The sequence below is a fragment of the Sanguibacter sp. HDW7 genome (assembly GCF_011300875.1).
Lineage (GTDB): Bacteria > Actinomycetota > Actinomycetes > Actinomycetales > Cellulomonadaceae > Flavimobilis.
The window spans coordinates 2,398,204-2,513,546 of record NZ_CP049862.1 but is presented as its reverse complement, the minus strand read 5'-3'; the positions used below and the strand labels follow the sequence as shown (position 1 = coordinate 2,513,546).

Sequence of the window (115,343 nt, the reverse complement as noted above, 5' to 3'; positions counted from 1 at the left end):
CCGATGTGGAAGATCTCGTGGAAGCCGAACCAGCGCGGGCTCGGGTTGGGCCGCTTGAGCGCGTAGATGACCGCTCCGCCCGTGTAGGCGAGGCCGCCCGCGACGACGAGCCACACGATCGCCGGTCCGCCCGCGTCCCAGAACTGCTTCATGAAGCCGACCGCGACCCAGCCGAGCGCGATGTAGACGGGCGTGTAGACCCACCGCGGCGCGCCGAGCCACAGCATTCGGGCGGCGAGCCCGAGCAGGGCGCCGCTCCACACGACGATGAGGAGGATCGTCGCGGTGCGCTTCTCGAGCAGGAGCACCGCCAGCGGCGTGTACGTGCCGGCGATGATGAGGAAGATGTTCGCGTGGTCGGCCCGGCGCAGGGCGGCCTTGGTGCGCTCGCCCCACGTGCCGCGGTGGTAGACGGCGCTCGTGCCGAAGAGCAGCACGGCGGTGATCGCGAAGACGAGGACGGACACGCGCGGGGCGGTCGCGGGCGCGACGGCCGTGAGGATGACGCCGCCGACGAGGGCGAGGGGAGCGTTGGCCGCGTGGATCCAGCCGCGAAGACGGGGCTTCGGCGCCTCGAAGGTCTCCGGAGCCGCGTCGAGGTTCTCGCCCGTGGTGCTGGGCTGCGTGGCTCGCGACATGTGTCGATCCTCAGGGGGTCGTGATCGTGGCGGGCGCGGACGCGTCCGTCGGTGCGCCACCAGCCTAACCTACGCAACCGTAGGTTACGGAACCGTAGGTTGTGGAGATCGGGTGTCGGGGACGACGGATCGCGAGTGGGACCACGGTCCGACCCTCGCAGCCTCCCACGCGTCCGGTAGGTTGGCGACGTCGACGAAGCCCAGGTCACCGAACGAGGTCGCAGTGCGCATCCCCACCCCTTTCTACGGGATCTACGAACGCCAGCTCGCGCGCTCCCTGCCGGCCGACGCCCTGCCCCGACACATCGGCGTCATCCTCGACGGCAACCGCCGCTGGGCCCGGTCCTTCGGCGAGTCGACCGCCGCCGGACACCAGCGCGGGGCCGAGAAGATCCTCGAGTTCCTCGGCTGGACCGAGGACCTCGGCATCGAGGTCGTCACGCTCTGGATGCTCTCGACCGACAACCTCTCCCGTCCCGCCGCGGAGCTCGAGCCGCTCCTCGCGATCATCGTCCGCGCCGTCGAGGACCTCGCCGCCGCGCGCCGCTGGCGCCTGCGCGTCATGGGCCGCCTCGACCTCCTGCCCGAATCCTCGGCCGCAGCGCTCCGCGCCGCCGAGGAGTCCACCGCCGACGTCGAGGGACTCTCGGTCAACGTCGCCGTCGGCTACGGCGGTCGCCACGAGATCGCCGACGCCGTCCGTGCCTACCTCCGCGAGCAGGACGCCCAGGGCCGCACGCTCGCCGAGGTCGCCGAGTGCATCGACGTCGCCGAGATCGGCGAGCACCTCTACACGCGTGGCCAGCCCGACCCCGACCTCGTCATCCGCACGTCGGGCGAGCAGCGGCTCTCCGGCTTCCTCCTGTGGCAGTCCGCGCAGGCCGAGTACTACTTCTGCGAGGCCTACTGGCCGAGCTTCCGCCGGGTCGACTACCTCCGCGCGCTGCGCTCCTTCGCGACCCGCGACCGCCGGCTCGGCAGGTAGCAGGACCGCTCGTAGCAGGACGGGCCTCAGTCCGTCACGTGGATGCGGCCCGTCGCGCCCTTCTCCGCGTCGCTCATGACGTGCGAGACGAACGGGTACGTGCCGGCCTCCGGCATGACGAGCTCGACGAACCCGCCCTGCGCGACCGACAGGTCGAGCGCCTGCGACCCACCGTGCTCGGCGTTGCCCGGCCGCAGCCGGTAGGCGCCCTCGTGGAACATCGTGTCGAACTGCCCGCCGACGACGTGGAACGACGAGCCGACGTTGGGCCCCGCCGCGAGCACCCAGAAGCGCAGACGGTCGCCCGTGCGCGCCTCGATCGGGTCGTACGCGTACTGGTGCGCGTAGCCGTTGAACGTCACGAGGTCGGGCAGCTGCGTCGCGATCTTGTCGACGTCGACCTCCCCGCCCTGCGGGCCGAGGTAGAACTCGCTCTGGACGAGGACGTAGCTCGCATCGACCTCGGGCAGGTCCGGAGGCTCGATGACGACGGCGCCGAACATGCCGTTCGCGATGTGCGCGCTCATGGGCATCGTCGAGCAGTGGTACATCCAGATGCCGCTCATCGTCGCCGTGAACCGGTACGTGAGGCTCTCTCCGGGCGCGATCGTGCGCATCGGCTGGTCGGGGGCGAGCATGCCGGCGTGGAAGTCGATCGAGTGCCCGATGCTCCCGTCGTTGACGAGCGTGACGACGAACGTGTCGCCCACCCGCCCGTGCAGGGTCGGTCCGGGCGCCGAGCCGCCGAAGGTCCAGAGCTTCTGGCTCACGCCCGGCGCGACGTCCGTCGTGAGCTCGGAGACCGTGAGCGTCACCTCCCGCACCGTCGCGTCGTCGAGGGGAGGCAGCGCCGCGTCACGGGCCTCGAAGCCCTCGGCGGGGGAGCGCATGAGGTCGATGTCGTCGGCCGCCGACGGCCCTGACGCTGCGCCGTGGTCCATGCCAGCGTGGTCCGTGCCCCCGGACGGGGAGTCGGAGGGGGCGTCGGTCGCGCCCGACGTGGCGTTGTTCGTCGTGCCCAGGCCCGTCGGCACGATGTCGAGCGTCATGCCCGACTGCCGGTGCCCGACGATCGTGCACCAGCCGTCGATCGCGCGACCGACGACACCGACGTCGAGCGTCGCCGACGCGCCGACCGCGAGCCGGCCCGAGAACGCACCCGTGTCGAGCGCAAGGTCGTGGACCGTCGTCGGGTCCGTGTTCCGCACGACGAGGACGAGCCGGTCGCCCGCAGGCACCTCGATGCGCGAGGGCGTGAACCGCATGTCGCGCGCCTCGACCTCGACCGTCGTCGTGCGGCCCGTCGGCGTGACGGCGACGCCCGAGGCGCCGCCGTCGCTGTCGCCCGGCGTCGCGGAGAGCCGCAGCGCCGACGGGTCGAGGGCCGCAGCCCCCGCGACGACGACGAGCAGCACCGCGACGCCCGCGACGAGCTGCGTGGCCCGGGCCGGACCGCGCACCGCCTCGACCTGCGGGCCCTGCGGCGCGCCGGGCGTCGGCGGCGTGGGCGCCTCGACCGTCGCCATACGTCCGAGCCGCGCCCGACGGTGGTCACGCAGCGCGAGCCCGAGCACGACGAGGAACCACGCGCCCGCGCCGAGCGCCGCGATCGACGACAGCGCGCGCAGCGCGCTCGAGCCCGGCAGGACGAACACCAGCAGGGCGCCGTTCGCAACGACGACGCGGGTGAGCGCGCCGCGCTCGAGGCGTGCCGCCGTCGTCCGCACGACGGCCGGCCCGCCACCGAGCACGACGGGCACGAGGTACGTGAGCGCTCCGAGGAGCACCTGCGCGACGAAGCCCCCGACGAGCGGCACCGTGAGCATCCCGAGGCGCGCCTCGAGCGCCGTCCACGACGGCGTCGCGACGAGCAGCACGACGACAGTGACGAGCGTCCCGAGCCACCAGGCGACAGCTGAGGCCGCCGAGAGCGTCGAGAACGATGCTGGCGGACGGCGCCGGGCCGCCCGCACCATGGGCACGAGCGCCGTGACGACGCCGACGACGTACGCGGCGACGCCCGCCGCCGCGACCGGCCGCACCCCGAGGAGCGCGCCCGCGACACCCGCGAGAAGGCCGCCGAGCGTCCACGCGAGCGTCGGCGTCACCGCGCGCACCGCCCGCGGATCCATCGTCGTGCGCAGCATCGTCGGCCACAGCGTGACGAGGGTGCCGAGCACCGTGAGCCCCACGAACCCCAGCACGTTGAGCCCCGTGTGGGCCAGCACGAGCCGTGCGTGCCAGCCGGGTCCAGCACCGCGTGCGAGCAGCACGCCCGCCGCCGCACCGAGCGGCAGCAGCCACGCGGCCGCGACGTAGAAGCGCACGCACACCGCGAGCGGGCCCGTGAGCGCGCCGCGCGTCGAGCGCGCGAGCGCCGCCCCGTGCCACGCGACCGCGAGCCCCACGACGCTCGCACCCACGAGCGTGACGACCCACTGCGACACGACCATGCCGACGACCGTCGTGAGCACGCCGACGTTGAGGACGACGAGCCGCACGGCCTGCCCGCGCCGCGACCGGTCGTCCACGCGGCGACGCAGCAGGGCGTCCGCGAAGTGCGCCGACCACACGAGGATCGCGTTCGTCGCCGCGCCGAGCAGGGTGAGGTGGACGAGCAGCCACGCCGAGGCTGCGACCTCCCGGTGCACGAGCGAGACCGCGACCGTCGCGAGCAGCCAGACGACGACGGGCGCGTTCGCGGCGAGGTGCCACGACGAGCGGGCGGACAACGGCCGGGGCGCGCCCGAGGGCCGGGTCGGGCGCGGGGCGATCGAGGTCATCGGGCTGAGGCTTCCTGGGCTGGGGGATCGGAGTCTGCAGGGTGGGCGTCGGGTGCTTCCGCCGCTGCCCGCGCGCTCGCGCGCGCACGCGCCGTCTCGGCGCGCGCCTCGCGCCCGCGGCGGGCGCTGCGCGCGGCGAGGACGCCGACGACGACGTTCGTCACGACGAACCCGAGCATCGCGACGACGTTGCCGACCCCGGCGATCGTGACGAGCGCGGGCACGTCGCGAGCGTCGCCCACCGCGACGCGCAGCACGAGCGTCACGTGGAGGACCGCCGCGGGCACGTACATCGCGGGGTGGTAGGGCAGCGGGACGCGGAGCACGGCCGGGAGGATGACCGGGGCGTGCGCCATGATCATCGAGATCGTGAAGCCGAGGAAGACGCTGTGCAGGACGGCGTCGTAGCCGGGGCCCGACGTCTGCGGGCCGCCGAGCAGCCAGATCGCGCCCGCGACCGCGAGCCACGCGTACGCCGCGAGGAGGCACACGGCCGTGAAGCGAGGCAGCCCCGTCGACCGCACCGTGCGTCGGGCGACGTCGTGGCCCGCGAGCCATGCGCACAGCGCGAGGAGGGCCGCGCCGAGCAGCGAGTGCCCGGCCTCGGGCCAGGCCGTCGCGGCCGCAGCGCCGAGCACGGTCGCGACGCACACGGCGAGGATCGCGCGGTCGGCGCGCGTGCGGTCACCCGGGCGCAGGCCCGACATCGCGACGCGCGCAAGCTCGAGCCGCTCGCCCGCGATCGTCGTGACGACGAACGCGGTGAGCCACGGGATCGTCGCGGGCATGGGAGCGCCCGCCCACCACAGGAGCGCGCCGCAGGCCGCCGCGACCGCGCCGAGCTGCTGGCACAGCACCGCGGTGTCGCGCGAGCGCCGGAACAGGGGAACGTAGACGACGACGAGCGCGACCGAGCCCGCGGTGAGCAGCCCGCGCCCGACGGCCAGGGGAAGCGGCGAGAGCAGCGCGAGCGCGCCGAGGCCGAGCAGGAGGGGCGAGCCGAAGCCCCACCAGCGACGCAGCGCGACCGCGCGCTCGAGCGAGACGAGCGTCCCGACGAAGCCGAGGACCATGAGCATGCCGTGGACGTCCGGCAGGCGGTCGGTCGTCACGGGTGCGGGCAGACCGAGCAGCAGCAGCGCGGCGTCGAGCCCCGCGAGCAGGCTGAGGCCTGCGAGCAGGAGGAGGGGGACGCGGCGCAGCGCGCTCGCGGGGGCGGCCATGCTCAGATCTCCGTGGCGTCGAGGTGGAGCAGGCACGAGCCGGGCAGCGCGAAGGGCTCGAGCGTCGTGCGGTCGGTCGGCGCGCCGAGCGCGTCGAGCGCGCCGCGCGCGAGTCCGAGGTGGACGGCGCACACGACCTCGGGGGTGCGCAGCGCGGCGTCGAGCAGGGGGCAGCGGCGCAGCTCGACGGCGTGGTCGGAGCCGTCGGGCACGGGGGCGAACCCGAGCCGGTCGAGGAGCCGGACGACGGAGCGCCGTGCGTGGGTCGCGTCGGAGGCCTGCTCGCGCGCGACGAGCTCGCGACCCCAACGGTCGCCCGCCGCGAGCGCGTCGGCGCGCGGGTCGGGGCTCGTGCGGGCGATCTGGTCGGCGAGGACGGAGGCGAGGCCCGCGTACTCCTGGACGGCCGGGTCGGTCACGCTCGCCGGCGTCGCGGCGTAGAGGGCGCCGGGACGGCCGCGTCCCGAGGGACGAGCGGTCGAGCGCTCGACGAGGCCGAGGTCGGCGAGGCCCTCGAGGTGCTCGCGCACGGTGTTGGTGTGCTGACCGAGCTCGGTGGCGACCGTGGTGACGCTCGTCGGGACGCCCCGCGCGACGAGGAGGTCGAGCACCTGGCGGCGGGCGCGCGAGAGCTCCGCGGCGGGCGAGGGGCGCGGGACGACGGCGGCGGGGCCGTAGCCGGGACGCGGAGTTATTTCCACGGAGCCGATTGTACTATTGTCGGACGCAGGCGGACCGGACCTCGGTCCCGAACACGACCGGAGATCCCCCGATGGACGACCTGCTCCTCGCCTCGAACCTCGACGACGCCCGCGCCGCCGAGGAGCTCGCGGGCGACCACACCGCGATGCGCGGCACGCTCCACGTCCTCGTCGACCAGCTCGCCCGCGCAGTCAGCGGCGCCGACGCCCAGCAGGCCGGTGCCTCACGCGAGCGCCTCTCCCGGTGGACGACCGACCGCCTCGTTCCCCACCTCGAGGCCGAGGAGGCGCACCTCCTCCCCGCCGTCCGCACAGCCACCGACGGCGGCCCCGCCACGAGCACCCTCGTGCGGCTCCACACCGCCGTCCGCGACGCCGCGACCACGCTCGCGACGACGACCCACCCGCTCGAGGCCGTCGGCGCTGGCCACGTCCTCGCCGCTCTGCTCGCCGTCCACTCCGACACGCTCGACCACGACCTCGTGCCGCTCGTCGCGCGCGACGCCCGCGTCCCGCTCACCCGCCCCGCCGAGGAGGTCCGCGAGGTCCTCCGCGCACCCGCCGCCCCCTCCGGGCACGGGTGCGGCTGCGGCGGAGGCGGCTGCGGCGGGGGCGGCGCAGCCCCGGCCGACGCCGCGTCGGACGCGGACGTTGCCGAGCCCGCGGCGACCGAGGGCGCGGGCCCCGACTTGCCCGTCCTTGACGCGACCGTCATCCCGCACGCCGTCCGCCACGCGACGATCTTCGGCGCGCTCGACGCGGTCGAGGAGGGCCGCGGCCTCGTCCTCGTCGCCCCGCACGACCCGCTGCCGCTCCTCGCCCAGATCGAGGCCCGTCACCCCGGCCGCTTCGCGGTCGAGTATCTCCAGCGCGGCCCCGAGACCTGGCACCTCGCCTTCACGCGCTGAGCGGAGCCCCGCGCCCCGCGCCGACGCTCGGCGGCCACCGACGTCCTCCGGTCCCCTCCCGGAAACGTCGGTGGTCGTCGTTAGGCTCGCGGCATGATCCGCACGCTCGCCGTCTCGGGCTACCGCAGCCTCGTCGACCTCACGCTCGAGCTCGGCCGGCTCACGGTCGTGACGGGCCCCAACGGCTCGGGCAAGTCCTCGCTCTACCGCGCGCTGCGGCTGCTCGCGGCCTGCGGCTCGGGGCAGGTCGTCGGGGCCCTCGCACGCGAGGGCGGGCTCGGCTCCGCGCTGTGGGCCGGATCCTCGCGCGCGCCCGGACCGCAGGGCCGCGTCGCGCTGCGCCTCGGCTTCGAGGGCGACGGCCTCGGCTACGCCGTCGACCTCGGCCTGCCACAGCTGCCCGGCAGCTCGCCGTTCGCGCTCGACCCCGAGATCAAGTCGGAGACCGTGTGGAGCGGCGGCCCGCTCCGCGCGGGCTCCGTCCAGGCCCAGCGCAAGGGCCCGCACCTGCGCGTGCGGGACGCCGAGGGCTCGTGGCGCGACGACCCGCGCACGCTCGCGACGTACGAGTCGATCATCGACGAGGTCGCCGACCCCGACGGCGCCCCCGAGGTCGGACTCGTCCGCCGCACCCTGCGCGGCTGGCGCTTCCACGACGACGTCCGCACCGACGCCGCCTCACCCGCGCGCAGGCCCCACGTCGGCACGCGCACGCAGGTCCTCGGCCACGACGGCGCGGACCTCGCGGCCGCGCTCGCGACGATCGTCGACGCGGGCGGCAGCGACCTCCTCGACGCCGCGGTCGACGACGCGTTCCCCGGCTCACGCCTCCGCATCGACACGTCGACAGGACTCTTCGCGCTCACGCTCGTCCAGCCCGGCCTGCGCCGACCCGTCACGGCGGCCGAGCTCTCCGACGGCACCCTGCGCTATCTCGTCCACGTCGCCGCGCTGCTCTCCGTACGGCCCGCCGGGCTCCTCGTCCTCGACGAGCCCGAGACCGGCCTCCACCCCGACCTCGCCGCACCCCTCGGACGCCTCGTCCTGCGCGCCTCCGAGCGCGGCCAGGTGCTCGTCGTCACCCATTCCCGTGCCCTCGCGAGCGCGCTCTCGGACGAAGGCGCGACCCACGTCGGGCTCGTCGGAGGCGGAGGCAGCGCGACGGGAATCGTCGGGCGGGAAGGCCCGCTCGATGCTCCCGCCTGGACGTGGCCGGTGCGCTGACGGACGGCCCGCCGCGGTCCGGACGCGAGCGTCACAGCCGACCCCGTGTCACCGGACGGCAGCACCCCCGGACCGCAGCGCCCCGGACCGCAGCGCCCCTGGGCGGCAGCGCTCCGGACGGCAGCGCTCCGGACGGCGGCGCCCCCGGCAGGCGAGGCCTGCCGGGGGCGCCGGACGTGTGGTGACGATGTCCGTCAGGTCGTGCCGCGGACGACGAGCCGCGGCGGGAAGACGATCGACGTCACGGGGGAGCCTCCCTGCGAGGCCTCGATGAGGCGCATGAGCTGTTCGACCGCGGTCGCGGCGAGCTCGACGACGGGGTTGTGGAGCGTCGTGAGCGGGGGCGTCGAGGCCTGAGCCGCGTCGAGGTCGTCGTAGCCGACCACCGAGACGTCCCCGGGCACCGAGCGGCCCGCGCGCGCGAGCGCCCGCAGCGCGCCGACCGCGATCGTGTCCGAGGCCGCGAAGATCGCGTCGATCTCCGGGTGCGCCTCGAGGAGCTCGGCCGTCGCGGTCTCGCCCGACGCGGTCGTGAACTGCGCGTGCGCGAGCGCGTCCGCGGGCAGGCCGTGGTCGCTCAGTGCGTCGCGCCAGCCCTTGATGCGGTCGACCCCGGCGGTCATGTCCTGCGGGCCAGCGATGTGCGCGATGCGCGTACGGCCGCGCGCGACGAGGTGCTCGACCGCGAGCCGGGCGCCCGCGACGTTGTCGACGTCCGTGTAGATGAGCTCGCGCGGGGCGTCGAAGGGGCGTCCGACGAACACCGCTGGGATCGACGACGCGGCGACGACGCGCTCGAGCTCGTCGCCCTCGTGGTGCGACGTGATGACGGCGCCGTCGACGTGACCGCCACGCAGGTAGCGGGCGATGCGGTCCGCGGTCTCGTTCTTGCGCGAGAGCAGGAGGACGAGCTGGAGGTCCGTGCGTGCGAGCGCGTCACCGACGCCGCGCAGCGTGCCGCCGATGAACGCGTCCGAGAGGAGGCGCTCGTCGGGCTCGGGGATGATGAGCGCGATCGAGTCCGTGCGACGCGTGACGAGCGACCGGGCGGCGCGGTTGGGGACGTAGCCCAGCTGGAGGGCCGCGTCGTCGACCGCGGCCTGCGCGGTGGGGGAGACACGAAGGCCCCCGTTGAGCGCTCGCGAGGCGGTCGACCGGGAGACGCCGGCAGCCGCCGCCACCTCATCGAGCGTCGGGGCCGCAGCGTCGTTGCGCGGGGTGAACTCGGTCATCGTCGATCGTCTTTCGTGAGGGCGGCGGCCGGTGGGGGACCGCTCGTGAGATGAGCCTAGGCGAGTCCGGCGCGGACGGGCATTTCGGCACGCGGTACGGTCCGCAGACGCCGCAGGTCCCGCCCTCGCCGGACGGGACCTGCGGGTGGTCGCACGGGCACAGGGTGCCTTCACGACCGCCACCGACGGACCACGGGCCTCGACCTCCCGGGGTCCGTCGGCCCCCAAGGGGGCCGACGGTGGCAGACAGGGTGCGGGTCAGCCCTTGACTGCGCCCGCCATGATGCCGGCGACGAGCTGCTTGCCGGCGAGGATGAAGATGATGAGCAGCGGGACGGTGGCCAGCAGCGCACCCGTGAGAATGAGCGGGTAGTCCGTGTAGTACTGCGACTGCAGGCCCTGGAGTGCGACCGGCAGGGTGCCGCTGGCGCGGTCGAGGATGATGGACGGCCACATGTAGTTCGTCCACGAGCCGACGAACGTGAAGAGGAAGAGCATCGCGGCGGCCGGTCGTGCGGCCGGCATGGCCACGTGCCAGAAGGTACGGATGAGGTTGCAGCCGTCGACGCGTGCGGCGTCGATGAGCTCGTCCGGCAGGGCGTCCTGGAGGTACTGCGTCATCCAGAACACGCCGAACGCCGTGACGAGGCCCGGCAGGATGATCGCGAGCAGGTTCCCCTGGAGGTCGAGCTTGCTCATGATGAGGTAGAGCGGCACGATGCCGAGCTGCGTCGGGACCGCCATCGTCGCGATGACCGAGACGAGGAGACCGCGGCGACCCTTGAAGCGCAGCTTCGCGAACGAGAAGCCGGCGAGCGTCGAGAGCAGGACGACCGAGACGGACATCGACGTCGCGGCGATGAGCGAGTTGAGCGTCGCACCCCAGAAGTTGATGTCGGACTCGAGGACCCGCTTGACGTTGTCGAGGAAGTTCGGTCCCGGGATCAGGGTGAACTCGCCCGAGTAGACGAAGTCGTTGTCCTTCGACCCGATGAGGAACGACCAGTAGAACGGGAAGGCCGAGAAGAGGACGAACGCCGAGAGGATCGTGTACGTGAGCTTGCCGGGCTTGCGCTCGCCGCTTGCGAAGGGCGAGGACTTCCGCGCGCCGCGGCGCGCTGCCGCGCGAGCTGCGCCGGGTCCGGCGGACTGGGCGATGGCGGGGATCGAGGTCATCGGTCGCCTCCCTGCGAGGAGATGCGGCGGGTGAGGAGGAAGTTCACGACGCCGACGAGGAGGATGAGGAGGAACAGCAGCCATGCGATGGCCGCCGCGCGGCCGAAGTTGGTCGAGTTCCAGCCGACCTCCCAGAGGTACAGGGTGATGGTCTTCCACTCGCCGTCGGGTCCGCCTCGGCCTGAGCCCGAACCGCCGCCGTACATGCGGGCCTCGTCGAAGATCTGCAGGCCGCCGATCGTCGAGGTGATGACGACGAACGTGATGGTCGCCTTGAGCATGGGCACCGTAATCGCGAAGAACTGGCGGACGCGGCCCGCGCCGTCGATCGTCGCAGCCTCGTAGAGGTCGCGGGGGACGGCCTGCATCGCCGCGAGGAGGATGAGGGTGTTGTAGCCCGTCCAGCGGAAGTTCACCATCGTCGCGATCGCGATGTGCGACGGGATGACGTCGGACGACCACGGCACCGGGTCGATCCCGATCATGCCGAGCAGGGAGTTGAAGAGTCCGAACTGCTCGGAGAAGAGGTTCGAGAAGATGAGGGCCACCGCGACGGGGGCCACGACGTAGGGCAGGAGGACGCCCATGCGCCAGAACGTCCCTGCACGCAGGTTGGAGTCGAGCACCGCGGCGATGAACACCGCGACGATGAGCTGCGGCACGGTGGAGATGAGGAAGATCGAGAACGTGTTGCCGACCGCGTTCCAGAACTGGTCCTGCTGGAGGATCGCGGTGAAGTTGTCGAGGCCGACGAACTCGCCCTTGCCACCGATGGGGTGCCACTGGTGGACCGCGACGTACGCGGTGTAGAGAAGCGGCGCGAGGCCGAAGATGCCGAAGAGGATGAAGAACGGCGAGATGTAGAGGTACGGCGAGACCTTGAGGTCGAACCGGCTCATCCGCTGGCCCCAGCCGAGGCGGCGAGCCTGCTGCGGGGCGGGGACCTGAGCCGGGCCGCCCGTGCCCGCGCGACGGGTCGAGGACGTGCTGACGGTCATGGGGGTTCCTTCGTGTGCGCCCGCGGCGGCGGGCTGTGAGGGCTGTGGCGTGCACCGGTGGCGGACGCGCCGCCGACGGCCGGAGGCCGGGGTGCGTCGTGCACCCCGGCCTCCGGTGTGATCAGTTGAGGTTCTTGAGCTCCGAGAGCACCTGAGCCCAGGACTCGTCGATCGACTGCTTCTTGCCGGAGACGCCGAGGTCGACGCGGTCGAGGCCGTTGTTGACGACGTCCGAGACCTTCTTGTAGAGCGGGCCCTTGAAGACCGGCTTGATGCCGACCGCGCGGTTCGAGAGGATCTTGCCGGTGGGGGCGTCGTTGAACCATGCGAAGGTTGCGTTCTGCACGTCGTCGGACTTCAGCGCGTCGACGGTCGACGGGAAGGCGCCCTGGTCGACGAAGAGCTTCGACTGGACCTCGGGCGAGGTGAGGTAGGCCGCGAGCTTCTTGGCCTCCTCAGGGTGCTTCGACTGCGTCGGCACCGCGAGGAACGAGCCGCCCCAGTTGCCGGCGCCGCCGGGGAAGACATCGGCGATGTCCCAGCCCTTGAAGTCGTCACCACCGCGCTCCTTGATGACGTTGAGCATCCAGCCCGGAGCGAGGATCGTCGCGAAGCCGTTGTCACCCTTGAAGACCTTGTCCCAGTCGGGCTTCCACTGCGGCGTGTGCGAGGACTGGTTCTGCTCGGCCGAGGCGGTGAGGACCTGGCGGAAGAGGGTCTCGACGTCGGAGCCGGCCAGGTCGCGGACCGTGCCGTCCGTGTTCTCGTAGGCGCGCTCGACCTGGTTGATCATGCCGAAGAACGTGCCGCGGGCGGTGTCGAACCAGGGCTTGCCGGTCTTCTCGGTGTACTGCTTGCCCACCTCGAAGTAGTTGGCCCAGTCGCCGGTGAGGAGCTTGGCGACGCTCTCGCGGTCGCTCGGGAGACCGGCCTTCTCGAAGAGGTCGGCGCGGTACGCGACCGCGTTGGGGCCCGAGTCGGTGCCGTACATGATGACGCGGCCGTTGGCGTCCGTGCCCCCAGCGATCTTCCAGTCGAGCCAGCGGTTGGCGAGCGCGGGGTCCGTGAGGTCGACGAACTTGTCGGCGTACTGCATGAGCTCGGGGACCCAGTCGCCCTCGATGGCCTCGACGTCGGCGAGGCCCGACTTCTGACCGAGGAAGTTGAACATGTTCTCGCGGGACTCGTCGGAGCCGCCCGTGATCTTCTCCTCGACGATGATGTCGGGGTTGTCCTTCATGAACTGCTCGATGTGCGGCTTGTAGCCGAAGTCGTTGAAGGTGGACACGACGAGCTTGACCTTCTCGCCCGGGGCCTTGCTGCCCGACGTCGCGCCGGTGCCCGGGGTGTCTTCCCCGCCGCACGCGCTCACGACGAGCGCGAGAGACGCGATGCCGGCGACCGCGGCCCACGTCCGAGTGGTGTTCTTACGCACTGTGACTCCTTCGTCCTGGCACGGCGTCGTCGCCGCGGCCATTCCTGCCGCGCACCCGGCGGGTGGGCGTCGTTCTCGGCGTGATCCTGAGGGAAGCGCTCCCACCGTGTTCGTGGGAGCGTTTCCACGCCGCTGAGGAAGATCGTCGCGAAGGTGTGGGAGCGCTGTCAAGCGCTCGCAGGCGAAAAGCCTGTGGAAGCGATCCCATGACTTTAAAAGCGCAGGTCAGAGGCTTAAGGCCCCGGCGGCCGTTGCGGGATTGTTATGCGCGCGCCGAGCGTTCCGACGCGGGGTCGCTCCGTTCAGGCCGGCGTGCCGTGCACGTCGACCCACGCCTGGACGCGCACCTCCTCGGCCGCGAGCGTCGCCCGCACGGCCTCGGCCGCCGACCGCTCGACCGCCGATCCGAACAGCGGGATCGACGCCCGCACCTCGCCGTCGTACGTGAGGAGAGCGCCCTCGCCCGACGGCACGAGCGCCACAGTGCCCGTGAGGCGCACCGGCGTGCCCGTGATCTCGAGCGCGACGGTCCCGTGCCACGACCCGTCGCGCTCGCCGTCCCAGGCCTCGACCTGACGGATCTCGAGCTCCGAGCCCACGAACGAGCGCACCTGCGGAGGGATCTGCTCCGCCGACACCGACCGGCGTACCGTTACCGTGAACGACTCGCCACCCGTCGGCGTCACCACGACGTCGTCCACGCTCGCTCCCGGCACCGACGTGCGGAAGCGCACGAACACCGCGTCGCGCAGGAGCGTCGCGTACGCGGCGGCGGGAAGCGGGACGGGGACGTCGATCGTCACGTGCATGGTCCGAGCCTAGCGGCGCGGACCCGCCCCCGTCCTGGCCTGAGGACCCCGACACGGACCACGCTGTGCGCGCACCGCCGCACCCGCCGCGCCACGTACCCTGGAGGTGTGTCCGTCATGAGCGAGCTCATCTCCCGCCACTCGTCCCTCGACCCCGCCGACGTCGACTGGCTGCACCTCCTCGCGGGGGACTGGCAGGTGATCTCCGACCTCGCCTTCGCCGACCTCGTCCTGTGGCTGCCGACCGACGACGGCGAGCTCGTCGCGATCGCCCACTGCCGCCCGTCGACCGGCGCGACCGTCCACTACGACGACATCGTCGGGACCGTCGCCCCGTCCGGCCGTCGCGCCCAGCTCCTCGAGGCCTTCGACGACCGTCGCGTCCACCGTGAGCGCGAGCCCCGCTGGCTCGGCGCCTACGCCGTGCGCGAGGAGTTCGTGCCCGTCGTCCGCGCCGGCCGCGCGATCGCCGTCCTCGTCCGCCAGACGTACCTCGGCTCCGGGCGCACACCGAGCCGCCTCGAGCTCAACTACGTCGAGGCCGCCGAAGGCCTGCTCGGCATGATCTCCCGCGGAGAGTTCCCGCAGTCCGACTCCGCGACCGGGCCGCGCCGCGGCGCCCCCCGCGTCGGCGACGGCCTCCTGCGTCTCAACGCCGAGGGTGAGGTCCTCTACGCCAGCCCCAACGCCCTCTCGTGCTTCCACCGCCTCGGGGTCTACGGACCGCTCGTCGGTGAGTCGCTCGTCGAGATCACTGCGGACCTCCTCGTCCAGCAGGCGCCCGTCGACGAGTCCCTGCCCGTCGTCATGATGGGCCGCGCCCCGTGGCGCACGGAGCTCGAGTCCGCGCGCGTCTCGCTGTCCGTGCGCTCGCTGCCCATCACCGAGGACGGACGCCGCATGGGCGCCGTGCTCCTGTGCCGCGACGTCACCGAGGTCCGCCGGCGCGAGCGCGAGCTCATCACCAAGGACGCGACGATCCGCGAGATCCACCACCGCGTGAAGAACAACCTCCAGACCGTCGCCGCACTCCTGCGCCTCCAGGCCCGGCGCATGCACGTGCCCGAGGCACGCGCCGCGCTCGAGGAGGCCATGCGTCGTGTCGACACGATCGCGCTCGTCCACCAGGCGCTCTCGCAGACGCTCGAGGAGGAGGTCGAGTTCGACGACATGGTCGGACGAGTCCTGCGGCTCGCGGCCGACATCGCGTCCGCCGACACGAGCGTCCGCACGATCTCCGAGGGGACCTTCGGGCTCGTCCACGCCGAGGACGCGACGCCGCTCGCCCTCGTCCTCACCGAGCTCGTGACGAACGCCGTCGAGCACGGCTTCCCCGACCGCGCGACCGGCAACGTCCGCATCACGACGACACGCGAGGGGCACGACCTCACCGTCCACATCGTCGATGACGGCATCGGCCTGTCGCCCGACCACGGCCCCGGCTCCGGCCTCGGCACGCAGATCGTGCGCACCCTCGTCCAGAACGAGCTCCACGGCTCGATCGAGTGGGACGGCAACCCGACCGGCGGCACCGACGTCACCGTGCGCGTCGTGCTCCGCGACGCTCGCGGGCACCGCGCGACGCGTCCTGCGTGACCGCCGCGGCCCTCGTGTCGCCCCGCGGGTGTCACGAGTGCCCGCGAGTGTCCTGACGCTCCGCGAGCGTCCCTAGGCTCAGTGGGCGTCCCTACGCTCCGCGAACGTCCTGAGGAGCAGGAGCGCCCACGAACACAGCGAGGGCCGGCACCCGTGCGGGTGCCGGCCCTCGGCCGTGCGTGAGGCTTGTGTCAGCCGGCGCGACGCGCGCGGGCCGTACGGCGCTTGAGCGCGCGACGCTCGTCCTCGGACATGCCGCCCCAGACGCCCGCGTCCTGACCGGACTCGAGCGCCCACTTGAGGCACGTGTCGACGACGTCGCAGCGACGGCAGACGGCCTTCGCATCCTCGATCTGCAGGATCGCCGGGCCGGTGTTCCCGATGGGGAAGAACAGCTCAGGGTCCTCGGTGAGGCATGCGGCGCGATGACGCCAGTCCATGGAAATGCTCCTCGGTGGTGGTGCGGAACGGTTCTGCGCGCAGCGCGACGCGACCGTTCGAAGAAGGGGGTGTGTCCGTAGGGACCCCACAAGGTTCACACCTCACGGCCAGTTCCACAAGAGGTCACGAGAAGGTTTCGACGCGGTGACCCTGAGGTGATGGTCACAAGGTCTCATCCTTGACATCGCGCGGCTGCTCGGGCGGTCGCGCCGCAGGTCTCGGGCCTGCCGTACCACCGTGCACGGGGTGTCCGACGGCGCCTCGGCGGCCGGCGCGCACGGCCCTTCACCGTGGCCACCGGCGCCGGTCCCGTAGTCTCGAGGCGTGGCACTCGACCTCCTCCGCCGTCCCGGCGTCGCGGCCCCCGGCCCCGGCCGCACCACTCTCCTCGTCGTCGTGGGCTTCCTCGCGCTCGAGGCGCTCGGGCTCGTCGTCGCCGGCGGGTTCGCGGTCGGCGACCTCCTGCACGGCGGCCGCGCGGGCATGGACCTCTTCCTCGTCGCGTTCGCCTGGGGACTCGCAGCGATCCTGCTCGCCGCCGCGCGCGGCCTGCTCGACGGACGCCGCTGGGGCCGTTCGCCAGCCGTGACCTGGCAGCTCTTCCAGGTCGTCCTCGCCGTGACGTGGCTCCAGGGAGGCGCGCACCCCGTGCCCGTCGTGCTGCTCGTCCTCGCCGTCGTCGTCGTCGGCGGCATCGTCTCACCCGGCGTCACCGCCCGGACGACCGCGGGACGCCCCGCAGGGGAGTGAGCCCAGGCCGCTGCGGACGGGGCCGACCTCGGCGTCCGGCGCAAGGCACTGGACGAGCTCGACGCGACCGTCGGCGACGAGCGCCCCGCGCCCAGGGTGCGACGGCCCCGGCTCGACGACGTCGGCGACCTCCGTTGCGAGCGCGTCCGCCGACCCGGGCCTTCCCGGGTCGAGCACGACGCCGTGGCGCCCCGCGCGCGCCCGGCCCAGAAGCCCCCGGGACGCGAGCGTCGCCGCGGCCGTCGTCGCGGACACGAGGCAGCGCGCGACCCCCGGGATGCTTCCCGCGCGGTCGTGCTCGGCGGGCAGGAGCCGGGCAAGGACGTCGACGTCGTCGACAACGAGCGTCCACGCGCCGCCCGCGACGACGGCGGGCACGCGCGCGAGGCCCTCGGGCGTCACCGGCACGACGACGACGTCGGCGCCGTCGCCCGCGGGTGCGGACGCCGGGATGCCGCCGAGGTCCGACGCGACGATGTCGTCCCCGGACACCGACGCCGGGCGCTGGCCGACGACGGCCCGGGTGTCGTCGTCCGGTGGCACGAGCGCCGGGCACGAGCCGACGACGAGCACCGGCCCGAGCCGCGCCGCGTGAGCCGCGAGCCGCCCGAGGACCGACGTCCGTCCCGAGCCGGGCGGGCCGACGACGAGCACGTCGCGGGTGATGTCGAGCAGTCGCGGACCCGCGTCGTCGCCGCCGTGGCCGAGCGGCGCGAGGCCCGCGTGCGGCGCCGCGCCGACCGCGCCGACCGCGCCGACCGCGCCGACCGCGCCGACCGCGCCGACCGCGCCGACCGCGCCGACCGCGCCGACCGCGCCGACCGCGCCGACCGCGTCGGTCGCGCCGACCGCGTCGGCGAGCTCCGCGAGAGCGACGTCGTCTGCGGACGCGGGGACGGGACGCAGCCTCAGTGCCGGGTGCGGCGCGTCGTGCTCCGCGGGAGGCGTCGCGCCGGGGCAGAACGCCTGCGCGAGCCGCGCCGGCCCGGTCCCCGTCCAGACACCGCGCCCGGGCGGACCTCCGAGACCCGCAAGCTCCGACGGGACCCCGCGCGCGAGGTCGCCCGCGCGCTCGGTCCCGGTGAGGACGAGCCGCGGCCCGAGGGTCGCCGCGAGCTGGCCCGTGAGCGTCCGGGCGCTCGCGAGCGCGAGGCGCACCCCGTGCGCGGCGGGCTGCCGCGCGAGCGCGACGAGCGTCTCGGCGCCCGCGCCACGACCGACCCGCCCGAGCGCCCCGAGCAGCTCCTCGACCCCGTCGACGAGGACGAGCGTGCGGACCTCCGGCGGTGACGCGAGCAGCCGCGCGAGCAGCGCGTGGGCACGCCGCGGGTCCGTCGCGGACGCATGCGTGCCGAACCAGACAGGCAGGCCGGAGGACGCGAGGTCGGCTCGCACTGTGGTGGGTGGCACGGACGGCGGGCCCGACCGGCGCACAGCCGTCGTGGGTGGTCCCGCGGCCGACGGCCCTACGACCGACGGTCTCGCGACCGACGGCACTGTGACCGACAGTCCTGCGGCCGACGGTCCTGCGACTGACTGTCCCGCGGCCGACGGAACCGCGGCCGACGGAACCGCGACGAGCGGGTCCGGGCCGAGCACGTGGACGTGCCAGCCTCGCGCGGCCGCCTCGAGCGCGAGCGCGTGGAGGACCGTCGAGCGGCCCGAACCGGGCGCACCCTCGACGTGGAGGTGCCCCCGCGCGGGCTCCCAGGCCGCGACGCCACGTCGACGCAGGTCGGGCTCGTCGAGAAGCGCGACGGGAAGGGCGTCAGGCCCGGCGGGAAGGGCGTCCGCCGGGGCGGCAGGGGCGTCCGCCGACGTGCAGCGCAGCGGGAGCGGCGGCTCCCACAGCGGCGTCGACCGGCTCGTCCCGGACACGCGGACCGCGGCGTCAGCGGCGGCGACGAGCCGTGCCGCGACGTCGTCGCCCCACGACGGGGCGGCGGATCGCGCGGGCCCGGGGGAGCGCGGCACCCGTCGGACGCGGGCGGAGACCGGGGTCGACGGTGCGGACGCGAGCGCGCACCGCACCGTCCGCTGCGCGGCGCGGCTCGTCACGACGATCGCCAGCCCGGGCGACGACGCCGGCAGCGCGGCCGCGTCCGGGACGTCGACGACGTCGCGGGAGTCGGCGTCGGACGCGACCCGCAGCGCGACGCGCAGCCCGACGTTCGCGCGGACGTCCGCGCTCACCGTGCCCGCCGGGCGCTGCGTAGCGAGCACGAGGTGAAGGCCGAGCGACCGCCCCTGCGCCGCGATCCGCAGGAAGGACGGCACGAGGCCCGGGTCGTCGTCCGCGAGCGCCCGCAGCTCGTCGACGACGACGAGGAGGCGTGGCGGGCAGATGTGCGGCGCACGGGCTGCCAGCCCCTCGACGTCGGCGACGCCGTGGCGGGCGAGCAGCTCCTCGCGCGAGCGCAGCTCGGCTCGCAGCGCCGCGAGCGCGCGGCGCGCCGACCCCGGTTCGAGGTCCGTCGCGACGCCCACGACGTGCGGCAGCGTGAGGCACGGTCCGAAGCCCGCGCCGCCCTTGTGGTCGAGCAGCACGAACGCGAGCCGCGAGGGCGGCAGGGTGAGCGCGAGGGACAGCACCAGAGTCTGGAGGAACTCGGACTTGCCCGCGCCCGTCGTCCCCGCGACGAGCCCGTGCGGCCCGTCGCGTACGAGGTCGACGAGGCACGGCGCCCCGGACCCGTCGGCGAGCCGTCCGACGGGCGCGACGGGACGTGCCGGGGCGCGAGCCCACCGGGCGGCGACGGCACGGGCGAGCTCGTCGGCGGGCGAGGCGGCGTCGAGGCCGACGAGGTCGGCGAGAGGGACGGTCGGCGCGTGCGCGGCCCCCGCTGCGTGCGCGACGTGCGGGGCGAGCGCCCGGGCGAGCGCGTCCGCGAGGTCGGCACCGATGCCCGGTCCGTCGACGTCGCCCTCGCACCACGTCGGCGCCGCCCACGTTGGCGCCGCCCGACGGGGGTTCTTCCGTGACGGAGTGGAGGGCGCCGTATCCGTTCCGGACTGCGACGTGCGTGCCGTCCGCGACCGCACAGAGGTGAGTGAGGCCGGGGCGACGAGGAGGACGTGCGTGCCCGGCCCGGTGCGGGCCCACCACTCGCTCGTGCGGCGCAGGTCGTCGGGAGCGGTATGCGTCACGACGACGAGCCGCGCACCTTCGTCCGCCGAACCGTCGTCCGCCGGGTGGTCGGTGGCGCGGGCGCCGAGCCAGCGCGCCCACTCCCACGCCCGGGCGTCGCCGCCGACGACCGCGACGGGCGCCCCGGGGTGCAGCGCCGCGAACGCGAGAGCCGCGGCGCGGACCCGGGGCTCCAGGTCCTGGCCCGTGACGGCGAGGGCCCGAGGCCCGGGCGTGGCAGGCTGACCGAGGTCGCCCGTGACGATCCTCGTGCTGAGGTCGACGGGCGAGGCGGCGAGCCCCGCCCACGTGGTCGGCGGCTCCGTGACAGGTGGCGGCGTGCGGCGCACGCGCCGGACGAGGGCCGTCGCCCCGAGCACGAGCGGCCCGACGAGCCCGACGAGCGCGAACGCCGGTCGGCCCGTGACGACCGCGAGCATCGCTGCCGAGACGAGCGGGACGACGAGCGTCGTCACCGACAGGCCCGGCCCGAGCCCTCGCGGGCGGCCCGGGCGCCCGCGGGCCTCCTCGGCTGCGACGTCCGCACGAGACGCGGCGACCTCGACGACGACACGTCGCACGACGGTGGCACCCACGCGCACGACGTCGCCGTCACGCACGCGCCGCCGACGCAGGCCGAGGCGTGCGGGCCGCCCGCGGCCGTGGTCGCGCGCGAGGGTGACGCGCGGCGCGCGCCTGCGCGGCGGGGGACAGGCCAGCTCACGAGCGGTCGTCCCCCGAACGTCCGGACCCTGATCCTCCGGGCCGTGCACGTCCAAGTCCGTCGTCAGGCTCCCGCCGGTCAGGCGCACACGTCGCACGCGGACCGCCCGGGCGCCCGGGCCGTCGTCCCGCGTACGGCGCGCGCGCACCTCGGCGACCCGCCCGCCGACCGCCCGCGCGACGTCCACCTCGATGCGCCCCGCCCCGGGCCCCTCGACGACCTCCCAACGTGCCTGCGCCCCGAGCGCGTCGTGCGCGCGAGCGACGAGGTCGTCGGCGCCCGGCACCGCAGGACGACGACGCGGGGCGTGCACGCGCACGTCCGCGCCCGGGACGAGGGGCCCGAAGCCGATGAGCGCGTCGTCGTCGAGCACCCGGGCGCCGACGGCGAGCGACGCTCCGAGCAGCTCTGTGCGACCGAGCACCTCGGCGAGCCTGGGCCGCAGCGCGCCGAGCCGCGCCCCGCGCTCGAGGTCGACGTCCTCGCCCGCGAGCGTGAGGCGCACGTGGCCTCCGGTGGACGGTGGGAGGACCGACTGCACCGGGAGAGGTCTAGGGGCGACGGGCGTGGCTGGGTCGGAGGCGGACGGAGCGGGGCACATGCCCTCGACGATGCCCCGTGCGCTTCTCTGGATGTGCCGGAGGGACCTGCAGCTGGGGAGAGAACTCCCGTCCACAAGGCCCTCCGTCAGGGGTGTCGACGTGGGCCCAGACGCGGTCCAGGACCCGCCCCAGTTCGTCCGAACTTCGTCCCATGGTGAGGCGGTGGTACCTCCTCGCATCTCAGCGTCCGGACCGGGCCTGTCACCAGGTGTGGCGGAAGTGGCCGCCTCGGACGACGGATGCCATGGTTGTCGACAACAGGGCGTGGCACGGTCTCGAGCCGGGGAGCGCGAAGGGGACGGGGATCCGTGACGGACGGTCACCGCGGTGAGGGCAGGCGGGTGAAGGGTGCGGTCTCCGTCGCGCGTGCCGGCGCGACGTGCATTCTCGTGTTCTACGTGATCGTTCTCGTGGGCGACTGGCCCCCGGAACCGTGGCTCGTGACCGTTCCAGCGGCGCTCTCCCTCGTGGCCTTCGCCCGCTCCCTGGTCCTTGAGGTGCGGGTGTCGCCCGACGGGATCTTCGTCCGGAGCTGGTTGCGGACCTATCGGTTTGCCGTGGACGACATCGCCTATGTGGGCGTGGGGAACTATGACGGAACGTGGGTGCGTGGCGGCACAACCTTCGGAGTGTGGTCCGTCTATGTCGAGGTTCGTGGTCCAGGTGGTCGAGAGAGAGTTGGCCTCGATGTGACGATGTCGGGGAGGCGGCGTGCCGTGCGAACGGTGCGCGAGCTCAAGGCGGAGCTCGCGCTCGGCACGCGGTAGGCGATCGACCAGGACCGGGCGCCACGCTGAGCACCAGCCCTGTCGATGTCGGCCATCACCCCGCTGTGACTCGTAGCGGCGCCGCACACTCGGCGGTGTGCAGAACCGCTTCGAGTCACTCTGTCTGTGTGACTGGTAGCGCCGTTGCACACTCGGGCTGAACGCAGGAGCGCCCGGCGCGGACCATGGTCCGCGCCGGGCGCTCCGCACTGCATCCCTGGAGGACGCTGCGCGACGTCAGTCGACCGCGAGGGCCTCGACCGGCGACGTCCGCACCGCGCGCCGTGCGGGGAGCACCGAGGCGAGCAGGCCCGCGACGACCGCGACGAGCAGCACGAGCGCGATGTCCCGCCACGGCACGGTGTAGGCCACCGAGCCGAACGACCCGAGCACGGCGGCCGCTCCCGACCAGCCGTAGACGAGCCCGAGCACGACGCCGAGCGCCGTGCCGACGACCGCGATGAGCAGGCCCTCGATCGCGAGGGTCGTGCGCAGCTGGCGCTTCGAGAGGCCGATCGCGCGCAGCATCGCGTTCTCCCGCTGCCGCTCGATGACCGACAACGAGAGCGTGTTCGTCACGCCGATGAGCGCGATGACGACGGCGACCGCGAGCAGACCCACGACGACCGCGAGCAGCACGTTGATGACCTGGTCGAACATCGCCCGCTCGGCGACGGCGCCCGCGACCCAGACACCGAGCGTGTCGACCGAGTCCTGGATGGCGTTGACCGTCGCGATGGGGTCGGCCGGGTCGATGCGCACGAGGAGGTCCGAGACGTTCGTCGCCCCGGCGATGTCCTCGAGCGTCGGCAGGGTGACGATCGTGTCGCCGAGGTTGCCCTCGCGGACGACGACGTCGAGGTCGGTCGTCGTGCCGTCGGCGAGCGTCACGCGTGCGCCGGTCGCACCGGCGTACACGTCGCGGGAGGACTGGACGACGAGGGTACCGTCGGTGAGCCCGTCGACGAGCCCGGGGTCGTTGAGGACCGACCTGGCGCGCTCCGGGTCGACACCCATGAGCGTCGAGCTGCCGACGACGACCGGTCCCCCCGGGGTGAGCACCTCGATCTGCATGACGGAGGCACGGTGGACCTCGGCGACCTCGGTCACCCCGTCGATCGCCGCGATGTCCGTGACGACCTTCGGCGTGAGGGGCGTCGTAGGAGCGGCCTCGCCGGCCGTGCCGTACGTGCCCGAGTCGACGAGAGCGTCGACGTAGAAGAACTCGTCGAGCTGCTGGTTGAACGTCGCGCGCGCCGTCGCGGCGCCCGTCGACATCATGGCGACGAGGGTGACTCCGATGAGCAGCGCGGTGCTCGTCGCTGCGGTACGCCGCGGGTTGCGCAGGGTGTTCGCGGACGCCAGGCGTGCGCTCGCCCCCGTGCGGGACAGGAGACGTCCGACGCCTGCCGTGACCGCGGGGATCCAGAAGACCGAGCCGACGGCGAGACCCACGAACGACAGGGCACCGCCGGGGATGCCGAGGAGCAGCCCCGCGAGGGGCTCCTCGAGGGTCGTCCCGGCCGCGACGCCGCCGGCGAGGAGGAGCCCGCCGAGCACGGTGAGGATGATCGCGAGCACGAGCCGCACCTTCGAACCCTGGCGCACCGAGGGGGCGTCGGCGGGGCGGAGCGCCGCGAGGGGAGCGACCCGGGTCGCGACGCGGGCCGGGGCGAACGCCGAGATGACGGTGACGAGAAGCCCGGCCACGAGCGGGACGAGAACGACGGCGGGGGTGACGTCGATCGTCGTCGGCAGGGGCACGCCGAGGTCCCTCGTGCGCAGCACGGCGAGCAGACCCTGGACGCCGGCGGCGCCCACGACGATGCCGGTCAGCGAGGCGAGCGTGCCGAGGACGGCCGCCTCGAGGAGGACGGACCCGCGCAGCTGCTTCTTCGTCGCACCGACGCACCGCAGGAGCGCGAGCGTCCGCGTGCGCTGGGCGACGAGCACCTGGAACGTGTTGGCGATGACGAGCCCGGCGACGATGAGCGCTAGCGCGCCGAACGCGAGCACGACGTAGACGACGGTGTTCGTCTGTCCGCTGAGCTCCGCGATGCGCGCCTGGGCGTACTCCTGCTTCGTCTGGATGGTGGCCGTCGATGCCACGTCGTCCGCCATGCCCTCGGCACGCAGCGCATCCGCGACGGCGGCCGCGACCGCCTGGCGCACCTGCGTGACGTCGGCGCCGTCGTCGAGCAGGAGGAGCGCGGTCGAGAAGCCGTCGGCGCCGTGCCAACGGGTGACGTTCTCCGCGGTCGTGAGGAGCGCGCCTCCGTCCGAGAGGTAGGCACCGTCGGGGTCGTCGGTGAGCCCGACGAGGGTGAGGTCGACCGTGACCTCCTTGCCCTCGCCGGTCTTCTCGTCGAACTCGTGGGTGACGATGCCGACGGTGCCGCCGACGGTCACGCCGAGGCGCTCCGCGAGCTTCGCGGGGAGGGCGACCTCGGCGTCGGACGTCGGCAGCGCGCCTGCGGTGAGGGACTGCACCTCGAGCCGTGGGTCGGACGCGACGGGCACCGCGACGGTGCCGATCGTGCGGCCGTCGGCCGAGACGCTGACGTAGACGTCGCGTCGAGGGGTCGCGGCGGCCACACCGTCGACGGAGCTGAGGCTCCGCACCGCGTCGAGCGTGAGGTTCCCGGCAGCCGAGGTGTCGATGACCAGGTCGGCGTCGCCGACGGACGACGCGATCGCGTCCGTCGACGTCGAGGTCATGATGTTGCCCGCGAGGAGCGTCGCCGCGACGAACGCCGTGCCGATCGCGATCGCGACGCCGGCGGCGACGAGCCGCCCGATGGATCTGCGCATCTGCGCGAAGGTGAGCCGGAACATCAGGCCTGACCCCCGACCGTGGCGCCGCCGACCGTGTCGAGGGTGCGCAGCGCGTCGAGGCCTGCGAGGACCGACTCGGGGGTGGGGTCGGAGATGTCGCCCGCGATGCGGCCGTCGGCGATGAGCACGACGCGGTCCGCGTAGGCCGCGGCCGCGGGGTCGTGCGTCACCATGATGACGGTGCGTCCGAGCTCGCGCACCGAGCGGCGCAGGAAGCTCAGCACCTCGGCGCCCGAGCGCGAGTCGAGGTTGCCCGTGGGCTCGTCGGCGAAGACGACGTCGGGCTTCGTGATGAGTGCGCGGGCGATCGCGACGCGCTGCTGCTGCCCGCCCGAGAGCTCCGACGGGCGGTGCGTGAGCCGCTCGCCGAGACCGAGGGTGTCGACGAGCGTCGCGAGCCACTCCGTGTCGACCTTGTTCCCGCCGAGGTCGAGCGGCAGGAGGATGTTCTGCTCCGCCGTGAACATCGGCAGGAGGTTGAACGACTGGAAGACGAAGCCGATGCGTGTGCGACGCAGCTCGGTGAGCGCGTCGTCGCCGAGGGCCGTGATCTCCGTGTCGCCGATGCGCGACGAGCCGGCCGACGCGGAGTCGAGGCCCGCGAGCAGGTGCATGAGCGTCGACTTGCCCGAGCCCGAGGGGCCCATGATCGCGGTGAAGCGACCGGGCGCGAAGTCGACGTCGACGTGGTCGAGCGCGACGACCTGGCCGGCTCCCTTGCCGTAGACCTTCGTGAGGCCGCGGGCGCTGACCGCGCCCGTCGTGCCGGGGGCGACGGTGGTGTTCATGGAGATGCTCCTCGTGCGATGCGGGGGAGAGGCGGGCGGGGGCCCGCCGGCTCCTCCGACGCTATCGAGGCGACCTCGTGGTGGTCGTCGTGCCGGGGTCGGGTCCCTCCGACGCGCGGGGTCATCCCACGGTCGTACGGGGCTCAGGTTCCGGGAGTGACGAGCCCGGTCTCGTAGGACGTGACGACGGCCTGGACACGGTCGCGCGCGCCGAGCTTGGCGAGGATCCGGCCGACGTGCGTCTTGACGGTGGCCTCGGCGACGAAGAGGTCTGCGCCGATCTCCGTGTTGGACCGGCCGCGCGCCATGAGGACGAGGACCTCGCGCTCGCGCTCCGTGAGGGACGCGATGCGGGGGTCGTCGCCGGGCTCGGCGACGGCGGGCGCGGGCAGCGCCCCCGCCATGTGCTCGATGAGGCGGCGCGTGCTCGACGGCGCGATGACGGCGTCGCCACGGTGGACCGTGCGGATGGCCGCGAGCATCTCCTCAGGAGGGGCGTCCTTGAGGAGGAAGCCGCTCGCACCCGCGCGGATGGCCTCCATGACGTACTCGTCGAGGTCGAACGTCGTGAGCACGATGATGCGCGGCTGCCGGTCCGCGGGCAGGCGGGCGTGCCACGCCTCGGTGAGGCGGGCGGTCGCGGAGAGCCCGTCGAGCTCGGGCATGCGGACGTCCATGAGGACGACGTCGACAGGGTGGTCGACGAGGAGGCGGACGGCCTGGGCGCCGTCGCCGGCCTCGAGCGTCACCGTGAGGTCCGGCTGGGAGTCGATGACCATGCGGAAGCCCGCGCGGACGAGCTGCTGGTCGTCGACGAGGGCGACGCGGATCGCGTCGGGCGCGGGGTCGAGGGTCACGCGGGCTCCTGGGTCGGGTCAGGGTGGTGGGGTGGTCGGGGTGGTGCGGGCGGGGCCGGGACGGGTCGTGCCGGCGGGGCCAGGACGTGTGGCGCCGGGGCGGTCGGTGCAGGCGGTGCCGGGACGGCAGACGGCCCGCCCGGCAGGGGAAGCTCGAGGTGGACGCGGAACCCGCCGCCGGGGCGAGGGCCCGCCGTGAGCGTCCCTCCGAACATCGTGGCACGTTCGCGCATGCCGAGGAGGCCCTGGCCCGCACCGTCGCTGCCGGCGGACGCGCCGCGGCCGTCGTCGGAGACGTCGAGCGTGAACGTCGTCGTGCCCCAGCTCGCGAGGACCGTGACGCTCGGGCCGGGCCCCGCGTGCTTGAGGACGTTCGTGAGCGACTCCTGGCACACGCGGTAGACCGCGAGGCCGACGCCCGGAGGCAGCGCGCGCGGCGTGCCCATGCGCACGAACGAGACGTCGAGGCCCGTCGCACGCACCTGCGCGACGAGCTGTTCGAGGTCGCCGGTCGCGGGCTGCGGGTTGCGCTCGCCGGGGGGCGAGCCCGCGGCGCTGCCGGCTGCGGGCGTGCCGGCTGCGGGCGTGCCGACCCCGCCGCCCGGGAGCGGCGCAGTGGGACGTGCGACGTCCGGCTCGCGCAGCACGCCGAGGAGCCGGCGCATGTCCGCGAGGGCGTCGCGGCCCGTGTTCGCGATCGTCCCGAGGACGCGCTCGCCTGCGGCCGGGTCCTGTCGGACGACGTACCTGCCGCCGTCCGCCTGCGCGATGATGACAGATAGAGAATGGGCGACGATGTCGTGCATCTCGCGGGCGATGCGCGTGCGCTCCGCGGCGGTCGCGATGCGGGCCTGCTGGTCGCGCTCGACCTCGAGCCGCTCGGCGCGGTCGATGAGCGCCGCGAGGGTGTCCTTGCGCGCGCGGCGCGTGAGAGCGAAGCCCCACACGGCGAGCTCGGCGAGCAGCATGAGCATGAACGTGAAGAAGGCGCCGACGAGGTCGCCGGCGCCGTACCAGCCGGAGCTCACCCACGTGACGACCGCCCACAGCGCGGCGCCGACAGCGGCCGAGAACATCGCGGTGCGGTACGCCCAGCGCGGCCCGTGGACCGTCACCGAGTACAGGGCGGCGAGGACCGCGAGCATCCCAGGGTTGCCGGAGCTCGCCCTGTCGCTCAGCGTGAAGAGGAGCCCCACCGAGAAGACCGTGACGACGGACGTCACGGGGAAGCGGCGACGCACCGCGAGCGGCGCGATGAAGAGGAACGCCCAGAGGCCGTACTCCGTGCCCGCGCCGCCGACGACCCAGATGAAGAGGAGCACGAGCATCGTCCAGGCGATATCGATCTTCAGCGCGTTGCGCTCCCACGACTGCTGGAGGCGCTGCCACCAGGAGACGGGGCGATCAAGGTCGGGCACCTGCCCAGCGTAGGTCGTGGGACACGCGGGCTGCGTCATCCTGCGGGACGAGCGTCGTCCGCGAGGGTCCTCCGGACGGCTGACGTCGTGACGCCGCGACGTGATGCTCACGACATCCAGGTCGACGAACCTGCGTCACGGCACGAACTTGGCAAGTCCATGACCTAGCATGGGGGAATGACGAACGTGCTTCTTGCCGAGGACGACCCGGCGATCAGCGAGCCGCTCGCGCGCGCGCTCACCCGTGAGGGCTATCACGTCATCGTCCAGGGGACTGGGCAGGGGGCTCTGCAGAGCGCGACGGACGTCGACCTCGTCGTCCTCGACCTCGGTCTCCCGGACATGGACGGCCTCGACGTCGCCCGCGCCATCCGCGCCCAGGGTCTGACGACCCCGGTCCTCGTGCTCACGGCCCGCGCCGACGAGGTTGACCTCGTCGTGGGCCTCGACGCAGGGGCCGACGACTACGTCACGAAGCCCTTCCGTCTCGCCGAGCTCCTCGCCCGCGTCCGTGCGCTCCTGCGCCGCACGCACGGCGAGGTCGAGGCCGAGGACGAGATCCGCGGCCAGGACGTCCGCGTCGACGTCGCGGCCCACCGAGCCTTCCAGGGCGACCGCGAGCTGCACCTCACGACGAAGGAGTTCGACCTCCTGCGCGTGCTCGTCGCGAACGTCGGCACCGTCGTCGTGCGTGACACGCTCATGCGCGAGGTCTGGGGCTCGGAGCTCGTCGGCTCGACGAAGACCCTCGACATGCACGTGTCGTGGCTGCGCCGCAAGCTCGGTGACGACGCCAACTCGCCGCGCTACATCTCGACCGTGCGCGGCATGGGATTCCGGTTCGAGACCGGGACCCGCTGAGCCCCGCCCGCTGACCGAGCCTCCGGATGCGCCGCCGTCTCATCCTCGCGACCCTCTCTGCGGTCGCGGTCGCGGTGCTGCTCCTGGGCTTTCCTCTCGCGTTCCTCGGCGCCCAGCTCGTCAAGGACAACGAGGTGCGCGAGCTGCAGATCCGCGCGCAGAACATCGCGCGCGTGGTCGACGGTCGCGTCGCCCGTGACGCCGAGCTCACGCCCGACATGCTCGACGGCTACGTCGGGGGCAACGGGCGGCTCTCGGCGTACATCCACGTCATCGGCCCGGCGGGCGAGGTCATCGAGGCAGGCGAGCCGGTCTCGGGTCGCGTGACGAAGACGCTTGCGCTCTCGGACTCCAAGGCGATCGTCGAGGTCCGCGTCTCGTCGTGGGACCTCTACGTGCGCTCTGCCCAGATCATCGTGCTCGTCGGTGTCGCTGCCGTCGTCGCGGTCGGCGCGGGGATCGTCGTCGCGATCTGGCAGGCCAACCGTCTCGCGGCGCCGCTCCTCTACCTCTCGGCGTCCGCCGAGCAGATCGGCTCGGGCCAGACGCGCCCGCGCCTCGAGCCGTCGGGCATCGAGGAGATCGACCTCGTCGCGGCCGAGCTCGCGCGCTCGTCGGACCGCCTCGCCAAGCGGCTCGCGGTCGAGCGGCAGTTCGCCTCGGACGCCTCCCACCAGCTCCGCACACCCCTCACCGCGCTGACGATGCGCATCGAGGAGATGTCGCTGGCCGCGCCGGACAACGAGGTCGTCCAGGAGGAGGCGCGGATCTCCCTCGAGCAGATCGAACGCCTCGTCACCGTCGTCGACGACCTCCTCTCGCGCACGCGCCGCTCGCTCGGCGGCAACAACGAGGCCGTCGTCCTCGCGGACGTCGTCGCGCAGCAGGTCGAGGAGTGGGGGCCCACCTACAGCGCGCTCGGCCGCCGCCTCGTCGTCGACGTCGACCCCGCGACGACCGTCCTCGCGACCCCGGGCAGCCTCGCGCAGATCATCGCGACGCTCGTCGAGAACTCCATCAAGCACGGCGGTGGCACGTCGACCGTCCGCTCGCGGCTCGGCACGAGCGGCGCCGTCGTCGTCGAGGTGAGCGACGAGGGTCCGGGCGTGCCCGACGACCTCGCGCCCCACATCTTCGAGCGCGAGGTGACCTCGGGTGCCGGCACGGGCCTCGGCCTCGCGCTCGCCCGCGACCTCGCCGCGGCCGACGGCGCGCGGCTCGAGCTCTCGCAGCGCCGCCCGCCCGTCTTCTCGCTCTTCCTCGTCGGCGTGCCCAAGTCGCTCGACCCCGAGGTCGTCCTGCCCGTCGGGTCGGTCGTCTCCTCGGGCTGGAGCCGGCGCCGCCGACCGCCCACATGACCGTTCACCGGCCACGTACGGGACTTCCCGCACAACGCGCACCGGGCGCCCGGGGCTAGGCTCGTCCCATGCTTTCGACCGTCACGTCCGTCTACCGGGTCCTGCGCGACTTCGTCGTCACCAGGTTCTGGGAGCTCCTGCGCTTCGGTTCGGTCGGGGGCGTCGCCTTCCTCGTCGACATGGGCGTGTTCAACCTGCTCGTCCACGGGCCCGGCGAGATCCTCGGGCACAAGCCGCTCGTCTCCCGTGGCATCGCCGTCGGCGTCGCGACGATCGTCGCGTGGATCGGTAACCGGTACTGGACGTTCACGGCGCGCAAGACGTCCAACCGTGTGCGGGAGTTCGCAGGCTTCGCCGTCGTCAACGTCGGCGGCCTCCTCATCTCGGTCGGCTGCCTCGCGTTCTCGCGGTACGTCCTCGGGCTCTCGAGCGTCGTCGCTGACAACGCGGCCAACATGGTCGGCCTCGTCCTCGGCATGATCTTCCGGTACTTCGCGTACCGCGCGTTCGTCTTCACGGAGCCCCACGACGGCGAGGGCGGCGGCGCAGGCGCCGCGGGCAGTGCGACGGCGTCCGACGCCGTTCACGGCAGTGACGGCCCCGCATCGCACGCCGCGGAGCGCGGCTCCGACCACGCCGACGCCGCGCCGTCCCGTGGGGCGGTCACCCCGCAGGCCTCCCTCTAGCCTCGCGTACCCTTGGGGACCGTGAGAGCACCGGTCGTGGCAGTCGTGGGTGGGGGCCAGCTGGCCCGGATGATGGCTCCGGCCGCGGGCGAGCTGGGGGTGCATCTCCGCGTCCTCGTCGAGGCCACTGACTCCTCGGCCGCTCAGGTCGTCGCGGACGCCCCCGTGGGTGCCGCGTCCGACGCTGACGCCGTGCGCGCGCTCGTCGCCGGCACGTCGGGCGCCCTCGCGACCGACGCGGGCCGTGCCCGCGCCGACGTCCTCACCTTCGAGCACGAGCACGTGCCCTTCGGCCTGCTCGACGAGATCGCCGCGGGCGGCGTCCCCGTCCACCCGGGCCCCGCCGCGCTCGTCCACGCGCAGGACAAGATCGTCATGCGCGAGCGTCTCACCGCGCTCGGTGTGCCCTGCCCCCGCTGGGCGCCCCTGCCGACCGACCCGGACGCCGGCAGGGCCGCGCTCGCCGCGTTCCTCGCCGACGGCGACGGTACGGCCGTCGTCAAGACGAGCCGCGGTGGCTACGACGGTAAGGGAGTGCGCGTCGTGCGCTCCGCGGACGAGGTCGACGACTGGTTCGCCGCCGTCGCCGCGGGCGGCCCCGCGCTGCTCGTCGAGGAGCGCGTGCCGTTCGTCCGCGAGCTCGCCGCGCTCGTCGCCCGACGCCCCTCGGGCGAGGTCGCGACGTACCCCGTCGTCGAGTCGGTCCAGCGCGACGGCGTGTGCTCCGAGGTCGTCGCCCCCGCCCCGGACCTCTCGGCCGAGCTCGAGGCCGAGGCCCGCAGCATCGCCGAGACCGTCGTCTCGGGGCTCGGCGTCACGGGCGTCCTCGCCGTCGAGATGTTCGAGGTCGACGGCCGCGTGCTCGTCAACGAGCTCGCGATGCGCCCCCACAACTCCGGTCACTGGACGATCGACGGCGCCGTGACGAGCCAGTTCGAGCAGCACCTGCGGGCCGTCCTCGACCTGCCGCTCGGCGACACCTCGCCGCGCGCCCCGTGGACCGTCATGGCGAACGTCCTCGGCTCGAGCCTCGACGAGCTCACCGACGCCCTGCCCGCGATCCTCGCCGCCGACCCCGGCGCGCGCGTCAACCTCTACGGCAAGTCCGTGCGCCCCGGCCGCAAGCTGGGCCACGTCAACGTCACGGGCGACGACCTCGACGACGTGCGTCGTCGCGCTGTCGCCGCTGCTGCGCTGCTGCGCGGCGAATGACCACCCGCCCAGTCCCGACCGCCCTGGAGAACCCCATGAGCAATGCAACCGCCCCCGTCGTCGGCATCGTCATGGGGTCCGACTCCGACTGGCCCGTCATGCGTGCCGCCGCTGAGGCCCTCGCCGAGTTCGACGTGCCCGTCGAGGTCGACGTCGTCTCCGCGCACCGCATGCCCACCGAGATGATCGACTACGGTCGCGACGCCTCCGCCCGCGGCCTGCGCGTCATCATCGCGGGTGCCGGGGGAGCGGCCCACCTGCCGGGCATGCTCGCGGCCGTCACCGAGCTGCCCGTCATCGGCGTGCCCGTGCCCCTGAAGTACCTCGACGGTATGGACTCGCTCCTCTCGATCGTCCAGATGCCCGCGGGCGTGCCCGTCGCGACCGTCTCGGTCGGCGGAGCCCGCAACGCGGGCCTGCTCGCCGCGCGCATCCTCGCCTCGGGCACCGACGAGGCGGCCGAGGTCCTGCGCGCGCGCATGCGCGGGTTCCAGGAGGAGCTGCGCGACCAGGCACAGGCCAAGGGCGCAGCCCTCCGTGAGGCGTTCGCGCGCGGAGAGTGAGCGGGTCCGCTACTCCGCAGACTTCTCGGTGACGAGGCCGTCCCCGTCGTAGCGGCCCGGCGCGAGCGTGCCGTCACGCACGGCGTCCCAGAATTCCGTGGCGCCCTTCGGGTCGAGCAGCACGGTCGAGCCCGCGCCGCCGCCCGGGCGGTAGTCGACGTTCGCGACGGGCGGCGTGCCCGTGATCCCGCCCTCGCCCGTCGCCGAGCGGAAGGCGAGCGCGAGCCGGCCGAGGTCGGTGATGCTCGTGCCGTCGTCGGCCGCGATCGCGCCGAGGCCCGCGTCGATGAGGTCGACCTGCTTGCCGGGGTTGACGACCGTGCCGAAGTTCGCGGCCTTCTTCGTCACCGCGCCGATGAGCTGGCGCTGGCGCTCGGCCCGCCCGAGGTCGCCCTTCGGGTCCGCGTAGCGCATGCGGACGAAAGCGAGAGCCTTCTTGCCGTCGACGTCGTGGCAGCCCGGGTTCCAGTTGAGGCCCGAGCGCTTGTCCCGCACCTTGTAGTCGAGGCAGAGGTTGACGCCGCCGACCGCGTCGACGAGCTCCTTGACCCCGCCGAGGCCGATCTCGACGTAGTGGTCGACGGTGAGACCCGTGAGGCCTTCGACCGTCGAGACGAGCAGCTCGGGGCCGCCGTACGCGTAGGAAGCGTTGAGCTTGCGGCCGCCGTGGCCCGGGATCTCGACGAACGTGTCGCGCGGCAGGCTCACGAGAGCGTTCGGGCCCTTGTCGGGCACGTGGAGCAGCATGATCGTGTCGGTGCGAGCGCCCGCCGTGCCGTCGGCCGCGATCGCGCCGTCCTCACGGGAGTCCGAGCCCGCGAGCAGGTACGTCGTGCCGTCGGTCGCGGCCGCGCCGGAGAGCGCGGCGACGTGCGTGATCTTGCCGTTCGCCCAGAGGCCCAGCCCGACGGGCCACGCGACGAGGCCGACGAGCGCGAGGACCGCGACGACCGCCGCGATGCGTCCCGGACGCAGCCGGAGCCGGCCCCCTGAGGGAGGCCCGCCAGCGACGATGTCGTCGTCGCCGGCGGTCGATGCGTCGACGGGCAGGGCGACCGGACGCACCGAGGTCGGGCGTGCGGACCCCGGCCCCGAGGACCCGGGACGCCCTGACGGGGCGGGCGTGCCGGGACGGACGCCCGGCCGGGGGCCGCTCGCGGTGCTCGACGAGACCGTGCGGCGGGGCGCCGCGGCGGCGGCGCCCGTCGGACGTGCGCCGTCGGAAGAAGGGCGGGACGAGGCGGTCGAGCGCGGCTGGACCGATGCCGGCCGGGACTCGCCCTCGCCGGTGCGGGCCACGCGCGGCGTCCCACCCGACGTCGGGCGTCGCGTCGGACGCGCCGGGACGTGGGCGACGGGACCGTTGGCACCGCCGACGGGGACCGCGCCGTCGTCCGAGGCCGGACGTGACGCGCCGGCGCCCTGCGGGGAGAAGCTGGGAGGGGGCGAACCCTGCGGGCGCCCGGTCCTGTCCGTCATACGGGCACCGTCGACGAACCGGTCACGTCGCGCGTGGCAGGGCTGAGGGAGCGGAACGGGCAGGTCACCCGTCGATCCTAGGACGGACGTCGGCGACGGGCCGGGTGGGTCCGGGGCCGCCGGGTGAGAGAACTGTGGAGATGGTCGCTCAGGCGTCGGCGCGGCCCGGAGCCTCGGGCGCGGGGCCGTCGGAGGGCTCGGGCAGGGCGCCGTCGGACTCCGCAGCGTCGGGCGCGTGGGCCACGTCCGCGACGTCGGTCGCGACCGAGGCGGCGTCGGGGACGAGACCCGCGTCGACGAGACCCGCACGGGCGAGCGTGAGCTCGCGCGCGAGCGCCGTGAGCTGCGACTGCATGCGGTTCATGCGCCGGAACGACGTCGCGATGAAGCTGAGGAACGCGATGACGAGCCCGTAGAGGAGCAGGTCCGCGCCACGGCCGACACCGATGAGGTTCGCGAGCCGCGAGAGGATCGACGGGAAGAGGACCGACGCTGCCGCCGCAAGGATGAACGCGACGAGCAGCAGCCGGCGGATCGCCTGGTGGCGCGCGTCCCCCGTCGACCGGTTGAGGACGACCGCGACCCAGCCGATCGCGGCGAGGAGGATGATCTGGATGAGCACGACGCCGCCTTACCGGAACACGAGGTCGACGAGGATGTTCACCGAGTTCCACAGCGACTGGCCCTTGCCGCGCGAGTAGTCGGTGTAGAGGACGTGCACCGGGTGCTCACGCCACGGCAGGCGTGTGCGGCCCAGCTGGAGGACGATCTCGCTCGCGTGCGCCATGCGGTCCTGCCGCAGCCGCACGCCCCGCGCCGCGTCCGCACGCATGACGCGCAGCCCGTTGTGCGCGTCCGTGAGACGCAGACCCGTCGACTGGTTGGTGAACCAGACCGCGACCTTGAGGACGAGCCGCTTGAGCAGGCCCGCGTCCGTGCGGTCGTCGAGGAAGCGCGAGCCGAAGACGATCGCGACGTCCTCGCGGCGCGCGAGGTCGACCATGTCCGCCGCGTCCTCGACCCGGTGCTGGCCGTCCGCGTCGAACGTCACGACGTAGCGCGCACCGCGCGAGAGCGCGTACGTGATGCCCGTCTGCAGCGCCGCGCCCTGACCGAGGTTGACGGGGTGCTCGAGCACCCGCGCGCCTGCCGCGCGGGCGACCGCCGCCGAGGCGTCGCGCGAGCCGTCGTCGACGCAGACGACGTGCGGGAACGTCGGCAGGACGCCGCGTACGACGTCGCCCACGACGGCTGCCTCGTTGTAGAGGGGGACGACGAGCCACGCATCGTCGACGGGAGGGCGGCTCATGCCTGCCATTGTGTCATCCGGGCCTGGTCGTGTGGACGATCGTCCTCCGGACGGAGCCTTCGCGGCGGTAGTCTGGCCGAGGTCGGCTCTCCGACCGGCGCGCGAGCGCGCCCCCGCGACACCCCCTGGACGGAGCTGGAATGGCAGTGCGCATCGCGCCGAGCGCCGACGTGTCGGACGAGGCCACGATCGGTGAGGGCAGCTCGGTCTGGCACCTCGCCCAGGTCCGCGAGCAGGCCGTGCTCGGCGAGGGCTGCATCGTCGGACGCGGCGCCTACATCGGCACGGGTGTCCGACTCGGCGACAACTGCAAGGTGCAGAACTACGCGCTCGTCTACGAGCCCGCCGAGCTCGGCGACGGCGTCTTCGTCGGCCCCGCGGCCGTCCTCACCAACGACCAGTACCCGCGCGCCATCAACCCTGACGGCTCGCTCAAGGACGCGTCCGACTGGCACGCCGTCGGCGTCACCATCGGCACCGGCGCCTCGATCGGCGCACGCGCCGTGTGCATCGCCCCCGTGACGATCGGCGCCTGGGCGACCGTCGCCGCGGGAGCCGTCGTCTCCCGCGACGTGCCTGCCCACGCGATCGTCCGCGGCGTGCCGGCCCGTCAGGTCGGCTGGGTCGGACACGCCGGTCACCCCCTGGTCGCCGAGGGCGACCGTTTCCGCTGCCCCGCGACCGGCCGGCTGTACGAGCCCGCCGGCGACACCATCAGAGAGGTCGAGAACGCATGAGCGAGCTGGAGTTCATCCCCCCGGCGAAGCCGATCATCGGCGACGACGAGCGGGCCGCGGTCGATCGCGTCATGCGATCGGGCATGGTCGCGCAGGGCCCCGAGGTCGTCGCGTTCGAGAAGGAGTTCGGCGCGCACATGGTCGCGGGGCGCGAGTGCGTCGCCGTGTCCTCGGGCACCGCGGGCCTCCACCTCGGCCTGCTCGCCGCAGGCATCGGCCCGGGCGACGAGGTCCTCGTGCCGTCGTTCACGTTCGCCGCGACCGGCAACTCCGTCGCGCTCACGGGCGCGACGCCCGTGTTCGTCGACATCGAGCCCGAGACCTTCGCGATGGACCCGGCCGCCGCCGCGGCCGCGATGACCGAGCGCACCGCGGGCATCATGCCCGTCCACCTCTACGGCCACCCCTTCGACGCACCCGCCTTCCAGGCGCTCGCCGCCGAGCGCGGCGTCCAGCTGTTCGAGGACGCCGCGCAGGCCCACGGCGCGAGCCTCGGCGGCGCGAAGGTCGGCACGTTCGGCTCGTTCGCGATGTTCAGCCTCTACCCGACGAAGAACATGACCTCGGGCGAGGGTGGCATGGTCTCGTGCGCCGACCCGACGGTCGCGCGCAACGTCCGCCTGCTGCGCAACCAGGGCATGGAGACGCAGTACGCCAACGAGGTCATCGGCTTCAACAACCGCATGACCGACATCCACGCCGCGATCGGCCGCGTCCAGCTCGGCAAGGTCGACGCGTGGACCGCCCAGCGCCAGGCGAACGCCGCGTTCCTCGACGCCGGTCTCGCCAGTGTCGCGGGCGTCGTCGTGCCGCCCGTCCGCGAGGGCGCCGTGCACGTCTACCACCAGTACACGATCCGCATCGACGGGTCGACGGGCGCCGAGCGCGACGCCGTCGTCGCCGCGCTGCGCGCCGAGCACCAGGTCGGCTCGGGCGTCTACTACCCGATCCCCAACCACCGCCTGCCCTCGCTCGCGCACTTCGCGCCCGGCCTCGAGCTGCCCGAGACCGAGCGGGCCGCGCGCGAGGTCATCTCGCTGCCGGTGCACCCCTCGCTCACGGCCGAGCACCTCGAGCGGATCGTCGCGGGCGTCGCGGCCGTCATGACGGCGGGTGCGTGATGGCGAACCTCCGTGCCGGCGTCATCGGCATCGGCGCCATGGGGCGCCACCACGTCCGGGTCTTCCGTGAGATGGACGGCGTCGACCTCGTCGCCGTCGCCGACCCGGGCGGCGACCCGTTCCGCGTCGCGGGCGACCTCGAGGTGCTGCCCGACGCGGCCGCGCTCGCGGCCGCCGGCATCGACCTCGCTGTCGTCGCCGTGCCCACACGCTTCCACGAGGAGACCGCGCTGACGCTCGCCGCCGCGGGCGTCCACACGCTCGTCGAGAAGCCCGTCGCGGCCGACGTCACCGCGGGTGAGCGCATGGCGCGTGCGTTCGAGGACGCGGGGCTCGTCGGCGCCGTCGGGCACATCGAGCGGTACAACCCCGCGATCCAGGAGGTGCGCCGCCGCATCGCCGAGGGCCAGCTCGGCGAGGTCTACCAGATCTCGACGCGCCGCCAGGGTCCGTTCCCGGCGCGCATCGCGGACGTCGGCGTCATCCTCGACCTCGCCTCCCACGACATCGACCTCACGGCGTGGGCCGCGCAGTCGACGTACACGACGGTCTCGGCGCAGACCTCGTTCCGCTCGGGGCGTGAGCACGAGGACATGGTGCTCATCACCGGGCGCCTCGCCAACGGCGTCAACGTCAATCACACGATCAACTGGCTCTCGCCCATGAAGGAGCGCCTGACGATCGTCGCCGGCGAGCGCGGCACGCTCATCGCCGACACCGCGACGGCCGACGTCACGTTCTACGAGAACGGTCGCGTGCAGACCGAGTGGGACGCCGTCGCGGCGTTCCGCGGCGTCGCCGAGGGCGATGTCACGCGCTACGCGATCGCCAAGCGCGAGCCGCTGCGCACCGAGCTCGAGGCGTTCCGCGACGCCGTGCTCGGTGGCGAGAACCGCACCGTGACGATGGCCGAGGGCCTCGCGACGCTGCGGGTCGCCGAGGCCGCGAAGCGCTCGGCGCAGACGCAGGAGACCGTCCGCCTGTGACGACCCCCGCGCACGACGACGCCGCGCACGACGACGGCACGCACGACGACGGCACGGGCGCCGCACCCTCGGGTGCGGCGCCCGTCGCCGCCCCCGGCCGCGAGGTCCGACGGCACGTCGTCCTCGCGACGCGCATCTTCGCGCCCGAGCCCGCGGCCGCGTCCTTCCGGCTCGAGGCGCTCGCGCGGGCGCTCGGCGCGGCGGACCCTGCGGCCCCCGGCGAGCTGCACGCCGTCACGGTGCTGACGACGTGGGCGCGGCGCGCCCAGCGTCTCCTCACGCGTGACGCCGACGAGGACCTGCGCGGCGCGCACGTGCGCGTCGAGCGCACCCCCGTCCTGCGCGACCGCACCGGCTACGTGCGCGGCTACCTCCCGTACCTGTCGTTCGACGTCCCGCTGCTCGTGCGGCTGCTCGCCGTGCCGCGGCCCGACGTCGTCGTCGCCGAACCACCGCCCACGACGGGCGCCGTCGTCCGCCTCGCCTGCGCCGTGCGGCGCGTGCCCTACGTCTACTACGCGGCCGACGTGTGGTCCGACGCGACGGCGGGCGACGGGTCCGTGCCCGGGCTCGTCACGCGCGTGCTCGCGGCCGTCGAGGGCTGGGCCATGCGCGGTGCGCGCGGCGTCGTCGCGGTGTCGCCCGACGTCGCCGAGCGCGTCGAGGCCCTCGTCGGCACCTCGTCCGGGGGCCGTGCGCGGCGCCGGCCCGAGGTCGTCGTCGTGCGCAACGGCGTCGACACGGACATCTTCCGGCCCGGGCTGCCGCGCCCGCAGGGCGCCCCCGGCCGCTACCTCGTCTACGCGGGCACGACGTCCGCTTGGCAGGGTGCCGACATCTTCGTGCGCGCCCTCGCGCGCGTCCGCGAGACCGTGCCGGGCGTCGAGCTCGTCGTCCTCGGCCAGGGCTCCGACTTCGAGACGCTGCGGGCGCTCGCCGCCGAGGTCGCCCCCGGTGCCGTCCACCTGCACCCCGTCGTCCCCGCGCCCGAGGCCGCCGCCTGGATCGGGAACGCCGCGGCGGCGCTCGTCTCCGTGCGCCCCGGCGTCGGCTACGACCTCGCGCTGCCGACGAAGACCTTCGCGGCCGCCGCGTGCGGCACGCCCGTCGTCTTCGCCGGGCCCGGCCCCGCCGTGCCGATCGTGCGCGAGCACGGCCTCGGCGAGGCCGTCGCGTACGACGTCGAGGAGGTCGCGGCCGCGATGGTCCGCGTCCTCGAGACCGGGGCCGACGCCGGACGCGCCGAGCGCCTCGCCGCCTGGGCGCGCGAGCATGCGAGCGTCGCGCACGTCGGTGCGAGCGTCGCCGCCCACGTGCGACGATGGCGCGACCGACGCGCAGCCGGCGCGACCACCGAGGACGGACGTTCGTGAAGCTCATCTGGCGCACCTGGCAGCGGCTCCTGCCGCTCCTGCCCGGCAGCGCGCAGCGGTTCCTGCGCCTCTACATGGTCGCCAACGCGTGCCTCTCGCTGCTCGACGTCGCCGCGCTCGCGCTCCTCGCCGTCACGCTCGCGCCCATGCTCTCGGGCGGCGACGCGTCCCTGCCGCTGCTCGGCGAGCTCGGGAACATCGCTGTCATCGGGATCGTCTCCGGGCTCATCCTCCTCAAGGGAGTGCTGTCCGTGACCCTCCAGTGGGTAGTCACACGACGCTTCGCGGCCTACGAGCTCGAGATCGGCGACCGCCTCTTCGACGCGTACATCCGCGCCCCCTGGACCGACCGGCTCTCACGCTCGACGTCGCAGCTCGTGCGGCTCGCCGACGTCGGCATCGCCAACGCGACCGCAGGCTTCCTCCTGCCCGTCGCCGGCCTGCCCGCGCTCGCCGCGACCTTCACGGCCGTGCTGCTCGTCCTCGTCGTCACCGAGCCGGTGACGGCCGCGATCACGCTCGTCTACCTCGGGCTCGTCGGGCTCCTGCTCTACCGGGTCGTCTCGCGCCGCTCCGTGCAGGCCGGGCGCGTCAACCGCGACTACTCCTTCCGCGTCGCGCGGCTCATGACGGAGATGGTCGGGGCGCTCAAGGAGATCACGCTGCGCGACAAGGCCGGCGAGGTCGCCGACGTCGTCCGCGCCAACCGCGGCCACACCGTGCGTGCGCGCGCCAACCTCTCGTTCCTCGCGGCCGTGCCGCGCTACGTCGTCGAGACCGCGATCGTCGGCGGGTTCCTGCTCGTCGGCGGCGCCTCCTACGTCATGGACGGGCCCGGTGCCGCGTTCGGGGCGCTCGCGATGTTCGGCGTCGCCGGCTTCCGCATGGTGCCCGCGATCACGGGCTTCCAGGCCGTCGTCGCGACGACCGCCGCGAACATCCCCAACGTCACCGCCGTCATCGGCGACATCGAGGCCGCCGAGGGCTATCTCCGCGCCGCCGAGACGGGCGGGCGCGAGCCGCTCGCGGGCGAGCCCACGCGCCTCACGCTCCGGGGCGTGGGCTTCACGTACCCCGGCTCGCACACCGAGGCGATCCACGACGTCGACCTCGACCTGCCGCTCGGCTCCTCGCTCGCGCTCGTCGGGTCCTCGGGCGCCGGCAAGTCGACCCTCGTCGACGTCCTCCTCGGCCTGCTCGTGCCGCAGAGCGGCACGATGCGCGTCGACGACCAGGACCTCGCCGACGTCCTCGCCGCATGGCGCGCGCGCGTCGGCTACGTGCCCCAGGACGTCGCGCTGTTCGACGGCAGCGTCGCGCAGAACGTCGCGCTCACGTGGACCGACGACATCGATCGCGACAAGGTCCGCGAGTGCCTCGCGAGCGCGCAGATGCTCGACGTCGTCGAGGCGCGCGAGGGCGGGCTCGACGCCCGCATCGGTGACCGCGGCATGGCCCTCTCGGGCGGGCAGCGGCAGCGCCTCGGCATCGCGCGAGCCCTGTACTCCGACCCGCTCGTGCTCGTGCTCGACGAGGCGACGAGCGCGCTCGACACGCAGACCGAGGCGTCCGTCGCGGCCGCGATCGCGGGCCTGCGGGGGCGCGTCACGCTCATCTCCGTCGCGCACCGGCTCTCGACGATCCGGCACTCCGACCAGGTGTGCTTCATGGCGGGCGGCACGATCGCGGCGCGCGGGACCTTCGAGGAGCTCGTCGCGGCCGTCCCCGACTTCCAGGAGCAGGCGGCGCTCGCGGGCCTCGCACCCCTCCCCGATGCGACGCCCTCTTCCGACGCACTCCTCCCCGACGGATTGACGGCTTCCGACCGTTCGACGGGTGGAACGCGTCAATCCGTCGCAGACGGCGACGACGGTGGGGGCGTCCGGCAGGATGGGTGACGTGCACGCGTCCGCCCCGAACACCGCCTCGGCCCCCGCGGTCGACCTCGTCATCGCCGTCCACGACGCCCGACGACCCGTCGCGCGTGCCGTGCGCAGCGTGCTCGACGGCTCCGAAGGCCTCGTCCGGGTCACCGTCGTCGCGCACGACCTCGGCGTCGCGACGGTCACCGACGCGCTCGCGCTCACGCCCGACGAGCGCGCCCACGTGCGCGTCCTCGGCTACAACGACCACGTGCGCAGCCCCGCGGGCCCCTTCAACCACGGCCTCGCGCACGCGCGCGCCGAGCTCGTCGCCGTCATGGGCTCGGACGACACGCTCGAGCCCGGCGCGGTGCGCGCGTGGCTCGACGTCGCGCGCGAGCGCGGCTCCGACGTCGTCCTCGCCCCCCTGCGCCAGGGGGGCACAGTCCTGCGCAACCCGCTCGTGCGGAGGGGGACGGGCCGCCCCGGCCCGCGCGCGACGACGCCGCTCGACGCGGTTGCGGACCGCCTCCTGTACCGCTCGGCGCCGCTCGGGCTGCTGCGGCGCTCGACGCTGCGACGGCTCGGCCTGACGTTCACCGAGGGCCTCGCGACGGGGGAGGACCTCGAGCTCTCAGTGCGCCTGTGGTGCTCCGACGCGCGCATCGACATGCTGCCGTCGGCCCCCGCCTACGTCGTCGGCGCGGACGCCGCCGACCGCGTGACGGGCGTCGTCCGCCCCGTCGCCGACGAGCTCCGGGCCGTCACGCGCCTGCGCGGCACGGGCCTCCTCGACGAGCTTGCGCCGTCGCAGCGCCGCGCCCTTGCGATCAAGGTGCTGCGCGTCCACGTGCTCGGTGCGCTCGGCCGCCGGCCGTCGGCGGGCGACTGGGACGACGACGGGCCCGCAGTCCTGCGCGCCGAGGCCCGTGCGTGGCTCGAGGCCGCTCCGACAGCCCTCCACGCGCTCGCCCGCGCCGACCTCGCCGCGCTGCGCGTCGTCGCCGGCCCCGCGTGGGTCGCAAGGCCCGCTGACGACGGTCGCCTGCCTCTCGGTGTCGACGACGGGGAACCCGTGACGGCCGGCCGGCTCGCCGCCGCATCGGTCGCCCGCGCCCGCGCGGGCCGCCTCGCGACGCTCGTGCCCCGCGACCTGCCCGACGTGCTCGACCCCGAGTCGACCGTGACCCGCTACGTGAGGTACCGCCTGCCGTGGTGAGCCTTCCTCCCGCGCTCTCGCGCGCCGCGGGCGCCGTCGTGCGCCGCGCCCCCGACGTCATCGTCCGCGCCGTCGCGCCCTCGATGCGCCCGTGGGCGCCCGGCGACGTCCCCGTGAACCCGCCCGTGCCGGGCGCCCCCGTGCGTCTCTACGTCGGCCCCGCGAACTACGCGGGGCAGGGCACGGCCTGGGCGCGTGCCGCCGAGCTCCTGCCGGGCGTCGGCGCCGTCGCCATGACCGCCGAGGCCCCCGGGGGCTTCGGCTTCCCGACCGACGTCCGCGTGCCCCAGGCCGTCTACACGGGCTCGCACCGCTGGCAGACGTCCCAGCGGCGCTACGTCGGCCGCTTCAGCCACGTCCTCGTCGAGGCCTGCCGGCCCCTGTTCGGGACGCTGCGCGGGAGCGTCCGCGAGCCCAACGGCGTGTGGCGCGAGATCGCGGACCTGCGCGCATCGGGCCTCGTCGTCGGGAGCGTCGCCCACGGCAGCGACGTGCGCGACCCCGCCCGCCACCTCGAGGCCACACCGTGGTCGCCGTTCCGCGACACGGAGTGGGAGACGGGGCGGCTCCTCGCGATCTCTGCGCCCGAGCACAACCGCCACCTCGACGCGCTCGAGGCGGACGGCGTCCCGACGTTCGTCTCGACCCCCGACCTCCTGCGCGACCGCCCCGCCGCGACATGGCTGCCGCTCGTCGTCGACCCGGACCGCTGGGCGACCGACGTCCCGCCGCTCGCCCGCCGCGTGCCCGTCGTCGTCCACGCCCCGACGAACGGGCCCGTCAAGGGAACCGCCGCGATCGAGCCCGTGCTCGAACGGCTCGCAGCGCGCGGCCTCGTCGAGTACCGGCGCGTCACGGGAGTGCCCGCCGCGCGCATGCGCGACGTCTACCGGGACGCGGACATCGTGCTCGACCAGTTCGCGCTCGGTTCCTACGGCGTCGCGACGTGCGAGGCGCTGGCCGCCGGACGCGTCGTCGTCGCGCACGTGACCGACCAGGTCCGCACGGCGGTCGCCGATCGCGCCGGCCGCGATCTGCCCGTCCTCGAGGCGACCCCCGACACGCTCGAGGACGTGCTCATGCGCGTGCTCGACGAGCGCGCGGCCGTCGCCGAGCGCGCGTGGGCCGACGGTCCCGCGTTCGTGCGCTCGCTCCACGACGGGCGGGCGAGCGCCGAGGCGCTCGCGGGGTTCTGCGGCGTCACGGCCGTCCCGGGAACGTCCTCGTGAACACTGCCGCCCCGGCCCGGCTGGAAGACTAGGTCCGTGCCCCGCCCCTCGCTCCTCATCCTCTCGTTCTCGCCGATCGCCGCCGACGCCCGCGTCCTCAAGCAGGTGCGGCTCTTCGCCGGCCGCTACGACGTGACGACGTGCGGCTTCGGGCCCGCGCCCACGGGCGACGGGCTCGACGGCGTCCGGCACGTCGAGATCCCCGCCGAGCACGCGAGCCTCGCGCTGAACGGCCGCCTCATCACGCTTCGCGCCTACCCGCTCGTCGAGCGGCGCACGCCCGCCGTCGTCGGCGCGACCCGCGCGCTCGCGGACGCAGGGCTCGGGCGCGGCACGTTCGACGTGATCCTCGCGAACGACGTCGAGTCCGTGCCGCTCGCGCTGCGGCTGCGGCCACGCCTCGGGGTGCACGCGGACCTCCACGAGTTCTCGCCGTGGCTCCACGAGGAGAACCCCGCGTGGAAGCGGCGCATCGCGCCCTACCTCACGTGGCTCGTCCGCCGTCACGTCCGCCGTGCCGCGTCGGCGACGACCGTGAGCGCGGGCCTCGCGCGTGCGTACGCGGAGCTCGGCGTCGATGCAGTCGTCGTCGCGAACGCCGCCCCGTATGCGCTGCTCGAGCCTGGTCCGGTGCCCGACGACGGCCCGCTGCGGCTCGTCCACTCGGGCGCAGGGCTCGCCAACCGCTTCCTCGAGACGCTGCTCGAGGCCGCGACGCTCACGACGACACCCGTGACGCTCGACCTCTTCCTCACGCGCAACGACCCCGGCTACGTCGACGCGCTGCGCGAGCGCGCGGCCGCGACCGGCAACGTCACCGTCCACGAGCCGGTGGCGCACGCCGAGCTGCTCACGACGCTCAACGCGTACGACGTCGGCGTCTACCTGCTGCCGCCCGTCAACCGCAACAACGCCAACGCGCTGCCGAACAAGCTCTTCGACTTCGTCCAGGCGCGCCTCGGCCTCGTGCTCTCGCCCAACCCGGAGATGGCGGCGGTCGTGCGCGAGCACGGCCTCGGCGAGGTCACCGCGGGCTACGAGTCGCGCGACCTCGCAGACGTCCTCGACCGGCTCACGCGCGACGACGTCCGCGCGTGGAAGACCGCGTCGCACGCAGCCGCCCACGCCCTGTCCGCCGAGGAACAGGTCGGCGGCTGGGCGCGCGCCGTCGACGCGATCGCCCTCGGCCCGACCACTCCCGGAGACGCCCGATGACTCGCCCGTCGCTGCTCGTCCTGTCGTTCTCGCCCATCGCGTCCGACGCGCGCGTCCTCAAGCAGGTGCGCCTCTTCGCCGAGCGCTACGACGTGACGACGTGCGGCTACGGGCCAGCGCCCGAGGGCGTCGTCCGCCACCTCCAGGTGCCCGACGACGCGGTGTACTGGCGCAAGGACACGCTCGCGCTCCTCACGTTCCGGCACCGGGCCGTGCTCGCGCGCAACGCGGCCGTCGCGGCCGCGCGCCCGCTGCTCGCAGGCCTGACGTTCGACGTCGTCCTCGCCGACGACGTCGACGCCGTGCCGCTCGCGCTCGACGTCGCGCCGCGCCTCGCGTCCGGGCGCGCCGCTGTGCACGCAGACCTCCACGAGTACGCGCCCGCGCAGAACGAGGAGCTGCTGCGCTGGCGCCTCTTCGTCGCGCCCTACGTGCGCTGGCTGCTGCGCCGCTACGTCACGCAGGCCGCGTCCGTGACAACCGTCGCCCCCGGCATCGCCGAGGCCTACCGCCGCGAGTACGGGCTCGACGCGGGCGTCGTCGTCAACGCCGCCCCGTACGCCGAGCGCGAGCCCGGGCCCGTGCACAGCCCCGTGCGGCTCGTCCACTCCGGTGCAGGCCTCGCCAACAGGTTTCTCGACCACCTCGTCGACGCGGCCGAGCGCACCAGCCTCGACTGCACGCTCGACCTCTTCCTCGTGCGCAACGACCCCGCGTATGTCGACGACCTGCGCGCCCGCACCGCCGGCTCCGCGCGCGTCACGGTGCACGACCCCGTGCCGTACGCCGAGCTCGGCGACACGCTCGCCGCGTACGACCTCGGCATCTATGTGCTGCCCGAGGTCAACCGCAACAACGCGATGGCGCTGCCCAACAAGATCTTCGACTTCGTCCAGGCGCGGCTCGGGCTCGTCCTGGGCCCCAACGCGGAGATGGCGCGGCTCGTGCGTGAGCACGGCCTCGGCGCGGTCGCGTCGGCCAACACCGCCGAGGCGCTCGCCGCCGCGCTCGACGCCGTGACGTCCGACGACGTCGCCCGCTGGAAGGCCGCCTCGCACGCTGCCGCTCGCGCGCTGTCCGCCGAGGAGCAGTCGGGCGCGTGGGCGCGGGCCGTCGACGCGATCGCTGCGGCGCCGCGCTGACCCCGCCGACACCCCGCCCCGCACGGGGCTCACAGACCCGGGCCGGCCGTCCACGCCGGTCCTCGATCGCGGCAGAGTCGCCGCACCGGAGGTTCGCATGACCAGCTCCACCCACCCCCCCCGCGTCACCGTGACGGGCGACGCGCCCGCTTGGTGCGACGCCGTCGTCCGCGGCGGGGGAGAGCTCACCGAGCTCGGCCCCGACACCGAGGTCCTCGTCTGGCACGGGGGCCCCGCGACCGAGCTCGTGCCCGTGCTCGCGGCCGCGCCCAACCTGAGGTGGGTGCAGCTGCCGTCTGCGGGCGTCGAGGCGTACGTCGCCGCGGGCGTCTTCGAGCGCGAGGTCGAGTTCACGTCGGCCAAGGGCGCGTTCGCGGAGCCCGTCGCGGAGCATGCGCTGCTGCTCACGCTCGCCGCCCTGCGGCAGGTCACGCGCCGTGCGCGCGCGACGTCGTGGGGCACGCCCGCAGGCATCAGCCTCTACGGCCTCACGGTCGGCATCCTCGGTGGCGGCGGCATCACGACCGAGCTGCTGCGCCTGCTCGCGCCGTTCGGCGTCCGCACGATCGTCGCGCGCCGCTCGACGTCGCCCCTCGAGGGCGCGGACGTCACGACGGACCTCGACGGGTTCCGCGCGCACCTCGGCGAGATCGACGTGCTCGTCGGCGCGATCGCCCTCACGGACGAGACGCGCGGCTGGGTGTCGGCCGAGGTCCTCGCGGCGCTGCCGTCGACGGCCGTCGTCGCGAACGTTGCGCGGGGCGGGCTCATCGACACGGACGCGCTCGTCGCGGCGCTCGATGCGGGCGAGATCGCGGGCGCGGGCCTCGACGTCACCGACCCGGAGCCGCTGCCCGACGGTCACCCGCTGTGGGGCCGGGACGACGTGCTCGTCACGCCGCACACGGCGGACACCCCGGAGATGGTCGAGGCGATGATGGCCCGACGGATCGAGCACAACGTCCGCGCGTGGGCCGCGGGCGAGCCCCTCACGGGCGGCGTGGACCGCCAGGCCGGCTACTGAGCCCCACCCTGCTCTGCTGGCTCCGTCCGCCACGCCATGCCGCGGCGGACGGAGCGGCAGTCCCCGCTCCGAACGCGAGACAGTCCCGCCCGCGCGACCTAGTGCGTGATGGCGCCTAGGTCACGCCGACGGGACTGTCTCGTGGCGCGGGGTGGAGCAGGTCAGCTCACCGTGAGGGGAAGCTTCTTGCCCGCGAGGCCTCGGCCTCGCGTCGCGAGCGTGCGGGCGACAGCGCGCAGCGCCTGGGCCGCGGGTGAGTCCGGGGACGTGAGGACGACGGGCGTGCCGCCGTCGCCAGCCTCGCGCAGCGCGACGTCGATCGGCACCTGGCCGAGCAGCGGCACCGGCACCCCGAGAGCCTCCGTGAGCGACGCCGAGACCCGCTCGCCGCCGCCCGACCCGAAGATCTCCAGGCGCGAGCCGTCGGGCTGCTCGAGCCACGACATGTTCTCGACGACGCCGACGACGCCCTGGTTCGTCTGCCGCGCGATCGAGCCCGCACGCTCCGCAACCTCCGCAGCCGCCGACTGCGGCGTCGTCACGACGACGATCTCCGAGCCCGGCAGGAGCTGCGCGACCGAGATCGCGATGTCGCCCGTCCCCGGCGGCAGGTCGAGCAGCAGCACGTCGAGATCGCCCCAGAAGACGTCCCCGAGGAACTGCTGCAGCGCCCGGTGAAGCATCGGGCCACGCCACACGACCGGCTGGCCCGGCGGGACGAACATGCCGATCGAGACGACCTTGACGTCGTGCGCGATCGGCGGGAGGAGCATGTCGTCGACCTTCGTCGGCATCTCGTGCGTGCCGAGCATGCCCGGGATCGAGAAGCCGTAGATGTCGGCGTCGACGACGCCCACGCGCAGGCCGTCGGCCGCCATCGCGACCGCGAGGTTCGCCGTGAGCGACGACTTGCCGACGCCGCCCTTGCCCGACGCGATCGCGTAGACCCTCGTGAGCGAGCCCGGCTGCGAGAACGGGATGACGGGCTCGCCGTCGCCGCCGCGCAGCTGCTTCTTGAGATGCACGCGCTGCTCGGGGCTCATGACGCCCATCTGCACCGACACCGACGCGACGCCCTCGACGGCCGACGCTGCCGCCGTGACGTCCTCGACGATCTTCGCCTTGAGCGGGCAGCCCGCCGTCGTGAGGTCGATCGCGACCGTCACCTCGCCGCCGTCCGCGACCTCGACCTCGCGCACCATGCCGAGCTCGGTGATGGGACGCCGGATCTCCGGGTCGATGACGGTGGCGAGCGCGGCGCGCACGGCCTCGAGGAGGGTCGGCTGAGTCATGGGACCATCCTAGGTCGGGCCCGACGACGGCGGGCCAGGCCCGTGGTCCTTGTCACGAGGCGGACAGCGGGTGTCTCAGCCCTCGGAGTCGCCCGTGAGGTCGCGGAGCGCAGCCTCGCGCGCGGCGCGGTCGACGGCCGCACCGTCAGCGCCACGCTCGGCCGCCTCACGCCCCGCTGCGTCCCGCTCCGCAGCCTCGCGCCCCGCCTCGATCTCCTCGAGCAGGTTGCGCAGCTCCGAGCGCACGAAGTCACGCGTCGCGACCTCGCCGAGCGCGATGCGCAGCGCCGCCATCTCCCGCGCGAGGAACTCCGTGTCCGCGAGGTTCCGCTCCGCACGCTGCCGGTCCTGCTCCGCCGAGACGCGGTCCCGGTCGTCCTGCCGGTTCTGCGCGAGGAGGATGAGCGGCGCCGAGTACGACGCCTGCAGGGACAGCATGAGCGTGAGCAGCGTGAAGCCGATCGCGACCGAGTCGAACCGCAGGCTCTCGGGTCCCCACGTGTTCCAGACGAGCCACACGACGCAGAAGATCGTCATGTAGACGAGGAACCGCGGCGTCCCCATGAACCGCGCGATGCCCTCCGACGCCCGCCCGAACGAGTCGTCGTTGCGGCGCCGCGGCAGGATCCGCTCCCGCAGCGACGTCCGCTTGCCCTTGGGCTGGTCGAGACGCTCAGCCACGGCCACCACCGCCCACCTGCGCGTCGGGCACGTGATCGTCCTCGCGCCAGTCCTCGGGAAGCATGTGGTCGAGCACGTCGTCGACCGACACGGCGCCGAGCAGGCGACGGTCCGGGTCGAGGACGGGCAGCGCGAGCAGGTTGTACGTCGCGAGCAGGCGCGTCACCTGGCCGAGCGGAGCGTCCGGTGCGACGTGGTCGACCGCGTCGAGCACGTCGCCGAGCGACTGGTGCGGGGGCTCGCGCAGCATCCGCTGGAAGTGCACGACGCCGAGGAAGCGCCCCGTCGGCGTCTCGAGCGGGGGCCGCACGACGAACACCATCGACGCGAGCGCGGGCGGCAGGTCCGCCCGCCGGATGTGCGCCATCGCCGCGGCGATCGACGTCTCGGGGCTGAGGACCACCGGCTCGGTCGTCATGAGACCGCCGGCCGTGTAGTCGTCGTACGCGAGCAGACGCTGGACGTCCCTCGCGTCCTCGGGCTCCATGAGCTCGAGGAGCTCCGACGCCCGCGCGTCCGGCATCTCGTGGAGGAGGTCGGCCGCGTCGTCGGGCTGCATCGCCTCGAGGACGTCGGCCGCGCGCCCCGGCTCGAGCGCCGTCATGATCTCGACCTGCGTGTCCTCGGGGAGCTCCTCGATGACGTCGGCCAGACGCTCGTCGTCGAGAGCGCGCGCGACCTCGATGCGCCGCTCCTGCGAGAGGTCGTGCAGCGCCTCGGCGAGGTCGGCGGGCTTGAGGTCCTCGTACGCCGCGAGCAGCAGGGCAGCGCCCTGGTTCTGCTCGGTCGACGCGAGCGACAGCAGCTCGGTGATGTCGACGACCTCGCTCTGCCCGCGACGGCGCAGGCCCAGCGTGCCCTTCGACGCCTGCGTGCGCCGCACGAAGAGACGGTCGACCATCCAGTCGCCGTTGCGCTGCTTCTCGATCGACACATCCTCGATCTGCGCCGTGCCCGAGCCGTCCGCGAACGCGACGACACGGTCGAAGAGCTCGCCGACAATGAGCGACTCCATGCGCCGCTGCTCGAAGCGCCGCATGTTGACGAGCCCCGTCGAGATGACCTGACCGGCGTCGATGCTCGTGATGCGCGTCATCGGCAGAAAGACGCGTCGACGCCCAGGTACCTCGACGACGAGGCCGACCGCGCGCGGCGCCCCCTTGGGTCGCATGAGCACGACGACGTCCCGCACCCGCCCGACGCGGTCCCCGAGCGGGTCGAAGACAGCGGTCTCGGCGAGCCGGGCGACGAAGACTCGGGTTCCGGCAGCGCTCACGGGCACAGCCTATGCGCGCCGGTCGCTGCGGGGGACCGTCCGCGCGCAAGGTGCGGCATGATCGTCGTATGAGCAACCCGATGCTTCCTGCCGGCGGGCGCGGCGCCGTCCCCGCGGTGCCCACGCTGCCCGAGGGGACGGCCGTCGCGTCGTTCCGCACCTACCTCGAGGCGCAGAAGGCGGTCGACCATCTCTCGGACGAGGCGTTCCCCGTCCAGTCGCTGACGATCGTCGGTGACGACCTGCGCATGGTCGAGCGCGTCACCGGCCGCCTCACCTACGGGCGGGTAGCCGCGGGCGGACTCATGTCGGGCGCGTGGTTCGGCCTCTTCATCGGGCTGCTCATCTCGATGTTCTCGAGCGACGGCTCGGGCTTCCCCATCATCGCGGCGGTGCTCATGGGCGCCGCGTTCACGACGATGTTCTCGCTCATCTCCTACGCGCTCTCGCGCGGGAAGCGTGACTTCACGTCGCAGAGCCAGATCGTCGCGACGCGCTACACGGTGCTGTGCCGCGTCGAGCACGCGTCGCGTGCGCGGGAGATGCTCGCGGCGGCCGGCATCCGCTCGACCGCCGGTGGCCCGACGGTCCCGGCAGGGCCGGACGTCGTCCACGGCTTCCCGCCGCCCGCCGTGCCGCCGCGCGGCGCGGACCTGCCCGCGGCGCCCGACGGTTCCGCGGCGCCTGCGGCGCCTGCCGCGCCGACGGGCCAGCCGCGTCCGTCGTCGATCTCGTCGCAGTACGTGACGTCCGACGGCCGCCCGCGCTACGGCGTGCGCCACGAGGACCTGCTGCCCGACGGCACCCCGAAGCCCGAGGCCGTCGCCCCGGAGCCGGAGGCCCTGTCGTCAGCGTCGTCGGCTGCCCCGTCGTCGGCGCCTGCGTCGCCAGGCCCTGAGTCGTCGTCGGGCACCCCGTCCGACCCGACCGAGCCTGCACCGGACCCGTACCGCACCCCGACACCCCCGAGCGAGTAGCGCTACGAGTCGTCATGTAGCGACTCGTAGGTCTGGAGCACCATCGAACGGTGCTGGGGACCTACGAGTCGCGTCGGTCGACGAGCGAGGGCCCCTGCACCGGTGCGGTGCAGGGGCCCTCGGCCGTGCGGCGGGTGGGTCAGGCGAGCTTCGCCATCCACGCCTCGACCTCGTCGGCCGTGCGCGGGAGCGCCGCAGTGAGGTTCTCGTTGCCGTCGACGGTCACGAGGACGTCGTCCTCGATGCGCACGCCGATGCCCCGGTACTCGGCGGGCACGAGCATGTCGTCCGACTTGAAGTAGAGGCCCGGCTCGATCGTGAAGATCATGCCCGGCTCGATCTTCCCGCCGACGTACATGTCGCGACGCGCCTGCGCGCAGTCGTGGACGTCGAGGCCCAGGTGGTGGCTCGTGCCGTGGACCATCCACCGACGGTGGTGCTGGCCCTCGGGCGACAGCGCGACCTCGGCGGTGACGCCCTCGGGCAGGAGGCCCCACTCGGCGACCTTGCGCGCGATGACCTTCATCGCGGCGGCGTGCACGTCGGAGAAGACGTTGCCCGGCACCGCCACCTGGAACGCGGCGTCGGCGGCCTCGCGCACGGCCTCGTGGACCTTGCGCTGCACGTCGGTGAACGTCCCCGAGACGGGCAGCGTGCGCGTGACGTCGGCCGTGTAGAGGGAGTCGACCTCGACGCCCGCGTCGACGAGGATGAGCTCGCCCTCGCGGACCTTGCCGTCGTTGCGGATCCAGTGGAGCGTCGTCGCGTGGTCGCCCGCGGCCGCGATCGTGTCGTAGCCGACCGCGTTGCCCTCGATGCGGGCGTTGCCGTCGAACACGGCCTCGACGACGCGCTCGCCGCGCTCGTGCGCGACGGCGCGCGGCAGGGCGCGTACGACCTCCTCGAAGCCCGCGACGGACGCGGCGACGGCCGCGCGCATCTGCTCGACCTCCCACGCGTCCTTGACGAGGCGCAGCTCCGAGGCGGCCTCGGCGAGGCACGCGTCGTCGGCCTCCTCGACACCCGCGGCGGCACGCACGGCCTCGACGAGCGCCGTGACGTGCTCGTCGGCCTCTGCGACGACGAGCAGCTCCGTGCCCGCGCCGACGTCCTTGGAGATCGCGTCCTCGAGGGCGTCGAGGTGCTGCGTCTCGATGCCGAGAATGACGGCGAGGTCCTCGAGCGTCGGGCGCGGCCCGACCCAGAACTCGCCGTAGCGCGAGCTCGAGAAGAACTCGTCCGTGTCGCGGCCCGAGGCCGGACGGAAGTAGAGGACGGCGTCGTGGCCGCCGTCGGCGCTCGGGTGCAGGACGAGGACCGCGTCGGGCTCCTGGTCCGTGCCGAGACCCGTGAGGTGCGCGAACGCGCTGTGCGGGCGGAAGCGGTAGTCAGTGTCGTTCGAGCGGACCTTGAGCGGGCCCGCCGGGACGACGAGGCGCGCGCCCGGGAACGACGCCGAGAGGGCGTCGCGGCGTGCCTGCGCGTGGTCGGCGACCTCGGCCCGCTCGGGTGCGGGGCCCGTGCGGGGGCCCCAGCCGGACATGACGAAGTCGCGGAACGCCGAGGAGTCGGGGCGCTGCGCTCGCTGCTCGCCGCGCGCGGCGAGCGACTGGTCGGAGATCTCTGCGGCGTCCGTCGGGTTCGTCTCGGTGCCGGGGGTGGTGGCGTCGGTGCTCATGCCTCTATGGTCCCACCTTCCGCGCCGGAGCGGGGGTGACCGTCGTCTCCCGAGGTCCGCGGGCGCTGCGCCTAGAGTGGGGTGTGCTCATCGACCTTCACACCCACTCGCACGTCTCGGACGGGACGGACGCGCCGGCGGCGCTCGTCGCTGCGGCCGCCGGGCGCGGCCCTGCGGGCGCGCTCGCGGACGGGGTGCAGCGGCTCGACGTCGTCGCGATCACGGACCACGACACGGTGGGCGGCTGGGACGAGGCCGCGACCGCCGCGCGCGAGCTCGGCGTCGACCTCGTGCTCGGCACCGAGGTCTCCGCACGGGCCGAGGGCATCTCCGTGCACCTCCTCAGCTACCTCCACGACCCGCAGGACGCGGGGCTTCTCGCGCTGTTCGACGCGGTGCGGACGTCGCGCGACGGGCGGGCGCGGGCCATGGTCGAGCGGCTCGGCGTCGACCATCCCGTGACGTGGGACGACGTCGTCGCGCAGACGCAGCCCGGCACGACGATCGGTCGCCCGCACATCGCCGACGCCCTCGTCGCCGCAGGCGTGTGCCCGTCGCGGGACGTCGCGTTCGCGGACCTGCTCCACACCGACTCGCCCTACTACGTGCGGCACGCAGTGCCCGACGCTCCCGACGCCGTGCGCGCGATCGTCGCCGCGGGCGGAGTGCCCGTCATGGCCCACCCGGGCGCCCACATGCGGGGACGGATCGTCTCGGATGGTGTCGTCGAGGAGCTCGCTGCCGCGGGGCTGGCAGGCTTGGAGGTCGCCCACCGGGACAACGACGACGCGCAGCGCGTCCGTCTCGACCGGCTCGCGCAGCGCCTCGGGCTGCTGACGACGGGCTCGAGCGACTTCCACGGCACAGGCAAGCCGAACCGCCTGGGGGAGAACCTCACCTCCAGCGAGGCGCTCGCCGAGATCGAGCGCCGTGGCACGACAAGAATGGTCCGCGCGTGAGCGACATCATCAACCTGCGCCTCCTCACCGAGGTCTTCATCACGCTCTTCGTCATCATGGACCCGCCCGGGATCGTCCCGATCTTCCTCGGGCTCACGGGCACCATGACCGCCAAGGAGCGGCACCGCGCTGCGCGCCAGGCCGTGCTCGTCGCGGCGGGCGTCATCATCGCGTTCGCGCTGTTCGGCAAGAGCCTGCTCTCGTACATGCACATCTCGCTGCCGGCGCTGCAGGCGTCGGGCGGTCTGCTGCTCCTCCTCATCGCTCTCGACCTCCTTACGGGCAAGATGGAGGACCCCGAGGCTCCCAAGGGCAATGCGAACATCGCGATGGTGCCGCTCGGCACGCCGCTGCTCGCGGGGCCGGGGGCGATCGTCGCCGCGATGCTCTTCGTCGAGCGGGTCGACGGGTCGGCCGCAGACTGGCTCGGGGTCGGGCTCGGGTTCGCGGGCGTCGTGCTCTCGATGTGGGTCGCGATGCGCTTTGCCGGTGTCATCCTGCGGATCCTCGGTGAGTCCGGGACGCTCCTGGTGACGCGGATCGCTGGTCTGCTGCTTGCGGCGATCGCGGTGCAGCTCGTCGCCGACGCGGTGACGGCGTTCGTCCAGGCCGCCTAGTCGCGGCGCTGCAGCTCCCGCCCCCCGCCCGCCGCTTGAGCGTGCCGCCCGCCTCCGCGGCGTTGGTGTCTCGATAGCCGATCCGTGCGCGTCCCGCGCGCGGATCGGCTATCGATGTATGAGGGCCGACGCTCGATAGCGGATCCGTACGTCTGTGGTGTCCGGATCCGCTATCGAGCGTGCGTCGGCACTCGCGTGGGGGGTCGTCCCACCCTCCTGGCGGGTTGACGGGTTGCGACCAATCGATGGTCGGAACCCGTCATTCCGTCGGTGGTTGAGTGGGTCGATAGCCGATCCGTGCGGCTGTGGCGCACGGATCGGCTATCGACAGGGGGAGCGGAGGTTCGATAGCGGATCTGTACGTGTGTGGTGCATGGATCGGCTATCGAGACACTGGGCGCGCTGGGGACGACGGAGGCCCCGTCACGCTCGACGACGCGAGCGTGACGGGGCCTCCGTCATCGATGTAGCTGAGGCTCAGGCCTCGGCCGCAGGCGCCTGGCCCTCGACGGGCGAGCCGCCGCGCGTGCGACGACGCCCGCCGCGCGACCGGCGACGCTGACCACCCTCGGACTTCTCGCCGCCCTCGCGCGGGGCACGGTTCTCGTCGGACGCACGGTTCGCACCAGCATCCGCACCGTCAGCCGCAGAACGCTCCGGACGGCCCTCTCCGCGACCGCGACCGCCATCACGACGCTCGCCACCACGGCCCTCAGCGCGACCGCGACCGCCGTCACGACGCTCGCCACGGCCACCGTCGCGACGCTCGTCACGGCCCGAGCCCGCAGGCTTCCCGCCGCGCTTGCCGGTCTCGCCGAGGTCCTCGAGCACCTCGCCCGAAAGACCCTCGAGCACCTGCTTCGACTTCGGCAGGCGGCCCTTCGTGCCCTCGGGGATGTTGAGGTCCGCGTAGAGGTGCGGGCTCGACGAGTAGGTCTCGACGGGCTCGGGCACGCCGAGGCCGAGGGCCTTGTCGATGAGCGACCAGCGGGGCACGTCGTCCCAGTCGACGAACGTCACCGCGGTGCCCTTGTTGCCCGCGCGGCCCGTGCGGCCGGTGCGGTGGAGGTACGTCTTCTCGTCCTCGGGGCACTGGTAGTTGACGACGTGCGTGACGTCGTCGACGTCGATGCCGCGCGCGGCGACGTCGGTCGCGACGAGCACGTCGACCTTGTTGTTGCGGAAGGCCCGCAGGGCCTGCTCGCGCGCTCCCTGACCAAGGTCGCCGTGGAGCGAGCCGGCCGCGAAGCCGCGCTCGACGAGCTCGTCGGCAACCTTGGCGGCGGTGCGCTTGGTGCGCGCGAAGACGATCGTGCGGCCGCGGCCCTCGGACTGGAGGATGCGCGCGAGGACCTCGACCTTGTCGAGCGCGTGCGCCCGGTAGACGACCTGCTTGATGTCCTTCTTCGTGAGGCCCTCGTCGTCCGGGTCGGCCGCGCGGATGTGCGTCGGCTGCGACATGTAGCGGCGGGCCATCGCGACGACGGCGCCCGGCATGGTCGCCGAGAAGAGCATCGTGTGGCGGGTGGCGGGGGTGCGCGAGAGGAGCGTCTCGACGTCGGGCAGGAAGCCGAGGTCGAGCATCTCGTCGGCCTCGTCGAGCACGACGCACTTGACGTGCGAGAGCACGAGGTGACCCTGCTTGAGGAGGTCGATCATGCGGCCCGGCGTGCCGACGACGACGTCGACGCCGCTGTTGAGCGCCTCGATCTGCGGCTCGTACGCGCGACCGCCGTAGACCTGCACGATGCGGACGTCACGCTTGCGCGACGCGGTCGCGAGGTCGTTGGCGACCTGGACGGCGAGCTCGCGCGTCGGCAGGACGACGAGCGCCTGCGGCTTGCCCGCGAACGGGAGGGTGTCGTAGCCCTCCTCGCCCGGGGCGACGACGCGGTGGAGCAGCGGGACGCCGAAGCCGAGGGTCTTGCCCGTGCCGGTCTTGGCCTGGCCGATGATGTCGTGGCCCTGCATGGCCACGGGCAGCGTCATCGCCTGGATGGGGAAGGGGTGGGTGATGCCCGCGTCGGCGAGCGCCGCGACGATCTCGGGGCGGACGCCGAAGTCGCCGAAGGTGACCTCGGCGGCGGACTGGACGCTCGCGGCTACGGCCGCGGGCTCGGTGGTGGACTCGGTGGTCACGGTGCCTCGTTCTATGTGCGAGGTGCGGACGGCGCTCACCGGCGGGGGTCCACGCGGCACGGTGGCGGGCTGGGCCCGCGTCCGCGGCGAGACGCTCTCGGCGGCCGGCGCGTCCGCGCCGGATGTGGCCGGAAGCCGATCGCGCAGTTCTGCCGGCTGCACGCCTCCGCCGGAGCGGGCGGTGCGGCCGGGAGTCGTCATGGTTCACAAGGTGTCGAGACGACCGGGCATCCGATGTACGGAGCAAGGATATCCGACGCGGTCAAGGAGCGGCGGGACGTGGCGGCCCGCGCGGGGCGCGAGTCCTACGATGGGGGGATGCCGACCTCGTCCGAGACCCCTGACCTCACGCCCGCGACCTCATCCGACACCGCGTCCGACGCGGGCGACGTGCTCGCCCTCGTCGCGCAGATGGAGATGGTCGCGTTCCTGCGCTTTGCGGGTGCGGCGGCGGACGCGACGGACCCGGAGCGTCGGCTGCAGATCGCGGGCCTCGCGGGCGCCTCGCTCGCGCGCCAGGAGCGGCTGCTCGCACGGGCGGGGGAGGTCCTCGGGTCGCCCGAGGCGGTGCTCGGGCGTTATGTCGCGTTCGACGGTGCGTTCGACGAGTTCAACTCGCGGACACATGCGCGCGGCTGGTGGGAGGAGCTCGTCAAGGGATACGTCGGCCACGGCGTCGCGTACGACTTCTGCCGCATCGTCGCGGAGGCGCTCGACCCGGCCTCGCGCGAGGTCGTCGTCGACGCGATCGACGGCGAGCTGACGTCGGAGTCGACGATCGTGCTCGTCGACGAGGCGACGAACGAGGACGAGCAGCTCGCGTCGCGGCTCGCGCTGTGGGGCCGACGGATCGTCGGCGAGGCGCTGAGCGTCGTGCAGGTGCTGCTCACGGACAACGCGTCGCTGCAGCGGCTGCTCGCGCAGGCGGTGGCCGCGCGGTTCGCGGAGACGGGCGACGACGTGCCCGCGGCGCCGTCGGCGTGGCTCTTCGGCCAGCTCACGGCCGAGCACGCGCGACGCATGTCCCGCGTCGGGCTCGCGGCCTGACGACGCCTTCCCGGAGACGACGACGCCCTCCTCGCCGTGGCGGGGAGGGCGTCGTGCTGCCGTGGGTGCGTCAGACGGTGCCGAAGCCGACGCGACGCTGCTCCTCGGCGCCGATCTCGACGTAGCCGATCGTCGCGGTCGGCACGATGACGCGACGGCCGCGGTGGTCGGTGAGGTCGAGGACGGTGCCGCCGTCGAGGGCCTTGGCGACGGCCGCGGCGACCTCCTCGGCGCTCGCGTCGGTCTCGACGACGATCTCGCGGTTGAGGTTCTGCACGCCGATCGTGATCTCCACGTCGACCTCCTTGGAATCGGACGGACCTGTCTTCCGTGCCAGCATCCCACCTCGGGCGGGGCCTCGTGAGCGTGTTCGCCCAGCGCGCACAGGCTCTCAGGGGTGCGTGCCCGCGGCACGCGCCGCGGTCGCGCGGGGATTGTCGGTGGCCCGTGATGGGATGCGAGGCATGACCTTCCGACCGGCAGCCCGTCGCGTGCGGGGCGGTCGCGCGTGAAGGCGCGGCTCGCCCCGGCGGACGCTCCGCTCGTCCTCGCGCCCGACGCCGCGCAGGATGCGGCGGTCGCGCTCGCGCGCACGGCGCGCGCCCTGCTCGTCACGGGTGCGCCGGGCACCGGCAGGACGACGACGACTCTGCGGATCGCGGCCGACCACCTCGTGCCGGACGACGGCCGCACGCCGCTCGACCCCTCCCGCGTGCTCGTCGTCGCGGCGTCACGGCGCGGTGCCGGGCAGATCCGCGACCGGCTCGCGGCGCTCACGGGCCGGACGGTCGGAGCGCCCCTCGTGCGGACGGCGCCGTCGGTCGCGCACGCGATCCTGCGGCGGCGCGCCGCCGCGCTCGAGCAGCCGGCGCCCACGCTCATCTCGGGGCCCGAGCAGGACCTCGTGCTCGCGGAGCTCCTCGAGGGGCACCTCGAGGGCGAGGGCACCGACCTCACGCTGCCGCCGGGCGTTCCGCCCGAGGCGCTGCGGACGCGCGGCTTCCGTGACGAGCTGCGCGACGTCCTCATGCGCGCGGCGGAGCGCGGGCTCGACCCGGTCGCTCTCGACGAGCTCGGGGTGGCGCGGGAGCGGCCCGCGTGGCGTCTGGCCGCGCGGCTCATGGAGGAGTACCAGGACGTCATGGCGCTGCGGACGCTCACGCCGGACCTCGGCGAGCGCGTCGATCCCGCGTCCGTCGTCCACGAGGCCGTCGAGGCCCTGCTCGCGTGGGACGACGAGGTGCCGCAGGCGGAGCGGCCGCGGTGGGACCTCGTCGTCGTCGACGACTACCAGGAGGCGACGCAGGCGCTCGCGCGGCTGTGCGATCTGCTGCTCGCCGACGGGGCGCGGCTCGTGCTGCTCGGCGACCCGGACCTCGCCGTCCAGGGGTTCCGCGGGGCCGTCCCTGGGCTCGTCGCGCAGGCTGCGGCCCCACGTGCCGCGGGCAGCGCGGCGTTCGGCGCGGAGCACGTCGTCCTCGGCACGGTCCACCGCCACGGCTCGGCGCTGCGGGAGGTGACGGCGCGCGTCGCGTCGCTCGTCGGCGCCGTGGGCACGGTCGCGCACCGCAGGGCGGAGTCGGCGGCCGACGCTCCCGAGGCACGCGGCTCCGTGCGGACCGCGATCCTCGACGGGCCCGCGCAGGAGCACGCGTACGTCGCGCACGCGCTGCGCTCGTGGCACCTGCGCGACGGCCTGCCGTGGTCGCAGATGGTCGTCCTCGCCCGCTCCGGCGGACAGGTCGCAGCGCTGCGGCGCGCGCTCACGGCGGCGTCGGTGCCGGTGACGGTGCTCGGCTCCGAGGGACCGCTGCGCGACGAGCCCGCGGTGCGGCCGCTGCTCGACGCTGTCGAGGTCGCGTCGGGCGCCGAGCTCGACGCGGACCGCGCGGTCGCTCTCCTGCTCTCCCCGATCGGCGGGCTCGACGTCGTCGGGCTGCGCCGCCTGCGCCGCGCGCTGCGGGCGGAGGAGCTCTCGGGCGGCGGCACGCGCGCGTCGGACGCGCTGCTGTGCGAGGTGCTCGCGGACCCCGTGCGCACCGAGGTGCTGCCGTCGGCCGTCCGGCGGGCCCCCGCCCGCGTCGCGCGCGTGCTCGCCCGGGGCCGCGAGGCTGCGGCGCTCGCGGGTGCCGACGCGCAGACCGTCCTGTGGGCCGTGTGGGACGCGACAGGCCTGGCGCCGCTGTGGCGTGACGCCGCGCTCGGCGGGGGTGCCGCAGGTGCGCGCGCGGACCGCGACCTCGACGCCGTGCTCGCGCTCTTCAAGGCCGCCGAGTGGTTCGTCGAGCGCAACGCGCGCCGCACGCCCGGCATGTTCGTCGACCACGTGCGCTCGCAGGAGCTGCCCGCAGACTCGCTCGCGCAGCGCGGCGGCGTGACGGACGCCGTGAGCGTCCTCACGCCCGCAGGTGCGGCAGGCCGCGAGTGGCGCGCAGTCGTCGTCGCGGGGGTCCAGGAGGGGGTGTGGCCCGACCTCCGGCTGCGGGACACGCTGCTGGGCGCGCAGGCGCTCGTCGACGCCGTCGCCGGTCAGGACGTCGCCGACGGCGACCCGGAACGCCTTGCCCGCGCGCGCCGGGCGGTGCTGTCCGACGAGGTGCGGGCACTCCTCGTCGCGGTCTCGCGCACCCGGGAGCACCTGCTCGTCACCGCCGTGAGCGACACCGAGCAGCTGCCGTCGGTGCTGCTCGACCTCGTCGAGCCGCCGGACCCGGACCTCGCCGACGACGCGCCCGACCCGCGCCGGCGCGAGGCCCCGGTCGCGCTCGACCTGCGCGGGCTCGTGCTGCGCGCACGCCGCCTGCTCCAGACGGACAACGCCGCTGCGGACGTGGACGATGCGACCGCGGAGGCCGCGCGCACCGAGGCCGCCGACGTGCTCGCCCTCCTCGCCGACATGGGCGTCGGCGTCGCCGACCCCGCGGGCTGGTACGGCACGCACGACGTCTCGAGCATCGCCCCCGCGTGGGGTCCCGACGACCGCGTGCGCGTCTCGCCGTCGAAGGTCGAGCAGGTGCACCGCTGCGCGCTGCGCTGGGCGCTCGAGGCGTCGGGCGGGCGCCCGGCGGACGCCGTCCAGCAGAGCCTCGGCACGCTCGTCCACGCAGTCGCCGAGGCATACCCGTCCGGCACCTTCTCCGAGCTCGTCGGCGAGCTCGAGCGGCGCTGGCCCGAGCTCGGGCTGCGGCCCGGCTGGCCCGAGACCACGGCGCACGCCCGCGCCCGCACGATGGTCGACAGGCTCGCGCAGCACGTCGCGAGCAGCGGCGAGGTGCTCGCGACCGAGGCCCGCTTCGCCACGGAGGTCGGGCGCGCCGACCTCGTCGGCAGCGTCGACAGGCTCGTGCGCCAGGCCGACGGCTCCCTGGCCGTCGAGGACCTCAAGACGGGTGCGGCCGGCACGGCGAAGGACGCCGAGGTCAACCCGCAGCTCGGCGCGTACCAGGTGGCGCTCGAGGCGGGGGCTTTCGGCGACGTGCCGGGTGTCGGCGACGAGCCTGTCGGCGGCGGGGCGCGGCTCGTCCACGTCGGCGGGACTGCCAAGGGCCCCTCGCTGCGGGAGCAGCCGCCGCTCGCCCAGGCCGAGGACCCGGGCTGGGCCCGCGCGCTCGTCGAGGGCGCGGCGACGACGATGGCGGCCGCGACCTTCACCGCGACGCGCAACTCGATGTGCGACTTCTGCCCTGTGCGGCGCTCGTGCCCGCTCCAGGAGGAGGGCCGCACGATGGGAGGGACCACAGCATGAGCCCCGACGCCCCGACCCCGAGGTTCTCGGCCGCGGACATCGCCGACCGCCTCGGCCAGTTCCGCCCGACGGACGAGCAGACGGCCGTCATCGAGGCGCCGCTCGAGCCCGTGCTCGTCGTCGCGGGCGCCGGCTCGGGCAAGACCGAGACGATGTCCGCACGCGTCGTCTACCTCGTCGCCAACGGGCTCGTCGCGCCCGACGAGGTCCTCGGCCTGACCTTCACACGCAAGGCTGCCGGTGAGCTCGCCGAGCGCATCCGGCGCCGCCTGCGCACGCTCGCGGCGGCCTCGCGCGCCGACGGCGAGGCCGTGCCCTGGGCCGCTGCGGCCGACGACGATGCGGGTGCCGCGCTGCTCGGGGCGCTCGCCCGGCCCGTCGTCGCGACGTACAACTCCTACGCGTCGGGGCTCGTGCGTGAGCACGGCCTGCGCCTCGGCATCGAGCCGGGCGCCCGGCTGCTGGGGGAGGCAAGCCAGTGGCAGCTCGCCCACGACATCGTCGAGAGGTGGACGGGCGAGCTGACGATCACGTCGGCGACGAGCACCGTGGTCGACGCGGTCCGCAGCATGTCGCAGTCCCTCGGCGAGCACCTCCTGCCGACCGACGAGGCCCGCCGCCGCATGCAGGCGATCATCGACGCGATGCTCGCGACACCCGAGGTCACCAAGGGACGCAAGGGCGTCCGCGCACCCGTCCGGGATCTCGCGGCGCTGCTCGGGCACCGCATCGAGCTGCTCGACCTCGTCGACGAGTACCGCCGCCGCAAGGCCGCGACGGACTCGCTCGACTTCTCCGACCAGGTCGCGCTCGGCGCGCGCCTCGCGGAGGACTTCGGCGAGGTGGGGGCGGGGGAGCGCGCCCGCTACCGGGTCGTGCTGCTCGACGAGTACCAGGACACGTCGTTCGCGCAGGCGCGCATGCTCGGCGCGCTCTTCGGCGACGGGCACGCCGTCACAGCGGTCGGCGACCCGCACCAGTCGATCTACGGCTGGCGCGGTGCGAGCGCGTCCGGCCTCGCACGCTTCGGCGAGATCTTCCGCGCCGGCGCGGGGCTCCACCACCTGTCGCTGTCGACGTCGTGGCGCAACGACCGGACCGTGCTCGACGCCGCGAACGCCGTCGCCGCGCCGCTGCGTCGCGCGCAGGAGGGCGCGGGCCTCGAGGTCCGCACCCTCGGCACACGTCCGGGCGCGGGCTCCGGGACCGTCGCGAGCATCTTCACGACGACGGAGGACGAGGAAGCTGCCGCTGTCGCCGAGGAGATCGCCGCACGCTGGCGTCCCCGCTCGCACCCCGACGGCGCCCGGAGCGCGGCCGTGCTGTGCCGCGCGCGCATGCAGTTCGGTCCGCTCGAGGCCGCGCTGCGGGCGCTCGGCCTGCCCGTCGAGGTCGTCGGTCTCGGCGGGCTGCTCGAGGCGCCCGAGGTCGTCGACCTTCGCGCGCTCCTCGAGGTCGTTCACGACCCCTCGCGCGGTGACTCGCTCATGCGCCTGCTCACAGGCCCGTGGGTCGACCTCGGCGTCGCTGACCTCCTCGCGCTCGCTGACCGGGCGCGCGACCTCGCGCACCGGCAGCGGCTCGCGCGCAGACCGTCCGTGGCGGGCGACGACGACCGCGAGGGCGCGGGCACGGACGCCGGGACCACGCCCGGCGAGGTCGTGCCGGAGTCCGACGCAAGCGACGAGACGACGATCGTCGACGTCCTCGACGAGCTGCCCCCTCCCGGGTGGACGAGCCACGACGGCCGGGCGCTCACGCCCGAGGGCCACGAGCGGCTCGTCCGGCTCGCAGGCGTCGTCGAACGGCTCCGCGCCCGGACGTACCTCTCGGTGCCCGAGCTCGTCGTCGAGTGCGAGCGCACCATGGGGCTCGACATCGAGGCGGGGCTGCTCGGCCCGGGTCACGCGGGGCGCGCCCGCGCCAACCTCGACGCGTTCCGGGATCTCGCGCTCACCTTCGTCGACGGCTCCGACCTGCCGACGCTCGGCGCGTTCCTCACCTGGCTCGACGCGACGGCGAGCGTGAACGAGCGGCTCGACGGAGCGCTCACCGAGCCCGACCCGGACGCCGTGCAGATCGTCACGGTCCACGCCGCCAAGGGCCTCGAGTGGGACGTCGTCGCCGTCACAGGTCTCACCGACGGCAAGTTCCCCTCGACGGCCACGCAGGCGACCGACAAGGACGGCGAGGCCAAGGCCCCGACCCACACCGCGTGGCTCACGGGCCTCGGCACGCTGCCCTTCCCGCTGCGCGGCGACGCCCCGGACCTGCCGCGGCTCGCGTACGACTCGGCCGAGGACCACGCGGACATGGCTGCGAACCTCACGCTCTTCACGGAGGACGCGGGCGAGCACCAGGTCGCCGAGGAGCGCCGGCTCGCGTACGTCGCGTACACGCGGGCTCGCGAGCACCTGCTGCTCACGGGCTCGTGGTTCCGAGGCGAGGCCGCGCGGCCCAACCCGCCGAGCACGTTTCTCGTCGAGCTCGTCGACGCCGGGCTCCTCGCCGCGACCGGATGGGCCGAGCCGCCCGAGGGCGAGAACCCGACGCTCGCCGCCGAGCACACCGCCGTGTGGCCCCGTGGTGTCGCCGTGCCCGAGGCGCTCGCACGGGCGGCCCGTCGCGTGGAGGAGGCTCGCGTCGTGCGCCGTGCGCGCGAGGCTGCGCGGTCCAGCACGGACGACTGGACGGTCCCGCACGACGGGACCGGGAAGAAGGCGGCCGCCCGGCCGATGACCGAGGCGACCTCGTCGACCGATGCCACCCCGGTGACCGACCTCGCCGCGACCGCTGCGATGCTCCTCGCGGAGCGCGAGCTCCGCAGCCGGTCCGTCACCGAGGTCGACGTGCCGTCGCACGTCTCGGCGTCCGCGATGGTGCGCATGGCGACGGACCGTGCCGAGTACGCGCTCGCGCTGCGCCGCCCGGTGCCGTCGGCGCCGTCGGTGCACGCGCGACGGGGCACGACGTTCCACGCGTGGGTCGAGCAGCATTTCGCGGCGCCCGCGCTCATCGACGTCCTCGACCTCGACGACGCGGACGACGAGGCGCCCGACGCGGAGCTCGACGCGCTCAAGGAGACGTTCCTCGCGACGCCGTGGGCCGATCTCGTGCCAGTCGCGATCGAGGTCGACATCGAGAGTCCGCTCGCCGGCGTCATGACGCGCTCGCGCATCGATGCGGTCTTCCCCGATCCCGAGCATCCAGGCACGGACCGAGTGGTCGTCGTCGACTGGAAGACCGGACGTGAGCCCCGCGACGCGGACGCAGCGGCGGCGCGCGAGGTCCAGCTCGCGGTCTACCGGCTCGCGTGGGCGCGGTGGACAGGGCTGCCTCTCGACAAGGTCGACGCGGCGTTCTGCTACGTCGGCTCGGGCACGACGGTCCGCCCGCAGAAGCTGCGCGACGAGTCGCAGCTCGAGGCGCTGCTCCGCGGTGAGGCGTAGCTCCGGGCGCGGGTCAGTCGCGCTGCGCGTCGTCGTCCGACGACGGGGTGCCTGAGGTGTCCTCGGCAGGTGCCTCGTCGTCCTGGTCGTCCTGCGCGGACGTCTCCACGGGCGACACGACCCAGTCCGAGCCCTCGGCAGACGATGCCGGCGCGTCGTCGTACGCGGCCCAGGCCGCACGGGCGTCGGCGACGTCGATCGCCTCGGTCGCGGCCGTGGGGACGTGCGCGGCGGGGGTGGGGGCCTCGTCCACGGCTTCGAACGCTCCCGTCGCGGCGCTCGCGGCGCTCACTCCAGAAGCGGCGCTCAGCCCGGACGCAGCGCTCACGCCGGAGGCGGCGCTCCTGCTGCTGACGATGGCCGTGCCGTCGGCGACCTCGGTCGCCTCGACCGGCACCGCCTCAGCGAGCGTGACGCCTGCGGCGACGCCCGCGCTCACGCGGACGCTGCCGGTCGCAGGCGACTCTCCGGCGGGGTGGAGCGTGTCGTCGAGGTCGAGCATCATCTCGACGGCGTCAGCCTGGATCTGCTCGTCGCCCTGGTGGACGCCGTGGAGGAGCCAGCGGACGAGCGCCAGCTCGCTCACGAGGTGCGCGCGGTCGACGAGATGGGTGTCGGAGAGCTCGGTGCGGGCCTGCCGATAGGCCTCGAGGACGGACTCGACGGCGTCGGCCGGGGCGACGACGACGAGCCATGCGAGGTCGTCGGCGGGGTCGGCGACCTGGCAGGACGACCAGTCGAGGATGCCGTTGACGGTCTGCTGGGCGACGAGCACGTGGTCGGCGCCGAGGTCGCCGTGCGTGACGACGGGCCGGTAGCGCCACACGGCGACGTCCTCGAGCGAGGCCTCCCAGCGGCGCAGGAGCCGCACGGGGACGCGGCCGGTCGCGGCGGCCTCGTCGAGCTCGGCGAGGCGTCGGCGCCGGTAGTCGTCGGCGGAGTAGGCGGGCAGCCCGGCGTCCTCGACGAGCGAGGCGGGCAGCTCGTGGAGCGCGGCGATCGCCTGCCCGACGGCGCGCGCGAGGCCGGGGCCGGGGCGCAGCGACTCGACGGGCAGCGCCGTGCCGGGGATCTCGGGGTAGACGACGGCGCGCCCGCCCTCGTCGAGCTGTGCGAAGCCGGCAGGCGCGGGGACGGCGAACGGCAGCCGGCCGGAGTCGACGTAGGCGCCGAAGGAGCGCAGGAGCGCCATCTCGGCCTCGAGGCTCGCGCCGGCGACGGTGTCGCGGGGCGAGCGGACCATCCAGCGGCGGCGCTCGTCGTCGATGACGAGCGCGATGTCGTCGTCGCCGTCGGACGCGACCTTGCTCACCTCGACGGCGCGCATGCCGGGGACGGCGGCGGTCGCGAGGGCGGCGAGGGCGAGGTCGGAGCGGTGCATCGCTCCACGGTACGGCGCGTGGGGCCGTGGTGCGGTGAGGGCACGCCCTGCGGCCTGCGTCGCGCGTACCGTGAACGTCGTGACGATGCCGACCGACTGGTCCTCCCTGCCGCTGTCCCGCACGGGCACCGACCGCGCCGCGGCGCGGCGGACCGAGCCCAGGAACCTCGCGCGGCTCCTGGCCGCGCCGTCGACGCGCGTGCTGCTCGTCCGCGGCGGGGAGCTCGCGCTCGAGCCGGGTGCGGGGCACCGCCTCGCGCTCGTGCCCGCGGCCGAGGCCGCGCCGGCGGCCGGGCAGGCGCTCGTGTGCGACCTCGGCAGGTCGCCGCGCGACGGCGGCACGGACGTGCTCGCGCTCGTCGTGCCCGCGTCGCGTCCGGGCGTCGGCATCGAGGGTGTCGAGGCGCCGACACCCGCGGAGGGACTCGCGGCGGGGCGTCGTTGGGGTGCGCTGCGGGACGTGGGGCACCTGCTCGACGGGCACGACGCGGGCCTCGCGACGGCCGCGGTCGCGCTCGCGGCGTGGCACGCGCGGGCTCCTCGCTGCCCGTCGTGCGGCGAACCGACGGTTCCGGTGGCGTCGGGCTGGGCACGTCGCTGCGAGGACGAGGGCGTCGAGCACTACCCGCGGACGGATCCCGCGGTCATCATGGCGGTCGTCGACGCGGACGACCGCCTGCTGCTCGGGCACGCCGCGCACTGGCCGGAGCGGCGCTTCTCGACGCTCGCGGGCTTCGTCGAGGCGGGCGAGGCGGCGGAGGCTGCGGTGCGCCGCGAGGTGCTCGAGGAGACGGCCGTCGTCGTCGGCCGCGTCGAGTTCCGGGCGTCGCAGCCGTGGCCGTTCCCGGCCTCGCTCATGCTCGGGTTCGTCGCGCGCGCGGAGACGACGACGGTGACGACGGACGACGTCGAGGTGACGGATGCCCGCTGGTTCACACGCGCCGGGCTCGCGGCGGACGTCGCGGCGGGGCGGGTGCTGCTGCCCATGAGGTCGTCGATCGCGCGGGCGCTCATCGAGGAGTGGTTCGGCGGGGAGCTCGACGAGCCGGTCTGACGTCGGGCGTCGGCCACGGCCGGGCGTAGGTGTCGGGAGAGGGCCTGCGGGCGTAGTATCTGTTCGTCCGCGGGCGCTGCGGACGACGACGCCGCAGCCTGCGGACGGAGCGGGGCGTGACCTCCGGGTACGCGGGAGCTCCTGGCAGGAGCCATCTCGCGGCGTACGGACGGACGAGCACCTGCGCATGCCTGGGTGCTCGCCCTTCGCCGATCTGCGGCGTGCTGCCGGACACGGCGGCGGCCCCTGAGCCCCCTCGGTGCCGTGCGTCGGGCAGGAGCACGTCGATCCCGTATCTCTGGTGACGAACGAAGGAAGTGCTGTGGCACGAGCAGGCGGCAGCCGGTCCGGGAACGCCCGTGGCGGCTCGGGCGGTTCTGGCGGCCAGCGTCGGCGGGACGGCGACGACGGTCTGGCCGGGGTGCTCGCGGGCGTCGCCCGTGAGATCGACGCTGCGGTGCGCAAGCCTCCGACGCGCCCTGCGGTGCGGACGAAGTTCCAGGTCGTCGCGCTCCTCGTGCGCGAGGAGCGTGCGCGCGTCCAGGGCGACGGGACGCTCTCGGCCGCGAAGCGCACGCACGAGCTCAAGCGCCTCGACGGCGTCGCGACGTCGCTCGCGAGGATCGCGGTGCGCGACACCTCGCTCCTCTCGCTGCTCGCGGAGGACGCGAAGGTCTCGGCCGCTGCGCACACCTACCGGACGACGATCCTGCGCGCCGCGGGCGTCGAGATGCCCGAGCCGGTCGTCGAGGAGCCCGAGCCCGAGCCGGTCGTCGAGCGAACCGCCTCGCGCCGCGTCGAGCCTCGGTCCGCCGTGTCCCGCCGCCTCGCCAACCCGTTCCTCGCACCGAACTTCGAGGCGGTCGCCGAGCGTCAGGCGGCCCGGCCGCGCCGGCTGGCCGGCTGGGAGCTGCTCGAGCCGTTGTTCCGGTCGTTCGAGGTCGCCGGGACGGGCGAGGCTGCGTGCATGCCTCTCCCGGACGGGACGCTCGCGGCCGCTCCGCCCGGGCGCCAGCTCATGCACCACCAGGCGCAGGTCGTGCATGCCGCGGCCGGCGGTCACCGCACGTTCCTCCTCGCCGACGAGCCGGGGCTCGGCAAGACGGCGCAGGCGCTCCTCGCCGCGCAGGCGGCCGGGGCCTTCCCGCTGCTCGTCGTGGCGCCGAACGTCGTCAAGACGAACTGGGCGCACGAGGCGCGGCTGTGGGTCCCGCAGCGGCGCGTGACGGTCATCCACGGTGACGGTGACGGCAGCGGCGACGGGGCTCAGGTCGACGCGTTCGCGGACGTCATCATCATCAACTACGAGATCCTCGACCGGCACGTCGGCTGGCTCGGCGAGCTCGGCTTCCGCGGCATGGTCGTCGACGAGGCGCACTTCATCAAGAACCGGTCGTCGCAGCGTTCGCGCAACGTCCTCACGCTCTCCGAGCGCATCCGGGAGCGCACGGCGAAGCCGCTGCTCGTCGCGCTCACCGGGACGCCTCTCATCAACTCGGTCGAGGACTTCCGGGCGATCTGGCAGTTCCTCGGGTGGATCGACGAGAAGCTGCCCGTCGGCGGCCTCATGACCGCGCTCGAGGACACGGGGCTCAGCCCGGGCGAGCCCGGGTTCTACTCGGCGGCGCGACGGGCAGTCGTCGACATGGGCATCGTGAGGCGTCGCAAGGTCGACGTCATCGCCGACATCCCCGAGCGGCGGGTCGCGGACCTCCCGGTCGAGATCGACGGTGCGCTGGGTCGGTCGATCCGTGCGTCGGAGGAGGCTCTCACGCGGCGCATGGTCGAGCACTACACGACGGCGCTCGCCCACAGGTCGGGGGAGGCCGTCGACGGGGTGGACCTCGTGCTCGCGCGTCGTGTTGCGGCGTCCGAGCTCAAGGACTCCACGTCGAAGGCGAAGGGCGAGAACATCTTCACGATGGTGCGCCGCCTCGGACAGGCCAAGGCGGGTCTCGCGGCCGACTACACGGCGCAGCTCGCACGCAACGTCGGCAAGGTCGTGTTCTTCGCCAAGCACGTCGACGTCATGGACGAGGCGGAGCGGATCTTCACGGAGCGGGGCATCTCGTTCGTCGCGATCCGTGGCGACCAGAGCGCCCGCGCCCGGGCGCACGCCGTCAAGGCCTTCACGGAGGACGACGACGTGAAGGTGGTGGTGTGCTCGCTCATGGCGGCGGGCGTCGGCCTCAATCTCCAGGTGGCGTCGAACCTTGTGCTTGCCGAGCTGCCGTGGACGGACGCCGAGCAGACCCAGGCGATCGACCGCGTCCACCGCATCGGTCAGGACGAGCCTGTCACGGCGTGGCGGATCGTCGCTGCGCAGACGATCGACGCGAAGATCGCCGAGCTCATCGACGCGAAGTCGGGGCTCGCCGCGCGGGCTCTCGACGGCGCCGACATCGACGACGACGCCTCGTCGACCGACGTGCAGCTCGAGGCGCTCGTCGCGCTGCTCGTCGGGGCGCTCGAGGGCGCCGCGTCCTGACACTGCGTCGCGGCCTCGCGCCGGTGCCCGGCGGGAATGCCGGCCCGCGCGGGATCGTTATGCTGCCGAGGGCCGTCAGGCCCGCTGACCGTTCCGGACGCCCGTGCGTCCGACACCCCGGAGGTATCTCGTGACCATCGCCGCCCCGCACGTCCCCGAGGCCGGTTCCGTCGTCATGTACTCGACGACGTGGTGCGGCTACTGCACGCGCCTGAAGTCGCAGCTCGACTCCGCGGGCATCGGGTACACCGAGGTGAACATCGAGGAGGTCCCCGGCACGACGGACTACGTCGCGTCGGTCAACGGCGGCGACTGGGTCGTCCCGACGGTCGTGTTCCCCGACGGCACCGCGGCGACGAACCCGTCGCTCGCGCAGGTCAAGGCCCGCCTGGCCTGAGATCTCTCGACGAGGGCCCGCGGGCGTCCCCGGGGACGTTGCGGGCCTTTGTCGTCCCCAGGGACGGGAGCCGGTTCCGTGGATGTCGGTGGCGCCTGGGATGATCGACGACGATGACTCCCGACGAGATCCTTGACGCCCTCGACCCCGACCAGCGCGCTGTCGCTGAGGTGGTGCACGGGCCCGTGGTCGTGCTCGCGGGCGCGGGCACGGGCAAGACGCGGGCGATCACGCACCGCATCGCGTACGGCGTGCGCGCGGGCTACTACCCGGCGGCGTCGGTGCTCGCGGTGACGTTCACGGCGCGTGCGGCGGGGGAGATGCGTGCGCGGCTTCGGGCGCTCGGCGTGGGTGGCGTGCAGGCGCGCACGTTCCACGCGGCGGCGCTGCGGCAGGTCGGGTACTTCTGGCCGAAGATCGTCGGCGGTGCACCGCCGCGCATCGTCGAGCAGAAGGCGCAGATCGTCGCGCACGCCGCGACGGCGCTCGGCATCTCGGTGGACCGGCTCGCGGTGCGCGACATCTCCTCGGAGATCGAGTGGGCGAAGGTCTCGCTCGTCCCGGCCGACGGCTACGCGGAGGCCGTCGCGGCGCTGCGGCGCGAGCCCCCGGCGGGGCTCGAGGCGCAGACGGTCGCGCGCCTGCTGCGCGCGTACGAGGACACGAAGAACAACCGCGCGCTCATGGACTTCGAGGACGTGCTGCTCTACCTCGCGGACATGATCGGCTCGCACACGTCGGTCGCGAACGAGATCCGGCAGCAGTACCGGCGCTTCGTCGTCGACGAGTACCAGGACGTCTCGCCCCTGCAGCAGCTCGTCCTCGACCAGTGGATGGGGCCGCGCCGCGACCTGTGCGTCGTCGGCGACCCGTCGCAGACCATCTACTCGTTCACGGGTGCGACCCCGCGTCACCTGCTCGAGTTCCGCAAGCGCTTCCCGGATGCGACCGAGGTCCGCCTCGTGCGGGACTACCGCTCGACGCCGCAGGTCGTGGGCGCGGCGAACGCGCTGCTCGCGGACCCGCGCGCGCGGACGTACGCGGGCCTCGAGCTCAGGGCGCAGCGGCCGGCGGGTCCGCCCGTGGGCCGGTCCGTGCACGACGACGACGAGGCGGAGGCAGCGTTCGTCGCCTCGCGTGCCGCGCGGCTCGTCGCCTCGGGCGTGCGCGCGAGCGAGATCGCGGTGCTCTTCCGGACGAACGCCCAGTCGGCGGTTCTCGAGAACGCGTTCGTCGACGCGGGCGTGCCCTACCTCGTGCGCGGCGGCGAGCGGTTCTTCCAGCGCAAGGAGGTGCGCGACGCGCTCGTCCTGCTGCGCGGAGCGGCCCGTGCGGTCGATCCCGACGTGCCGCTCGGCGAGGCCGTGCGCGACGTCCTGCTCAACGCCGGCTGGTCGCCCGAGCCGCCCGCGACGCGTGGCGCCGTGCGGGAGCGCTGGGAGGCCATGCAGGCGCTCGTCGCGCTCGCGGACGATCTCGCCCAGCGTGAGGGCGCGGACGTCCGGATGCTCGTCGCAGAGCTGGACGAGCGTGCCGCGGCGCAGCATGCGCCGACGGTCGAGGGTGTGACGCTCGCGTCGCTCCACGCCGCGAAGGGCCTCGAGTGGGACGCCGTGTTCCTCGTGGGGCTGAGCGAGGGCCTCATGCCGATCTCGCTCGCGACGGACCCGGCGTCGGTCGCTGAGGAGAAGCGCCTGCTCTACGTCGGTATCACGCGTGCCCGCGAGCACCTGCACCTCTCGTGGGCACGTTCGCGCGGCGGCTCGGGACGCGCCTCACGGAAGCGTTCGCGCTTCCTCGAGCACCTCGGCGCCGACGCCACCGGGGCGCGGCGGGGCACCGTCGTCCACGACCGCAGCGAGGGTCCTGACCCGGTGCTGCTCGACGCGCTGCGCCGCTGGCGCGACCTGCGCGCGGAGGACATCGGGCGGCCCGTGCACGTCGTCGTCACGGACGTCACGCTCGAGGAGGTCGCGACCCTGCGGCCGACGACGCTCGCCGAGCTCGCCGACGTGCGAGGGCTCGGCGCGGACCGTCTCGACCGGTACGCGGACGACCTCCTGCGCATCCTCGAGCAGCACCGGTCCTGACGCCAAAGATCACGAACAGGTCACGATCGCAGAAGGTCCCCGATAAAGAGTTGGCCCTGCCGTGCTGGGCCGGTCTACGGTAGTCAAGTTCCTGACGGAGAGCCCACGACGCCGAGCGTCGCAGGCCTAGAAGAGAGAGGGGTGAGCACGCATGAAGAACTTCGAGACCACGACGATCCAGATCGTCGATACCGGGATGTCCGGTGGTCGTCGTGCGCGTGCCCTCCTCGCCGGAGCACACCGTCTGCTCCCGAGCGCCGCACATGCAGCGCCCCTGACGTTCCCGTACGGCATCTGACGCCTCGCGCGTCCACCGACGAACGTCACACCCGCCCGCCCGGCGGAACCCCTCGCAGAACGCGTCCCTGAGGCGCACCCGGCATCGCTGCCGTGACGTGAGGCGTTTCCCGGCGTGGCGCACCTTCTCTCTTTTCGCAGCACTCGGAACACCCGGAGGCCACCGTGCGGCCCAGCATGCTTCTCGCCCCGTCCATCCAGCGTGACGACCTCGTCGTCGCCCCGATCTCCCGACCGACGACAGTCACCCCGACGCCGTCGACCATGACCACGACGATCTCGACGCGCGAGGAGCGCGCCGAGTTCGACGCCCTCCTCGCCGCGGTCGTCCCGTGCCGTACCGAGGACCCCGAGCTCTGGTTCGCCGAGCGCACCGCGGACGTCGAGCGCGCCAAGGCCCTGTGCCGGGACTGCCCGCTCGCCGTCGGATGCCTCGCGGGCGCCGTCGAGCGCAACGAGCCGTGGGGCGTCTGGGGCGGCGAGGTCTTCGTCGACGGCCAGGTCGTCGCCATGAAGCGCGGCCGAGGCCGGCCGCGCAAGGTGCGTCCCGAGGACGCGCAGGTCGCATGATGCGCAGCGACCGTCCCCGGGACGCGCAGGTCACGCCGTGACCGCCGTCCGCCCGGCATCAGCCCGGGCCGCAGCACCGCAGGCCGGTGCACCCGCCGCGCGGGTGCGCCGGCCTTCGGCGTTCTCGGGGGACGTCGCGCGCCGGGGCACGACGCAGGCCGGGGCACGGCCGAGGGCGAGGACGCGGACCGCACGGGGTTCGCGTCGCCCGGGGGCAGGTGCCAGTGGCAGGGGCGGGACGACGTGCGGTCACGCGCAGCCGCACACCGGGTGCACGGGCCAGTGCTCGGTCCTCTGCGCGAGGTCGGGCAGGGAGAGCGTCGTCGTGCGGGTGAGTCCGCGCGGAGCCGAGCCGTGCGCCAGGAGCCCGAACGTCCGCGCGACGGCGAGCCCAGCGCCCGCGAGGGCGAGCACGGGGTCCTCGACACCGCTGCCGGCGTGACGTCCGCGTGCGGGCGGGACGCCCTCGTCGGCGCGGTGCAGGTCGACGCAGCGCAGGCAGGCTGTCAGCCCGGGGATGACGCCCGGGCCGACCTCGAGCCTTCCGCGCGACCACGTGACGAGCAGGTGCGGCACGCCCTGCGCGACGAGGCGCCACGTGCAGGCAGGGTCGATCTGCTCGTGCGTGACGACGACGGCGGCCGTGAGCGTGCCAGGGTCGTGGCCGTCGAGGACCCCGGGGGAGACGGCCGTCGTCGTGGCGGAGTCGGCGAGCACGCCCGCAGCCGCGGCCGGACGTGACCGCCCGAGGTCCGCGAGACGGTAGCCGCCCGCGCCGAGGTCGTCGTGCCGGACCGTGCCCGCGTCGTCGAGGACGAGCCTGCGTGCACCGAGCGACGCGAGCGTCCGCGCGATCTGCAGCCCGAGTCGTCCGAGCCCGAGGACGCCGACGTTCGCGCCATGGAGCACGGCGACGGCCTCGTGCGGGAGGCGTTCGACGAGGTCGGGCGCGACGGGGCCCGGCAGGACAGCGCCCGGCAGGACGGGGCCGGACGCGGCGGGCCCGGGGTGGTGGCGGCGGGGAGGGCTCTGGAGGGTCACGCCCCGAGGATCGCAGCGGGGGACCTCCCGTGGGAGTTGTCCACAGCCACGGCGCGTACGGTCACGTCCTGCAGCGGGTCACGGTACGGTCAAGCCATGAGCGAGGGGGCTGGCGTGACCGGAGGTGCCGTCGAGGTACGCCGAAGCCGTCGCCGCACCCGCACGGTGAGCGCCTACCGCGAGGGCGGCCGGACCATCGTCGCGATCCCCGCGCGCTTCACGAAGGCCCAGGAACGCGAGTGGGTCGAGCGCATGCTCGAGCGCCTCGCCGCCAAGGAGGCCCGTCGTCGCCCGTCGGACGAGCAGCTCCTCGCGCGGGCGACGGACCTCTCGGCGCGCTACCTCGACGGCCGCGCAGTCCCGGCGAGCGTCACGTGGTCCGCGCACCAGGAGCGACGCTGGGGCTCGTGCTCCGTCGACGACCGCACCATCCGCATCTCGACGCGCGTGCGCGGCCTGCCGTCGTGGGTGCTCGACTACGTGCTCGTCCACGAGCTCGCGCACCTGCTGCAGGCGGGCCACGGCCCGGGCTTCTGGGAGCTCGTCGAACGCTACCCGCGCACCGAGCGTGCCCGCGGGTTCCTCGAGGGCGTCGCGTTCACGCACGACCACGGTGACACGCACGACCACGGTGACACGGGCGACCACGGTGACACGGGCGACCACGTCGACTGACGCGATCCCACGACACGACCGTGGCGCAGGCCCGCACATCGGGCCCACGCCACGTCGTTCGCACCACGTCGTTCACGCCGTGCCGTTCACACCTCGGGACTCATCCCTGCGGCGTGGCCCCGTCGTCCCCCTCGGCCTCCGCGAGGAAGGCCTCGATCGCGCGGTCGACGTCCGCAAGCTCCGCGTCCGTGCTCGCCCGCCGACCTGCGAAACCCGCGGGGTCGTCGAGGTCCTCGGCCGTGGGCAGGAGGTCCGGGTGGTCCCACACCGCGTCACGGCCCTCGAGCCCCGACTGCTCCGCGATGAGCCGCCACAGCGCCGCGGCCTCCCGCGAGCGGCGCGGACGCAGCTCGAGCCCGACGAGCGTCGCGAACGTCTGTTCCGCAGGGCCGCCCGCGGCGCGGCGCCGGCGCATCATCTCGCGCAGCGGCATCGCGTGCGGCAGGTGGGGGAGCGCGGCGTTCGTCGCGACCTCGTCGACCCAGCCCTCGACGAGCGCGAGCGTCGTCTCGAGACGCTCGAGCGTCGTCCGCTGCTCGGCGGTCTGCCCGATGCCGAAGAACCCGCCGCCCGAGAGCGCGGCCTGCAGCTGACCGGGGTCGGAGGGGTCGACGTCGCGGACGGCCTCGTCGAGCGCGTCGACGTCGATCGTGATGCCGCGCGCGTACGCGTCGAGCAGCCCGAGGAGGTGCCCGCGCAGCCACGGGACGTGCGTGAAGAGGCGCGCGTGCGCGGTCTCGCGCAGCGCGAGGTAGAGCCGGACCTCGTCGAGCGGGGCGTCGAGGCCCTCGGCGAACGCCTCGACGTTCGCGGGCAGCATCGCGCTCATGGGCTCGCTGACGAGCGGTACGCCGATGTCGGTGAGGCCGAAGACCTCGCGCGAGAGGGTGCCGGCGGCCTGGCCGATCTGCATGCCGAACATCGCCGAGCCGAGCCGCTCGAGCAGCGACGTCGGGTCCGCGAGCGCGCCGGGGGGAAGGACGGCGGCCATGCCGGCCGGGAGCATGCCCTCCATGTCCTCGGGGAGGCGCTCGCCGAGGATGCGGGTGAGCGCGGCGACGAGGTTGGTCGCGACGGGCGCGGCGAGCTGGGACCACGCGGGCAGCGTGCGCTCGACCCACTCCGAGCGGCTCCACACGACACGCGTCCCGCCCGTCGGCGCGAGCTCGGTCGCGATGTCGAGCCAGAGGTCCGCGACGCCGAACGCGTCGAGGGCCGCGCGACGCTGTGCGTCGCCGACGCTCGGGTCTCCGCCCGTGACGGCGACCTGACGTGCGACGTCGTGCGCGACGTCGCGGTTGACGGGACCAGAGCCGGTCGACAGCAGCGACCTCACCTGGGCGAGCACCTGGTCCATGAGGCGCGGGTCGTCCGAGATCCCGGCCGCCGCGTTGAGGGCGTCGACGTCCATGCCTCGCGCCTTGAGCTGGGCGATCGCCTCGTCCGCGTCCGCACCGAAGACCGAGCGCAGCAGCCGCTCCCAGGGCTCCTCCTGGGGGGTGCCACCCTCGAAGTGGTCCGTCATGTGTGTCTCCTGGTGCCGAACGGCGTGCGACCGGACGGCCGGACGTGGGAACATCCACGGTAGCCGTCACGACGTCCGGGGGAAGGGGCTGCAGCCATGTCGGAGGGGCAGGTTCGCTCACGGCGCACCGTGCTGCGCGGGCGGGGGCCCGTCGTGGACACGTTGTCGAGGATCCTCGACGCGGAGCCAGACGCGCCCGTCGAGGGTGCGGTCGATGTCGTGGTCGTCGTCGACGGCGGCTCGTTCGACCCCATGCCGCCGTCGCGCGTCGCGGCGTGGCTCGCGGAGCACGATGCGCAGATCGCGCGCGAGGTCGCCGAGTTCCAGCCCGGGTCGGTGCACCGGCTCGTCGTCGTCTCGTCGGCCGCGGTCCTCGGCGCGCTCCCGCAGGGCGGTGTCCATGACGACACCTCGGTGCCGCCCGACGAGCTCGAGGGAACCTCTGCGATGACGGCTGCGCTCGAGCAGCACGTCGTCGCGGCCGCGACCGAGCTCGGTATCCCCGTGACGGTCGTGCGCGCGGCGCCCGTCGTGGGTCCGGGCGTCGACACGATGATCACGCGGCACTTCGAGATGCCGTGGCTGCTCACGCTGCGTGGCGTCGAGCGGGAGTGGCAGCTCCTCCACGTCGAGGACCTCGCGACGGCGGTGCGCGCCGTCCTCGACCACGACGTCGACGGGACGATCGTCGTCGGCACCCCGGAACCTCTGTCGACCCGTGAGGTCGTCGCGGCATCGGGCATGCGTCGCGTCGACCTGCCCGCGCAGACGGCGTTCGGCATCGCGGAGCGCCTCCACCGGGCGGGGCTGCTGCCCGCGTCGGCCGCCGACCTTGCGCTCGTCGTGCACCCGTGGACCGTCGTGCCCGAACGGCTGCTCGCGCTCGGCTGGGAGCCGCGCCGGTCGAACTCCGAGTGCCTGCGCGAGCTGCTCGCCGGCGTCGAGGGGCGCACGGCGCTCGTGGGGCGGCGGGTCCAGGGCCGTGACGCGGCCGCGTTCGGCGCCGTCGGGGCGGCCGTCGCGTTCCTCGGGACCGCTGCCGTCATGCGGCAGGTCCGACGCCGCTGACCTGCCCGGGACGAAACCTGTACGCGGCTCTCAGCGACCTCGTGGATGATGGACGACGTGTCCGACGCCCCGCAGCAGCCCACGCTCCCCGGTGACCTCGCGCCCGTCGACGAGCGGCCCCAGCTGCCGCTCCTCACGCGCCGTGTCCTCACGCAGTCGATCGCGCTCGTCACGACCGCGCTCGCGGTCGCGGCGGCGATCGCGCTGCCGACCGGGTACGTCGTGCGGATGCCCGGCCCGACGTTCGACACGCTCGGCACCGGGGGGACCCCCGTCATCGAGGTCACGGGTGCCGAGACGTTCCCGTCGACGGGACAGCTGCGCTTCACGACGGTGTCCGCGCTCGGCAACCGCGACCGGACGGTTCCCGTGGCGCGGCTCGTGCGCGCCTGGCTCGACCCGGACGAGGGTGTCTACCCGGTCGAGGCGATCTTCCCCGAGGGCACGACGTCGGAGCAGACCGCGCAGCAGGGGCAGGCCGAGATGGTGACGAGCCAGGAGTCTGCGACGGTCGCGGCGTTGCGGGCGCTCGGGCGGACCGTCGTCGAGACCCTCACGGCGGTCTCGACGGACCCTGAGATGAAGGCGTACGGCGTCGTCCTGCCCGGTGACGTGCTGCTCGCGCTCGACGGCACCCCGATCGTCTCGTTCGAGCACCTCGGCACGATGCTCGACAAGATCGAGCCAGGGACGACGGTGACGCTGCGAGTCGAGCGTGCAGGCACGCCCCAGGACCTCGAGGTCGTCACGTCCGCCGGGCCCCCGGCCCAGGCGGGCGGCGTCGACAGGTCCTTCCTCGGCGTTTCCGTCGACCGGTCCTTCGAGACCGACCCGGTCGTGACGATGCACATCGACGACGTCGGCGGGCCGAGCGCGGGCACGATGTTCGCGCTCGGGATCATGGACCTGCTCACGCCCGAGGACGAGACGGGCGGCCAGATCATCGCCGGCACGGGCACGATGGCCATCGACGGCACCGTCGGCCCGATCGGTGGCATCACGTACAAGATGCGTGGCGCGCGGGACGACGGTGCGCGCTGGTTCCTCGCGCCCGCCGAGAACTGCGCCGAGGCCGTGGGGCACGTGCCGGACGGCATGCGTGCAGTCAAGGTCGCGACGCTCGACGAGGCCTACGACGCCGTCGTCGCGATCGGTGCGGGGCGGGGCGACACGCTGCCGACCTGCTCCTGACGGTTCTCGCGGGCACGGGCGAGGGCGGTCCTCACGGAGCCCGCCCGCGACCGGCTCAGTCCTCGAACGTCGCCGTGAGCGCCGCGACGAGCCCCGGAACGAGGTCGGGGCCGAGCGCGACCTGCGTCGGGTCGTCGTTGCGGCGCGTGCGGATCGCGCACCACGACGGGCCGTCGCGCAGGACGGCGACCGCGAGCCGCACGTCCTCGCGGTCGGGGTGCCCCGCGAGGTAGTCGAGGGCCTCGTCGGGGTCGGACGGCATCGCGACCTCGGCCTCGGGCGGGACGATGACGCGCTCGACGACGAGCGCCGCGCCGTGGACCGTCGGCGGCCACGCGAGCGACCCCAGCAGCTCCTCGAGCGTGTCCGCGGGCGGCAGATCCTCCTGCTCGATCGACAGCATCGCGAACTCGTTCGCCTCGACCTGGCCGGGGAGCTCGGGCATCTGCTCCGCGAGCTCGGGGGAGGAGGCGAGGGCCTCCTTGGTCCGGATGATCGCGAAGACGCGCGGCGGGCCGTCCCAGCCGCCACGTGCGACGTGCTGCTCGATCTCGCGGATGGTCTCGGACAGCGTCAGCTCCTCGAGCGTGTGCTCGCGTGCTCCCTCGGTGGTCATCGCACCAGTCTGCCGGACGCGCGCGCGGGCCGCCGAACCGGCGCGGGAACCTCTGCGCGTCCCGGGGCGTTGGGCCAGCGAGAACGTCTCTCGTCAAGAAGGTAGAAACCGTGGCATTCACACGTCCACCTGCTGATCGTCCTGACCCTCGGCGCGCGCCGTCGGGCGAGCGTCGCAAGGTCAGCCCGCTCGGAGTCACTGTCGGCGTCGTCGCCGCGATCGTCGCGGTCGTCGTCCTTGCGGCCCGCTTCTGGACCGAGGTCCTCTGGTTCGACCAGCTCGGCTTCGAACGCGTCCTGCTCACCGAGTGGGGCGTGCGCATCGGGCTCTTCGTCGTCGGATTCCTCGTCATGTCCGTGACTGTCGGCGTCAACCTGCACGTCGCATGGCGCAACCGCCCCGTGTACGCACCCTCGACGCCCGAGCAGGCGACCCTCGACCAGTACCGCGAGGCCGTCGAGCCGCTGCGGCGCCTCGTGACGTTCGGCGGTCCCGCGCTCCTCGGTCTCTTCGCGGGCGGCGCGCTGTCATCGCGCTGGGAGACTGTCCTGCTGTGGATCAACGGCCAGAGCTTCGGCGTCAAGGACCCCGAGTTCGGGCTTGACGTCTCGTTCTACACGTTCACCCTGCCGGGCCTGCGCATGGTCGTCTCGACGCTCCTCGCGATCGTCGTCGTGAGCCTCATCGGCGCAGCCGCGTTGCACTACCTCTACGGCGGCATCCGCCTGGGCACGGTCGCCGCGGGGGAGTCGCGCACTACCCGTGCGGCGCGCGTGCACCTCTCCGTCCTCGCGGCGGTCGGCATGCTCCTGCTCGCGGCGAACTACTGGCTCGACCGCTACACGATCCTCCTCAGCTCGAGCAAGAACATCACGGGCGCGACGTACGCGGACGTCAACGCGGTCATCCCGGCGCGCGCGATCCTCGCGGGCGTCGCCATCCTCGTCGCGATCCTCTTCGTCGTCACCGCGGTGCGCGGCAACTGGCGGATCCCCGCGATCGGCGTGGGCCTCATGATCGTCTCCGCCGTCGCGATCGGCGGGATCTACCCCGCGATCGTCGAGCGGTTCCAGGTGCGGCCCAACGCGCAGGAGCTCGAGTCCGAGTACATCCAACGCAACATCGACGCGACCCGCACGTCGTTCGGCATCGACGCCGTCAAGGAGACGGACTACGACGCGAAGACGACGGCGACCGCCGGCGCGCTGCGCGAGGACTCCGAGACCGCGGCGTCGATCCGGCTCCTCGACCCCGCGATCGTCTCGCCGACGTTCACCCAGCTCCAGCAGAACCGTCAGTACTACTCCTTCTCCAGGTCCCTCCAGGTCGACCGCTACGAGATCGACGGCGAGAAGCGCGACACCGTCATCGCGGTGCGCGAGCTCAACCAGGCCGGCCTCGGCGAGGCCCAGCGCAACTGGGTCAACGACCACACCGTGTACACACACGGCTTCGGCGTCGTCGCCGCGTACGGCAACGCCGTCAACAAGGACGGCCAGCCCTCGTTCTTCGAGGGCGGCATCCCGTCGGTCGGCGAGCTCGGCGAGTACGAGCCGCGCATCTACTTCGGCCAGAACTCGCCCGAGTACTCGATCGTCGGCGCGCCGTCGGGCTCCGGGAACTGGGAGCTCGACTACCCGGACAACAAGGAGGGTCAGGTGATGACGACCTTCCCGACCGGGACCGTCGCCGCCGGCCCGTCGATCGGCAACCCGATCAACAAGCTCCTCTACGCCGTCCGCTTCGGCGACGAGCAGCTGCTCTTCTCCGACCGCGTGACGTCCGACTCGCAGATCCTCTACGACCGCGACCCGCGCGAGCGTGTCCAGAAGGTCGCGCCGTACCTCACGCTCGACTCGCGCGTGTACCCGGCGGTCGTCGACGGCCGCGTCAAGTGGATCGTCGACGGGTACACGACGAGCTCGCAGTACCCGTACGCGACCCAGCAGTCGCTCGAGGACGCGACCGATGACACGGCTGCGCGCAACAACCTTGTCGCCGAGATCGTCCCCCAGACGGTCAACTACATCCGCAACTCCGTCAAGGCGACGGTCGACGCGTACGACGGTTCCGTGACGCTGTACGCGTGGGACACCACGGACCCGGTCCTCAAGACGTGGCAGAAGATCTTCCCCGCGTCGTACACGCCGGTGAGCGAGATCTCGGGCGACCTCATGAGCCACATCCGATACCCGGAGGACCTCTTCAAGGTCCAGCGTGCGCTTCTCGCGAAGTACCACGTGACGGACGCGTCGGCGTTCTTCTCGAGCGCCGACTTCTGGCAGACGCCCAACGAGCCGACGTCGAAGTCCGAGACCAACGCGCCCCTGCAGCCGCCGTACTACCTGACGATGCAGATGCCGGGTCAGGACGCTCCCGGGTTCTCGCTCATGTCGACGTTCATCCCGGGCGGGACGACGACCGGCCAGCGGCAGGTGCTCACGGGCTACCTGTCGGCGGACGCGGAGGCCGGTGACCAGGCCGGCGTCATCGGCGAGGGCTACGGCACGCTGAGGCTCCTCAACCTGCCGAAGGACAACGCCGTGCCCGCGCCGGGCAACGTGCAGAACAACTTCGACACGAACGCGCGGATCGCCGACGCCATCACGGGTCTGCGGGTCGGCAACGCGACTGTCGTCTCGGGCAACCTGCTCACACTGCCCGTCGGCGGGGGCCTGCTCTACGTGCAGCCCGTGTACGTGCAGTCCTCGTCGGGCACGAAGATCCCGCTCATGCGCAAGGTCCTCGTGTCGTTCGGTGACCAGGTCGGTCTGGGCGACTCGCTCGGCGAGGCGCTCGACGACGTGTTCGGCGGCAACTCCGGTGCCGTCACGGAGGAGGACAGCCCCGGTCCGACGGCTCCGCCGACGGACGAGCCCACCGACACCCCGACGGACGAGCCGACGGACACGCCCACCGACACGCCGACGGACGAGCCGACGACCCCGCCCGCGTCGGGCACGCCCGCCGAGCAGCTCGCGACGGCGCTCTCGGACGCGGAGAAGGCGATCAACGACGCCGACACCGCGCTCAAGGCAGGCGACTTCGCGGCCTACGGCGAGGCGCAGAAGCGCCTCGAGGACGCGATCTCCCGTGCGATCGCGGCGCAGGGCAAGGGCGCCTGACGAGGGCACCCGTCACGACGGTCGGAGCCGGTCGTCCCGCGAAGGGCGGCCGGCTCCTGCCGTCTGCGGGACGGTGCTCCGGCCGCCCCTGCGACACGGGACCCCGGCTCCATGCGGCCCGGTCGCCGGGCGGCAGGTCGAGGTGCACGGCGTGGGTGCGGGGGCGTAGGTGCGCGGCGTCACAGCCGCTCGATTTGGCCCTGCGGACACCGTGACGTAGAGTTAAGGCATCGACGCGGGGTGGAGCAGCTCGGTAGCTCGCTGGGCTCATAACCCAGAGGTCGCAGGTTCAAATCCTGTCCCCGCTACGAAAGAAAGGCCCTCGGCCTGCGGAAACGCAGCCGGGGGCCTTTCCCTTTGCCCTCAGGTGGCGGCCCCGCCCCTGGGGAGGTGCTCTCCGGTGCCCGGCGCGACGGACGTCACACGACCTCTCCACAGGTCGGAGGGGTAAAGGGCTAGACGCACGGGGGTGGGTCGGGCTTAGGATCGAAACGTTACGACCCGCAGTGCCGACAGCTCTCGACCAGCCCGGCGCCACGTCGACGAGGCCACCGGCCGACCGGCGGACGCGGGCCGCACCTCGCCCCCCGCACGAACCTTTGCCACCGGAGCTCTGCCATGTCCAAGGCGCTCACCGCAGGAACCCCCTGGCGCGTCATCCTGCTCTTCGCCCTCCCGCTGCTCGTCGGCAACGTCGTCCAGCAGCTCTACCAGGTCGCCGACGCCTGGGTCGTCGGCCGCGAGCTCGGCGTCGACGCGCTCGCCGCCGTCGGCTCGACCGGCGCCATGATGTTCCTGCTCCTCGGCTTCGCCTGGGGCATGACCTCGGGATTCGCGATCCCCACAGCGCAGGCCTTCGGTGCCGGCGACGCCGCCGGCGTGCGCCGCTCGGTCGGCGCGGGCGTCGTCCTCACGGGCGCCGCGACCGTCGTCGTCATGGTCGCCGGAGCGGTCTTCGCGCGCCCCCTGCTCACGCTCATGCAGACCCCGGCCGAGATCCTCGACGACGCGACGACGTTCGCCGTCATCAGCTTCCTCGGCGGCTTCGCGACGATGTACTTCAACTACCTCGCCGCGATCATCCGCGCGCTCGGTGACTCCCGCACGCCGCTCGTCTTCCTCTCGATCTCGTGCGTGCTCAACATCGGGCTCGTCTACGTCTTCGTCGCGCTCCTCAACGGTGGCGTCGCGGGCGCGGCGTTCGCGACCATCACCGCGCAGACGTTCTCCGTCGCGCTGTGCCTCAACCACGTGCGCCGCCGCATCCCGGCGCTCCACATCTCGCGCGCCGACCTGCGTGCGAGCCGGGCCGAGCTCGTCGAGCACCTGCGTATCGGCCTGCCCATGGGCTTCAACGCATCGATCATCGCGATCGGCGCGCTCGCCGTGCAGGTGCGGCTCAACACGATGGGCGCCGACGCCGTCGCAGCCTGGACGACCGCGGGCCGCGTCGACGGCCTCGCCGTCGCGTTCCTCGCGTCGATCGGCCTCGCCGTCTCGACGTTCGCCGCGCAGAACTACGGCGCCGGCCTCACCGACCGCATCCGTCGCGGCGTCCGCGAGGGCACGCTCATGTCGATCGGCGTCTCGATCGTGCTCGCCCTCATCCTCATCACCGCCGGCGCCCCGATCATCCGCTCGTTCGTCGGGCAGGGCGAGGAGGAGGTCGTCGCGCTCGCGCACCAGTTCCTCGTCATCAACGGAGCGTTCTACTGGGCGCTCGGCGTGCTCTTCACGCTCCGCGGCGCGCTGCAGGGCATGGGGCGCACGCTCGTGCCGACCGCGACGGGCGTCATCGAGCTCGTCATGCGCGTCGTCGCCGCGATCATCCTCGGCGGCATGATCGGCTTCGCCGGCGTCGCGTGGGGCAACCCGCTCGCCTGGTTCGGCTCCGTCCTGCTGCTCGTTCCCGCGTGGTACGCGGCGCTGCGGGCACTGCGATCGGACGAGCGACCGCCGTCGCGCCCCGTGCACGCGCCCGAGGCCCCCGCGAAGGAGCACGTCTCCGCCTGACCCGGCCAGCACGACGCCCCGCGCCACACCTGTGGCGCGGGGCGTCGTGCGTACGGCAGTGTGGTGGTGAGGGTCGCGCCGCGGCCGGAGGAGGCGTCATGCGGGTCCTTGTCGCCGGTGCGTCCGGCATGATCGGCACGCGCCTCGTCGCGCGGCTGCGCGCGGACGGCCACGACGTCCGCGCCCTCGTGCGGCGCGAGCCGCGCACCGCGGACGAGCGCCGCTGGGACCCTGAGGCGGGCAAGGTGCCCGACGACGAGGTCGCGACGTGCGACGCGCTCGTCAACCTCGCAGGAGCGCCCCTCGCGCGACTGCCGTGGACGAACGCCCGGCGCGCCGGGATCCTCGAGTCGCGCGTCCTCACGACGACGCTCCTCGCCGACGCGGTCGCCGAGAGCCCGAGCCCGCCGTCAGTGTGGCTCAACGCGTCCGCGGTCGGCATCTACGGCGACCGCCCGGGGGAGCGGCTCACGGAGGCGTCCGCGCGCGGGACGGGCTTCCTCGCCGACGTCGTCGACGCGTGGGAGGGTGCGACCGCGGGGGCCACCGAGGCGACGCGCGTCGTCCTCGCTCGCACGGGCCTCGTCCTCGGGCCGGGCGGCGCGCTCGCACCGCTCCGTCTCGCGACGCGTCTCGGCGTGGGTGCGCGCGTCGGCCCCGGGCGGCAGGGCTGGCCGTGGATCTCGCTCGCCGACGAGATCGGAGCGATGGTCCACCTCCTCACGTCCTCGCAGCTCGCCGGGCCAGTCAACCTCGTCGGTCTCGCGACCGCGACGAGCGAGGACGTCACGCGCTCGCTCGCCCGCGCCCTGCACCGTCCTCACCTGCTCGTCCTGCCGCGGCCCGTGCTGCGGCTCGCGCTGCAGGACGCAGCCGACGACCTCCTGCTCGCCGACCAGGCCGTCGTCCCCGAGCGGCTGCTCGCCGACGGCTTCGTCCATGCGCACCGTGACGTCCGCTCGGCCGTCGAGGCGGCCCTCACGGGGCACTGACACGTCGTGGGCTTGCATCGTGAACGTGCGCCGCGCGTCGCGCGGTGCGCGCGCGTAGCATCGGAAGGGGCACGGGAGCAGGCGCTCCCGCAGGGGGCGTGGAAGGTGACAGGACATGGCAGTCGTGCAGCGGCGGACGGGGATGCGCGCCGAGACGCTCGAGAAGCGCGAGCGCATCCTTGACGCAGCCCTCAACACCTTCGGCTCCAAGGGCTACACCAAGGGCTCCCTCGCCGAGATCGCCGAGCAGGTCGACATGACCCACGCGGGCGTCCTCCACCACTTCGGCACCAAGGACGCCCTCCTCCTCGAGGTGCTCCGGCACCGTGACGAGAGCGACGTCGCCGGGCTCGAGGAGAAGCACATCCCTGACGGCGTCGAGCTCTTCCGCCACCTCGTGAGGACCGCGTTCGCCAACGCCAGGCGCGCCGGCATCGTCCAGGCCTACGCCGTGCTCTCCGCCGAGTCCGTCACCGACGACAACCCCGGCCGCACCTACTTCGTCGGCCGCTACCGCACGCTGCGTGCCGAGGTCGCCCAGGCGTTCCGCGTCATGTGCACCGAGAACGACGTCGCGGTCCCCGACGACGTCGACGCTGCCGCAGCCTCGATCCTCGCGGTCATGGACGGCCTCCAGGTCCAGTGGCTCCTCGACCCCGAGCGCCTCGAGCTCGCCGAGTCCACGGCCCGCGCGATCGACGCGATCGTCACCTCGGTCCTCGATCCCCGCCCCTCGCAGCTCGGCGACCGCGAGGGTTGGCTGCACGTCGAGACGCGCGCCACGCCCGCGCCGTGACGGACACGGCCGCCGGACCCCTCGGCGGCTGACGCCGCCGCGGCGTAGGCTCGCCGCATGGCACGCTACGTCGAGGTCCACCCGCACGATCCCCAGCCGCGCGCGATCGCGCAGGTCGTCGCGCTGCTCCGCGACGGCGGCGTCGTCGCCTACCCCACGGACTCGGGCTACGCGCTCGGCGCCGCGATCGGCAACCACGACGGCGCCGACCGCATCCGCCGCATCCGCCACCTCGGCGAGGGGCACCACTTCACGCTGGTGTGCTCCGACTTCGCGCAGCTCGGCCAGCTCGTCCACCTCGACAACGCGGCCTTCCGCGCCGTCAAGCACGCGACGCCCGGCCCCTACACGTTCATCCTCCCCGCGACGAAGGAGGTCCCGCGGCGCCTCGCGCACCCGCGCAAGAAGACCGTCGGCGTGCGCATCCCCGAGCACCCCGTCGTCCGCGCGCTCCTGCGCGAGCTCGGCGAGCCGCTGCTCTCCTCGACGCTCCTGCTCCCGGACCATGACGAGCCGCTCACGCAGGGCTGGGTCATCAACGACGAGCTCGGGCACGAGCTCGACGCCGTCATCGACGACGGCGAGGAGACCGACGCCCGCCCGACGACCGTCGTCGACCTCTCCGACGGCGGCGCGGTCGTCGTCCGCGTCGGCTCGGGCGACCCGGCGCCCTTCGAGTAGATCCGCTCCCACGCACGACGACGGCGCCGCCCCCGGCCGGGGACGGCGCCGTCGTCGTACCTGCTCAGACCGTCTGGAGCGCGATGATCGTGCGGATCGTCGAGACGATCTCGGCGCGGACGTCCTCGTGGACGATGCCGAGCGGGCCCTGCGTCACCGCGGGGTCCGTCACTGCCGCGCGGTCCTGGAACACCGCCGAGTCGGCGAGGTGGATGCCGTGCTCCTTGCCCGCCGCAGCCGTCGCCGCGTCGTACTGAGCCATCGCCGGCAGGACCGCCTCGAGCGGCACGGTGACGACGTCGGACACGTCGCGGCCGAGCTCGGCGCAGATGATCTCGTTGAGCTCGCGGTAGGTGAGGTCGTAGTCGTTGATCGCGTAGCGACCGCCGTGCTCGCCCTGCTCCATCGCGCCGACCGCGGCCTGCGCGACCTGGCGCACCGTCACCGCGGACGTCGAGCCCTGCTGCACGTGGACGGCGCCCTCGGTCGCGGCGACCCGGTTGACGAACATCTCCCACAGCGGCATGCGGCCGGGCATCTGCCCGAAGATGTACGGCAGGCGCAGCGTCATGACGGCCATCGCGCCGTCGCCCTCGAGGTACGCGGCCTCCTCCTGAGCGAGGCGCGTGCGCGGGTAGCCGTTGCGCGTGCGGTAGCCGAGCTCGGGCCACAGCTCGCCGAACTCCGCGGTGTAGGAGCCGTAGAGCACGAACCGCTCGACGCCGACCCGACGAGCCGCACGGGCCACGCGCTGCGTCGGGCGGACGTTCGCGTTGTAGAAGAAGTGGGCCGACGGCGCGTCGGGCACGACGCGCTCGTCCGCGCCGGCCGCGTAGAAGACCGCGTGCTTGCCCGCGAGGAGGTTCGCGAGCTCGCCGTCCGACATCTCGGTGACGTCACCGAGCAGCTCGACGACGGGCTCGCCGACCAGGTCGCCGAAGAGGTCGTCGGCGGGGACGGGCGGGAGCGACAGCGACGTCACGCGGTAGCCACGGCTCACCAGCTCCCGGGTCGTGTGGTAGCCGAGGAGACCAGTGCCTCCGATGACGAGGACGTCCTGCATCGTCGTGCCCTTCTCTGTGTCCTGAAGTTCTCTCACCTCCAGTTATTCCACCGTCCGAGCGGTGGAACCGGGCCGATGGTCCCCGCCATGTCGGGCCGTTGGTCCCCTCCAGCGAGCGTGCGCGCGTGTCCCCGCCGGTCCGGCGGCGCGTGCGCACCTCTTGGCGTCGAGAAGGTTGACGTCGAGCGGTTCCTGGGCGGCGCGCTCAGCCCGTGATCGTCATGACCATGCCGGCCTCGCGGTGCCCGGTGACGGCGCACCACGCGTCGAGCGTGCCGTCGACGACGCCGACGTCGAGCGTCGCGGTCTCGCCGCGCGGCAGCAGCGGCGTCTGCAGCCCGGTCGCCGTCGCAAGGTCGTGCGGCATGCCGTCGACGTTCTTCAGCTCGATGACGAGGCGCCGGCCGTCGGGCACCGTGATCTCCTGCGGGTCGAACCGCATGTCGCGCGCGAGGACGGGCACGTGGTAGCTGCCGTCGTCGGCGACGAAGGCCTCCGCGGGCTCCTCGGGCGGCTGCGGCCCGCATGCCGCGAGGACGAGGACGAGGGCGGCGACCGCCGCGGCAGGGCGCAGGACGCGGCGAGGAGCACGGTTCACCTCACGACCCTAGCCCCGCCACGGCGGGAGCGGCGGGCGACGTCCTCGGCAGGGGACCTCAGATGGGAGGATGGACCCGCACTGCCGCGACGACGAGGGAGTCAGCGATGACGGACGTGAAGGTCGGGATCCTCGGCTACGGGCTCGGAGGCGCCGCGTTCCACGCCCCGTTCGTGGCCTCGACCCCCGGGCTCGAGCTCGCGGCGGTCGTCACGGGCCGTGCCGCGGCCGCCGAGGAGATCGGGCGGCGCTACCCGGGCACGCACGTCCTGCCCGACGCCGACGCGCTGTGGGCCGCCGGCGTCGACCTCGTCGTCGTGACGACGCCCAACCGCACGCACGTCCCGCTCGCGCGCGCCGCGCTCGAACGCGGCCTCGGCGTCGTCGTCGACAAGCCCGCAGCGCCCGACGGCGCGACCCTGCGCGGCCTCGGTGAGCTCGCCGACGCGCGCGGCGCCCTCCTCACCGTCTTCCACAACCGGCGTTGGGACGACGACCACCTCACGGTGCGCCGCCTGCTCGGGGAGGGGACGCTCGGCGAGGTCCGCCGCTACGAGGCGCGCTGGGAGTACTGGCGTCCTGCGGCGCGCGGCGGCTGGCGCGAGTCCGCGGACCCCGCCGACCTGCCCGGCCTGCTCCACGACCTCGGCACGCACGTCGTCGACCAGGCGGTCGACCTCCTCGGGCCCGTCGCGACCGTGTACGCGGAGACCGACGTACGCCGCAGCGGCGTCGGCGCGGACGACGACGCGTTCGTCGCGCTCACGCACGTCGGCGGCGCGCGCTCGCACCTCTCCATGAACGCGCTCGTGCCGTCGCCGGGACCGCGGCTGCGTGTCGTCGGTGAGCGTGCGCAGGTCGAGTCGTGGGGCCTCGACCCCCAGGAGGACGCGCTGCGCGCGGGGCGTCACCCCGTGGGCGACGGTCTCGCGGACGACGGCACGCTGTGGGGCGCCCGGCCCTCCGCGGCGACGATGACGCTCACGACCGGGACCCCGGACGGTACGACGACGAGCGACGTGCCGTACGTCCCCGGGGACCACGGCGCGTTCTACGAGATGCTCGCGGCGGCCGCCGACGGGCGGGGGCCCGTGCCCGTGAGCGTCGAGAGCGCCGCCGTGACCCTCGACGTCGTCGCCGCCGCGCACCGCGCGGCCGCGACGGGGCAGGTCCAGACCGTCGGGCTCGGCTGACGGCTGACGGCTTCCGGCTGACGCCTCCCGGCGGTCAGGCGGCGGGCAACGTCGCGAGGTGGCGGCGCAGGCGTCGGTCCTCGAAGGCCGCCATGACGACGCCGACGACGAGGACCGGTACGAGAGAGACCCACGCGATCGTGAACCCGCGGTCGGAGAACAGCGTGGGGCTCGTCTCGCCCATGAGGTCGAGCACGACGCCGATGACGCCCATCGCGACGAGGTTCGCGACGAACGCGCCCGCGTTGACCATGCCGGTCGCGACGCCCTGCGAGCGCAGCGGCACGGTCGTGCGCGCCTGGTCGAGGCCGAGCAGCGACGCGGGGCCAGAGACCCCCATGACGATGACGAGCATGAGCAGCAGCGGCAGGCTTGCCTGGCCCGGCCACGCGAGGACGACGGCCCACGCGGCGACTTGCAGGCCGACCGCCCCGAGCACGATCGCGAGGCGCCGAGCGGGAAGGCGTGCCGAGAGGATGCCGATGATCGGGCTCACGACGACGAACGACGCCACGTACGCGCTCATCACCTGGAGCGCGGAGGCGTCCGAGAGCCCCTCGGCCTTCGTCATGTAGGGGAATCCCCACAGGAGGATGAACGTGTACGCGGGCATCGCCGCGACGAAGTGCAGCCAGAAGCCCGCGCGCGTGCCGGGGTCGAGGAGGGTGCGGCGCAGCGAGGGGGCGTCGGGCGTCGGGACGACGACGGCGTCGCGGGCGAGCGGTGGCGCGTCGGGGGCGTCAGGGTCGAGGGGCGTCGTGAGGTCGACGTCGACCGAGATCCGACGCGCGTCGCGCACGACGAGGAGGACGAGGACAGCGGCGAGGATCGTCACGGTGCCGGCGGTCGCGAACGCCCCTGTCCAGCCGCGCAGGACGACGAGCGCGACGAACGGACCGAGCGAGAGCAGCTGGCCGAGCTGTCCGACGAGCCCCGTCACCTGGGTCGCGATGGGCACCGTCCGTGCGGGGAACCATGCGGGCAGCAGGCGGACGGCGGGGATGAAGACGAACGCGTCGCCCGAGCCGACGAGGATGCGGGCGGCGACCGCGCCGGGCACGGAGTCGGAGAGGCCGAGGAGGATCTGCCCGACCCCGAGGAGCGCACAGCCCACGGTGAGGGAGACGCGGGGGCCGAAGCGGTCGAGGAACGACCCGACGGGCACCTGGAGGCCCGCGTAGACGACGAGCTGGAGCACCGCGAACGACGACAGCGCGGCCGACGTCGTGCCGAAGCGCTCGGCGGCCTCGACGCCCGTCGCGGAGAGCGACGAGCGTGCGGCGACCGCGAGGACGTATGCGAGCAGCGCGACGCCCCAGACGACGAGGGCGCGCGCCGTGATCCGCTCGATCGGCTGGGGGACGTGATGCTGGTGGCCTGCAGGGCCGGGCTGCGGCACTGGGGTTCCTTCCGCGGGTGGCAGGCCCGGTCGGGTGGGCCGGGACGGGGCTGCCTAAAACATCCTACCTATTGTCGTGCCGGGTGCGTCGAGCATCTCACCCACCGGCCCGACGAACCACCACCCGCGGCACCCCGTTCACGACGGTTCCGGGGACGCCGACGCCGGGCCGCGCATGCGCGCGACCCGGCGTCGGGGTGTCGGTCCGGGTCTCAGCCCGTGTTCTGGAGGCCGGCGGCCACGCCGTTGAGCGTGATGAGCAGGAGCCGCTTGATCCGGGCGATCTCCTCCTCCGTCCGCGTGTCGTCGAGGCGGAGGGACCGCAGGGCCCGCACCTGGATGAGCGAGAGTGCGTCGACGTACGGGCTGCGCATCTGCACCGCCCGGCCGAGCACCCGCATGTTCGCGAGCATCCGGTCCTTGCCCGTCGTGCGCAGCACCCACTCCTTGGTGAGCGCCATCTCCTCGAGCACGAGCGCCGCGAGGTCGTCGCGGTCGCCGAGCGCGAGGTAGCGGGCCGCGATGCGCTCGTCAGTCTTGGCGAGCGACATCTCGACGTTGTCGATCATCGTCGAGAACAGCGGCCAGCTCTCGTACGCGCGGCGCAGCTCGTCGACGTCGCCCACAGCGGCGAGCGCCGTGCCGAGGCCGAACCAGCCCGTGAGGTTGATGCGGGCCTGCGACCACGCGAAGACCCACGGGATCGCGCGCAGGTCGTCGAGCGAGTTGATCGACAGGCCACGCTTGGCCGGGCGCGAGCCGAGCGGCAGCAGCCCGACCTCCTCCTGGGGCGTCACCTGCGCGAACCACGCCGGGAAGCCGGGGGAGTGGACGAGCTCGAAGAAGCGCTCGCGCGACGCGGCGTCCATGACCGACGCGGTGCCGGCGAAGGCCTCGGCCGCCTCCGAGTTGCGTCGCTCGTTGCTCGGGGCGGACGCGAGCAGCGTCGCGGCCGCGACCTGGTCGATGTGCCGGGCCGCGATCGCCGGGTCGCCGTAGCGCGCCGCGATGACCTCGCCCTGCTCCGTGAGCTTGAAGCGGCCGTCGACCGAGTGCGGCGGCTGCGCGAGGATCGCGCGGTTCGCCGGGCCGCCGCCGCGACCGAGAGCGCCGCCGCGGCCGTGGAACAGCGTGAGCGTGATGTTGTTGCGCTGAGCCCAGTCCGCGATGCGCTGCTGCGCGTCGTAGAGCGCGAGCGTCGCCGAGACTGGGCCGACGTCCTTCGAGGAGTCCGAGTAGCCGAGCATGACCTCGAGGCGACGCCCGGTCGCCTCGAGCCGCTCGACGACCTCGGCCTGCGTGACGTACTCCTCGAGCACGTCGACCGACGCCTCGAGGTCCGCGAAGGTCTCGAACAGCGGGATGACGTCGAGCACGGGGAGCTCCGCGCCCTCGCCGAGCGCGTGGCGCGCGAGCGTGTAGACGTTGCCGAGGTCCTCGGCCGACGTCGTGAAGGAGACGATGTAGCGGCGCGCGGCCGGGACGCCGTAGCGGTCCTGGACGAAGGCGACAGCACGGAACGTGTCGAGGACCTCGACCGCGCGCTCCGAGAGCGGGCCGTCGACGCCGTGCTCCGCGATCTCCGCGAGCGTCTCGCGGTGCACCTGCGAGTGCTGGCGCACCTCGTGCTCCGCGAGGTGGAAGCCGAACGTCTGGACCTGCCAGATGACCTGCTGCAGGTCGCCGTACGCGACGCGCGTCGCGCGTGCCTCGACGAGCGAGCGCTGCACGACGAGGAGGTCCGAGAGGAGCTCGTCGGCGGTGCGGTAGGCGAGGTCCGCGTCGCGACGACGCGTGGCGCGCACACGAGCCGCGACCACGAGCAGCACGCGACGGTGCGGCTCGTTGGGCGAGCGCACCGCGATCTCCCGCGTGAGCTCCTCCGCCATGCGCGTCTGCGTGCGCCACAGGGCCGAGAGCTCCGCAGAGCCGGGCGTCGAGTCGCCGTCGTGCGTGAGGCTGCGACCGAGCTCCGCGACGACGCCCTCGAGCGCGACGAGCACGTGCTCGTTCGCGATCGCGGCCGCCTGCTTGGTGATGGCCGCCGTGACGTTGGGGTTGCCATCGCGGTCGGCGCCGATCCACGTGCCGAGGCGCACGAACGGCGCGACGAGCGGCTCGACGAGACCCGCGTCCTCGCCGTTGAGCAGGTCGTCGAAGCGACGGTAGACGACGGGGAACGTCTCGAAGAGCGTCTGGTCGAAGACGTTCATCGCGGTGCGGACCTCGTCGAGCGGCGACGGCTTCGAGGAACGCAGCGGGGCCGTGCGCCACAGCGTGTCGATCTGGCCGAGCAGACGACGGTGGTTGTCCGCGAGCGTGATGCCGCCGATCGACTGTGCGTCGCGCTCGCCGAGCAGCTCGGTGATGCGACGGATCGCGGCGGCCACCGCGCGACGACGGGCCTCCGTCGGGTGAGCCGTGAGGACCGGGCGGAACTCGAGCTCGCGGATGCGCCGCGCCGTCTCCTCCGCGCCGACCTCTTCGCGCAGCTGCGTGACGGCCGCCTGGACGTCGTCGCCGACGGCCGTGGCAGCGGTCGTGTCCGCCTCGCGGCGCCGCAGGATGCGCACGCGGTGGTGCTCCTCGGCGAGGTTGACGAGGTGGAAGTAGCACGTGAACGCACGCGCGACCTGCTCTGCGCGCTCGAGCGAGAACGTCTCGATGAGGGCCTCGGCCGCCTCGATCGACGCCGAGCCGTCCTCGTCGTACGCCGCGATCGTCAGCGAACGCAGACGCTCGACGTCCTCGAGAAGGTCCGCGCCGACCGACTCCGTGAGGATCTGGCCGAGCAGACCGCCGAGCAGGCGGACGTCAGCACGGAGCTCGTCCGGCATCTCGTGCCGCGCGGTGCCGCGCTCGTCCGGCTGTGTGGGGGTGGATTCCTGGTGGGTCACGTCCTTGACCATAGGACCTTTGTCGCGCCGGGCGCGCGTCTGTTCGTCATACGGTCCCGCGCGCGGACGGCGACGGGCGTCTCAGGACGGCGCCCCGAGCGTCGGCGGGACGTGCGCGCCCTCCCCGCCCGCACGCAGCGCGGCGCGCACCCGCTCCATGGCCTCGTCGAGCTCAGCACCCGGGGTCCCGGGGCGTGCCGCCGCGAACGTCAGCTCCGCCTCGCCCCACGCGGGCAGGACGTGGAAGTGCAGGTGAGGGACCTCGAAGCCCGCGACGAGGAGCGCTGCACGCGGCGCCTCGAAGGCGACCTCCTGCGCACGCCCGATCGCCGCCGCGACGCGCGAGAGATGGGCGAGCAGCCCGTCGTCGGCCTGCGTGAAGGATGCGACCTCCGTACGGGGCACGACGAGGACGTGGCCGGGAGTGATGGGCGCGATCGTGGCGAACGCCACCACGACCGGGTCCGACCACACGAACCGCCCGGGGATCTCGCCGTCGATGATGCGCGTGAAGAGGGTCGCCATGTCTGCAATCTACTGCGCTATCTTGGCCGGGCAGGCACGCGGGCAGGGCCCCGCCCACGACCGAGGGGGTCCGCATGGAGCAGCAGGGGGCACGCAGCACGTCGGAGGCGTTCCGGGAGTCGCTGCTCGACCTCCTGCGCGCACGCCACCCCGTCGTGCTCGTCGAGACCCACGAGACCGAGCGCGTCATGGCCGCCGTCGTCTCGATCGCGCAGGACCCCACCGCGCTGCGCACGCAGCGCCAGGTGCTCGCATACTCCATCTCGCGCGGGCTCCACCACCCCGGTGACCCCGGCCGTGCCCAGGTTGCCGAGGACGCGCTCACGGCCGCGATGTCGACGCCCGTGCCGACGATCTTCGTCTTCAACGACCTTCACCACTTCCTCGGTGCGAACGGCCGCGACGTCGACCCGATCCTCGTGCGCGCGCTGCTCGACACCGCGGCGGCCTTCAAGGCAGGCGACGTCGCGCACACGCTCGTCATCGTCTCGCCCGCTCTCCAGCTGCCCGTCGACCTCGAGAAGGTCGTCTCCGTCGTCGACCTGCCGCTGCCCGACACGGCCGAGCTCGGCGAGGTGCTCGAGGCGATCTGCGAGGCCAACGCGGGCGGCATCCGCGTCGAGCTCACCCCGACCGACCGCGAGAACCTCCTCCAGGCGGCGCGCGGCCTCACCCGCTGGGAGGCCGAGAACGCGTTCGCACGCGCGATCGCGGGCGACCGGGTCCTGTCGCGCGACGACATCGCGCGCGTCGTCGAGGAGAAGCGCCAGACGATCCGCAAGTCCGCGCTCCTCGAGTTCGTGCCCGCGGCCGGCTCGATCGAGGACGTCGGAGGGCTCGACAACCTCAAGCGCTGGCTCGTCACCCGGCAGGGCTCGTGGCTCCCGCAGGCGGCCGGCTGGGGCGTGCCCGCTCCCAAGGGGATCCTCATCACGGGCGTGCCGGGCTGCGGCAAGTCGCTCACCGCCAAGTGCTCCTCGACGCTCTGGGGGCTGCCCCTGCTCCGGCTCGACGTCGGCAAGGTCTTCGCGGGCTTCGTCGGATCCTCCGAGCAGAACATGCGTGAGGCACTGCGCCTCGCCGAGGCCGTCGCCCCGTCGATCCTGTGGATCGACGAGATCGAGAAGGGCTTCGGCTCCGCGGGTCAGTCGCAGTCGGGCGACTCCGGCACGAGCCAGCGCGTCTTCGGCACGTTCCTCACGTGGCTCCAGGAGAAGACTGCGCCCGTCTTCGTCATCGCGACCGCCAACAAGATCGACGCGCTGCCGCCCGAGTTCCTCCGCAAGGGACGCTTCGACGAGATCTTCTTCGTCGACCTGCCCACCCCGACCGAGCGCGAGGAGATCTGGCGCCTCCACCTCGAGCGCCGGCTCGCCGCCGGGCACGAGCTGGGCTCGGCCGTCGAGCCGACGCCTGCGCTGCTGCGCGACCTCGTCGCCGGCTCCGAGGGCTTCTCCGGCGCCGAGATCGAGCAGGCCGTCATCACCGCGTGCTTCGACGCCTACGCCGGACGGCGCGCGCTCGCGGTCGACGACGTGCGCCGCGCCGTCGTCAACACGGTCCCGCTGTCCGTGACGCAGGCCGAGCAGATCGCGCGGACCCGTGAGTGGGCCGCGTCGCGCGCGGTCGCCGCGAGCCTCGTCGACGAGCCCGGCGTCCCGCTGCACCCCGAGCTGGCACCCGACGACGTCCGGGGACGTCGGGTGGCCTACTGATGTCGCTCGGACGCGTCCGCAGCGTCGAGGATCGCCTCGAGGACCGGAGCTGGCACAGGGGCGAGCGCGTCGGCTTCTGGCTGACCGTGCTCACCGCCGGCTGCTTCACGTTCGCCTGGTTCGGTGTCCACGCGCTGCGGCAGTTCCACACCGATCGTCGTGAGCGGGACGAGTCGTGGGCCGCGCTCTGGGGCGGCGTCGCCCTCGTGTCGTGGTGGTTCGGTGCCGGCCTGATGTTCGAGACGACGCAGCAGGCAGGCATCTCGGTGCTCGTCTGGGCGCTGCGGCTCGGCTCGCTCTTCCACGTCTACCTCGACCACGGGGCCCGCATGACGAGGCTCGCGGAGCAGGAGGTCGCGCGCGAGCGCGAGATGATCTCGAGCGTTCTCGAGGGGCAGGCCGCGTTCGGCGGGCTGCCGGCGTCCGGCGGGCGCAGCGCCGCCGGGGGTGGGCGTGTCGCGCCCCGTGGCGGTCGGTTCGAGGTTCCCGCTCAGGACCCGTTCGTCCTCGGACGCGTCGAGCCTCCGCCCCCACCGCCCGTGCGCGGCCGCTCGTGGGGACGGCTCGGCGCGGGAGCTCCCGCAGCCGACCTGGGACGACGCCTCGAGTCGCCCGCACCTCCCGCGCAGCCCGAGGTGCTCCCGGCCGACGGACTGCCCGACGCTCCCCTGTGGGTCCCCGGCCTCGAGCCCCTCGAACCCGGCCAGGCCCCACGTCCCGGGCGCGACGGCCGCGGCGACCCCGCAGCGCCTCCGAGCGGACGGGTCCTCGATCTCTGACCTTGTGTGACGTGCAGCCACGGGTAAGGGGGACCTCAGGCCCAGCCTCAGGAGGACGACGTGGGAAACACTGGACGGACGGAATGCGAGGGGTCGTATCCATCCGGCAGTCTGCAAGGAGACACACATGTTGGTTCTGGTCGCGGTGGCGTCACGCCACGGCAGCACGCTCGAGATCGGTGAGCAGATCGGCGGCGTCCTGCGCGACGCAGGGCTCGGCTGCGACGTCCGTCCTGCGGACGAGGTCACGTCGCTCGACGGGTACGACGCGGTCGTCGTCGGCTCGGCCGTCTACACGGGCCGCTGGCTCGCTGACGCCCGCGACCTCGTCGACGCGCACGTCGCGGAGCTCGTCGAGCGTCCCGTCTGGCTCTTCTCGTCCGGTCTCGCGGACTCGCCCGCGAAGGCGTCGAACCGCCCGGCGGAGACCGTCGACCGCATGAACGTCACGGGCGCGGTCGCCCACCGTCACTTCCCGGGCAAGCTCGACCTCAACGTCCTCAACTTCTCCGAGCGCGCGATCATCGCCGCTGCGCGCGGCAAGCAGGGCGACCGCCGCGACATGGCCGCGGTGCGTGAGTGGGCCGGCACGATCGCGGGTCACCTCGTCGGGACCCCGGAGCACGCCGACGCCTGAGCGCAGCACGTACGGCCGCGGCCCCGTCGTCATCGTGGACGACGGGGCCGCGGTCGGTCACGAGAGGGGCGGGCGGCGGTCCTGCCAGCGGTGGATGTCCTCGAGCCGCGCGGCGAGGGCGAGCAGCTCCGCGTCGTGACCCAGGCGGCCGCCGAGCTGCACGCCGACCGGCAGCGTCGCCCCGTCGACCACCACCTCCGCGACCGGCAGCGACACCGCCGGACGGCCCGTGAGGTTCCAGACGCTCGTCCACGGCGTGAACCTTGTCTGCGCGGCGAAGTCCGCCGCCGGGTCGGCGTCGTCCCGCAGCTGGTCCGGGCGGACCGGCGGCTGCGCGAGCGTCGGCGTGACGACGACGTCGAGGTGGTCCCACGCCTGCCCGACCGCACGCACGAGCCGCTGGTGGGCGACGACCGCGTCCGCGTGCTCGACGCCAGAGACGCGCCGCCCGTTCTCGCGCAGCCAGCGCGTGAGTGGCCGCAGCAGGCCCTCGGCCTCCGGCGGCACCGGAACCTGCAGCGCCATGACGGACCACAGCGCGGCGAACGCGTCCCACGCCTCGGCGGCGAAGGGGACGGGTGCTTCGACGACGTCGTGCCCGAGCGCCGCGAGGTCGTCGGCCGTCCGCACCGCCGCCGCGACGCACGCGGGGTCGACGACGGCGTCGTCCGCGATGAGCGGCGTCGTGAGCAGGCCGACGCGCAGGCGGCGCGGGCGCGCGTCGAGCGCCGCGAGGAAGCCGCCCGCGGGGCGCCGCGCCTCGACCAGGTCTCCCGGCCACGGGCGCGCAAGGACGCCGAGCAGCGCCGCCGTGTCCCGCACGTCACGCGTGAGGACGCCGTTGCTCGCGAGCCCCGCACCGTCCGTGCCCCACGGTCCCGGGCTCACGAGCCCGCGGCTCGGCTTGAGACCGACGAGACCGCACGCGCTCGCGGGGATGCGGATCGAGCCGCCGCCGTCGTTGCCCTGCGCGACCGGCACGATGCGCGCGGCGACCGCCGCAGCCGCGCCGCCGCTCGAGCCGCCCGCCGTGCGCGAGGAGTCCCACGGCGTGCGTGCCGGGGGAGTGCCCTCGGGCTCGGTGTAGCAGGGAAGACCGAGCTCGGGCGTCGTCGTCTTGCCGAGCATGACCGTGCCCGCGCGGGCGAGGAGCGTGACGACGCCGTCGTCGACCTCCGCGACGTTGTCCGCGAGGAGCGCGGCACCCGCGGTGAAGCGCACGCCGGCGACCATCGTGAGGTCCTTGACGGGGCAGGGGACACCGAGCAGCGGCGGCAGGTCCGCGGGGTCGTCGGCCGCGGCGAGGACCTTCTCGGCCTCGGCGGCCTCGGCGAGCGCACGCTCGGGCGTGAGGGTGACGAACGCGCCGACCTGCGGGCCGAGGCGCTCGGCGCGCTCGAGGGCGTGGCGCACGACCTCGGTCGGGGAGGTCTCGCGGCGTCGGATCGCGGCTGCTGTCTCGAGGGCGGTGAGGTCGTGGAGCTCGCTCATGACCCGAGCCTAGGCCCGGTGTGCGCCGGGAGTTCGGCGCGTGTTCGCCCGTTTCACCCTTCACGGTCGAACGACACCGCTGTAGTTTGGTTGTGACGGACGACACACCCGTCGTCCGGCGCCCCCGGGCCTGCCACCCAGGCCGGCCCCCAGCGCAGGGAGCCCGCATGAACCCCACGAGCACGACGGTCACCCCGACCACGCGGCCCGACGGAGGTGAGGGCCCCGTGCGGACGTTCGTCGTCGACACCTCCGTCCTCCTCTCCGACCCCGCCGCGCTGCGCAGGTTCGCCGAGCACGACGTCGTCCTGCCGCTCACCGTCGTCACCGAGCTCGAGGCCAAGCGCCACCACGCAGAGCTCGGCCACTTCGCCCGCGCCGCCCTGCGCGCGCTCGACGACCTGCGCGTCCGCCACGGCGGCCTCGACCGGCCCCTGCCCCTCGGCGCCGGGCTCGGCACGCTGCGCGTCGAGCTCAACCACATCGACCCCTCTGTCCTGCCCGCCGGCTTCCGCCTCGGCGACAACGACTCCCGCATCCTCGCCGTCGCCGCCAACCTCGCGGCCGAGGGCGCCGACGTCACCGTCGTCTCCAAGGACCTGCCCATGCGCATCAAGGCCTCCGCGTGCGGCCTGACCGCCGAGGAGTACCGCGCCGAGCAGGCCACCGAGCCCGGCCACACCGGCATCGCCGAGCTCGACGTCCCCGAGCAGACGATGGCCGCCCTCTGGGAGCACGAGTCATTCGCGCTGAGCGACCTGCCCGCCGAGACGCTCACCGCGTTCCAGGAGACGACGACGCCCCACGTCCACACCGGCCTCGTCCTGCACTCCCCGCGCGGCTCCGCGCTCGGGCGGATCACCGCCGACAAGCACGTCCAGCTCGTGCGCGGCGACGGCGAGGTCTTCGGCCTGCGCGGACGCAGCGCCGAGCAGCGCATCGCGATCGACCTCCTCACCGACCCGTCGATCGGCATCGTCTCCCTCGGTGGGCGCGCCGGCACCGGCAAGTCTGCGCTCGCCCTGTGCGCCGGCCTCGAGGCCGTCCTCGAGAAGCGCCAGCACCGCCGCATCATGGTCTTCCGGCCGCTGTACGCCGTCGGCGGCCAGGAGCTCGGCTACCTGCCCGGCACCGAGGCCGAGAAGATGAACCCCTGGGCGGACGCCGTCTACGACACGCTCGGCTCGGTCGTCGCCAAGGAGGTCGTCGAGGAGATCGTCGCGCGCGACCTGCTCGAGGTCCTGCCGCTCACGCACATCCGCGGCCGCTCGCTCCACGACGCGTTCGTCATCGTCGACGAGGCCCAGTCGCTCGAGCGCGGCGTCCTGCTCACCGTGCTCTCGCGGATCGGGCTGAACTCCCGCGTGGTCCTCACGCACGACGTCGCTCAGCGAGACAACCTCCGGGTCGGACGCCACGACGGGGTCGCGGCCGTCGTCGAGCAGCTCGCGGGCCACCCGCTCTTCGCCCACGTCACCCTCACCCGCTCCGAGCGTTCCCCGGTCGCCGCACTCGTCACGCAGCTGCTCGAGGACGTCACGGCGTAGGGCTCCGCACTCCGAGAGGCATCGCGCGGCCGCCGATTGTGGGCATCGGGGCAGGTCGCACGACGCGGAGCGCCCGGTGCCGCTACGCTGTGCGCGTGACCCAGGGGGCACGAACATCGACGAGAGGGACATCGTGACCGAACCGAACCAGCCCAACCCGTACGGCCAGCAGCCCTACCCGCAGGAGGGTGCGCCGCAGCAGGCCTACGGACAGCCGTACGCGCAGCAGCCCGCGCAGGCCTACGGACAGCCGACCGGCCCGGGTCGGCAGGCTTTCGCGCCCGACGGCACGCCCGCGAGCGACAAGACGATCCTCATCGCGTTCCTCCTCGCGTTCTTCCTCGGCTACCTCGGGATCCACCGCTTCTACGTCGGGAAGATCGGCACGGGAATCCTCATGATCCTCACCGTCGGTGGCTTCGGTATCTGGCAGCTCATCGACGTCATCATGCTTGCCGTCGGCGCCTTCAAGGACAAGGACGGCCGCAAGCTCGTCAACTGGACCTGACCCGTCCCGCACGACGCACGGCGCCGTCCCGCACACGCGGGGCGGCGCCGTGCGTCGTCCGCGGACGCCGTTGTCCGCCGGGACCGACCGTGGTTAACCTGCACCGTGACCCGCACTCCCGCACCGCCCCGCACCACCCCCCTCGTCGACCTCGGCGGGCGCAGCCCGTGGAGCATCCTGCCGCCGCTGTGCCTCGGGTTCTTCGTCATCATGGTCGACACGACGATCGTCAACATCGCGGTCCCGACGTTGCAGGCCGCGTTCGACGCGACGCTCACGACAGTCGGCTGGGTCAACAGCGCCTACCTCCTGTCGTTCGCGGTGCTGCTGCTCGTCACGGGCAGGCTCGGCGACCGCTTCGGGCCGCGGCCGGTCTTCGTCTGGGGGCTCGTCGTCTTCACGCTCTCGTCCCTCGCGTGCGGCCTCTCGGGGCTCACGGGGTCGATCGAGCTGCTCGTCGCGGCCCGCGCCGTCCAGGGCGTCGGGTCCGCACTCATGACACCCCAGACGATGGCGATGATCACGCGCGTCTTCCCCGCCGCGAAGCGCGGCGCGGCGATGGGCATCTGGGGGTCGGTCGCCGGCGTCGCGACGATCACGGGACCGCTCCTTGGCGGGCTCTTCGTCGAGACCCTCGGCTGGGAGTGGATCTTCTACGTCAACATCCCCGTCGGCATCGTCGCGCTCGTCCTCGCGCTGCGCACCCTGCCGAACCTTCCCACGCACACGCGCTCGTTCGACTCCGTGGGTGTCGTCCTGTCGGTCGTGGGACTCTTCCTCCTCGTCTTCGGCATCCAGGAGGGTGCGTCCTTCGACTGGGGCACCGTCGTCGGGCCCGTCACCGTGTGGTGGATCATCGGGGCGGGCGTGCTCGTCACGGCCGCATTCATCCTGTGGCAGCAGCGACGCGGGGCCGACGCCCTCCTGCCGCTGTCGCTCTTCACCCACCGGACCTTCGCGCTGTCCAACGTCGCGGGCGCGGTGTCGTCCTTCGCGATGATCGGCATCTTCTTCCCCCTGACGCTGTTCCTCCAGCAGGTGCTCGGACTGAGCCCGCTGCACGCCGCGCTCGTCAACCTGCCGGGCTCGCTGCTCTCGGGCGTCGTCGCCCCCTTCGCGGGACGCCTGTCCGACCGCGTCCCCGGCAAGTGGGTCGTCGCCGCGGGCTTCGCCTTCCTCGCGACCTCGGTCGCGTGGGTCGCGCTCGTCGTCGAGCCCGGGGTCGCGGTGTGGCACATCTACCTGCCGATGGTGCTCTTCGGGATCGGGACCGGACTGGTCTTCTCGCCGCTCGCCGCGCTCGCGACGTCGGGCCTCGCTCCCGAGACCGCCGGAGCCGGCGCGGGTGCCTTCAACATGAACCGGCAGGTCGGAGGCGTCATCGGCTCCGCGGTCATCGTCGCGACGCTCACCTCGCGTCTCGCGGTCGAGATCCCTGCGGCCGTCGCGGCCTCGGCCGCGCGCCTGCCCGAGGCCGCACGCGGCGTGCTCGCGCGGGTCGCGGGCGACGGTGCCGGCGGGCTGGGTGCGGCAGGGTCGCTCGACATTCCCGCGGACGTCCCGGCCGACGTCGCGGCCCAGGTGCGCGAGGCGTTCACGGGCGCGGTCCACGCGGGCTTCGCGACGGCCGTCGGGCAGACGATGATGCTCGCCGCAGGCGTGCTCGTCATCGGCCTGCTCGCTGCGCTCGCGATGGAGAAGCGGCAGCACTGAGCCGGGCCCTGTCAGGCTGGGCCGCGCCCCGTCAGGGGTGGTGCTGCGCGCGCTGGGCGCGGGTGCTGAGGATCACCGTCGCGAGGATCCCGAGCACGACGCCCAGCAGGGTGTCGGCGACCCGCTCGAGGGGGAGGCCCGCGCCGCCCGACGGCGCCGCGAGCTCGCTGACGAGCAGCGCCATCGGGGTGACGGTGAGCTGGCCGAGCGCGTAGCTGCGTCCGATCGTCACCTCTGTGACGACCTGGAGGACCGCGACGACGACGACCGTGGGCCAGAAGTCGAGGCCGAGCGACAGGAGCCCCGCCGCGACGAGCGCGCCGCCCGCCGTGCCGAGCGCGCGCTGCAGGGCGCGGTCGACGTGGAGCTGCAGGTGCGTGCCCTGGAGGACGGCGGCGGCGCCGATCGCGGCCCAGGCCGCGTGCTGGGCGCCGGCCGCGAACGCGACGAGTCCCGCCGCGGTCGCGCCGACGAGGACGCGCACGCCCGTCGCCACGATCGCGCGGCCGTCGGGGACGTCCGGGAGCGGCGCTCCCGGGGGCGCCGGGGGGACCAGGACGCGAGGCCGCAGCCGATCGGTCACGACGACGAGGACGACCGCGAGCAGCGCCCCCGAGATCCCGGCGAGGGTGCGCTGGCCGACGTCGGCGAGGCTCCCGACGGGGCCGAGGCTCGCACCGGCGCCGAACACGACGATCGTCGCGCCGGGCGCGCCGATGCCGAGGTACACCATGACGGCGGTCGACGCTCCGGCGACGATCCCGACGACGACGAGCGGGACGACGAGCGGGACCGCGAGCCCGGACGAGCAGAGCACCGCGACGCTCGTCACGGCGATCGCCCCGACCATGAGCAGACCGACGACCCCGAGTACGCGAAGACGCGCCCGCAGCGGGTCGAAACGTCCGTAGAGGGTCGTCATCGCGCCGAGCGCCGCGAACCCGGCGAGCGTCGGCCACGGCGAGAGGTGCGTGAGGCCGAGTGCGAGGAGCGCCCCGAGGCCTGCCTGGAGCCCGGCGGCGAGGTGGACCCGGCGTGCGCGCGCCGGCTGGAGCCGCAGCGCCCCACGCAGCTGTCGGTGGTCGAGCGCGGCCCGTGCGTGCGCGATCCGGCCGGGGACCGGCGGCACGTCAGGGGCGTCGGCGCCCTCGGCGGGCGTGAGGTGAGGCTGCTCGTCGTCGTCGTGCGTGGGCGTGGTTCCGTCCAGGAGGGTCGCGCGGGGGACATCCGATCTTACGTCCGCCTCGTTGAGGCCCCGCTGGGGCCGTCCCCGACGACGCCGGCCCCGGACGCCGTGGGGCGTCCGGGGCCGGGTGCGGTGCCGCGTGGCTCAGGCCTGCGGCGGACGGGTCATGCTCATGACGTCGAGCGCCTCGTCGAGCTGCGCCTCGGTGACCTCGCCACGCTCGACGAAGCCGAGGTCGACGACGGCCTGACGGACCGTGACGCCCGCCTTGACGGCGTGCTTGGCGACCTTTGCCGCGGCCTCGTAGCCGATGACGCGGTTGAGCGGCGTGACGATCGACGGCGACGACTCGGCGAGCGCGCGCGCCCGCTCGACGTTCGCCGTGATGCCCGCGACAGTGCGGTCCGCGAGGACGCGCGACGAGCTCGCGAGCAGGCGGATCGACTCGAGGATCGCCGACGCGATGACGGGGATCTGCACGTTGAGCTCGAACGAGCCCGACGCACCGGCCCAGGCGACCGTCGCGTCGTTGCCGATGACGCGCGCGGCCACCATGAGCACGGCCTCCGGCACGACGGGGTTGACCTTGCCCGGCATGATCGACGAGCCGGGCTGCAGGTCGGGGATGAAGATCTCGCCGAGGCCCGTGTTGGGGCCCGAGCCCATCCAGCGGATGTCGTTGCAGATCTTCGTGAGGGAGACCGCGATCGTGCGCAGCGCGCCCGAGAGCTCGACGAGGCCGTCGCGGGCAGACTGCGCCTCGAAGTGGTCGCGCGCCTCGGTGAGCGGCAGGCCCGTGTCCTCGACGAGGAGCGCGATGACGCGCTGCGGGAAGCCCGCGGGCGTGTTGATGCCCGTGCCGACGGCCGTGCCGCCGAGGGGGACCTCCGCTGCGCGGGGGAGGGCCGCCTCAAGGCGCTCGACGCCGTAGCGGATCGCGGCCGCGTAGCCGCCGAACTCCTGGCCGAGCGTCACGGGCGTCGCGTCCATGAGGTGCGTGCGGCCGGACTTCACGACGTCCGCGAACTCGGCAGCCTTCGCGCCGAGGACGTCCGCAAGGTGCGTGAGCGCGGGGACGAGGTCGAGGACGACGCCCGCGGTCGCGGCGACGTGCGCCGACGTCGGGAAGACGTCGTTCGACGACTGCGACGCGTTGACGTGGTCGTTCGGGTGCACCTCGCGGCCGAGGTGGCGGGTCGCGAGCGTCGCGAGGACCTCGTTCGTGTTCATGTTCGACGACGTGCCCGAGCCGGTCTGGTAGACGTCGACCGGGAAGTGGGCGTCGTGCGCACCCGTCGCGACCTCGTCGGCCGCTGCGACGATCGCGTCCGCGACGTCCTGGGGAAGCACGCCGAGCTCGGCGTTCGCGCGGGCCGCGGCCTTCTTGATGCGCGCGAGGGCCTCGATGTGGCCGCGCTCGAGCGCGGAGCCGGAGATCGGGAAGTTCTCGACGGCGCGCTGCGTCTGCGCCCGGTAGAGGGCGGCGGCGGGGACCCGGACCTCGCCCATCGTGTCGTGCTCGATGCGGAAGTCGGCGTCCTGGGCAGAGTTCGGCGCGGCGCCGACGGCGTTGTCAGTCATGGGTCCATCGTGCCGCACGGTGGCGGTCGGTATCGACCCGGCCGGTGCGGAGTGGGACCCAGGTCACACCTGCCGACGGGGCGCTCGCCCTGCGGCGTGCGCCCCGTCGGTGGGTCAGTGCGCGACCGGCTCCTCGCCGACGTCGCCCTTGACCGAGAGGAGCGTCGCCCGGCCGTCGGCAAGCGTGTACTCGACGCCGACGATCGCGACGGTGCCCGCGTCGACCTCGGCCTTGATGGCGGCCGAGTAGCCGTAGAGCTGGTCGACCGTGTGACGGACGTGCTGGCGGCGCAGCGTGTCGGGGTCGAGGATGTCGACGCCCTCGCCGGTCGCGCCGACGATCGAGGGGATGACCCGGTCGACGACCGCGCGGACGAAGCCGTCGGTCTGCTCGCCCGTCGCGAGGGTGTGCGCGGCGGCGGCGATCGCGCCGCACGAGTCGTGCGCGAGCACGACGATGAGCTGGGCGTCGAGGATGCCGATGCCGTACTCGATCGAGCCGATGACGGTCGTGTCGAGCACGTGGCCCGCGGTGCGGACGACGAACGCGTCGCCCAGGCCCTGGTCGAAGATGATCTCGGCAGCGACACGGGAGTCGGAGCAGCCGAAGATCACCGTGAACGGGTTCTGCGCGACGGCGAGCTCCGCGCGTCGGGCGGCGCCCTGGGACGGATGGAGCATCGCGTCCGACACGAAGCGGGCGTTGCCCGCCTTGAGGGCGGCCCACGCGGCGGCGGGCGAGTCGACGGGCTGGGGCACAGGGTTCGTCGTCATGACCGCATTGTGCTCCCGGGTGGCGTCGGGCGCAGGTGCGTCCACGAGATGACCGCACGTCAGGATGCCCGGGCACGTCCGGGCGTCGGTGCGTTCAGACCTCGCCGTCGAGCTCCGTGAGTCGTGGCGGGTTCGCACCTGTGCGGGACGCCGTGATGGCGGCCGCGCGCACGGCGCGCGTGAGGACCTCCGTGAGCACGTCCGTGGGGATCGCGCGCAGCTCCGCACGCCGCGCCGCACCGAGCAGGTCGTGCGCCCACAGGCCGTCGAGCAGCGTTCCCATGAACGCGTCGCCCGCGCCGACCGTGTCAGCGACCTCGACGGGGGTCGCGGGGACGTCGACGCGGCCCGTCGACGCCCACGCGCTCGCGCCCTCCGCGCCCTGCGAGAGGACGACGACGGCACCCGACCGCTTGTGCCACAGCGCGGCCGAGACCTCCGGGGCGCGATGCGGGTAGAGCCACGCGAGACCCGTGCGGGAGACCTTGACGACGTCCGCGAGCATGAGGAACCGCTCGACGGCGGGCGCGGCGGTGAGCGGATGGCCGAGGACGGCCGGCCGCACGTTGGGGTCGTACGTGATCGTCGACGACCGCCGCTGCACCGCGAGAAGGTCCGCGACCATGTCCGCGCCGGGAGCGAGCGCGGTCGCGAGCGAGCCGGTGTGGACGACGAGCGTGGACGGGTCGACGTCGACCGACGACGGCAGCCGCCACTCGAGCTCGAAGTCGTAGCTCGCGATGCCTCGATGGTCGAGGGTCGCGATCGCGAGCGAGGTCTCGGGCGCACCCGTCGACCCCGGGTGGAGGTCGACGCGCGACCCCTCGAGCCAGCGGCGGACCATCGCGCCGTACGCGTCCTCGCCGATCCACGTGAGCAGGTCGACCTGGCGCGCGAGCCGACCGAGCGTCAGCGCGACGTTCGCAGGGCTGCCACCCGGGCGCTCGTCGACGGTGCCGTCACGGCGACGGACGACGTCGATGAGCGCCTCGCCGACGACGAGCGCACGTCCGGTCGTCGACGACCGCGCAGGACCGTGGGGGCTCACGCCTCGTCACCGGCGTTCTCGCGGCCCGCACGGGTCGCGGCGTCGAGACGCTCGCGGGCGCCGTCGAGCCACTCCTGGCAACGCGCGGCGAGGGCCTCGCCACGCTCCCAGAGCGCGAGGCTCCCCTCGAGGGTCTCGCCGCCGGCCTCGAGGCGGGCGACGACCTGGACGAGCTCGTCGCGGGCCTGCTCGTAGGAGAGGTCGGCGACGTCGGGAAGCGGGGTCTCGGGCACGGGTCTACGGTAGCGGCAGCCGCCGACATCCGCGGAAAGCGTGTGCCCCGCGGGCCGTGCGCGTGCCACGCTTGAACCATGAGCGAGCACGAGCACGTGGCAACCGGGTGGGACGAGGTGGCGCAGGCGCTGCGCGAGATGGCTGCCCGCGACAGGTTCTCCGGGGTCGTCGTCGTCGAGGGACCCGACGGACCCTGGCTGCGCCTCGCCCTCGGAACCGCCGACCATGCCGCGGGGCGGCCCGTGACGTTCGCCGACCGATTCGGCACCGCGAGCGTCTCGAAGATGCTCACGGCCGCCGCCGTGCTCGACGCGTCCGTCGCCGGCCTGCTCGACCTCGACGACCTCGTCACGGACCTCCTGCCCGCCGCGCGTCGTCCCCGCACGCTCGACCCGCGCGTCACCGTCCGTCACCTGCTCACGCACACCTCGGGCATCGGCGACTACGCCGAGGAGGACGACACGCTGGACGGCTACGTCCCCGACTACGCGGCGCTGTGGCGCACGACCCCGTCCGTGACGATGGAACGGCCCGACGACTTCCTGCCGCTCTACGCCGACCTGCCGGCCGTCGCCGAGCCCGGCGAGGGGTTCCACTACTGCAACAGCGGCTACGTGCTGCTCGCCGCACTGCTCGAGGAGGTCACCGGTGACAGGTTCACCGACCGCGTGACCGAGCGCGTCCTGCGGCCCACGGGCATGACGTCGAGCGGCTACCTGCGGCTCGACGAGGCGCACCCCGACGTCGCGACCGGCTACCTGCCCCGCCGCCGCGACGCGTCGTGGCGCTCGAACGTCCTGTCCGTGCCTGTCGTCGGCGGGGGTGACGGCGGCTGCTTGCTCACTGCCGACGACGCGACACGATTCGCCCGCGCCCTCGGCGACGGCACGCTCCTCGGCGGTGAGGTCGCACGGCTCATGCGTACGGTGGGCCCGCGCATCGACGTCGACGCCTCGATGGGCCACGGCGTCTACGTCCTCGAGGACGGCGCGCTCGGGCACGACGGCGGCGACCCGGGTGTCGAGGCGTACGTGCGCTACGACGTGCCGACGGACGCGACCGTCGTCATCCTCTGCAACGGCGAGGGCATGCTCGACGGCGCGTGGCGGGCGGTGCGGGCGGCGCTGCGCGGATAGGACCCCGGGCGGGCTCGGATCTCCGTCCGACGGCGCTCCGCCACGTGTGCTGCGTGCGTGGCTCAGCGAGCCTCGGCCGCGACCTCGCCGTCCGCGAGGCGCACGCGCAGCGCGTCGCCCGCCGTCACCTGGCCGGGCTCGCGCAGCACGGAGCCGTCGGCGAGCTGGACGACCGCGTACCCGCGCTCGAGCACGGCGGCGGGGGAGAGCGCCCGCACCTGCGCGCGCAGGGTCGCTACCTCCGCGCCGCCGCGCAGCAGCGCCGTGCCGAACGCGGTGCGGCCGCGCTCGCGGGCCCGGGCGACATCGGCCTCGCGTGCGTCGACCATCGACGTCGGCCGGGCCAGCGCGGGGCGTGAGCGCACCTGCTCGAGCCCGCGCTCCTCGCGGTCGAGCAGCGCGCGTACCGCGAGCGTCGCGCGCTGACGCGACTGTCGGAGCCGCAGCCGTTCCTCGGCGACGTCGGGCACGATGCGCTTGGCCGCGTCCGTCGGCGTCGACGCGCGGTAGTCGGCGACGAGGTCGAGCAGCGGCGCGTCGGTCTCGTGGCCGATCGCGGAGACGAGCGGCGTGCGGCACGCGGCCGCGGCCCGCACGAGCGCCTCGTTGGAGAACGGCAGGAGGTCCTCGACCGCGCCGCCACCGCGCGCGACGACGACGACCTCGACGTCGTCCATCGCGTCAAGCTCGGCGATCGCGGCGCTCACCTGGTGCACCGCGTCCTTGCCCTGCACCGCGACCTCGCGGATCTCGAAGCGCACCTGAGGCCAGCGGGCGCGCGCGTTGACGACGACGTCGTGCTCGGCCTTCGACTCCCGCCCGCACACGAGCCCGACGACCCGCGGCAGGAACGGCAGCGGACGCTTGCGGCTCTCGTCGAAGAGGCCCTCGGCCGCGAGGACCTTCTTGAGGTGCTCGATGCGGGCGAGCAGCTCGCCCGTGCCGACGGGGCGGATCTCGTCGGCCTGCATCTGGAACGAGCCGCGGCCCTTCCAGAACGTCGGGGTCGCGTGGACGACGACGTGCGCGCCCTCGGTGAGCGGCACCTGCTGCTTGGCGAGGACGTTCGCGTACATCGCGACGGGCAGCGAGACGTCGGCGTCGGTGTCACGCAGCGTGAGGAAGGCCATCGATGCGCCGGGCCGGCGGTTGAGCTGGACGACCTGCCCCTCGACCCAGGTGGGGCTCATCCTGGCCATGTAGTCGGCGATCTTCTGCGAGAGCAGGCGGACGGGCCAGGGGTTCTCGGCGGTCGTGTCGAGGGCTCGCGCGGGAAGCGGGGCGCGCCCGGCCGGGCTCTGCTCGTCGGAGGTCACGCGCCCATCATGCCCGCCCCCACCGACATCCGACCCTTCTCTCTTGCACCCTTCAGCGACTCGTAGGTATGGAGCACAGTTCGATGGTGCTCCGGACCTACGAGTCGGGGTATCGGGGAGAGGGTGGGGAGGGTGGGGTGCGTCACGGCTCCGGGCTGGGGCCCTCACCTAGACTGGCCGGGTGACCACCTCCACTGCCTCGCCGGCCCCCGCGACCGACGCCCCGACGACCGGACGGGTCCTTCTCGCAGCGCCCCGCGGCTACTGCGCGGGCGTCGACCGCGCGGTCGTCGCCGTCGAGAAGGCCCTCGAGCACTACGGTGCTCCGATCTACGTGCGCAAGGAGATCGTGCACAACAAGTACGTCGTCGAGACCCTTGCCGACCGTGGCGCGATCTTCGTCGACGACACCGACGAGGTGCCCGAGGGCGCGCGCGTCGTGTTCTCGGCGCACGGCGTGTCCCCGGCGGTCCACGAGGCTGCTGCGGCGCGCTCGCTCGAGACGATCGACGCGACGTGCCCGCTCGTCACGAAGGTCCACAAGGAGGCTGTGAAGTTCGCGTCCGAGGACTACGACATCCTCCTCATCGGGCACGACGGCCACGAGGAGGTCGAGGGCACGGCGGGCGAGGCCCCCGAGCACATCCAGATCGTCAACTCGCCCGACGAGGTCGACAAGGTCGTCGTGCGCGACCCGAGCAAGGTCGTGTGGATCTCGCAGACGACGCTCTCGGTCGACGAGACGATGGAGACCGTGACGCGCCTGCGCGAGCGGTTCCCGACGCTCCAGGACCCGCCGAGCGACGACATCTGCTACGCGACGCAGAACCGTCAGGTGGCCGTGAAGAAGCTCGCGCCGCGCTGCGAGCTCGTCATCGTCGTGGGCTCGCGCAACTCGTCGAACTCGGTGCGCCTCATGGAGGTCGCCAAGGACGCGGGCGCGAACGACGCGCACCTCATCGACTACGCCAAGGAGATCGACCCGGCGTGGCTCGAGGGCGTGACGACGGTCGGCGTGACCTCGGGCGCGTCGGTGCCCGAGATCCTCGTCGAGGACGTCCTGCGCTTCCTCGCGGAGCGTGGCTACGGCGAGGTCGAGGAGGTCCGCACGGCGACGGAGGACCTCATGTTCTCGCTGCCGCGCGAGCTGCGTGGTGCGCTCAAGGCTGCAGGCCAGGGATCGGGTCGCCCGGAGCGTGAGGGGCGTCGCGCGCTCAAGGTCGACGCCGTCTGACAGGTACGTGCGCCGACGGCCGGTCACCCCCGCGGGGTGACCGGCCGTCGGCGTTGACGGGCAGCGCGTCAGTCGGGGAACACCCCGGTCGAGAGGTAGCGGTCGCCGCGGTCGGGCAGGACGACGACGATCGTGCCGTCCTCGACCTCGCGCGCGAGCCGCAGCGCGACGGCGGTCGCACCACCAGCGGAGACCCCCGCGAAGATGCCCTCGCGGGCGGCGAGCGCACGCGTCGTGTCCTCGGCGTCGCCCTGCGTGACCGTGCGGACCTCGTCGATGACGGAGGGGTCGTGGATCGCGGGCAGGTACTCGGCTGGCCAGGCGCGGATACCGGCGATGCGCGCACCCTCGGCGGGCTGGACGCCGATGACCTGCACGTCCGGGCTGCGCTCCTTGAGGTAGCGGCCCGCGCCGACGATCGTGCCGGTGGTTCCCATGGACGAGACGAGGTGGGTGACGCGTCCGCGCGTGGCCTCCCAGATCTCTGGGCCCGTCGTGCGGTGGTGGGCGTCGGGGTTGTCGGGGTTGGCGAACTGGTCGAGGACGACGCCCTCGCCGCGCGCGGCCATGCCGGCGACGAGGTCGCGGGCGTGCTCCATGCCGAGCGCGGGGTCGGTGAGGACGAGCTCGGCACCGTACGCGCGCATGGTGCGGATGCGCTCGACGGAGAGGTCGCCGGGCATGACGATGACCATGCGGTAGCCCTTGATGGCGGCGGCCATGGCGAGGGCGATGCCGGTGTTGCCGCTCGTCGCCTCGATGAGCGTGTCGCCGGTGCGGATCGTGCCTCGCTCCTCGGCGCGCTGGATCATGTTGAGCGCGGGGCGGTCCTTGACGGAGCCTGCGGGGTTGGTGCCCTCGAGCTTGGCCAGGACGACGGTGCCCGTCGCGGCGTCCTCGGCGAGGCGCTGCAGGCGCACGAGCGGGGTGCGTCCGACGGTGTCCTCGAGCGTGGGGTAGTCGGGCCCGGTCATGGAGTTCCTTCCGTCGGCGGTGCTCAGCCCAGGCTACGCACGTCCGCGGTGAGGCCGCCGCCGGTCGCGTCGTCGTCCCGCGTGGCGAGCACGGAGAGCAGCGGTGTCGCGGCCGGGGGTGCCTCGAGCTCGGCATCGGTGACGCCGAGGTCGCGGAACCGGCGGGCCGTGACGAGGACGCGGGACTCGAGCGAGCCGACGGCCTGGTTGTACGCGCCGGCCGCGGACTCGATCGCGCGGCCGACCTTGCCGAGGTGCCCCGAGAGGGTGCCGAGCCGCGTGTGGAGCTCGCGCCCGAGCGTGAGGACCTGCTGCGCGTTCTCGGCGAGCGTCTCCTCGCGCCACGCGTGCGCGACGGTCCGCAGGAGCGCGAGCAGCGTCATGGGTGTCGCGACGACGACGTTCCGGGAGAAGGCGTGCTCGACGAGCCCGCCGTCGGCCTCGAGCGCCGCATGGAGGAAGGGCTCGGCGGGGACGAAGAGCACGACGAACTCGGGCGACGGCGCGAGGTGCTCCCAGTAGCGCTTGCCGCCGAGCTCGTCGATGTGGCGCCGCACGGCGCGCGCGTGCGCGGCGAGGCGTTCGGTGCGCACCGCCGGATCGTCGCTCTCGCAGGCTTCGAGATAGGCGGAGAAGGGGACCTTCGCGTCGACGACGACGTTCTTGCCGCCCGCGAGCCGCACGACCATGTCGGGGCGCAGAGCCCCGTCGTCGGTGCGGACGTGGACCTGCTCGTCGAAGTCGACGCGGTCGACAAGCCCCGCGGCCTCGACGACGCGTCGCAGCTGGGTCTCACCCCAGCGGCCGCGGACGTCGCTCGTGCGCAGGGCCGCGACGAGCCGCCCGGTCTCCTGCCGCAGGAGCTCGGAGGACTCCCGCATGGCCCGCACCTGCTCGCCGAGGCTCGCGCTGCCCGCGAGGCGTGCGCGCTCGGCGGCCGTCACCTCGCCGCGGAGCTGGGCGAGCGTCGTCGCGATGGGGTCGACGAGCGCCCGCACCGACTCCTCGCGCCGCAGCATGTCGGCCTGCCCGGCGACCTGCGTCGTGCGCAGCCGCTGCTCGGCGAGGCCGAGGAACTGCTCCTGGCTCGAGGCGAGGGCCTCGGCGGCGAGCACACGGAAGCGGTCCTCGGCGTGCCGTCCCGCCTCAGCCTCGGCTGCGAGCCGTGCGGCACCCGCGCGCCGCTCGGACTCGAGCTCCGCCCCGAGCCGTTCGGCGCGCAGCGCATGCTCGCGGTCCGCGCGTGCACCACGCACGACCGCACCGAGGTAGCCGAGCACAGCACCCACGGCGAGCGCGGCGAGCAACGCGAGAAGAGCAGTCGGGTCGTCCATGCCACGACCCAAGCACGTGCCTCCGACATTCACGCGAACGTTAGGCTCAGCGCATGGATTCTCCGGGGAACGCACCGCTCGCGATCGAGGCGCGCGGCCTGTGGCGACGCTTCGGGACGACCGTCGCGGTCGCGGGTCTCGACCTCCTCGTGCCGACGGGCTCGTTCTACGGCGTCGTCGGCCCCAACGGCGCCGGGAAGACGACGACCCTCTCGATGATCACGGGCCTCCTGCGCCCGGACGCGGGCCACGTGAGCATCCATGGCACCGACCTGTGGGCGGATCCGGACGTCGGCAAACGGCTCCTCGGGGCGCTGCCCGACGGAGTCCGCCTCTTCGACCGCCTCACGGGCGCTCAGCTCATCACGTACGCGGGGCTCCTGCGCGGCCTCGACCGCGACGTCGTCGCCGCACGCACCGCCGAGCTCCTTGCCGCGCTCGATCTCGAGCACGCCGGGGGCACGCTCGTCTCCGACTACTCCGCGGGCATGACGAAGAAGGTCGCGCTCGCCACGGCGATCGTCCACGGCCCGCGCGTCATGGTGCTCGACGAGCCCTTCGAGGCTGTCGACCCGGTCTCGGCCGCGAACATCCGCGACATCCTCGGCCAGTTCGTCGCGGGCGGCGGCACCGTCGTCGTGTCGTCGCACGTCATGGATCTCGTCGAGCGCATGTGCGACCACGTCGCGATCGTCGCCGGCGGCCGCGTGCTGTCCGCGGGGACGGTCGACGAGGTGCGGGGAGGGTCTTCGCTCGAGGACCGCTTCGTCGAGCTCGTCGGCGGCCGCCGCACGACCGAGGGGCTGCAGTGGTTGCACACGTCGTGAGGCTGCGGCTCACGCTGTGGGCCGGCAGCCTGCGGCGGAGCCCGTGGCAGATCGTCGGCCTCCTGCTGGGCCTGCTCAACGCCGTCCTCATCTCGCTCGTGCTCGTCGGGTCGATGGCCTACACGCGGACGATCGCCGAGGAGGCGTGGGACATCACGCTCATCGTCGGCGGCGCGCTCGTCGTCATCGGCTGGTGGGTCGTGCCGCTGCTCGCGTTCGGCGTCGACTCGGCGCTCGACCCGCGACGGTTCTCGCTCCTCGCGGTGCCGCGCCGGCACCTGCTCGCAGGACTCGCGATCGCCGGGCTCCTCGGCATCCCGGGGCTCACGACCCTCGCGATCGCCGCGGCCGGGCTGCTCGTGTGGCTGCCCGACGTGCTGC

At 73.7% G+C, this 115,343-nt stretch carries 94 protein-coding genes and 1 tRNA gene (2 of these 95 only partly in view); 53 read left to right on the top strand and 42 right to left on the bottom strand.

From position 1 onward, the window contains the following. Positions 1-638 carry the 5' portion of a hemolysin III family protein gene (locus G7063_RS11420; RefSeq protein ID WP_166414501.1) on the bottom strand. The gene continues 64 nt to the left of window position 1, outside the view, so only the first 638 of its 702 coding nucleotides appear in the window; its start codon is at positions 636-638; the stop codon falls past the left edge of the window. 223 nt (positions 639-861) lie between these two features. Between G7063_RS11420 and G7063_RS11415 the strand changes: the two genes are divergently transcribed. Next, positions 862-1,623: an isoprenyl transferase gene (locus G7063_RS11415; RefSeq protein ID WP_166414500.1), complete on the top strand. Its 762-nt coding sequence runs from the start codon at positions 862-864 to the stop codon at positions 1,621-1,623. A 26-nt stretch (positions 1,624-1,649) separates the two neighbouring features. On the opposite strand, the gene G7063_RS11410 is transcribed toward G7063_RS11415, so the two are convergent. From G7063_RS11410 to G7063_RS11400, 3 genes are read right to left on the bottom strand one after another with little or no spacing between them, the layout of a single operon-like run. Continuing rightward, positions 1,650-4,406: a multicopper oxidase domain-containing protein gene (locus G7063_RS11410; protein ID WP_166414499.1), complete on the bottom strand. Its 2,757-nt coding sequence runs from the start codon at positions 4,404-4,406 to the stop codon at positions 1,650-1,652. After that, entirely contained in the window at positions 4,403-5,629 is a 1,227-nt protein-coding gene (locus G7063_RS11405) for a hypothetical protein (protein WP_206188144.1), read from the bottom strand. Before G7063_RS11405 ends, G7063_RS11410 begins: the two co-directional genes overlap by 4 nt. A 2-nt stretch (positions 5,630-5,631) precedes the next feature. Beyond that, the gene (locus G7063_RS11400) at positions 5,632-6,330 is read right to left on the bottom strand and encodes a metalloregulator ArsR/SmtB family transcription factor (RefSeq protein WP_206188143.1); all 699 of its coding nucleotides are present in this window, start codon (positions 6,328-6,330) and stop codon (positions 5,632-5,634) included. Positions 6,331-6,401: 71 nt separating this feature from the next. Between G7063_RS11400 and G7063_RS11395 the strand changes: the two genes are divergently transcribed. Then, positions 6,402-7,238, top strand: a complete 837-nt coding sequence (locus G7063_RS11395; protein WP_166414498.1) for a DUF2249 domain-containing protein — start codon at positions 6,402-6,404, stop codon at positions 7,236-7,238. 93 nt (positions 7,239-7,331) lie between these two features. Continuing rightward, positions 7,332-8,462: an AAA family ATPase gene (locus G7063_RS11390; RefSeq protein WP_166414497.1), complete on the top strand. Its 1,131-nt coding sequence runs from the start codon at positions 7,332-7,334 to the stop codon at positions 8,460-8,462. 194 nt (positions 8,463-8,656) lie between these two features. Here G7063_RS11390 and G7063_RS11385 read toward each other — a convergent pair whose 3' ends face one another. The 5 genes from G7063_RS11385 to G7063_RS11365 form a co-directional block, all read right to left on the bottom strand. Continuing rightward, complete coding sequence (locus G7063_RS11385; RefSeq protein WP_166414496.1) at positions 8,657-9,694, bottom strand: LacI family DNA-binding transcriptional regulator; 1,038 nt, start codon at positions 9,692-9,694, stop codon at positions 8,657-8,659. A 258-nt stretch (positions 9,695-9,952) separates the two neighbouring features. After that, a complete protein-coding gene (locus tag G7063_RS11380) occupies positions 9,953-10,870 on the bottom strand; it encodes a carbohydrate ABC transporter permease (RefSeq protein ID WP_166414495.1) in 918 nt (305 codons plus the stop codon). Continuing rightward, a complete protein-coding gene (locus tag G7063_RS11375) occupies positions 10,867-11,868 on the bottom strand; it encodes a carbohydrate ABC transporter permease (protein ID WP_166414494.1) in 1,002 nt (333 codons plus the stop codon). The genes G7063_RS11380 and G7063_RS11375 overlap by 4 nt, the downstream gene beginning before the upstream one ends. Before the next feature lie 121 nt (positions 11,869-11,989). Beyond that, on the bottom strand, positions 11,990-13,303 hold the full coding sequence (locus G7063_RS11370) for an ABC transporter substrate-binding protein (RefSeq protein ID WP_240916053.1): 1,314 nt from the start codon (positions 13,301-13,303) through the stop codon (positions 11,990-11,992). A gap of 302 nt (positions 13,304-13,605) precedes the next feature. Next, complete coding sequence (locus G7063_RS11365) at positions 13,606-14,112, bottom strand: DUF2505 domain-containing protein (protein WP_166414492.1); 507 nt, start codon at positions 14,110-14,112, stop codon at positions 13,606-13,608. A gap of 117 nt (positions 14,113-14,229) precedes the next feature. Here G7063_RS11365 and G7063_RS11360 point away from each other — a divergent pair, with 117 nt between their 5' ends. Beyond that, positions 14,230-15,708: a sensor histidine kinase gene (locus G7063_RS11360; protein WP_166414491.1), complete on the top strand. Its 1,479-nt coding sequence runs from the start codon at positions 14,230-14,232 to the stop codon at positions 15,706-15,708. 191 nt (positions 15,709-15,899) lie between these two features. Here G7063_RS11360 and G7063_RS11355 read toward each other — a convergent pair whose 3' ends face one another. Continuing rightward, a complete protein-coding gene (locus G7063_RS11355; RefSeq protein WP_102510284.1) occupies positions 15,900-16,148 on the bottom strand; it encodes a WhiB family transcriptional regulator in 249 nt (82 codons plus the stop codon). Positions 16,149-16,473: 325 nt separating this feature from the next. On the opposite strand from G7063_RS11355, the gene G7063_RS11350 reads away from it, so the two are divergent. After that, positions 16,474-16,899 (top strand): hypothetical protein, encoded by a 426-nt coding sequence (locus G7063_RS11350; protein ID WP_166414490.1) that lies wholly within the window; start codon positions 16,474-16,476, stop codon positions 16,897-16,899. Here G7063_RS11350 and G7063_RS11345 read toward each other — a convergent pair. Next, a complete protein-coding gene (locus G7063_RS11345; RefSeq protein ID WP_166414489.1) occupies positions 16,849-21,255 on the bottom strand; it encodes an FtsK/SpoIIIE domain-containing protein in 4,407 nt (1,468 codons plus the stop codon). The genes G7063_RS11350 and G7063_RS11345 overlap by 51 nt on opposite strands. Positions 21,256-21,660: 405 nt before the next feature. On the opposite strand from G7063_RS11345, the gene G7063_RS11340 reads away from it, so the two are divergent. Then, positions 21,661-22,119, top strand: a complete 459-nt coding sequence (locus G7063_RS11340) for a PH domain-containing protein (RefSeq protein WP_166414488.1) — start codon at positions 21,661-21,663, stop codon at positions 22,117-22,119. A gap of 237 nt (positions 22,120-22,356) precedes the next feature. On the opposite strand, the gene G7063_RS11335 is transcribed toward G7063_RS11340, so the two are convergent. The 4 genes from G7063_RS11335 to G7063_RS11320 form a co-directional block, all read right to left on the bottom strand. After that, the gene (locus G7063_RS11335) at positions 22,357-24,930 is read right to left on the bottom strand and encodes an ABC transporter permease (protein ID WP_240916052.1); all 2,574 of its coding nucleotides are present in this window, start codon (positions 24,928-24,930) and stop codon (positions 22,357-22,359) included. 23 nt (positions 24,931-24,953) lie between these two features. Beyond that, a complete protein-coding gene (locus tag G7063_RS11330; RefSeq protein ID WP_166414486.1) occupies positions 24,954-25,742 on the bottom strand; it encodes an ABC transporter ATP-binding protein in 789 nt (262 codons plus the stop codon). A gap of 143 nt (positions 25,743-25,885) precedes the next feature. Then, positions 25,886-26,599 carry a response regulator transcription factor gene (locus G7063_RS11325; RefSeq protein WP_166414485.1) on the bottom strand — a complete coding sequence of 238 codons (714 nt, stop codon included), beginning with the start codon at positions 26,597-26,599 and terminating at the stop codon, positions 25,886-25,888. Further along, positions 26,596-28,017, bottom strand: a complete 1,422-nt coding sequence (locus G7063_RS11320) for a sensor histidine kinase (RefSeq protein WP_240916051.1) — start codon at positions 28,015-28,017, stop codon at positions 26,596-26,598. The genes G7063_RS11325 and G7063_RS11320 overlap by 4 nt, the downstream gene beginning before the upstream one ends. A 177-nt stretch (positions 28,018-28,194) precedes the next feature. On the opposite strand from G7063_RS11320, the gene G7063_RS11315 reads away from it, so the two are divergent. The 5 genes from G7063_RS11315 (at position 28,195) to purE (ending at position 32,697) form a co-directional block, all read left to right on the top strand. Next, positions 28,195-28,878, top strand: coding sequence for a response regulator transcription factor (locus G7063_RS11315; protein ID WP_166414484.1), 684 nt, complete (start codon positions 28,195-28,197; stop codon positions 28,876-28,878). A 26-nt stretch (positions 28,879-28,904) separates the two neighbouring features. Beyond that, the gene (locus tag G7063_RS11310) at positions 28,905-30,236 is read left to right on the top strand and encodes an ATP-binding protein (protein WP_166414483.1); all 1,332 of its coding nucleotides are present in this window, start codon (positions 28,905-28,907) and stop codon (positions 30,234-30,236) included. 68 nt (positions 30,237-30,304) lie between these two features. Beyond that, a complete protein-coding gene (locus G7063_RS11305) occupies positions 30,305-30,922 on the top strand; it encodes a GtrA family protein (RefSeq protein ID WP_206188142.1) in 618 nt (205 codons plus the stop codon). 21 nt (positions 30,923-30,943) lie between these two features. After that, a complete protein-coding gene (locus G7063_RS11300) occupies positions 30,944-32,134 on the top strand; it encodes a 5-(carboxyamino)imidazole ribonucleotide synthase (protein ID WP_166414482.1) in 1,191 nt (396 codons plus the stop codon). Between the two features lie 35 nt (positions 32,135-32,169). Beyond that, the gene (gene purE / locus G7063_RS11295; protein WP_166414481.1) at positions 32,170-32,697 is read left to right on the top strand and encodes a 5-(carboxyamino)imidazole ribonucleotide mutase; all 528 of its coding nucleotides are present in this window, start codon (positions 32,170-32,172) and stop codon (positions 32,695-32,697) included. Between the two features lie 9 nt (positions 32,698-32,706). Here the strand turns inward: purE and G7063_RS11290 are convergent, their stop codons facing one another. The 3 genes from G7063_RS11290 to G7063_RS11280 form a co-directional block, all read right to left on the bottom strand. Beyond that, a complete protein-coding gene (locus G7063_RS11290; protein WP_166414480.1) occupies positions 32,707-34,176 on the bottom strand; it encodes an LCP family protein in 1,470 nt (489 codons plus the stop codon). A 148-nt stretch (positions 34,177-34,324) separates the two neighbouring features. After that, positions 34,325-34,798: a DUF2304 domain-containing protein gene (locus G7063_RS11285; RefSeq protein ID WP_206188141.1), complete on the bottom strand. Its 474-nt coding sequence runs from the start codon at positions 34,796-34,798 to the stop codon at positions 34,325-34,327. A 9-nt stretch (positions 34,799-34,807) separates the two neighbouring features. Next, a complete protein-coding gene (locus tag G7063_RS11280; RefSeq protein ID WP_206188140.1) occupies positions 34,808-35,485 on the bottom strand; it encodes a glycosyltransferase family 2 protein in 678 nt (225 codons plus the stop codon). Between the two features lie 140 nt (positions 35,486-35,625). Between G7063_RS11280 and G7063_RS11275 the strand changes: the two genes are divergently transcribed. The 10 genes from G7063_RS11275 to G7063_RS11230 all read left to right on the top strand — a co-directional run bounded on the left by G7063_RS11275 (position 35,626) and on the right by G7063_RS11230 (position 47,393). Then, positions 35,626-36,222, top strand: coding sequence for an acyltransferase (locus G7063_RS11275; RefSeq protein WP_166414478.1), 597 nt, complete (start codon positions 35,626-35,628; stop codon positions 36,220-36,222). Next, positions 36,219-37,343: a DegT/DnrJ/EryC1/StrS aminotransferase family protein gene (locus tag G7063_RS11270; RefSeq protein WP_166414477.1), complete on the top strand. Its 1,125-nt coding sequence runs from the start codon at positions 36,219-36,221 to the stop codon at positions 37,341-37,343. Before G7063_RS11275 ends, G7063_RS11270 begins: the two co-directional genes overlap by 4 nt. Next, positions 37,343-38,329 carry a Gfo/Idh/MocA family protein gene (locus tag G7063_RS11265; RefSeq protein ID WP_166415334.1) on the top strand — a complete coding sequence of 329 codons (987 nt, stop codon included), beginning with the start codon at positions 37,343-37,345 and terminating at the stop codon, positions 38,327-38,329. Before G7063_RS11270 ends, G7063_RS11265 begins: the two co-directional genes overlap by 1 nt. Further along, complete coding sequence (locus G7063_RS11260; RefSeq protein ID WP_240916050.1) at positions 38,326-39,702, top strand: glycosyltransferase family 4 protein; 1,377 nt, start codon at positions 38,326-38,328, stop codon at positions 39,700-39,702. The genes G7063_RS11265 and G7063_RS11260 overlap by 4 nt, the downstream gene beginning before the upstream one ends. Further along, entirely contained in the window at positions 39,699-41,600 is a 1,902-nt protein-coding gene (locus G7063_RS11255; RefSeq protein ID WP_166414476.1) for an ABC transporter ATP-binding protein, read from the top strand. Before G7063_RS11260 ends, G7063_RS11255 begins: the two co-directional genes overlap by 4 nt. Position 41,601: 1 nt before the next feature. Beyond that, on the top strand, positions 41,602-42,783 hold the full coding sequence (locus G7063_RS11250; RefSeq protein ID WP_166414475.1) for a glycosyltransferase family 2 protein: 1,182 nt from the start codon (positions 41,602-41,604) through the stop codon (positions 42,781-42,783). Next, on the top strand, positions 42,780-44,012 hold the full coding sequence (locus G7063_RS11245; RefSeq protein WP_166414474.1) for a glycosyltransferase family 4 protein: 1,233 nt from the start codon (positions 42,780-42,782) through the stop codon (positions 44,010-44,012). The genes G7063_RS11250 and G7063_RS11245 overlap by 4 nt, the downstream gene beginning before the upstream one ends. A 36-nt stretch (positions 44,013-44,048) precedes the next feature. Continuing rightward, positions 44,049-45,227: a glycosyltransferase family 4 protein gene (locus G7063_RS11240; protein ID WP_166414473.1), complete on the top strand. Its 1,179-nt coding sequence runs from the start codon at positions 44,049-44,051 to the stop codon at positions 45,225-45,227. Continuing rightward, positions 45,224-46,369 carry a glycosyltransferase family 4 protein gene (locus tag G7063_RS11235; RefSeq protein WP_166414472.1) on the top strand — a complete coding sequence of 382 codons (1,146 nt, stop codon included), beginning with the start codon at positions 45,224-45,226 and terminating at the stop codon, positions 46,367-46,369. The genes G7063_RS11240 and G7063_RS11235 overlap by 4 nt, the downstream gene beginning before the upstream one ends. Positions 46,370-46,466: 97 nt before the next feature. Continuing rightward, entirely contained in the window at positions 46,467-47,393 is a 927-nt protein-coding gene (locus G7063_RS11230; protein ID WP_166414471.1) for an NAD(P)-dependent oxidoreductase, read from the top strand. 161 nt (positions 47,394-47,554) lie between these two features. Here the strand turns inward: G7063_RS11230 and G7063_RS11225 are convergent, their stop codons facing one another. The 3 genes from G7063_RS11225 to G7063_RS11215 form a co-directional block, all read right to left on the bottom strand. Then, positions 47,555-48,685 carry an Mrp/NBP35 family ATP-binding protein gene (locus G7063_RS11225; protein ID WP_166414470.1) on the bottom strand — a complete coding sequence of 377 codons (1,131 nt, stop codon included), beginning with the start codon at positions 48,683-48,685 and terminating at the stop codon, positions 47,555-47,557. Between the two features lie 75 nt (positions 48,686-48,760). After that, on the bottom strand, positions 48,761-49,366 hold the full coding sequence (locus G7063_RS11220; protein ID WP_166414469.1) for a DUF1003 domain-containing protein: 606 nt from the start codon (positions 49,364-49,366) through the stop codon (positions 48,761-48,763). After that, the gene (locus G7063_RS11215; RefSeq protein WP_166414468.1) at positions 49,359-50,642 is read right to left on the bottom strand and encodes a magnesium transporter MgtE N-terminal domain-containing protein; all 1,284 of its coding nucleotides are present in this window, start codon (positions 50,640-50,642) and stop codon (positions 49,359-49,361) included. Before G7063_RS11215 ends, G7063_RS11220 begins: the two co-directional genes overlap by 8 nt. Before the next feature lie 68 nt (positions 50,643-50,710). Here G7063_RS11215 and G7063_RS11210 point away from each other — a divergent pair, with 68 nt between their 5' ends. Then, complete coding sequence (locus tag G7063_RS11210; RefSeq protein ID WP_166414467.1) at positions 50,711-51,619, top strand: general stress protein; 909 nt, start codon at positions 50,711-50,713, stop codon at positions 51,617-51,619. A gap of 139 nt (positions 51,620-51,758) precedes the next feature. Here G7063_RS11210 and G7063_RS11205 read toward each other — a convergent pair whose 3' ends face one another. Continuing rightward, positions 51,759-53,297: an aminopeptidase P family protein gene (locus G7063_RS11205; protein ID WP_166414466.1), complete on the bottom strand. Its 1,539-nt coding sequence runs from the start codon at positions 53,295-53,297 to the stop codon at positions 51,759-51,761. A gap of 83 nt (positions 53,298-53,380) precedes the next feature. On the opposite strand from G7063_RS11205, the gene G7063_RS11200 reads away from it, so the two are divergent. Both G7063_RS11200 and G7063_RS11195 read left to right on the top strand, forming a co-directional pair. After that, entirely contained in the window at positions 53,381-54,256 is an 876-nt protein-coding gene (locus G7063_RS11200; protein ID WP_166414465.1) for a PHP domain-containing protein, read from the top strand. Then, entirely contained in the window at positions 54,253-54,873 is a 621-nt protein-coding gene (locus tag G7063_RS11195; RefSeq protein ID WP_166414464.1) for a MarC family protein, read from the top strand. Before G7063_RS11200 ends, G7063_RS11195 begins: the two co-directional genes overlap by 4 nt. A 477-nt stretch (positions 54,874-55,350) precedes the next feature. Here the strand turns inward: G7063_RS11195 and G7063_RS11190 are convergent, their stop codons facing one another. Next, positions 55,351-57,012: a DEAD/DEAH box helicase gene (locus tag G7063_RS11190; protein WP_166414463.1), complete on the bottom strand. Its 1,662-nt coding sequence runs from the start codon at positions 57,010-57,012 to the stop codon at positions 55,351-55,353. A gap of 318 nt (positions 57,013-57,330) precedes the next feature. Here G7063_RS11190 and G7063_RS11185 point away from each other — a divergent pair, with 318 nt between their 5' ends. Then, positions 57,331-58,059 carry a ferritin-like fold-containing protein gene (locus tag G7063_RS11185; RefSeq protein WP_166414462.1) on the top strand — a complete coding sequence of 243 codons (729 nt, stop codon included), beginning with the start codon at positions 57,331-57,333 and terminating at the stop codon, positions 58,057-58,059. Positions 58,060-58,129: 70 nt separating this feature from the next. Here G7063_RS11185 and G7063_RS11180 read toward each other — a convergent pair whose 3' ends face one another. After that, positions 58,130-58,354, bottom strand: a complete 225-nt coding sequence (locus G7063_RS11180) for a DUF3107 domain-containing protein (protein ID WP_166414461.1) — start codon at positions 58,352-58,354, stop codon at positions 58,130-58,132. 213 nt (positions 58,355-58,567) lie between these two features. Here G7063_RS11180 and G7063_RS11175 point away from each other — a divergent pair, with 213 nt between their 5' ends. Continuing rightward, complete coding sequence (locus tag G7063_RS11175; protein ID WP_166414460.1) at positions 58,568-61,804, top strand: UrvD/REP family ATP-dependent DNA helicase; 3,237 nt, start codon at positions 58,568-58,570, stop codon at positions 61,802-61,804. Continuing rightward, entirely contained in the window at positions 61,801-65,253 is a 3,453-nt protein-coding gene (locus G7063_RS11170) for an ATP-dependent DNA helicase (RefSeq protein WP_166414459.1), read from the top strand. The genes G7063_RS11175 and G7063_RS11170 overlap by 4 nt, the downstream gene beginning before the upstream one ends. A 13-nt stretch (positions 65,254-65,266) precedes the next feature. On the opposite strand, the gene G7063_RS11165 is transcribed toward G7063_RS11170, so the two are convergent. Next, on the bottom strand, positions 65,267-66,634 hold the full coding sequence (locus G7063_RS11165) for a phosphotransferase (protein ID WP_166414458.1): 1,368 nt from the start codon (positions 66,632-66,634) through the stop codon (positions 65,267-65,269). 85 nt (positions 66,635-66,719) lie between these two features. Here G7063_RS11165 and nudC point away from each other — a divergent pair, with 85 nt between their 5' ends. The 6 genes from nudC to G7063_RS11135 all read left to right on the top strand — a co-directional run bounded on the left by nudC (position 66,720) and on the right by G7063_RS11135 (position 73,530). Continuing rightward, positions 66,720-67,688: an NAD(+) diphosphatase gene (nudC, locus tag G7063_RS11160; protein ID WP_166415332.1), complete on the top strand. Its 969-nt coding sequence runs from the start codon at positions 66,720-66,722 to the stop codon at positions 67,686-67,688. 322 nt (positions 67,689-68,010) lie between these two features. Then, positions 68,011-70,176, top strand: coding sequence for a DEAD/DEAH box helicase (locus G7063_RS11155; RefSeq protein WP_166414457.1), 2,166 nt, complete (start codon positions 68,011-68,013; stop codon positions 70,174-70,176). 175 nt (positions 70,177-70,351) lie between these two features. Further along, complete coding sequence (locus tag G7063_RS11150) at positions 70,352-70,573, top strand: mycoredoxin (protein WP_166415331.1); 222 nt, start codon at positions 70,352-70,354, stop codon at positions 70,571-70,573. Positions 70,574-70,686: 113 nt separating this feature from the next. Then, complete coding sequence (locus tag G7063_RS11145) at positions 70,687-72,663, top strand: ATP-dependent helicase (protein ID WP_166414456.1); 1,977 nt, start codon at positions 70,687-70,689, stop codon at positions 72,661-72,663. A 151-nt stretch (positions 72,664-72,814) separates the two neighbouring features. After that, complete coding sequence (locus G7063_RS11140) at positions 72,815-72,961, top strand: hypothetical protein (RefSeq protein ID WP_166414455.1); 147 nt, start codon at positions 72,815-72,817, stop codon at positions 72,959-72,961. A gap of 263 nt (positions 72,962-73,224) precedes the next feature. Further along, positions 73,225-73,530: a WhiB family transcriptional regulator gene (locus tag G7063_RS11135; protein WP_206188269.1), complete on the top strand. Its 306-nt coding sequence runs from the start codon at positions 73,225-73,227 to the stop codon at positions 73,528-73,530. A gap of 249 nt (positions 73,531-73,779) precedes the next feature. On the opposite strand, the gene G7063_RS11130 is transcribed toward G7063_RS11135, so the two are convergent. Continuing rightward, positions 73,780-74,571 carry a ThiF family adenylyltransferase gene (locus G7063_RS11130; RefSeq protein WP_166414453.1) on the bottom strand — a complete coding sequence of 264 codons (792 nt, stop codon included), beginning with the start codon at positions 74,569-74,571 and terminating at the stop codon, positions 73,780-73,782. Positions 74,572-74,667: 96 nt separating this feature from the next. On the opposite strand from G7063_RS11130, the gene G7063_RS11125 reads away from it, so the two are divergent. After that, complete coding sequence (locus G7063_RS11125) at positions 74,668-75,246, top strand: M48 family metallopeptidase (protein WP_166414452.1); 579 nt, start codon at positions 74,668-74,670, stop codon at positions 75,244-75,246. 100 nt (positions 75,247-75,346) lie between these two features. Here G7063_RS11125 and G7063_RS11120 read toward each other — a convergent pair whose 3' ends face one another. Continuing rightward, positions 75,347-76,771 (bottom strand): zinc-dependent metalloprotease, encoded by a 1,425-nt coding sequence (locus G7063_RS11120; protein ID WP_166414451.1) that lies wholly within the window; start codon positions 76,769-76,771, stop codon positions 75,347-75,349. Positions 76,772-76,924: 153 nt separating this feature from the next. Between G7063_RS11120 and G7063_RS11115 the strand changes: the two genes are divergently transcribed. After that, positions 76,925-77,839 carry an NAD-dependent epimerase/dehydratase family protein gene (locus G7063_RS11115; RefSeq protein ID WP_240916049.1) on the top strand — a complete coding sequence of 305 codons (915 nt, stop codon included), beginning with the start codon at positions 76,925-76,927 and terminating at the stop codon, positions 77,837-77,839. Positions 77,840-77,896: 57 nt separating this feature from the next. Continuing rightward, positions 77,897-79,030 carry a PDZ domain-containing protein gene (locus G7063_RS11110; RefSeq protein ID WP_240916048.1) on the top strand — a complete coding sequence of 378 codons (1,134 nt, stop codon included), beginning with the start codon at positions 77,897-77,899 and terminating at the stop codon, positions 79,028-79,030. Between the two features lie 55 nt (positions 79,031-79,085). Here G7063_RS11110 and G7063_RS11105 read toward each other — a convergent pair whose 3' ends face one another. Continuing rightward, the gene (locus G7063_RS11105) at positions 79,086-79,646 is read right to left on the bottom strand and encodes a PPA1309 family protein (RefSeq protein ID WP_166414448.1); all 561 of its coding nucleotides are present in this window, start codon (positions 79,644-79,646) and stop codon (positions 79,086-79,088) included. A gap of 110 nt (positions 79,647-79,756) precedes the next feature. On the opposite strand from G7063_RS11105, the gene G7063_RS11100 reads away from it, so the two are divergent. The 6 genes from G7063_RS11100 to G7063_RS11075 all read left to right on the top strand — a co-directional run bounded on the left by G7063_RS11100 (position 79,757) and on the right by G7063_RS11075 (position 87,253). Continuing rightward, complete coding sequence (locus G7063_RS11100; RefSeq protein WP_166414447.1) at positions 79,757-82,771, top strand: UPF0182 family protein; 3,015 nt, start codon at positions 79,757-79,759, stop codon at positions 82,769-82,771. A gap of 234 nt (positions 82,772-83,005) precedes the next feature. Continuing rightward, positions 83,006-83,079, top strand: a tRNA-Met gene (locus G7063_RS11095). Between the two features lie 310 nt (positions 83,080-83,389). Beyond that, complete coding sequence (locus G7063_RS11090; protein ID WP_166414446.1) at positions 83,390-84,784, top strand: MATE family efflux transporter; 1,395 nt, start codon at positions 83,390-83,392, stop codon at positions 84,782-84,784. Between the two features lie 98 nt (positions 84,785-84,882). Then, a complete protein-coding gene (locus G7063_RS11085) occupies positions 84,883-85,776 on the top strand; it encodes a TIGR01777 family oxidoreductase (protein ID WP_166414445.1) in 894 nt (297 codons plus the stop codon). A 115-nt stretch (positions 85,777-85,891) separates the two neighbouring features. Next, a complete protein-coding gene (locus tag G7063_RS11080; protein WP_166414444.1) occupies positions 85,892-86,572 on the top strand; it encodes a TetR/AcrR family transcriptional regulator in 681 nt (226 codons plus the stop codon). Positions 86,573-86,629: 57 nt separating this feature from the next. After that, entirely contained in the window at positions 86,630-87,253 is a 624-nt protein-coding gene (locus G7063_RS11075; protein WP_166414443.1) for an L-threonylcarbamoyladenylate synthase, read from the top strand. 64 nt (positions 87,254-87,317) lie between these two features. On the opposite strand, the gene G7063_RS11070 is transcribed toward G7063_RS11075, so the two are convergent. Further along, entirely contained in the window at positions 87,318-88,352 is a 1,035-nt protein-coding gene (locus tag G7063_RS11070) for an NAD(P)-dependent oxidoreductase (RefSeq protein WP_240916047.1), read from the bottom strand. Between the two features lie 169 nt (positions 88,353-88,521). Continuing rightward, positions 88,522-88,914: a cupredoxin domain-containing protein gene (locus G7063_RS11065; RefSeq protein ID WP_166414442.1), complete on the bottom strand. Its 393-nt coding sequence runs from the start codon at positions 88,912-88,914 to the stop codon at positions 88,522-88,524. Positions 88,915-89,021: 107 nt separating this feature from the next. Here G7063_RS11065 and G7063_RS11060 point away from each other — a divergent pair, with 107 nt between their 5' ends. Beyond that, positions 89,022-90,107, top strand: a complete 1,086-nt coding sequence (locus tag G7063_RS11060) for a Gfo/Idh/MocA family oxidoreductase (protein ID WP_166414441.1) — start codon at positions 89,022-89,024, stop codon at positions 90,105-90,107. Between the two features lie 34 nt (positions 90,108-90,141). Here the strand turns inward: G7063_RS11060 and G7063_RS11055 are convergent, their stop codons facing one another. The 3 genes from G7063_RS11055 to G7063_RS11045 form a co-directional block, all read right to left on the bottom strand. Next, positions 90,142-91,506: a nitrate/nitrite transporter gene (locus G7063_RS11055; protein WP_166414440.1), complete on the bottom strand. Its 1,365-nt coding sequence runs from the start codon at positions 91,504-91,506 to the stop codon at positions 90,142-90,144. 212 nt (positions 91,507-91,718) lie between these two features. Continuing rightward, on the bottom strand, positions 91,719-94,343 hold the full coding sequence (locus G7063_RS11050) for a phosphoenolpyruvate carboxylase (RefSeq protein WP_166415329.1): 2,625 nt from the start codon (positions 94,341-94,343) through the stop codon (positions 91,719-91,721). A 141-nt stretch (positions 94,344-94,484) separates the two neighbouring features. Next, the gene (locus G7063_RS11045; protein WP_166414439.1) at positions 94,485-94,928 is read right to left on the bottom strand and encodes an HIT family protein; all 444 of its coding nucleotides are present in this window, start codon (positions 94,926-94,928) and stop codon (positions 94,485-94,487) included. A gap of 74 nt (positions 94,929-95,002) precedes the next feature. Between G7063_RS11045 and G7063_RS11040 the strand changes: the two genes are divergently transcribed. The 3 genes from G7063_RS11040 to G7063_RS11030 all read left to right on the top strand — a co-directional run bounded on the left by G7063_RS11040 (position 95,003) and on the right by G7063_RS11030 (position 98,059). Continuing rightward, positions 95,003-96,643 (top strand): AAA family ATPase, encoded by a 1,641-nt coding sequence (locus G7063_RS11040; protein WP_166414438.1) that lies wholly within the window; start codon positions 95,003-95,005, stop codon positions 96,641-96,643. After that, on the top strand, positions 96,643-97,422 hold the full coding sequence (locus G7063_RS11035; RefSeq protein ID WP_166414437.1) for a hypothetical protein: 780 nt from the start codon (positions 96,643-96,645) through the stop codon (positions 97,420-97,422). The genes G7063_RS11040 and G7063_RS11035 overlap by 1 nt, the downstream gene beginning before the upstream one ends. Before the next feature lie 127 nt (positions 97,423-97,549). Further along, on the top strand, positions 97,550-98,059 hold the full coding sequence (locus G7063_RS11030) for a flavodoxin domain-containing protein (RefSeq protein ID WP_166414436.1): 510 nt from the start codon (positions 97,550-97,552) through the stop codon (positions 98,057-98,059). 57 nt (positions 98,060-98,116) lie between these two features. Here G7063_RS11030 and G7063_RS11025 read toward each other — a convergent pair whose 3' ends face one another. Further along, entirely contained in the window at positions 98,117-99,550 is a 1,434-nt protein-coding gene (locus G7063_RS11025; RefSeq protein ID WP_166414435.1) for an amidase, read from the bottom strand. Between the two features lie 167 nt (positions 99,551-99,717). Here G7063_RS11025 and G7063_RS11020 point away from each other — a divergent pair, with 167 nt between their 5' ends. The 3 genes from G7063_RS11020 to G7063_RS11010 all read left to right on the top strand — a co-directional run bounded on the left by G7063_RS11020 (position 99,718) and on the right by G7063_RS11010 (position 103,318). Beyond that, complete coding sequence (locus tag G7063_RS11020; protein WP_166414434.1) at positions 99,718-101,097, top strand: PhoH family protein; 1,380 nt, start codon at positions 99,718-99,720, stop codon at positions 101,095-101,097. A gap of 133 nt (positions 101,098-101,230) precedes the next feature. Next, a complete protein-coding gene (locus tag G7063_RS15295; RefSeq protein WP_240916046.1) occupies positions 101,231-101,605 on the top strand; it encodes a TM2 domain-containing protein in 375 nt (124 codons plus the stop codon). 105 nt (positions 101,606-101,710) lie between these two features. Continuing rightward, positions 101,711-103,318: an MDR family MFS transporter gene (locus tag G7063_RS11010; protein ID WP_240916045.1), complete on the top strand. Its 1,608-nt coding sequence runs from the start codon at positions 101,711-101,713 to the stop codon at positions 103,316-103,318. 31 nt (positions 103,319-103,349) lie between these two features. Here G7063_RS11010 and G7063_RS11005 read toward each other — a convergent pair whose 3' ends face one another. The 5 genes from G7063_RS11005 to G7063_RS10985 all read right to left on the bottom strand — a co-directional run bounded on the left by G7063_RS11005 (position 103,350) and on the right by G7063_RS10985 (position 108,140). Continuing rightward, positions 103,350-104,447 (bottom strand): FUSC family protein, encoded by a 1,098-nt coding sequence (locus G7063_RS11005; RefSeq protein ID WP_166414433.1) that lies wholly within the window; start codon positions 104,445-104,447, stop codon positions 103,350-103,352. Between the two features lie 201 nt (positions 104,448-104,648). Further along, a complete protein-coding gene (locus G7063_RS11000) occupies positions 104,649-106,085 on the bottom strand; it encodes a class II fumarate hydratase (protein WP_166414432.1) in 1,437 nt (478 codons plus the stop codon). Between the two features lie 114 nt (positions 106,086-106,199). Then, positions 106,200-106,859, bottom strand: coding sequence for a carbonic anhydrase (locus G7063_RS10995; protein ID WP_166414431.1), 660 nt, complete (start codon positions 106,857-106,859; stop codon positions 106,200-106,202). A 94-nt stretch (positions 106,860-106,953) separates the two neighbouring features. Continuing rightward, on the bottom strand, positions 106,954-107,907 hold the full coding sequence (locus G7063_RS10990; RefSeq protein WP_166414430.1) for a carbohydrate kinase: 954 nt from the start codon (positions 107,905-107,907) through the stop codon (positions 106,954-106,956). Further along, complete coding sequence (locus G7063_RS10985; protein WP_166414429.1) at positions 107,904-108,140, bottom strand: exodeoxyribonuclease VII small subunit; 237 nt, start codon at positions 108,138-108,140, stop codon at positions 107,904-107,906. Before G7063_RS10985 ends, G7063_RS10990 begins: the two co-directional genes overlap by 4 nt. 78 nt (positions 108,141-108,218) lie before the next feature. On the opposite strand from G7063_RS10985, the gene G7063_RS10980 reads away from it, so the two are divergent. Then, a complete protein-coding gene (locus G7063_RS10980; protein ID WP_166414428.1) occupies positions 108,219-109,277 on the top strand; it encodes a serine hydrolase in 1,059 nt (352 codons plus the stop codon). A gap of 62 nt (positions 109,278-109,339) precedes the next feature. Here G7063_RS10980 and xseA read toward each other — a convergent pair whose 3' ends face one another. Continuing rightward, positions 109,340-110,593: an exodeoxyribonuclease VII large subunit gene (gene xseA / locus G7063_RS10975; RefSeq protein ID WP_166414427.1), complete on the bottom strand. Its 1,254-nt coding sequence runs from the start codon at positions 110,591-110,593 to the stop codon at positions 109,340-109,342. A gap of 181 nt (positions 110,594-110,774) precedes the next feature. On the opposite strand from xseA, the gene G7063_RS10970 reads away from it, so the two are divergent. Next, positions 110,775-111,827, top strand: a complete 1,053-nt coding sequence (locus G7063_RS10970) for a 4-hydroxy-3-methylbut-2-enyl diphosphate reductase (protein WP_166414426.1) — start codon at positions 110,775-110,777, stop codon at positions 111,825-111,827. Between the two features lie 68 nt (positions 111,828-111,895). Here G7063_RS10970 and cysM read toward each other — a convergent pair whose 3' ends face one another. Both cysM and G7063_RS10960 read right to left on the bottom strand, forming a co-directional pair. Continuing rightward, complete coding sequence (cysM, locus tag G7063_RS10965) at positions 111,896-112,801, bottom strand: cysteine synthase CysM (protein ID WP_166414425.1); 906 nt, start codon at positions 112,799-112,801, stop codon at positions 111,896-111,898. 23 nt (positions 112,802-112,824) lie between these two features. Continuing rightward, positions 112,825-114,135 (bottom strand): DNA recombination protein RmuC, encoded by a 1,311-nt coding sequence (locus G7063_RS10960; protein WP_166414424.1) that lies wholly within the window; start codon positions 114,133-114,135, stop codon positions 112,825-112,827. Between the two features lie 53 nt (positions 114,136-114,188). On the opposite strand from G7063_RS10960, the gene G7063_RS10955 reads away from it, so the two are divergent. Then, complete coding sequence (locus G7063_RS10955; RefSeq protein WP_166414423.1) at positions 114,189-114,962, top strand: ABC transporter ATP-binding protein; 774 nt, start codon at positions 114,189-114,191, stop codon at positions 114,960-114,962. After that, positions 114,944-115,343, top strand: partial view of a hypothetical protein gene (locus G7063_RS10950; protein WP_166414422.1) — the 5' end (the start) only. 1,163 nt of this gene lie beyond the right edge of the window; the window shows 400 of its 1,563 coding nt (coding positions 1-400); the start codon lies at positions 114,944-114,946; the stop codon falls past the right edge of the window. Before G7063_RS10955 ends, G7063_RS10950 begins: the two co-directional genes overlap by 19 nt.

Excerpts from the sequence above, each read along its gene's own strand:
- G7063_RS11035 (WP_166414437.1), top strand. The coding sequence starts at position 96,643 with ATGTCGCTCGGACGCGTCCGCAGCGTCGAGGATCGCCTCGAGGACCGG.
- G7063_RS11045 (WP_166414439.1), bottom strand. The coding sequence starts at position 94,928 with ATGGCGACCCTCTTCACGCGCATCATCGACGGCGAGATCCCCGGGCGG.
- G7063_RS11395 (WP_166414498.1), top strand. The coding sequence starts at position 6,402 with ATGGACGACCTGCTCCTCGCCTCGAACCTCGACGACGCCCGCGCCGCC.
- G7063_RS11310 (WP_166414483.1), top strand. The coding sequence starts at position 28,905 with ATGCGCCGCCGTCTCATCCTCGCGACCCTCTCTGCGGTCGCGGTCGCG.
- G7063_RS11315 (WP_166414484.1), top strand. The coding sequence starts at position 28,195 with ATGACGAACGTGCTTCTTGCCGAGGACGACCCGGCGATCAGCGAGCCG.
- G7063_RS11025 (WP_166414435.1), bottom strand. The coding sequence starts at position 99,550 with ATGAGCGAGCTCCACGACCTCACCGCCCTCGAGACAGCAGCCGCGATC.
- G7063_RS11275 (WP_166414478.1), top strand. The coding sequence starts at position 35,626 with ATGGCAGTGCGCATCGCGCCGAGCGCCGACGTGTCGGACGAGGCCACG.
- G7063_RS11170 (WP_166414459.1), top strand. The coding sequence starts at position 61,801 with ATGAGCCCCGACGCCCCGACCCCGAGGTTCTCGGCCGCGGACATCGCC.
- G7063_RS11385 (WP_166414496.1), bottom strand. The coding sequence starts at position 9,694 with ATGACCGAGTTCACCCCGCGCAACGACGCTGCGGCCCCGACGCTCGAT.
- G7063_RS11380 (WP_166414495.1), bottom strand. The coding sequence starts at position 10,870 with ATGACCTCGATCCCCGCCATCGCCCAGTCCGCCGGACCCGGCGCAGCT.
- G7063_RS10995 (WP_166414431.1), bottom strand. The coding sequence starts at position 106,859 with ATGACGACGAACCCTGTGCCCCAGCCCGTCGACTCGCCCGCCGCCGCG.
- G7063_RS10955 (WP_166414423.1), top strand. The coding sequence starts at position 114,189 with ATGGATTCTCCGGGGAACGCACCGCTCGCGATCGAGGCGCGCGGCCTG.
- G7063_RS11410 (WP_166414499.1), bottom strand. The coding sequence starts at position 4,406 with ATGACCTCGATCGCCCCGCGCCCGACCCGGCCCTCGGGCGCGCCCCGG.
- G7063_RS11355 (WP_102510284.1), bottom strand. The coding sequence starts at position 16,148 with ATGGACTGGCGTCATCGCGCCGCATGCCTCACCGAGGACCCTGAGCTG.
- G7063_RS11185 (WP_166414462.1), top strand. The coding sequence starts at position 57,331 with ATGCCGACCTCGTCCGAGACCCCTGACCTCACGCCCGCGACCTCATCC.
- G7063_RS11020 (WP_166414434.1), top strand. The coding sequence starts at position 99,718 with ATGAACCCCACGAGCACGACGGTCACCCCGACCACGCGGCCCGACGGA.
- G7063_RS11085 (WP_166414445.1), top strand. The coding sequence starts at position 84,883 with ATGCGGGTCCTTGTCGCCGGTGCGTCCGGCATGATCGGCACGCGCCTC.
- G7063_RS11390 (WP_166414497.1), top strand. The coding sequence starts at position 7,332 with ATGATCCGCACGCTCGCCGTCTCGGGCTACCGCAGCCTCGTCGACCTC.
- G7063_RS11140 (WP_166414455.1), top strand. The coding sequence starts at position 72,815 with ATGAAGAACTTCGAGACCACGACGATCCAGATCGTCGATACCGGGATG.
- G7063_RS11305 (WP_206188142.1), top strand. The coding sequence starts at position 30,305 with ATGCTTTCGACCGTCACGTCCGTCTACCGGGTCCTGCGCGACTTCGTC.
- G7063_RS11230 (WP_166414471.1), top strand. The coding sequence starts at position 46,467 with ATGACCAGCTCCACCCACCCCCCCCGCGTCACCGTGACGGGCGACGCG.
- purE (WP_166414481.1), top strand. The coding sequence starts at position 32,170 with ATGAGCAATGCAACCGCCCCCGTCGTCGGCATCGTCATGGGGTCCGAC.
- G7063_RS11405 (WP_206188144.1), bottom strand. The coding sequence starts at position 5,629 with ATGGCCGCCCCCGCGAGCGCGCTGCGCCGCGTCCCCCTCCTCCTGCTC.
- nudC (WP_166415332.1), top strand. The coding sequence starts at position 66,720 with ATGCCGACCGACTGGTCCTCCCTGCCGCTGTCCCGCACGGGCACCGAC.
- G7063_RS11335 (WP_240916052.1), bottom strand. The coding sequence starts at position 24,930 with ATGCGCAGATCCATCGGGCGGCTCGTCGCCGCCGGCGTCGCGATCGCG.
- G7063_RS11290 (WP_166414480.1), bottom strand. The coding sequence starts at position 34,176 with ATGACGGACAGGACCGGGCGCCCGCAGGGTTCGCCCCCTCCCAGCTTC.
- G7063_RS11120 (WP_166414451.1), bottom strand. The coding sequence starts at position 76,771 with ATGACGGACCACTTCGAGGGTGGCACCCCCCAGGAGGAGCCCTGGGAG.
- G7063_RS11365 (WP_166414492.1), bottom strand. The coding sequence starts at position 14,112 with ATGCACGTGACGATCGACGTCCCCGTCCCGCTTCCCGCCGCCGCGTAC.
- G7063_RS11375 (WP_166414494.1), bottom strand. The coding sequence starts at position 11,868 with ATGACCGTCAGCACGTCCTCGACCCGTCGCGCGGGCACGGGCGGCCCG.
- G7063_RS10980 (WP_166414428.1), top strand. The coding sequence starts at position 108,219 with ATGAGCGAGCACGAGCACGTGGCAACCGGGTGGGACGAGGTGGCGCAG.
- G7063_RS11050 (WP_166415329.1), bottom strand. The coding sequence starts at position 94,343 with ATGCCGGACGAGCTCCGTGCTGACGTCCGCCTGCTCGGCGGTCTGCTC.
- G7063_RS11030 (WP_166414436.1), top strand. The coding sequence starts at position 97,550 with ATGTTGGTTCTGGTCGCGGTGGCGTCACGCCACGGCAGCACGCTCGAG.
- G7063_RS11145 (WP_166414456.1), top strand. The coding sequence starts at position 70,687 with ATGACTCCCGACGAGATCCTTGACGCCCTCGACCCCGACCAGCGCGCT.
- G7063_RS11105 (WP_166414448.1), bottom strand. The coding sequence starts at position 79,646 with ATGACCACCGAGGGAGCACGCGAGCACACGCTCGAGGAGCTGACGCTG.
- G7063_RS11090 (WP_166414446.1), top strand. The coding sequence starts at position 83,390 with ATGTCCAAGGCGCTCACCGCAGGAACCCCCTGGCGCGTCATCCTGCTC.
- G7063_RS11205 (WP_166414466.1), bottom strand. The coding sequence starts at position 53,297 with ATGAGCACCGACGCCACCACCCCCGGCACCGAGACGAACCCGACGGAC.
- G7063_RS11235 (WP_166414472.1), top strand. The coding sequence starts at position 45,224 with ATGACTCGCCCGTCGCTGCTCGTCCTGTCGTTCTCGCCCATCGCGTCC.
- G7063_RS11125 (WP_166414452.1), top strand. The coding sequence starts at position 74,668 with ATGAGCGAGGGGGCTGGCGTGACCGGAGGTGCCGTCGAGGTACGCCGA.
- G7063_RS11225 (WP_166414470.1), bottom strand. The coding sequence starts at position 48,685 with ATGACTCAGCCGACCCTCCTCGAGGCCGTGCGCGCCGCGCTCGCCACC.
- G7063_RS11270 (WP_166414477.1), top strand. The coding sequence starts at position 36,219 with ATGAGCGAGCTGGAGTTCATCCCCCCGGCGAAGCCGATCATCGGCGAC.
- G7063_RS11210 (WP_166414467.1), top strand. The coding sequence starts at position 50,711 with ATGAGCAACCCGATGCTTCCTGCCGGCGGGCGCGGCGCCGTCCCCGCG.
- cysM (WP_166414425.1), bottom strand. The coding sequence starts at position 112,801 with ATGACCGGGCCCGACTACCCCACGCTCGAGGACACCGTCGGACGCACC.
- G7063_RS11040 (WP_166414438.1), top strand. The coding sequence starts at position 95,003 with ATGGAGCAGCAGGGGGCACGCAGCACGTCGGAGGCGTTCCGGGAGTCG.
- G7063_RS11265 (WP_166415334.1), top strand. The coding sequence starts at position 37,343 with ATGGCGAACCTCCGTGCCGGCGTCATCGGCATCGGCGCCATGGGGCGC.
- G7063_RS11360 (WP_166414491.1), top strand. The coding sequence starts at position 14,230 with ATGAGCGAGCTCATCTCCCGCCACTCGTCCCTCGACCCCGCCGACGTC.
- G7063_RS11080 (WP_166414444.1), top strand. The coding sequence starts at position 85,892 with ATGGCAGTCGTGCAGCGGCGGACGGGGATGCGCGCCGAGACGCTCGAG.
- G7063_RS11150 (WP_166415331.1), top strand. The coding sequence starts at position 70,352 with ATGTACTCGACGACGTGGTGCGGCTACTGCACGCGCCTGAAGTCGCAG.
- G7063_RS11000 (WP_166414432.1), bottom strand. The coding sequence starts at position 106,085 with ATGACTGACAACGCCGTCGGCGCCGCGCCGAACTCTGCCCAGGACGCC.
- G7063_RS11330 (WP_166414486.1), bottom strand. The coding sequence starts at position 25,742 with ATGAACACCACCGTCGCCCCCGGCACGACGGGCGCGGTCAGCGCCCGC.
- G7063_RS11135 (WP_206188269.1), top strand. The coding sequence starts at position 73,225 with ATGACCACGACGATCTCGACGCGCGAGGAGCGCGCCGAGTTCGACGCC.
- G7063_RS10960 (WP_166414424.1), bottom strand. The coding sequence starts at position 114,135 with ATGGACGACCCGACTGCTCTTCTCGCGTTGCTCGCCGCGCTCGCCGTG.
- G7063_RS11280 (WP_206188140.1), bottom strand. The coding sequence starts at position 35,485 with ATGAGCCGCCCTCCCGTCGACGATGCGTGGCTCGTCGTCCCCCTCTAC.
- G7063_RS11060 (WP_166414441.1), top strand. The coding sequence starts at position 89,022 with ATGACGGACGTGAAGGTCGGGATCCTCGGCTACGGGCTCGGAGGCGCC.
- G7063_RS11075 (WP_166414443.1), top strand. The coding sequence starts at position 86,630 with ATGGCACGCTACGTCGAGGTCCACCCGCACGATCCCCAGCCGCGCGCG.
- G7063_RS11165 (WP_166414458.1), bottom strand. The coding sequence starts at position 66,634 with ATGCACCGCTCCGACCTCGCCCTCGCCGCCCTCGCGACCGCCGCCGTC.